The organism is Sutcliffiella tianshenii, assembly GCF_016908565.1.
Taxonomy (GTDB): domain Bacteria; phylum Bacillota; class Bacilli; order Bacillales; family Bacillaceae_I; genus Sutcliffiella_A; species Sutcliffiella_A tianshenii.
In genome coordinates this window covers 115,343-230,685 of record NZ_JAFBED010000005.1, presented here as the reverse complement: position 1 = coordinate 230,685, position 115,343 = coordinate 115,343, and the positions used below count along the sequence as shown (strand labels likewise).

General features: G+C 44.7%; 116 protein-coding genes and 2 riboswitches (2 of these 118 running past the window's edge). Of the genes, 79 read left to right on the top strand and 37 right to left on the bottom strand.

The features are described from left to right. Positions 1–411, bottom strand: the 5' portion of a protein-coding gene (locus JOC95_RS13070; RefSeq protein WP_204416976.1) for an STAS domain-containing protein. It extends 432 nt beyond the left edge of the window; 411 of the gene's 843 nt are visible here — the first part of the coding sequence; the start codon lies at positions 409–411; the stop codon falls past the left edge of the window. Between the two features lie 193 nt (positions 412–604). Between JOC95_RS13070 and JOC95_RS13065 the strand changes: the two genes are divergently transcribed. Beyond that, positions 605–1,507: an aldo/keto reductase gene (locus tag JOC95_RS13065; protein WP_204416974.1), complete on the top strand. Its 903-nt coding sequence runs from the start codon at positions 605–607 to the stop codon at positions 1,505–1,507. 39 nt (positions 1,508–1,546) lie between these two features. Here the strand turns inward: JOC95_RS13065 and JOC95_RS13060 are convergent, their stop codons facing one another. Beyond that, positions 1,547–1,777, bottom strand: coding sequence for a hypothetical protein (locus tag JOC95_RS13060; protein WP_204416972.1), 231 nt, complete (start codon positions 1,775–1,777; stop codon positions 1,547–1,549). 310 nt (positions 1,778–2,087) lie between these two features. Here JOC95_RS13060 and JOC95_RS13055 point away from each other — a divergent pair, with 310 nt between their 5' ends. Next, on the top strand, positions 2,088–3,356 hold the full coding sequence (locus JOC95_RS13055; RefSeq protein WP_204416970.1) for a cation:dicarboxylate symporter family transporter: 1,269 nt from the start codon (positions 2,088–2,090) through the stop codon (positions 3,354–3,356). Positions 3,357–3,418: 62 nt separating this feature from the next. Here JOC95_RS13055 and JOC95_RS13050 read toward each other — a convergent pair whose 3' ends face one another. Genes JOC95_RS13050 through JOC95_RS13040 form a run of 3 tightly spaced genes read right to left on the bottom strand, consistent with a single transcriptional unit; the run spans position 3,419 to position 4,669 of the window. After that, entirely contained in the window at positions 3,419–3,733 is a 315-nt protein-coding gene (locus JOC95_RS13050; RefSeq protein WP_204416968.1) for a DMT family transporter, read from the bottom strand. Position 3,734: 1 nt separating this feature from the next. Beyond that, a complete protein-coding gene (locus tag JOC95_RS13045) occupies positions 3,735–4,076 on the bottom strand; it encodes an SMR family transporter (protein ID WP_204416965.1) in 342 nt (113 codons plus the stop codon). Beyond that, a complete protein-coding gene (locus JOC95_RS13040) occupies positions 4,055–4,669 on the bottom strand; it encodes a TetR/AcrR family transcriptional regulator (RefSeq protein ID WP_204416963.1) in 615 nt (204 codons plus the stop codon). The genes JOC95_RS13045 and JOC95_RS13040 overlap by 22 nt, the downstream gene beginning before the upstream one ends. Positions 4,670–4,820: 151 nt before the next feature. Between JOC95_RS13040 and JOC95_RS13035 the strand changes: the two genes are divergently transcribed. Next, on the top strand, positions 4,821–4,973 hold the full coding sequence (locus tag JOC95_RS13035) for a hypothetical protein (RefSeq protein WP_204416961.1): 153 nt from the start codon (positions 4,821–4,823) through the stop codon (positions 4,971–4,973). Positions 4,974–4,986: 13 nt separating this feature from the next. Continuing rightward, a complete protein-coding gene (locus JOC95_RS13030) occupies positions 4,987–5,316 on the top strand; it encodes a hypothetical protein (protein WP_204416959.1) in 330 nt (109 codons plus the stop codon). Positions 5,317–5,376: 60 nt separating this feature from the next. On the opposite strand, the gene JOC95_RS13025 is transcribed toward JOC95_RS13030, so the two are convergent. The 3 genes from JOC95_RS13025 to ade all read right to left on the bottom strand — a co-directional run bounded on the left by JOC95_RS13025 (position 5,377) and on the right by ade (position 8,317). After that, entirely contained in the window at positions 5,377–5,820 is a 444-nt protein-coding gene (locus tag JOC95_RS13025; RefSeq protein WP_204416957.1) for a hypothetical protein, read from the bottom strand. A 142-nt stretch (positions 5,821–5,962) separates the two neighbouring features. Further along, complete coding sequence (locus tag JOC95_RS13020) at positions 5,963–6,475, bottom strand: universal stress protein (protein WP_204416955.1); 513 nt, start codon at positions 6,473–6,475, stop codon at positions 5,963–5,965. A gap of 105 nt (positions 6,476–6,580) precedes the next feature. Next, on the bottom strand, positions 6,581–8,317 hold the full coding sequence (ade, locus tag JOC95_RS13015; protein WP_204416953.1) for an adenine deaminase: 1,737 nt from the start codon (positions 8,315–8,317) through the stop codon (positions 6,581–6,583). A 128-nt stretch (positions 8,318–8,445) separates the two neighbouring features. Continuing rightward, positions 8,446–8,547, bottom strand: a riboswitch (purine riboswitch). 273 nt (positions 8,548–8,820) lie between these two features. On the opposite strand from ade, the gene JOC95_RS13010 reads away from it, so the two are divergent. Then, positions 8,821–10,857, top strand: a complete 2,037-nt coding sequence (locus JOC95_RS13010; protein WP_204416951.1) for a transglycosylase domain-containing protein — start codon at positions 8,821–8,823, stop codon at positions 10,855–10,857. Between the two features lie 67 nt (positions 10,858–10,924). On the opposite strand, the gene JOC95_RS13005 is transcribed toward JOC95_RS13010, so the two are convergent. Then, positions 10,925–11,242 carry a winged helix-turn-helix transcriptional regulator gene (locus tag JOC95_RS13005; RefSeq protein WP_204416949.1) on the bottom strand — a complete coding sequence of 106 codons (318 nt, stop codon included), beginning with the start codon at positions 11,240–11,242 and terminating at the stop codon, positions 10,925–10,927. Positions 11,243–11,372: 130 nt separating this feature from the next. On the opposite strand from JOC95_RS13005, the gene JOC95_RS13000 reads away from it, so the two are divergent. The 15 genes from JOC95_RS13000 (at position 11,373) to thiE (ending at position 26,750) form a co-directional block, all read left to right on the top strand. Continuing rightward, positions 11,373–11,909: an NAD(P)H-dependent oxidoreductase gene (locus tag JOC95_RS13000; RefSeq protein ID WP_204416947.1), complete on the top strand. Its 537-nt coding sequence runs from the start codon at positions 11,373–11,375 to the stop codon at positions 11,907–11,909. Beyond that, positions 11,894–12,874: a quinone oxidoreductase family protein gene (locus JOC95_RS12995; RefSeq protein ID WP_204416945.1), complete on the top strand. Its 981-nt coding sequence runs from the start codon at positions 11,894–11,896 to the stop codon at positions 12,872–12,874. The genes JOC95_RS13000 and JOC95_RS12995 overlap by 16 nt, the downstream gene beginning before the upstream one ends. A gap of 213 nt (positions 12,875–13,087) precedes the next feature. After that, entirely contained in the window at positions 13,088–14,365 is a 1,278-nt protein-coding gene (locus tag JOC95_RS12990) for an MFS transporter (RefSeq protein ID WP_204416943.1), read from the top strand. Positions 14,366–14,574: 209 nt separating this feature from the next. Further along, the gene (locus JOC95_RS12985) at positions 14,575–17,634 is read left to right on the top strand and encodes an efflux RND transporter permease subunit (protein WP_204416941.1); all 3,060 of its coding nucleotides are present in this window, start codon (positions 14,575–14,577) and stop codon (positions 17,632–17,634) included. Between the two features lie 81 nt (positions 17,635–17,715). Next, a riboswitch (TPP riboswitch) is annotated at positions 17,716–17,822 on the top strand. 118 nt (positions 17,823–17,940) lie between these two features. Further along, positions 17,941–18,624 (top strand): thiaminase II, encoded by a 684-nt coding sequence (tenA, locus tag JOC95_RS12980; protein ID WP_204416939.1) that lies wholly within the window; start codon positions 17,941–17,943, stop codon positions 18,622–18,624. A gap of 3 nt (positions 18,625–18,627) precedes the next feature. Further along, on the top strand, positions 18,628–19,218 hold the full coding sequence (locus JOC95_RS12975; protein ID WP_419096241.1) for an ECF transporter S component: 591 nt from the start codon (positions 18,628–18,630) through the stop codon (positions 19,216–19,218). Positions 19,219–19,231: 13 nt separating this feature from the next. Then, a complete protein-coding gene (locus JOC95_RS12970) occupies positions 19,232–20,710 on the top strand; it encodes an ABC transporter ATP-binding protein (RefSeq protein WP_204416929.1) in 1,479 nt (492 codons plus the stop codon). Beyond that, positions 20,691–21,491, top strand: a complete 801-nt coding sequence (locus JOC95_RS12965; RefSeq protein WP_204416921.1) for an energy-coupling factor transporter transmembrane component T family protein — start codon at positions 20,691–20,693, stop codon at positions 21,489–21,491. Before JOC95_RS12970 ends, JOC95_RS12965 begins: the two co-directional genes overlap by 20 nt. A 35-nt stretch (positions 21,492–21,526) precedes the next feature. Then, positions 21,527–22,147, top strand: a complete 621-nt coding sequence (gene tenI / locus JOC95_RS12960; RefSeq protein WP_204416918.1) for a thiazole tautomerase TenI — start codon at positions 21,527–21,529, stop codon at positions 22,145–22,147. Continuing rightward, a complete protein-coding gene (gene thiO, locus JOC95_RS12955; RefSeq protein ID WP_204416916.1) occupies positions 22,131–23,252 on the top strand; it encodes a glycine oxidase ThiO in 1,122 nt (373 codons plus the stop codon). Before tenI ends, thiO begins: the two co-directional genes overlap by 17 nt. A gap of 9 nt (positions 23,253–23,261) precedes the next feature. Then, positions 23,262–23,465, top strand: coding sequence for a sulfur carrier protein ThiS (gene thiS, locus JOC95_RS12950; RefSeq protein ID WP_204416914.1), 204 nt, complete (start codon positions 23,262–23,264; stop codon positions 23,463–23,465). 1 nt (position 23,466) lies between these two features. Then, complete coding sequence (locus JOC95_RS12945) at positions 23,467–24,234, top strand: thiazole synthase (RefSeq protein WP_204416912.1); 768 nt, start codon at positions 23,467–23,469, stop codon at positions 24,232–24,234. Further along, positions 24,231–25,256, top strand: a complete 1,026-nt coding sequence (locus JOC95_RS12940; RefSeq protein ID WP_204417304.1) for a MoeB/ThiF family adenylyltransferase — start codon at positions 24,231–24,233, stop codon at positions 25,254–25,256. Before JOC95_RS12945 ends, JOC95_RS12940 begins: the two co-directional genes overlap by 4 nt. 31 nt (positions 25,257–25,287) lie before the next feature. After that, a complete protein-coding gene (thiD, locus tag JOC95_RS12935) occupies positions 25,288–26,097 on the top strand; it encodes a bifunctional hydroxymethylpyrimidine kinase/phosphomethylpyrimidine kinase (RefSeq protein ID WP_204416910.1) in 810 nt (269 codons plus the stop codon). Then, positions 26,094–26,750 carry a thiamine phosphate synthase gene (gene thiE / locus JOC95_RS12930; RefSeq protein WP_204416901.1) on the top strand — a complete coding sequence of 219 codons (657 nt, stop codon included), beginning with the start codon at positions 26,094–26,096 and terminating at the stop codon, positions 26,748–26,750. Before thiD ends, thiE begins: the two co-directional genes overlap by 4 nt. 205 nt (positions 26,751–26,955) lie before the next feature. On the opposite strand, the gene hmpA is transcribed toward thiE, so the two are convergent. After that, positions 26,956–28,185 carry an NO-inducible flavohemoprotein gene (hmpA, locus tag JOC95_RS12925; protein WP_204416899.1) on the bottom strand — a complete coding sequence of 410 codons (1,230 nt, stop codon included), beginning with the start codon at positions 28,183–28,185 and terminating at the stop codon, positions 26,956–26,958. A gap of 210 nt (positions 28,186–28,395) precedes the next feature. After that, on the bottom strand, positions 28,396–28,596 hold the full coding sequence (locus JOC95_RS12920; protein ID WP_204416896.1) for a cold-shock protein: 201 nt from the start codon (positions 28,594–28,596) through the stop codon (positions 28,396–28,398). Positions 28,597–29,384: 788 nt separating this feature from the next. On the opposite strand from JOC95_RS12920, the gene JOC95_RS12915 reads away from it, so the two are divergent. The 5 genes from JOC95_RS12915 (at position 29,385) to JOC95_RS12895 (ending at position 35,682) form a co-directional block, all read left to right on the top strand. Next, positions 29,385–31,142 (top strand): ABC transporter ATP-binding protein, encoded by a 1,758-nt coding sequence (locus JOC95_RS12915; RefSeq protein ID WP_204416895.1) that lies wholly within the window; start codon positions 29,385–29,387, stop codon positions 31,140–31,142. Beyond that, entirely contained in the window at positions 31,139–33,169 is a 2,031-nt protein-coding gene (locus tag JOC95_RS12910; protein WP_204416886.1) for an ABC transporter ATP-binding protein, read from the top strand. Before JOC95_RS12915 ends, JOC95_RS12910 begins: the two co-directional genes overlap by 4 nt. A gap of 244 nt (positions 33,170–33,413) precedes the next feature. Then, positions 33,414–34,235: an amino acid ABC transporter substrate-binding protein gene (locus tag JOC95_RS12905; RefSeq protein ID WP_204416884.1), complete on the top strand. Its 822-nt coding sequence runs from the start codon at positions 33,414–33,416 to the stop codon at positions 34,233–34,235. Continuing rightward, positions 34,222–34,923 (top strand): amino acid ABC transporter permease, encoded by a 702-nt coding sequence (locus tag JOC95_RS12900; protein ID WP_204416881.1) that lies wholly within the window; start codon positions 34,222–34,224, stop codon positions 34,921–34,923. The genes JOC95_RS12905 and JOC95_RS12900 overlap by 14 nt, the downstream gene beginning before the upstream one ends. 15 nt (positions 34,924–34,938) lie before the next feature. Next, a complete protein-coding gene (locus JOC95_RS12895) occupies positions 34,939–35,682 on the top strand; it encodes an amino acid ABC transporter ATP-binding protein (protein ID WP_204416879.1) in 744 nt (247 codons plus the stop codon). A gap of 125 nt (positions 35,683–35,807) precedes the next feature. Here JOC95_RS12895 and JOC95_RS12890 read toward each other — a convergent pair whose 3' ends face one another. Further along, complete coding sequence (locus JOC95_RS12890; protein WP_204416870.1) at positions 35,808–36,011, bottom strand: alpha/beta-type small acid-soluble spore protein; 204 nt, start codon at positions 36,009–36,011, stop codon at positions 35,808–35,810. 247 nt (positions 36,012–36,258) lie between these two features. Here JOC95_RS12890 and JOC95_RS12885 point away from each other — a divergent pair, with 247 nt between their 5' ends. Further along, positions 36,259–36,501, top strand: a complete 243-nt coding sequence (locus tag JOC95_RS12885) for a hypothetical protein (protein WP_204416852.1) — start codon at positions 36,259–36,261, stop codon at positions 36,499–36,501. Positions 36,502–36,546: 45 nt separating this feature from the next. Here the strand turns inward: JOC95_RS12885 and JOC95_RS12880 are convergent, their stop codons facing one another. From JOC95_RS12880 to JOC95_RS12845, 8 genes are all read right to left on the bottom strand, one after another. Beyond that, positions 36,547–37,650 (bottom strand): ABC transporter ATP-binding protein, encoded by a 1,104-nt coding sequence (locus tag JOC95_RS12880; RefSeq protein WP_204416850.1) that lies wholly within the window; start codon positions 37,648–37,650, stop codon positions 36,547–36,549. Positions 37,651–37,795: 145 nt separating this feature from the next. After that, positions 37,796–38,707 (bottom strand): PucR family transcriptional regulator, encoded by a 912-nt coding sequence (locus JOC95_RS12875; protein WP_204416848.1) that lies wholly within the window; start codon positions 38,705–38,707, stop codon positions 37,796–37,798. A 92-nt stretch (positions 38,708–38,799) separates the two neighbouring features. Continuing rightward, complete coding sequence (locus tag JOC95_RS12870; protein WP_204416846.1) at positions 38,800–38,985, bottom strand: hypothetical protein; 186 nt, start codon at positions 38,983–38,985, stop codon at positions 38,800–38,802. 55 nt (positions 38,986–39,040) lie between these two features. Next, positions 39,041–39,253 (bottom strand): YheE family protein, encoded by a 213-nt coding sequence (locus JOC95_RS12865; RefSeq protein WP_204416844.1) that lies wholly within the window; start codon positions 39,251–39,253, stop codon positions 39,041–39,043. A gap of 45 nt (positions 39,254–39,298) precedes the next feature. Continuing rightward, on the bottom strand, positions 39,299–40,489 hold the full coding sequence (locus tag JOC95_RS12860) for a YheC/YheD family endospore coat-associated protein (RefSeq protein ID WP_204416842.1): 1,191 nt from the start codon (positions 40,487–40,489) through the stop codon (positions 39,299–39,301). Beyond that, entirely contained in the window at positions 40,486–41,844 is a 1,359-nt protein-coding gene (locus JOC95_RS12855; RefSeq protein ID WP_204416840.1) for a YheC/YheD family endospore coat-associated protein, read from the bottom strand. Before JOC95_RS12855 ends, JOC95_RS12860 begins: the two co-directional genes overlap by 4 nt. Before the next feature lies 1 nt (position 41,845). Further along, the gene (locus tag JOC95_RS12850; protein ID WP_204416838.1) at positions 41,846–42,916 is read right to left on the bottom strand and encodes a YheC/YheD family endospore coat-associated protein; all 1,071 of its coding nucleotides are present in this window, start codon (positions 42,914–42,916) and stop codon (positions 41,846–41,848) included. A 6-nt stretch (positions 42,917–42,922) separates the two neighbouring features. Further along, a complete protein-coding gene (locus tag JOC95_RS12845) occupies positions 42,923–44,296 on the bottom strand; it encodes a YheC/YheD family endospore coat-associated protein (RefSeq protein WP_204416836.1) in 1,374 nt (457 codons plus the stop codon). A gap of 225 nt (positions 44,297–44,521) precedes the next feature. Between JOC95_RS12845 and JOC95_RS12840 the strand changes: the two genes are divergently transcribed. The 7 genes from JOC95_RS12840 (at position 44,522) to JOC95_RS12810 (ending at position 52,099) form a co-directional block, all read left to right on the top strand. Next, positions 44,522–45,655 (top strand): DUF445 domain-containing protein, encoded by a 1,134-nt coding sequence (locus JOC95_RS12840; protein WP_204416834.1) that lies wholly within the window; start codon positions 44,522–44,524, stop codon positions 45,653–45,655. A 99-nt stretch (positions 45,656–45,754) separates the two neighbouring features. Then, positions 45,755–46,111: a YlbF/YmcA family competence regulator gene (locus JOC95_RS12835; protein WP_204416832.1), complete on the top strand. Its 357-nt coding sequence runs from the start codon at positions 45,755–45,757 to the stop codon at positions 46,109–46,111. Between the two features lie 156 nt (positions 46,112–46,267). Beyond that, complete coding sequence (locus JOC95_RS12830) at positions 46,268–47,128, top strand: Cof-type HAD-IIB family hydrolase (RefSeq protein ID WP_204416830.1); 861 nt, start codon at positions 46,268–46,270, stop codon at positions 47,126–47,128. Positions 47,129–47,255: 127 nt separating this feature from the next. Then, a complete protein-coding gene (locus tag JOC95_RS12825; RefSeq protein ID WP_204416828.1) occupies positions 47,256–48,746 on the top strand; it encodes a coproporphyrinogen III oxidase in 1,491 nt (496 codons plus the stop codon). 432 nt (positions 48,747–49,178) lie between these two features. Continuing rightward, on the top strand, positions 49,179–49,946 hold the full coding sequence (locus tag JOC95_RS12820) for an enoyl-CoA hydratase (RefSeq protein WP_204416826.1): 768 nt from the start codon (positions 49,179–49,181) through the stop codon (positions 49,944–49,946). 237 nt (positions 49,947–50,183) lie between these two features. Continuing rightward, entirely contained in the window at positions 50,184–51,014 is an 831-nt protein-coding gene (locus JOC95_RS12815; RefSeq protein ID WP_204416824.1) for an ROK family protein, read from the top strand. A 218-nt stretch (positions 51,015–51,232) separates the two neighbouring features. Further along, on the top strand, positions 51,233–52,099 hold the full coding sequence (locus JOC95_RS12810; RefSeq protein ID WP_239582883.1) for a TVP38/TMEM64 family protein: 867 nt from the start codon (positions 51,233–51,235) through the stop codon (positions 52,097–52,099). A gap of 15 nt (positions 52,100–52,114) precedes the next feature. On the opposite strand, the gene JOC95_RS12805 is transcribed toward JOC95_RS12810, so the two are convergent. Further along, complete coding sequence (locus tag JOC95_RS12805; RefSeq protein ID WP_204416820.1) at positions 52,115–52,300, bottom strand: YhzD family protein; 186 nt, start codon at positions 52,298–52,300, stop codon at positions 52,115–52,117. A 136-nt stretch (positions 52,301–52,436) separates the two neighbouring features. On the opposite strand from JOC95_RS12805, the gene JOC95_RS12800 reads away from it, so the two are divergent. The 7 genes from JOC95_RS12800 (at position 52,437) to JOC95_RS12770 (ending at position 61,747) form a co-directional block, all read left to right on the top strand. After that, positions 52,437–53,339 carry an ABC transporter ATP-binding protein gene (locus JOC95_RS12800; RefSeq protein WP_204416818.1) on the top strand — a complete coding sequence of 301 codons (903 nt, stop codon included), beginning with the start codon at positions 52,437–52,439 and terminating at the stop codon, positions 53,337–53,339. After that, complete coding sequence (locus JOC95_RS12795) at positions 53,332–54,579, top strand: ABC transporter permease (RefSeq protein ID WP_204416816.1); 1,248 nt, start codon at positions 53,332–53,334, stop codon at positions 54,577–54,579. Before JOC95_RS12800 ends, JOC95_RS12795 begins: the two co-directional genes overlap by 8 nt. Before the next feature lie 128 nt (positions 54,580–54,707). Beyond that, positions 54,708–55,940 carry a metallophosphoesterase family protein gene (locus JOC95_RS12790; RefSeq protein ID WP_204416814.1) on the top strand — a complete coding sequence of 411 codons (1,233 nt, stop codon included), beginning with the start codon at positions 54,708–54,710 and terminating at the stop codon, positions 55,938–55,940. Positions 55,941–55,946: 6 nt separating this feature from the next. Beyond that, positions 55,947–58,967: an ATP-binding protein gene (locus JOC95_RS12785; protein WP_204416812.1), complete on the top strand. Its 3,021-nt coding sequence runs from the start codon at positions 55,947–55,949 to the stop codon at positions 58,965–58,967. A 90-nt stretch (positions 58,968–59,057) separates the two neighbouring features. After that, a complete protein-coding gene (locus JOC95_RS12780) occupies positions 59,058–60,275 on the top strand; it encodes an MFS transporter (protein WP_338083095.1) in 1,218 nt (405 codons plus the stop codon). 263 nt (positions 60,276–60,538) lie between these two features. After that, a complete protein-coding gene (gene yhaM, locus JOC95_RS12775) occupies positions 60,539–61,483 on the top strand; it encodes a 3'-5' exoribonuclease YhaM (RefSeq protein WP_204416808.1) in 945 nt (314 codons plus the stop codon). Positions 61,484–61,561: 78 nt separating this feature from the next. Beyond that, positions 61,562–61,747: a sporulation YhaL family protein gene (locus tag JOC95_RS12770; protein WP_204416806.1), complete on the top strand. Its 186-nt coding sequence runs from the start codon at positions 61,562–61,564 to the stop codon at positions 61,745–61,747. 52 nt (positions 61,748–61,799) lie between these two features. On the opposite strand, the gene JOC95_RS12765 is transcribed toward JOC95_RS12770, so the two are convergent. Then, positions 61,800–62,684: a peptidylprolyl isomerase gene (locus tag JOC95_RS12765; protein WP_204416804.1), complete on the bottom strand. Its 885-nt coding sequence runs from the start codon at positions 62,682–62,684 to the stop codon at positions 61,800–61,802. Positions 62,685–63,026: 342 nt separating this feature from the next. On the opposite strand from JOC95_RS12765, the gene JOC95_RS12760 reads away from it, so the two are divergent. After that, on the top strand, positions 63,027–63,113 hold the full coding sequence (locus tag JOC95_RS12760; protein ID WP_204417302.1) for a YjcZ family sporulation protein: 87 nt from the start codon (positions 63,027–63,029) through the stop codon (positions 63,111–63,113). Between the two features lie 139 nt (positions 63,114–63,252). Further along, the gene (locus tag JOC95_RS12755) at positions 63,253–63,339 is read left to right on the top strand and encodes a YjcZ family sporulation protein (RefSeq protein WP_082153634.1); all 87 of its coding nucleotides are present in this window, start codon (positions 63,253–63,255) and stop codon (positions 63,337–63,339) included. A gap of 124 nt (positions 63,340–63,463) precedes the next feature. Here JOC95_RS12755 and JOC95_RS12750 read toward each other — a convergent pair whose 3' ends face one another. Together JOC95_RS12750 and JOC95_RS12745 are read right to left on the bottom strand one after the other, a co-directional pair. Next, entirely contained in the window at positions 63,464–63,649 is a 186-nt protein-coding gene (locus JOC95_RS12750; RefSeq protein ID WP_078381556.1) for a hypothetical protein, read from the bottom strand. A gap of 117 nt (positions 63,650–63,766) precedes the next feature. Further along, positions 63,767–64,321, bottom strand: coding sequence for a DUF3267 domain-containing protein (locus JOC95_RS12745; RefSeq protein ID WP_204416802.1), 555 nt, complete (start codon positions 64,319–64,321; stop codon positions 63,767–63,769). 174 nt (positions 64,322–64,495) lie between these two features. On the opposite strand from JOC95_RS12745, the gene JOC95_RS12740 reads away from it, so the two are divergent. Next, a complete protein-coding gene (locus JOC95_RS12740) occupies positions 64,496–64,837 on the top strand; it encodes a DUF1878 family protein (protein ID WP_204416800.1) in 342 nt (113 codons plus the stop codon). On the opposite strand, the gene JOC95_RS12735 is transcribed toward JOC95_RS12740, so the two are convergent. Both JOC95_RS12735 and JOC95_RS12730 read right to left on the bottom strand, forming a co-directional pair. Then, positions 64,824–65,420 (bottom strand): HTH-type transcriptional regulator Hpr, encoded by a 597-nt coding sequence (locus JOC95_RS12735; RefSeq protein ID WP_204416798.1) that lies wholly within the window; start codon positions 65,418–65,420, stop codon positions 64,824–64,826. The two genes, JOC95_RS12740 and JOC95_RS12735, sit on opposite strands and share 14 nt — an antisense overlap. 97 nt (positions 65,421–65,517) lie before the next feature. Next, on the bottom strand, positions 65,518–65,880 hold the full coding sequence (locus JOC95_RS12730; protein WP_204416796.1) for a YtxH domain-containing protein: 363 nt from the start codon (positions 65,878–65,880) through the stop codon (positions 65,518–65,520). A 198-nt stretch (positions 65,881–66,078) separates the two neighbouring features. Between JOC95_RS12730 and JOC95_RS12725 the strand changes: the two genes are divergently transcribed. Beyond that, positions 66,079–66,270, top strand: coding sequence for a membrane protein YhzF (locus JOC95_RS12725; RefSeq protein ID WP_204416794.1), 192 nt, complete (start codon positions 66,079–66,081; stop codon positions 66,268–66,270). Positions 66,271–66,318: 48 nt separating this feature from the next. Here JOC95_RS12725 and JOC95_RS12720 read toward each other — a convergent pair whose 3' ends face one another. Together JOC95_RS12720 and serC are read right to left on the bottom strand one after the other, a co-directional pair. Next, positions 66,319–66,843 (bottom strand): tryptophan transporter, encoded by a 525-nt coding sequence (locus JOC95_RS12720; RefSeq protein WP_204416792.1) that lies wholly within the window; start codon positions 66,841–66,843, stop codon positions 66,319–66,321. Between the two features lie 126 nt (positions 66,844–66,969). Then, positions 66,970–68,052 (bottom strand): 3-phosphoserine/phosphohydroxythreonine transaminase, encoded by a 1,083-nt coding sequence (serC, locus tag JOC95_RS12715; RefSeq protein ID WP_204416790.1) that lies wholly within the window; start codon positions 68,050–68,052, stop codon positions 66,970–66,972. Positions 68,053–68,152: 100 nt separating this feature from the next. Between serC and JOC95_RS12710 the strand changes: the two genes are divergently transcribed. Further along, complete coding sequence (locus JOC95_RS12710; RefSeq protein WP_204416788.1) at positions 68,153–69,031, top strand: hypothetical protein; 879 nt, start codon at positions 68,153–68,155, stop codon at positions 69,029–69,031. Positions 69,032–69,076: 45 nt separating this feature from the next. Here JOC95_RS12710 and JOC95_RS12705 read toward each other — a convergent pair whose 3' ends face one another. Together JOC95_RS12705 and JOC95_RS12700 are read right to left on the bottom strand one after the other, a co-directional pair. Continuing rightward, the gene (locus JOC95_RS12705) at positions 69,077–69,235 is read right to left on the bottom strand and encodes a DUF3934 family protein (protein ID WP_204416786.1); all 159 of its coding nucleotides are present in this window, start codon (positions 69,233–69,235) and stop codon (positions 69,077–69,079) included. Positions 69,236–69,764: 529 nt separating this feature from the next. Next, positions 69,765–70,187 (bottom strand): HIT family protein, encoded by a 423-nt coding sequence (locus JOC95_RS12700; RefSeq protein WP_204416784.1) that lies wholly within the window; start codon positions 70,185–70,187, stop codon positions 69,765–69,767. A 737-nt stretch (positions 70,188–70,924) separates the two neighbouring features. Here JOC95_RS12700 and JOC95_RS12695 point away from each other — a divergent pair. The 3 genes from JOC95_RS12695 (at position 70,925) to JOC95_RS12685 (ending at position 73,862) form a co-directional block, all read left to right on the top strand. Then, positions 70,925–71,656, top strand: a complete 732-nt coding sequence (locus JOC95_RS12695) for an ABC transporter ATP-binding protein (protein ID WP_338083100.1) — start codon at positions 70,925–70,927, stop codon at positions 71,654–71,656. Then, positions 71,649–72,863 (top strand): ABC transporter permease, encoded by a 1,215-nt coding sequence (locus JOC95_RS12690; protein WP_204416780.1) that lies wholly within the window; start codon positions 71,649–71,651, stop codon positions 72,861–72,863. The genes JOC95_RS12695 and JOC95_RS12690 overlap by 8 nt, the downstream gene beginning before the upstream one ends. Positions 72,864–73,142: 279 nt before the next feature. Beyond that, positions 73,143–73,862, top strand: a complete 720-nt coding sequence (locus JOC95_RS12685; RefSeq protein WP_204416777.1) for an EcsC family protein — start codon at positions 73,143–73,145, stop codon at positions 73,860–73,862. A 38-nt stretch (positions 73,863–73,900) separates the two neighbouring features. Here JOC95_RS12685 and JOC95_RS12680 read toward each other — a convergent pair whose 3' ends face one another. Further along, the gene (locus JOC95_RS12680) at positions 73,901–75,109 is read right to left on the bottom strand and encodes a M20 family metallopeptidase (protein WP_204416775.1); all 1,209 of its coding nucleotides are present in this window, start codon (positions 75,107–75,109) and stop codon (positions 73,901–73,903) included. A 127-nt stretch (positions 75,110–75,236) separates the two neighbouring features. Here JOC95_RS12680 and JOC95_RS12675 point away from each other — a divergent pair, with 127 nt between their 5' ends. From JOC95_RS12675 to JOC95_RS12660, 4 genes are all read left to right on the top strand, one after another. Beyond that, positions 75,237–75,917 (top strand): phosphatase PAP2 family protein, encoded by a 681-nt coding sequence (locus JOC95_RS12675; protein ID WP_204416773.1) that lies wholly within the window; start codon positions 75,237–75,239, stop codon positions 75,915–75,917. A gap of 157 nt (positions 75,918–76,074) precedes the next feature. Beyond that, positions 76,075–76,875, top strand: coding sequence for a cell wall-active antibiotics response protein LiaF (gene liaF / locus JOC95_RS12670; protein ID WP_204416771.1), 801 nt, complete (start codon positions 76,075–76,077; stop codon positions 76,873–76,875). After that, entirely contained in the window at positions 76,862–77,926 is a 1,065-nt protein-coding gene (locus JOC95_RS12665; protein ID WP_239582882.1) for a sensor histidine kinase, read from the top strand. The genes liaF and JOC95_RS12665 overlap by 14 nt, the downstream gene beginning before the upstream one ends. Beyond that, on the top strand, positions 77,927–78,577 hold the full coding sequence (locus JOC95_RS12660) for a response regulator transcription factor (protein WP_204416767.1): 651 nt from the start codon (positions 77,927–77,929) through the stop codon (positions 78,575–78,577). A 41-nt stretch (positions 78,578–78,618) separates the two neighbouring features. Here JOC95_RS12660 and JOC95_RS12655 read toward each other — a convergent pair whose 3' ends face one another. Beyond that, on the bottom strand, positions 78,619–79,137 hold the full coding sequence (locus JOC95_RS12655; protein WP_204416765.1) for an antibiotic biosynthesis monooxygenase family protein: 519 nt from the start codon (positions 79,135–79,137) through the stop codon (positions 78,619–78,621). Positions 79,138–79,459: 322 nt separating this feature from the next. Between JOC95_RS12655 and JOC95_RS12650 the strand changes: the two genes are divergently transcribed. The 8 genes from JOC95_RS12650 to JOC95_RS12615 all read left to right on the top strand — a co-directional run bounded on the left by JOC95_RS12650 (position 79,460) and on the right by JOC95_RS12615 (position 91,167). Next, positions 79,460–81,541 carry a transglycosylase domain-containing protein gene (locus JOC95_RS12650; RefSeq protein ID WP_204417293.1) on the top strand — a complete coding sequence of 694 codons (2,082 nt, stop codon included), beginning with the start codon at positions 79,460–79,462 and terminating at the stop codon, positions 81,539–81,541. 37 nt (positions 81,542–81,578) lie between these two features. Beyond that, entirely contained in the window at positions 81,579–83,225 is a 1,647-nt protein-coding gene (locus JOC95_RS12645) for an ATP-binding protein (RefSeq protein ID WP_204416763.1), read from the top strand. 149 nt (positions 83,226–83,374) lie between these two features. Then, positions 83,375–84,415: a uroporphyrinogen decarboxylase gene (gene hemE / locus JOC95_RS12640; protein WP_204416761.1), complete on the top strand. Its 1,041-nt coding sequence runs from the start codon at positions 83,375–83,377 to the stop codon at positions 84,413–84,415. A gap of 43 nt (positions 84,416–84,458) precedes the next feature. Beyond that, positions 84,459–85,400, top strand: coding sequence for a ferrochelatase (gene hemH, locus JOC95_RS12635; RefSeq protein WP_204416759.1), 942 nt, complete (start codon positions 84,459–84,461; stop codon positions 85,398–85,400). A 24-nt stretch (positions 85,401–85,424) separates the two neighbouring features. Next, on the top strand, positions 85,425–86,852 hold the full coding sequence (gene hemY / locus JOC95_RS12630; protein ID WP_204416757.1) for a protoporphyrinogen oxidase: 1,428 nt from the start codon (positions 85,425–85,427) through the stop codon (positions 86,850–86,852). Positions 86,853–86,979: 127 nt separating this feature from the next. Next, positions 86,980–87,552, top strand: a complete 573-nt coding sequence (locus JOC95_RS12625; RefSeq protein ID WP_204417291.1) for a TetR family transcriptional regulator — start codon at positions 86,980–86,982, stop codon at positions 87,550–87,552. Between the two features lie 73 nt (positions 87,553–87,625). Beyond that, positions 87,626–89,818, top strand: coding sequence for a YhgE/Pip domain-containing protein (locus JOC95_RS12620; RefSeq protein WP_204416755.1), 2,193 nt, complete (start codon positions 87,626–87,628; stop codon positions 89,816–89,818). A 338-nt stretch (positions 89,819–90,156) separates the two neighbouring features. Then, a complete protein-coding gene (locus tag JOC95_RS12615; protein WP_204416753.1) occupies positions 90,157–91,167 on the top strand; it encodes a substrate-binding domain-containing protein in 1,011 nt (336 codons plus the stop codon). A 55-nt stretch (positions 91,168–91,222) separates the two neighbouring features. On the opposite strand, the gene JOC95_RS12610 is transcribed toward JOC95_RS12615, so the two are convergent. The 3 genes from JOC95_RS12610 to yhfH form a co-directional block, all read right to left on the bottom strand. Then, positions 91,223–92,101 carry a PIG-L deacetylase family protein gene (locus tag JOC95_RS12610; RefSeq protein WP_204416751.1) on the bottom strand — a complete coding sequence of 293 codons (879 nt, stop codon included), beginning with the start codon at positions 92,099–92,101 and terminating at the stop codon, positions 91,223–91,225. Between the two features lie 185 nt (positions 92,102–92,286). Then, positions 92,287–94,029: an ABC transporter ATP-binding protein gene (locus tag JOC95_RS12605; protein ID WP_204416749.1), complete on the bottom strand. Its 1,743-nt coding sequence runs from the start codon at positions 94,027–94,029 to the stop codon at positions 92,287–92,289. 110 nt (positions 94,030–94,139) lie between these two features. Continuing rightward, positions 94,140–94,274, bottom strand: a complete 135-nt coding sequence (gene yhfH, locus JOC95_RS12600; protein WP_204416747.1) for a protein YhfH — start codon at positions 94,272–94,274, stop codon at positions 94,140–94,142. 152 nt (positions 94,275–94,426) lie between these two features. Between yhfH and JOC95_RS12595 the strand changes: the two genes are divergently transcribed. The 10 genes from JOC95_RS12595 to aceA all read left to right on the top strand — a co-directional run bounded on the left by JOC95_RS12595 (position 94,427) and on the right by aceA (position 105,307). Beyond that, positions 94,427–95,167, top strand: coding sequence for an MBL fold metallo-hydrolase (locus JOC95_RS12595; RefSeq protein ID WP_204416745.1), 741 nt, complete (start codon positions 94,427–94,429; stop codon positions 95,165–95,167). Between the two features lie 3 nt (positions 95,168–95,170). Next, a complete protein-coding gene (locus JOC95_RS12590) occupies positions 95,171–96,157 on the top strand; it encodes a lipoate--protein ligase (protein WP_204417289.1) in 987 nt (328 codons plus the stop codon). Positions 96,158–96,333: 176 nt separating this feature from the next. Next, on the top strand, positions 96,334–97,884 hold the full coding sequence (locus JOC95_RS12585) for a fatty acid--CoA ligase family protein (protein WP_204416743.1): 1,551 nt from the start codon (positions 96,334–96,336) through the stop codon (positions 97,882–97,884). A gap of 79 nt (positions 97,885–97,963) precedes the next feature. Further along, a complete protein-coding gene (locus tag JOC95_RS12580) occupies positions 97,964–98,743 on the top strand; it encodes an enoyl-CoA hydratase-related protein (RefSeq protein WP_204416741.1) in 780 nt (259 codons plus the stop codon). Between the two features lie 452 nt (positions 98,744–99,195). Beyond that, positions 99,196–99,924, top strand: a complete 729-nt coding sequence (locus JOC95_RS12575) for an AzlC family ABC transporter permease (RefSeq protein WP_204416739.1) — start codon at positions 99,196–99,198, stop codon at positions 99,922–99,924. Further along, positions 99,917–100,225 (top strand): AzlD domain-containing protein, encoded by a 309-nt coding sequence (locus tag JOC95_RS12570; RefSeq protein ID WP_204416737.1) that lies wholly within the window; start codon positions 99,917–99,919, stop codon positions 100,223–100,225. The genes JOC95_RS12575 and JOC95_RS12570 overlap by 8 nt, the downstream gene beginning before the upstream one ends. 2 nt (positions 100,226–100,227) lie before the next feature. Then, positions 100,228–100,671 (top strand): hypothetical protein, encoded by a 444-nt coding sequence (locus JOC95_RS12565; RefSeq protein WP_204416735.1) that lies wholly within the window; start codon positions 100,228–100,230, stop codon positions 100,669–100,671. A gap of 84 nt (positions 100,672–100,755) precedes the next feature. After that, on the top strand, positions 100,756–102,018 hold the full coding sequence (locus JOC95_RS12560) for a M48 family metallopeptidase (protein ID WP_204416733.1): 1,263 nt from the start codon (positions 100,756–100,758) through the stop codon (positions 102,016–102,018). 387 nt (positions 102,019–102,405) lie between these two features. Beyond that, on the top strand, positions 102,406–104,001 hold the full coding sequence (aceB, locus tag JOC95_RS12555; protein ID WP_204416731.1) for a malate synthase A: 1,596 nt from the start codon (positions 102,406–102,408) through the stop codon (positions 103,999–104,001). 31 nt (positions 104,002–104,032) lie between these two features. Next, positions 104,033–105,307, top strand: coding sequence for an isocitrate lyase (aceA, locus tag JOC95_RS12550; RefSeq protein WP_204416729.1), 1,275 nt, complete (start codon positions 104,033–104,035; stop codon positions 105,305–105,307). A gap of 61 nt (positions 105,308–105,368) precedes the next feature. Here aceA and JOC95_RS12545 read toward each other — a convergent pair whose 3' ends face one another. Continuing rightward, positions 105,369–105,614 (bottom strand): IDEAL domain-containing protein, encoded by a 246-nt coding sequence (locus JOC95_RS12545; protein WP_204416727.1) that lies wholly within the window; start codon positions 105,612–105,614, stop codon positions 105,369–105,371. Between the two features lie 201 nt (positions 105,615–105,815). On the opposite strand from JOC95_RS12545, the gene JOC95_RS12540 reads away from it, so the two are divergent. Both JOC95_RS12540 and JOC95_RS12535 read left to right on the top strand, forming a co-directional pair. Continuing rightward, on the top strand, positions 105,816–106,367 hold the full coding sequence (locus JOC95_RS12540) for a competence protein ComK (protein WP_204416725.1): 552 nt from the start codon (positions 105,816–105,818) through the stop codon (positions 106,365–106,367). A gap of 125 nt (positions 106,368–106,492) precedes the next feature. Beyond that, on the top strand, positions 106,493–107,215 hold the full coding sequence (locus JOC95_RS12535) for a DUF421 domain-containing protein (RefSeq protein WP_338083094.1): 723 nt from the start codon (positions 106,493–106,495) through the stop codon (positions 107,213–107,215). Here JOC95_RS12535 and JOC95_RS12530 read toward each other — a convergent pair. After that, on the bottom strand, positions 107,202–107,579 hold the full coding sequence (locus JOC95_RS12530) for a YhjD family protein (RefSeq protein ID WP_204416721.1): 378 nt from the start codon (positions 107,577–107,579) through the stop codon (positions 107,202–107,204). The genes JOC95_RS12535 and JOC95_RS12530 overlap by 14 nt on opposite strands. Before the next feature lie 189 nt (positions 107,580–107,768). Here JOC95_RS12530 and JOC95_RS12525 point away from each other — a divergent pair, with 189 nt between their 5' ends. The 7 genes from JOC95_RS12525 to JOC95_RS12495 form a co-directional block, all read left to right on the top strand. Then, positions 107,769–109,760, top strand: a complete 1,992-nt coding sequence (locus JOC95_RS12525; protein ID WP_204416719.1) for a S9 family peptidase — start codon at positions 107,769–107,771, stop codon at positions 109,758–109,760. A gap of 417 nt (positions 109,761–110,177) precedes the next feature. Beyond that, the gene (locus JOC95_RS12520) at positions 110,178–110,546 is read left to right on the top strand and encodes a VOC family protein (protein ID WP_204416717.1); all 369 of its coding nucleotides are present in this window, start codon (positions 110,178–110,180) and stop codon (positions 110,544–110,546) included. A 32-nt stretch (positions 110,547–110,578) separates the two neighbouring features. Continuing rightward, positions 110,579–110,983 (top strand): HIT family protein, encoded by a 405-nt coding sequence (locus JOC95_RS12515; protein ID WP_204416715.1) that lies wholly within the window; start codon positions 110,579–110,581, stop codon positions 110,981–110,983. A 103-nt stretch (positions 110,984–111,086) separates the two neighbouring features. Then, the gene (locus JOC95_RS12510; RefSeq protein WP_204416713.1) at positions 111,087–111,497 is read left to right on the top strand and encodes a VOC family protein; all 411 of its coding nucleotides are present in this window, start codon (positions 111,087–111,089) and stop codon (positions 111,495–111,497) included. Between the two features lie 176 nt (positions 111,498–111,673). After that, positions 111,674–112,279, top strand: coding sequence for a TVP38/TMEM64 family protein (locus JOC95_RS12505; RefSeq protein WP_204416711.1), 606 nt, complete (start codon positions 111,674–111,676; stop codon positions 112,277–112,279). A 128-nt stretch (positions 112,280–112,407) separates the two neighbouring features. Next, complete coding sequence (lepB, locus tag JOC95_RS12500; RefSeq protein WP_204417280.1) at positions 112,408–112,932, top strand: signal peptidase I; 525 nt, start codon at positions 112,408–112,410, stop codon at positions 112,930–112,932. A gap of 123 nt (positions 112,933–113,055) precedes the next feature. Then, on the top strand, positions 113,056–115,343 hold the 5' portion of the coding sequence (locus JOC95_RS12495) for a BTAD domain-containing putative transcriptional regulator (protein ID WP_204416709.1). 937 nt of this gene lie beyond the right edge of the window; 2,288 of the gene's 3,225 nt are visible here — the first part of the coding sequence; it begins with the start codon at positions 113,056–113,058; its stop codon lies off the right edge, out of view.

Sequence of the window (115,343 nt, the reverse complement as noted above, 5' to 3'; positions counted from 1 at the left end):
AATGATATTGAAAATCTCATCAATGTGGATGAAGATCTCGGTCAGATGATTCAGATGGATGCCTTCTTTGGCGCCTTCCTCCTGAATGAAGTTCCATAGAGCGCGCTTATAAAGAGTCATATTCGACAATGCATCCTCCAAGGAACCGCCCGCTTGAACAGACATGATACCTACGGATTCACCCCAGTCCTTCGCGTCATCCAATACTGTATTCACCGGGTCCTGCACGTACTTCCCGATAAATCTAATAAGAGTCTGGAAGATTTCTTTTATTGCTGCCTGGTGATGCGGATCCCGGTATTCCGAAATTTCAGGATAGGCAAGCCTTATTTCATTAAATATTCTTTCTGAAAGTTCGATCTCTGATTCTAGCATTCTCTTTCCGATCTTATGGTGTACAGCTGTAGGCATGGCAGTATCCTCACTTTATGTCAATTTTTATCTATCTTTTATTCTAATCAATAGTAGAACAGAAGTATATCTTTACATACTTCATATAGTAAAAAAGTTTCGTTTTTTAATGTAATCCTTCTATTAATTAAATTGGTAAATTCTACGGCAACCTAGTATAATCCAATTTGAAGGAAAAAAGGAGTGGTTAGAATTGGAAAAGATACACTTGTCTAATGAAGTATCCATTTCTAGGATTGTCCATGGGATGTGGAGATTGCAAGAATGGAATTATACGAACGAGCAAACACTCTCTTTTATGGAGCAGTGTCTGGAAATGGGCGTGACGACATTCGATCATGCCGATATTTATGGGAATTATATGGTGGAAGAAAAATTTGGTGAAGCATTGGCGCTCAAGCCTTCCCTGAGGGATGAGATGGAGCTGGTGACCAAGTGCGGCATCAAGCTCATTTCAGCCAATAGGCCGGATCATAAAATAAAATACTATGATACAAGCAAAGAGCATATCATCCAGTCGGTTGAAAGGTCTTTAAAGAACTTCCAAACGGACTATCTGGATTTACTGCTCATCCATAGACCGGATCCTTTCATGAACCCGGCGGAGGTAGCAGAAGCCTTCACTGCGCTAAAAGAGTCAGGGAAAGTGAAAAGCTTTGGTGTATCGAATTTCAAACCGGCAGCCTACCAGCTTCTAAATTCTTATTTGGATTTTCCATTGGTGACCAATCAGATTGAAATCTCTGCCACACATCTTGAGCATTTCGAGGCAGGTACCATCGAGCTGTGCCAGCAGGAAAGAGTATCCCCGATGGCATGGTCTCCACTAGGAGGCGGCTCGATTTTCACAAGCCAGGAAGCTGGTGTGGTAAGGGTAAGAAAAGTGCTTGAACAGGTCAAAGAGGAGATCGGGGCTGAATCGATCGATCAGGTATTATACTCATGGCTGTTGGTTCATCCTGCAAAAATAATCCCGATAGTCGGTTCCGGGAAAATTGAGCGTGTCAGAGCGGCTGTAGAGGCGACAGGGCTATCACTGTCAAGGCAACAATGGTTTGAGATCTATGAAGCGTACAGAGGGCGAGAAGTGGATTAATATAAAAAAGCAGGCATCATGCCTGCTTTTTTATATGGCTTAAAACTTCAGCTGGTTGTTTCTTTTGTTCATGAATTTCTTGAATATGTCGGAGAATAGCATAAGTCCGATAAAGCCAAAAATTAAGTATGACAGGTTGAAGTACAGGGCAGGATCAATCCGGACGTGATCTGCTTCAGCTGCTACCTTGATGATCTGATAGGAATCGATGGCCACTTTTGCAGCAATAAGGACAAAAATTGCAACCATAACTCTCCAAAGTAATTTCAACGAAAACCCCTCCATCTTTCTGCATGAAAATTTTTCTATTTGTGAATGCTATAAAAGTTTAATTAATGGGTAAATAAAAGTAGAAAATCGTTGTTAACTATATCAAAAATCCGCGGATAAGACAACCCGACTTTCGTACCTGATATCTGTAATATAACACATGGCGCATAAGTTAATCTATCATAATGCACTTTACAGATTATTATATTAGACGTAGAATGAAAAAAGTCGCCTTTTGTGAATTACATACATCCACTGTAATTTTCTTCAAAAAACATTATATTACTATTGCAAAAGGGAGGAACATCATGTGAAAAAGAAAAAAAAATTATCTCTTACGAAAAAAATATTAATCGGACTTATCATAGGTATTTTAGTTGGTCTGGCAATCAATCTCTATGCCCCAAACCTATTCGAACCATTTGATAAATTCCTTTTTCAGCCTTTGGGTACCATTTTCCTTAATTTGATTACGATGCTGGTAGTTCCAATCGTACTTATATCCATCACGCTTGGTGTGGTTGGATTGGGTGATACAAAGAAGTTGGGATCGATCGGTCTTAAAACAATTTTATTTTTCTTGGTGACCACTTGCATTGCCATTATTATAGGACTAACATTGGCTTCTGTCATCGAACCTGGAAATGCAGGGAACTTTGAAGATATGCTGGTGGATGAGCTTGCAGAAGATCAAAAGCCAGAAAAAGCTCCTCCTGTCCAGGAAACCCTGCTGAATATCATTCCTAAAAATCCGGTAGAAGCCCTTGCGAAAGGGGAAATGCTTCAAATCATCGCGTTTGCAGTCTTTCTTGGATTCGCAATAAATGCGTTGGGAGAGAAGGCATCTGTTGTCAAGACTTTCTTTGAACAAGCGAATGATATCGTGATGTACCTTGTGCATGTTGTGATCAAAACTGCGCCATACGGAGCATTCGGCCTGATTGCTTCAGCGGTGGGCGGACTTGGGATAGATGCCATCAAGGCGATGAGTGCCTATTTTATGGTAGTGGTGCTGGCATTGCTCATACACTTTATCTTCACATACGGTAGCGCTGCATTGTTCCTTGGTAAAGTAAATCCAATAACGTTCTTTAAACGATTTGTACCTGCAATGAGTGTGGCGTTCAGTACTTCTAGCAGTAATGCCACTCTTCCTGTATCCATGGATGTAGCCCAGGAAAACCTAGGTGTGCCAAAGCGTATAAGCAGCTTTGTCCAGCCGCTTGGTGCAACGATCAATATGGACGGAACGGCAATCATGCAAGGGGTGGCAACAGTTTTCATTGCACAGGTATATGGAATAGACCTGTCGCTGACTCAATTGCTTACGGTTGTCGGACTGGCTGTAGTAGCCAGTATCGGGACCGCCGGAGTACCTGGAGTTGGATTTATACTGTTGGCAATGGTATTGCAATCTGTAAACCTTCCAGTAGAGGGAATCGCATTGATACTTGGTATTGACCGTCTTCTTGATATGACAAGAACAGCTGTTAATATAACAGGTGATGCAGTAGCTGCGTATGTAGTTGCAAAATCAGAGGACAGCAGTGTACAGATACCTGAAAAAGAAATGGATTAACACGAAAGCCACTCCGCGGAGTGGCTTTTTTGAATTTAACTGAAGCTCGTAAGTCGCTAATACTAAGAGGTCAATTTCAAGCCTACTACCCCGATGATGATCATCGAAAGCAGGAGCATACGGATGATGCTTTTGGATTCCTTAAAGAGAAGCATTCCGAGAAGAACGCTTCCCGCCGAACCGATTCCTGTCCAAATTGCATAGGCCGTACCCATCGGTATTTCCTTCAGGGAAAGCGAAAGAAAGTAAAAACTCATCATTCCGATCACAATAAAGAGGACAGAAGGGAGAAGACGTTTGAAACCTTCAGCCTTTTTAAGCGAAATAACTGCCCCGACCTCACAAAATCCTGCTATAGTCAAATAAATCCAAGCCATATCATCCTTCCTCCCCTTGAACTTCTGCTGGAGTCGTCAGTTTCAATCCGATGATTCCTGCAAGCATCAGCACTATGAAAAAAAGCTTGGAAGCACCGGCAGACTCTTCAAAGAAAAGGATCCCGACAATTGCCGTCCCTGCCGCCCCAAAACCTGTAAAAATAGCATAGGCTGTCCCTATCGGCAAAAACTTCAAAGATTTGGAGAAAAAGAAAAAGCTTACCGCCAGGGTCGCAATTGTGACGATGCTCGGTACAAGTTCTGTAAATCCATCCGAAAATCGCAGTCCAATCACCCAGACAATCTCTAATAATCCCGCTATTAAGATGAAGACCCAGTGCATGATATTCCTCCTTGATGTATTCCCTTCCAGTAATGATCAAAGGCATGGGAAACTTTTGCTTCATAATCTTCAGGCTCGTAAAAAAATCTTTGCACGAAAAGCCCGTCTATTAAACAATAGAAAGCATCAATCAACGGAAGTATAGGCTGTTCGCCTATTTGCTCCGTACTGATAGCCTCTGTGAAGATCCGATTGAGGATCTCGGTTGTATGTGTTTCACTCTTTACGAATTGCTCATGTGTCAACGCTTGGAATTGTTCCTCTGGGAATAGCATGGAACGTTTATAGAGCAGACCAAACTCCTCATCCTTCCAAAAATCAACCATGCTTATGACCATCCCAAGCAATTGCTCTTTGGTTGATTGTTGCTTTGAATTTTGATGGGTAAGGGTGATTTTTTTCGTGAACACATCGACCAATTCTATGATGATGCTTTTATAAAGTTCATCCTTATTTTTGAAATGCGCATAAAGAGATGGCTTTTTAATCCCAACCATATTGGCGACATCATTAAGTGAGGTACCATAGTATCCTCTTTGGGCAAAAAGCTGCAGGGCACTTTTCTTTATTTTATCGTAAGTGGAAGTGGGCATGATAATCTTCACCTTTCATATTCAACGCGTCTACCTACCGTTCGTTAGGTTACGGGTTAATCATACTATCCTATGACCAAAAAAGCAATCATCATGTTTCATTTTTTTACTTTGGGGTAAGTAAAAAATAAGAGATGAGGGAGGAATTGATGTGAAAAGAAGATTGAAGAAGAAGCTTGAAAAAAGACAAGCTCTATTCAAGTCCCATGCCGAGCACCGTGCCATCGGGCATACGCAGCGTCTGGTCAATGCACATCAGAGAACCCAGAATAATACACATAAAGCGACAGCAAGAGAAGGATAAGGAGGGTTTTTCCTTGGGTGAAAACACATTACAGACAAAGAATCAGAGTTTAACGGAAAAGGCGAAATATGCCGAGGAAGGATCCTCCTTAAAAAAGGACGCAAAGAGCGTGAGCAGGATCAGTCGGCATATGGAGCGGGAAAAGAAGCGGAAAGAGCAGAAGGCCCTTCAGCCTGCCTATGAAGTGTTTGTGAACGACAACTCTTTCCGTGTAACAGGAGTAAATTCAGAAGAAGAAGCCATTGATAAACTTTCAAAGTGGAGCGCCTTCCACAATATGGTCAACAAGATGAAACAAAACGATGAAGAAGTAAACATCCATGCCAAGAAAATTCAAGGATGACAAAAACACGCCACATATGAATCGTGGCGTGTTTTTGCTGGTTATCCATCGATAAATTGCTTAAAAACACTGGAATGATCTGATTCTATTTGTGTCTATACCGAAATAGACCCAAGTAAAGAACCACCAACGGTAGCCGGCTACAGATCTTCTGCCGATAAAAGTGGGCCAGAACCAGAAGCCTTCCCCGTTATTCAGTCTAACCCAGGTATAACGACGTAGGCATCCCCACATCGCTCCAGGATCGACTGCAAGTGCTGTTGGCCCACCTGCACCATAACCCATCACTTCAGGAGGAGGGGAGGATGGAGGTGGTCCTGGAGGAGGACCACCCTGTCCCCCTCCTTGTCCTGGGGGACCGTATCCGCCCGGCCCTTGTCCTGGGGGTCCAAATCCGCCTCCTGGCCCTTGCCCTGGTGAGGGACCGAATGGCGGAGGACCTCCTTGCCCTGATCCTGGTCCGAAAATCGGAGGCAGTCCAGGTAATTGTCTATATGGATACATAGGGATATCTCCTTTCGTGTAGCATCTCTATACGGTATGCTTTAGCCTATGCTTTGGTGAAAATGTGTTGTTTTCCAGCGCACAAAAAAGCCAGACTCCTCCGATATGGAAAAGTCTGGCTTTTCGAGTTTTTCGTTGCATGTTACTTTGCAACAAGTACTGGACAGGTGGCGGAATTTGTTACCTTATCGCTGACGCTGCCGAGTATGAGTTTCTTTAAACCGCCAAGTCCCCTGCTACCGATAATGATGAGGTCGTGATTCTGTGTTTCCGCAAACTTGCAAATAGTTTTTGCAGGGTCGCCGACCATCACTTCCACCGGTGCTTCGACACGTTCGTGGGCAAGCAGTTCCCGGATTTCCCTTGCAGATTCCTCTGTCGGGTCGTAATGGACATCTTCAGAAGGACGGTTGGATGGTGCAGGCTCTTTGACATTATTGGCGTACATATTCATGTCCTGAAGTCCGAACCCGCCTATCGGCAAGGCTTCAGGCTGTCTGGAAGCAACTGGTGCACCCGTCATTCTTTCTTCAAGTACATGCAAAACCGTAATGTTTGAATCTAGCCTTCTCATCATATCGATTCCTAGCTTTACCGCCTTGACGCTTCCTTCAGACCCATCATATGCAATGAGAATATTGTTGAATGCGTGCATGTTGATCCTCTCCCTTTTTTTTCTATACGTTTGTAAATTAAGTACCCTGTACTTAGAGTTTTAAACGTAACAGGAGAGTGTAGGGAGAGGAATTTATTGTAAAGTTTACTGAATTGAAATATGACTGAATGCTGTCACATCGAATAAACCGGATGCAGTAAGTTTTATTTCGGGTATTACCGGCAGGCTGAGAAAAGAAAGGGTGACAAAAGGATTGAAATCAACCAGCATCCCCAAGCTGGTAAGTGCATGATGAAGACACTCCAAGTTGTCCAACACCTCTTCCAAGGGCTGCAAGGACATCAAGCCTGCAATTTCCAAAGAAAGTGTGGCGATTGGCTTTCGATCTTTCACGACGACCAATCCACCTCCCATATCCTCAAGTGTCCTGATTGCCTCAAGGATGTCCCCATCATTTGTTCCGACAGCTACTATATTATGAGAGTCGTGGGCCACGGTGGATGCAATAGCACCATTTTTAAGCCTCATCCCTTTTACTATCGCTATCCCGATGTCACCTGTGGCGTTATGCCTTTCCACTACAGCGAGTTTCAGCAGGTCTTTTTTTATACATGGAGTGAATTCACCGTCTTTGGTCTGTACCATTTCTTTAACATGATTGGTTACAAGGCTATTGGGGATGATTTCAATGACGCTGGCTACTTTTGACCCATCGAGGTTCAATTTCAGATCTTTGGGTGAACAAGGTTTGATATGAACCGATTTTTTAAGTTCTTCCGGTGCTGAATGAGGGACGCCGATATTGCTTTTGACCGATTCATCGGAAAGGACCGGCACAAGCTTCCCATCCTTTAAGACTTTTTGAATGGTGAGTTCCCTCAAATCCCCCACCAGGACAAGATCGGCGTGATAGCCTGGAGCGACTGCCCCTTTATGGTGAAGCGAGTAGCATTCTGCAGCATTCAAGGTAGCGATCTGAATGGCAAGCAATGGATCCATGCCCTCTTGGATGGCAAGACGGATATTGTGGTCGATACTGCCTTCCCTTACAAGATCGTCCAGGTGTTTATCATCTGTACAGAAAAGGAAGCGTCTTGCATTCCTGTCATTGACAGCAGGGAGGAGGGCCTTCAGGTCTTTTGCAACAGATCCTTCTCGGATCATGACATACATCCCGCGCCTGATCCTTTCCAGGGCCTCTTCTGCTGTAACGCATTCATGATCCGTTTTTATCTGTGCGCTGCGATAGATATTGATTCCGGTTTCCGTCAAGCCAGCCCCATGCCCATCGATCTGTTTTCTTTCACTCACAGCCTGGGTCAATTTTTCGACCATCTTTTCTTCGGTATCCCTTACTGCAGGAAAGTCCATCACTTCTGCAAGCCCCAATACTCTATCATTCTTGTAAAAAGGTGCAAGATCTCTAGCATGCAGAGTGGCACCATTCTGTTCGAATTGGGTAGCAGGGACACAGGAAGGCAGCATGAAGAAGACATCTACTAACACATCCTTCGTTGCATCTATCATGAACTGCACTCCTGCTGATCCGCTGACATTGGCAATTTCATGAGGATCCGTAATGATGGTGGTCACACCATGCTCTATTAAAGTATTGGAGAAATGAAAAGGATGAACCATAGAGGATTCCATATGGACATGTCCATCAATGAAGCCTGGACAAATATAAGCACCTTTTGCATCCAGGTAATCTATAGCTTCGTAGTCTCCAATTCCAATGATCATTCCGTTTTTAATTGCTAGATTTCCCTCGATGATTTCGAGGTTGAACACATCGATGATTTTGCCGTTTTTGATGACCAGGTCAGCGGGAGTGGATTTTGCGGAAGCTTTGATCAGATCTGTCAGTTTGGTTGAATTCATTTTCAATCTCCTCCAATAAAAAAATAAAAACTCCATGGAAATCCAGGAGTTTGACATGAGAGAAGCGGCAAAAGGCTATAGATGGTTTCCGCGCTACATAAAAAGCAGGTTTTGCCGAAAACATACATATAGTATTTGCTTCATCCCGTAGTCAAACCGTTTAAGGCAGTTTGGTAGAAACTTATGGACCATATCTCCAAGATTATACGAGTAGCACTTTACACTTATTCTTTTAGGTAATTGTTCATCATTATAGTGGTTGAAAAGAAGGGTAGTCAAGGTTAATGGAATTCGCGCAATTATTAGAATTCTAATTTTGTGATTCATCTTCTTGTAAAATGGGTAAGTAATAATGTTAAAGTAATAAAGAATACGGGCATAACAGGGTTTTGTAGTATTTCATTTTAATGGTTATAGCCCGGGATTATGTATGCTTACCCTAAAAAAAATTTGGGATGCTCCGAATTACTTTAAAGATTTTGGTTCTGAAATAGGGGGTTCTTATGGCGAAAAGAGTAGAAAGAAACAAAAAGAAGGTCAGCCTGCGAGCCTTATTTTTAATCGCTGGTTTATTTGTGCTAATCGTACTGTTAGGAATGCAATTATATATTAATACAAGGGATGTCAGTGCTTTGACCGAACCTTTGCCACAGGCTACAGTAATCTATGACCGTCATGGTGAAGTTGCGAGTAAACTGACTGCAAGCAAGATAGAGGGAGTGGCAAGTGAAGATATCCCGGATGTAATGAAACTCGCTGTCGTTGCGGTGGAAGACCGGCGTTTTTATGAACATGACGGCTTTGATTTTGTGGGAACACTTCGGGCATTTTCCTCAAATGTCAAGGCAGGGGGCGTCGTACAGGGCGGAAGTACCATCACACAGCAGCTTGCGAAGAATGTTTTTTTGACACATGAAAAAACCTTCAAACGGAAATTTGATGAGTTTTTCCTTGCCAAGAAAGTGGAAAAGGCATACTCAAAGGATCAGATTATCAGCCTTTATTTAAATCAGATCTATTTTGGGGAGGGAGCCTGGGGAATCAAGAATGCGGCCTCCGTTTATTTTGCAAAGGATCCAGCCGATTTGACGCTCGCTGAAGCGGCCACCATCGCTGGAGTAATTAAGGCACCATCGGCTTTATCACCACTTAATAATCCGGAGCGCTCCATCGAAAGAAGAAACCTGGTGCTTCACCTGATGTATGAACAAAAGTTCATCACCCTTGAAGAGCTTGAAGCCGCAAAGGCCGAGGAGTTGAAGCTAGAAACGAGAAATGTCGATCCATATGAAGGGAAATATCCAAGCTATATGGATTATATCCTAGAAGAGGCCAATAAAATGTATGGCATCAGTGAAAGTGAATTGTTGGCCGGAGGTTACAAAATCTACACTTCCCTTGAGCCAAAAGCACAGGAAGCGATGGAAAAGGTGTATGCAGATCCGGCCAACTTCCCGACGGCACCAAATGGGGAAGTGGCGCAGAGCAGCGGAATCTTAATGGATCCCAAGACAGGCGGGATTCTTGCGCTCATTGGTGGAAGGGAATACAAGTTCCGGGATTTCAACAGGGCGTCACGACTTGCCAAACAGCCTGGTTCCACTGTGAAGCCATTATTGGTTTATACTCCTGCCCTGGAAAAGGGCTACGATATGTACGATATGTTAAATGATTCTCCGATTGATATAGACGGATACAAGCCGCTCAATCATACACTTGATTACCGCGGGGAAGTATCCATGTATGACGCGGTATTGAATTCGTATAACGTTCCGGCCGTCTCACTCTTACACGAGATGGGAGTCAAAACGGGTGTTGAAGCGGCAAAGAAATTGTATCTGCCGATCACGGAAAATGACCATAACCTAGCAGCCCTTGCTCTTGGTGGATTCGATAAGGGGATCGCACCAAAACATTTGGCAGAGGCATATACGATTTTTCCGAATAAGGGTGAGATTGTCGAATCGCATGCGATAATTAAAATTGAAACAGGAGAAGGCGATGCGGTAGCCAATTTTGAAGGGGAAAAAGAACAGGTCGTTTCAAAGGAAGCGGCCGAAAAAATGACCTATATCCTTCAAAATGTCATCGAGGAAGGCAGTGGGAAGAACGCAATCATCGAAGGCAGGGAAGTGGCAGGAAAGACCGGGTCCACCCAAACAAGGGATGATAACCATAAAGCCACCTCCAATCAGTGGTTTGCCGGCTTCACGCCACAGGTGGTCGGAGCTTTCTGGATCGGATTCGATAAACCGACAGAAGAACTGTACCTTCCGATCATTTCCGGGGCAGGCAGTCCATCCGCGAAGATCTTCCAGCAGGTAGTAAGTGAAGCATTAAAGGATGAACCCGTGGAATCCTTCAATCTTCCAGCTTTCGGAAAGCCAAAACCACCAGCCAAGAAGGAAGAAGAATCCCAAAGATCTTCCGACTCCGACAATGATAACCAGGGCGAAGGAAGAAAAGAGGAAAACAAGAAAGATAAAAAAGAAAAAGACAAGAAAGATCGCGGTAAGAAGAAGGATAAAGACGACGATTAATCTATCTTGAGAAAGAATGCCCAGTCCCGATTCGGGACTGGGCATTCTTTTTTGTAATGAAAAAATGTCATTTTTCCATCGACTCAATATGACCTTTCCCCCAGCTGCACATTACATCCAGCACGCCGCTTAGAGAACGGCCCTTATCATTTAATTCATATTCCACCCGGGGAGGTACCTCGCGATAAACAATGCGGTTCACGATCCCGTCCTCTTCCAATTCCCTAAGCTGCTGGGTGAGCATTTTCTGTGTGATTTTTGGCATCAATCGTTGAAGCTCGCCCGGTCTCTTTTTACCGGATTCCAGATGGCAGAGGATGATGCATTTCCATTTCCCTCCGATCACCTCAAGGGTGGCTTCAATCGGCATATTATAATTACTCATTCTATTACCCTCACAATTCAATAGGCACTTTTTGGTGCCTATCCCACCAAAAAGTACGTACTTTCCCATATGTCTTGTTTATTGCATACTTTTTAGTATATAGAAATGGAGGAAGAAAGGAAGAGATGAAGTGCTAGTTATTTATGGAAGCCACCGCAACAATGGGAATTCAGAGCAATTGGCAAAACACATGATCAAAGAAATGAAGACAGAAGAGATATTCCTTCGTGATTTGACTATCCATCCCATATTGGATCAGCGTCATGATGAGGAAGGGTTCAAGCATCGTGGAGACGATTACTATGGAGTAGTGGAAAGGCTGCTTCAACATGATGAAGTTATCCTCGTCACCCCACTATATTGGTATGGAATGAGCGGAAGGATGAAAAATTTTGTGGACCGCTGGAGTGAGAGCCTTCGTGATGGCAAGATAGAGTTCAGGGAGTCCATGAACAGAAAGAAGTTTTATGTGGTTGTGGTGGGCGGAGACGACCCGAATCAAAAAGCACTGCCGCTCATTATGCAGTTCCGGCATATAGTAGAGTTTTTCGGAGCGAAATTGGAAGACTATATAATCGGAGAGGCGAATTCACCGGGACATATATTGGAAGATGAGCGTGCGATGAAGCGGGCTGAAATTTTGAATAGGAAATGGAGAAATATTTGATGAAAGCACTCGTATTTGATAAATTCGGCGGTCCGGATGTCCTGTATTACACGGAAGTTCCGGACCCTGTAATAGGTGACCATGAAATTTTGGTTAAGACGGAGGCGGTAGGACTGAACTTTGCTGATATCTATCGGAGAAAAGGCAACTATCATCTGGCAGGTGAACCGCCTTATATCCTTGGTTATGAAGGGGCAGGAGTGGTCTCTGAAGTGGGAGCTGCCATTACGGACATCAAGGTCGGTGACAAAATAGGCTTTGCAGATGTGCCATATGCGAATGCTGAGTTTGTGACAGTGCCTTACGAGAAAGCGATTCCCCTGCCTGATCAGATTTCATGTGAAACTGCGGCTGCCGTTTTGCTCCAGGGGCTTACGGCACATTATCTTGTGCACGACAGTTATCATATTGAAAAAGGGGACACTGTCCTTGTGCATGCAGCGGCAGGGGGAGTCGGACAGCTTTTGACCCAGATGGCAAAATTGCTTGGCGCAGAGGTGATCGGATTGACTTCCACTGCGGATAAGGCTTCCATCGCAAGGGATGCAGGAGCGGATCAGGTATATTTGTATAGTTCTGATTGGGTGGCAGAAGTGAAGAAAGCAACTAGCGGACAAGGGGTTAAGGTGGTATACGAGTCCATAGGTTCGACCTTGACATCTAGCTTTAAGGCAACAAAAATAGGAGGTACGGTAGTGTTCTTTGGAATGGCAGGAGGCGATCCGGCACCTGTCGACCCAAGGATGCTGATGGATACCTCGAAGACCCTGACAGGTGGCGACCTTTGGAATGTGCTGACTTCTCGGGATGAGCGTGTAACACGTTCGCACCAGCTGTTTACTTGGATTGCTGAGGGTCGGTTGCAAATTGCGGAGCCGACTGTTTTTTCTCTAAGTGATGGAGCAAAAGCGCACGAGCTATTGGAAAGCAGAAAAAGTACGGGAAAAATATTGTTGAAGCCTTAGTGTGAAGCCAGGCAATCCGTTGGATTGCTTGGCTTTATTCATAGGAACAAAACACTCCCTCCCACCAGCCTGTCCGCCATAAAATTAAGTCTCCATAACTACCCCTCCCTCCTCCTTGAGACCGATAGAAAATTACCCGCAAGTCCGTTACCAATGTTTACTAATAGAGTTAAAATGATGCTAGATAACAAGATGATGGTGGAGGATAGATCGATGAAAAACATGATTGAGATATTTAAAAATCGCAATTACAGCCTTTTGTTTCTGGCAGCATTTACTTCACAGATGGGGAATATAATTGGAATTGCCGCTTTTATGCTTTACCTTTTGGATAGATTTTCAGAAAAGCCGTTCTACGCGGCTATTACAGAGCTTATGTACTCCTTGCCGACACTTGCGGTATTTTTCCTGGTAGGGGTGCTTGCTGACAGGATGGACCGGCAGAAAATTGCTGCCAATAGTGACTGGATTTGTGCTTTCTTGTCACTTGGTTTGCTTGGTGCGATCTATATAGATTGGATGCCATTGATTTTTGCGCTTTTGTTCCTGCGAAGCGCGGTGTCAAAATTCTTCTATCCTGCGCAAGGAGCTATGATCCAAGGCATACTCTCAAAGGATGAATATACAGTGGCAGCCGGTTTGAACCAGATGACCAGCAGTTTGTTCATGCTTTTCGGAAATGCGCTTGGTATTTTCATCTATTGGACTATCGGGCTTGAAGGGGCAATCATAGTCGATTTTGCCACCTATATCATCAGTGCACTTTTAATCAGGGCGTGTGTCCTATCTGAGGCAGTGCGGCTTCCAAATGGAACTCACAGGTGGAAGGAAATCAACATCAAATTTGTTGCAAAGGATTTTAAGGATGGACTGCTTTATATCCTGAAAAGCCCGCTGCTCGTCTATCTTATCATTGGATTCTTTGTATTCGGCATCGTCAACGGCGGAATGTCAGTGATGCCTGCCTATATCCTGAAATATAAATTGGCGCCGGACAATTATGAAGAAATCATGGTTCTTGTAGGAATTGTTTTTGGTATCTCGGTACTTCTGGGCAGTATCATCGCTTCCATTCTTGCAAAAAAACTGAAGCTCTATCAAATGGTCATCATTGGCGTAGGGGTGTCCGGAGCTTTTGTCATAGCTTCAGGGTATAGCACATCTGTATTCTACTATTTGGCTTTCAGTTCACTGGTTGGGTTGAGTCTGCCATTTGTGAACATAGGAATCGGCGGCTGGCTTCCAAGAATCGTAGATCCGAAAATGATGGGTCGCGTGCAGGGCTGGATTACACCAGTGATGATGCTATCGCAGTCGATTACCCTCGGCGTTATCGCGATGACTTTCCAAAAGATTGTCACTGTCGAAGGGATCTATGTGTTAGTCGGGGGTTGTCTGCTTTTTGTTTCATTCTTCTATATGGCCACCCTTCCAAAACATTCAGAAGAGGAAGAAGCCCCGGAGGCACTTGGAAAATCCGCCTCGGTTTAAAGGAAGTGAAAAAGATGTTATCCAATCGGCTGGCATCTTTTATTTTTGAAGAATAATGTTTCCATAATTTTCTTATGATGTTAAAATATCCAATGGAACATCAGTCGGTACAGAAAGGGTGATTGTAAGAAATTCACCAGCAGTAATGGCCCTGCACGAAAAGTTTGGAAAGAGAGAAAATCACAGTGAGATCTTGGGGGATATGAGAGATGAAAAAATTAATCGGCTTTTCATTGAAAAACAGAGCGGCAATCATCATCATGGTATTCATCATTTCGGTTTTGGGGGTCTATTCCACTACGAAGCTGCCGGTCGAATTTCTGCCTAGCGTCGACAATCCGATGATAACAGTCACGACGATTGCACAAGGCATGGATGCGGAAACGACTGGAGAAATGATAACAGAACCGATAGAAAACAGTTTGAAACAACTCGCAAATGTGGAACAGATGGTCTCTTCCACAAGCGAAGGACTATCAAGAATAGATATATTTTTCAACAATGAAGCAGACCTGAAAGAGTCAAATCAAGAGGTGGAGAGGATCGTCAATCAGCTGGCATTGCCACAGGAGGCAATGAAACCTTTTGTCGTCCTGTTGAACACTTCGATGATCCCTATTGCCCAGATCGGTGTTCAAACGGATGAGGGAATGACACTTGAAGATGAAAAAGTGATAGAAGAGAAAATCCTTCCGCAAATGGAAGATGTCGAAGGGGTATCCTCTGTCTCCCTCTACGGTCAATCAAGCACAGAGCTTTTGATTGAAGTAGATCCGGCAAAACTCGAGGAAAAGCAGTTGACTGCCATGCAGGTGATGATGGCCCTGCAAGGTAAAAGCATTTCTGTTCCTTCCGGACAGCTGAATGTGGATGGGTCTTCCACCGCAGTCAGAGTGGTTGGAGAAATAGAAGACGTAAGTCAGATCGAATCGATCATGCTTGCTCAGAACGTCAAGCTTGGCGATGTTGCAGAAGTATCCGTCAATCAGTATTATGAGGCGCTTACCAGATTGAACGGTGCCGATGGTTTGGCGTTTATCGTAACGAAGGAAACAAGCGCAAATGCTGTAAATGTCGGCAAAGAACTGGATAAGAAACTGGATGAGTTGGCAAAGGAATATCCTGAATACAACATAAACATGCTCTTCTCCACTGCAGCCGAAGTGGAAAGTGCGGTATATGGAATGGCGCGTGAAGTGGGAATCGGGGCGATAGCGGCGACATTTGTCATCCTTTTATTCTTAAGGAATATCCGAACGACTTTGATCGCGATCATCAGCATACCGCTATCCATACTCATCACGATGTTCCTTTTAAAACAATCAGGGGTAAGCTTGAACATACTGACACTTGGAGGCTTGGCGGTTGCAGTTGGAAGGCTTGTAGATGACAGCATCGTGGTCATGGAAAACATCTATCGGAGACTGCAACATGAAAAACTCTCAAAAGAGCTTGTCATCGAATCGACCAGAGAAGTGGGGATGGCGATTACAGCGTCCACCCTTACCACTATTGCAGTGTTCCTGCCAGTTGGTTTCGTATCTGGATCGCTTGGTGATTTTGTCGTGCCGATGATATTGGCAGTTGTCTATTCCATCATGGCGTCGTTGCTTGTTGCTTTGACAGTGGTCCCGATGCTGAGCTTTATGCTATTGAAGAAAGTGAAACAAAAGGAAGAAAAACCGGCTTTGAGGTATATGAAGGTCCTGCAATGGTCCCTGTCTCATAAATTCATCGTCCTTGCAGCTTCTTTTGTGATATTTGTGGCATCCATTGGAGCTTATTTCATGATTCCGCAATCGAATGTGGAATCCGAGGTGGAGTCGGCGGTAAGTGTCAACCTGACTTTCCCTAAGGATATGGATCCGGATCTGGCAAGGGAAAACGCCTATCTTTTTGAAAAAGAGCTTTTGAAGGAAGAAAAAGCAGACCAAGTTCTGCTACGAATGGGGATGGCCCAGGAGGATGCGGAATTTGGCCAGGTAACACAATCTAATGTCGCAGCATTTTTCGTCATGTTTGAAAAAGGAAAAGATGTAGATGCTTTCATCGAGGAAACAAAAGAGAAGGCATTGACATTTGACGCAGTTGAAGTCGATGCCATGAAAAATTCATTTGGAGGATTTGGAGGAAGCGGAATCCAGATTGATGTAACAGCTGCCAATGAAGAGGATCTCGTAGCAACCGCTGACATGGTGTTAAAGGAGTTAAAGGAAATTGATGGTTTGGATAAGGTCAAATCCAACTATGAAGAGCTGCAGTCCGAGTGGAAAGTGGAAGTGAAGCAATCCGAAGCGGAAAAAGCGGGATTGACTGCACAACAGATCGGAGAACAAGTGAAAGTGGCGTTGGCAAAAACGCCGATGGGTGAAGTGACAGTTGCAGGTGAAAGGCTTCCTGCAAGCATTAAATATAACCACGAGGGTCTGGATACAAAGGAAGAGCTGTTGTCCCTGAAACTCGCATCGCAGGTTGCAGGAGTTGTGGAGCTAAAGGATGTAGCAACCGTAATGGAGCAAAAAATCAAAACGCAGATTTTCCACAAAGACGGGGAAGAAACGATCCAGGTTTCTGCAGATACTGTGGGAGAGGATGTACGGAAAATAGGTCTTGATGTAGATACAATGATTAAAAGTCTCGATCTTCCGGATGGAGCGAAAGTAAAGCTTGCCGGAGTCACCGAATCTATGCAGGAAACCTTTATGGACCTGTTTAAAATGATGGGCATCGCCATATTGCTTGTATATCTGATCATGGTCATTACTTTCGGTGAGGCCCGCGCCCCATTTGCCATCCTATTCTCATTGCCGCTTGCTGTGGTTGGTGGGGTAATCGGTTTGATTGTGACGGGAACTTCGCTCGATATGAATGCATTGATCGGTGCATTGATGCTGATCGGGATCGTGACAACCAATGCGATCGTGCTATTGGAGAGAGTGATTCAAAATAAACAAAGGGAATTACAAACAAGAGAAGCATTGCTTGAAGCAGGAGCAACGCGACTGCGTCCAATCGTGATGACGGCAGTCACGACGATTGCAGCGATGATGCCGCTGGTATTCAGTCATGCAAGTGCGAGCAGCCTTGTATCGAAAAGCTTGGCGGTTGTCGTAATCGGAGGGCTGACGGTTTCAACGGCCCTGACCCTGATTGTTGTTCCGGTAGTGTATGAATTGCTGGATGGCTTCGGGAAGAAAACGAAGAAGAAACGCAGATGGTTCGGTCGTAAAAATAAGGATAAAAATCCAATCGAAATCAGCGGCAATTAAAAAGTTTTGACAAATCGAAGAGAGCTGATATAAGATGGGTATCAGAAAACGGTTTCCACCTTTTTCACTAACTTTATAGTTTTCTACCACTAGGGGTGCCTTCATAAGGCTGAGATTAGAGTGAGACTCTAAGACTCTTAGAACCTGATCTGGTTAACACCAGCGTAGGGAAGTGGTCGGTCGGGCTCTCCTACTCATTATCATGAGTGATGAGAGAATTGCGAAATATACTCAACCACCTTTCCTGCGTAAGCGAGGAAGGTGGTTTTTTGTTTTTAATAAAAGATCTGGACAGGAGGAAGAGGGATGAAATTTTCACAGGAATTACGCAGGAAGGCAGATCCTATCTGGGAGGCAAGCTTTCACCATCCATTTGTAACAGGAATAGCAGATGGTACGTTGCCCTTGGATTCATTCAAATATTATGTGCTGCAGGATGCCTACTATCTCAGTCACTTTGCAAGGGTGCAGGCCTATGCAGGAGCCAAAGCTTTCGATCTACATACTACATCCAGGATGGCCTCGCATGCACAAGGCACGTATGAGGCTGAGCTGTCCCTCCATGAGAACTTTTCCAAGAGATTGGGAGTATCAGAGGACGAAAAAAGTAATTTCAAAGCGGCGCCAACTGCACACGCCTATACCTCACATATGTACCGTGCTGTCCTTACAGGCGGTCTGGGGGAAGTCATCGCCGCCCTGCTTCCATGCTATTGGCTATATTACGAGATAGGAGAAAGGCTGAAGGATGCCACACCGGCAGAACCGATCTATCAGGAATGGATTGCTGCCTATGGTGGTGAGTGGTTCCGTGAGCTTGTGGAAGAGCAGATCCATAGATTGGATGTGCTCGCTGAAAAAGCGACTGAAGAAGAGCGGGAAAGGATGATGGAGTATTTTATCATCAGCAGCCAGTATGAATATTCCTTCTGGGAGATGGCCTATACATTGGAAAAGTGGCCGGTTGGGGAATTGCAAATAAATGCGTAAAGGATGAGGAGAATGAAAAGAGGGTTAAAACTGACGGATATTCTCGTCACCATCGTGATTTCATTGGTGTTTGGAATCATCTATAAAATCTGGGGGCCGGTCTATAGCCTGTTAACGCCATTGGGACTGCAAATCCAGGAGCTATCCTATGGTATGTGGTTTATCGCAGCGTCCGTAGCCTATCTGCTTATCAGAAAAGCAGGTGTCGCCTTCTTGGCGGAAGTGGCTGCTGCCTCTGGTGAATTCCTGGTCGGCTCGGAATATGGATTGATGGTTCTTGTTTATGGAGTGGTGCAGGGTCTTTTTGCGGAGGCTGTATTCATGGGCTTCCGATATAAAAAGTTTGATGTGATGGTTGTTTCAATCGCAGGTGTTGCCGCTGCAATAGGATCTCTCCTGATGGACTTGTTCAGGGGCTACCTGTTTGATTATGTATGGTGGAATGTGACGCTGTTGATTTCTTTCCGGATCATCGGAGCCATTCTCTTATCTGGCGTACTTGCTAATGTCCTCGTAAAAGCTTTGGAAGCGACAGGAGTCACAAGTCTATTGCGTCCTGCTAGTAAAGAGGACTTCGATTCCTTGAGGCAGTAAAAAGGAGGTAAACATGGACCAAATCATCCTATTGGAAGATTTACAGTTGAAGTATCCAGGGGGCAGGCAATTGTTCCATGACTTTACCCTGTCTGTAAAAAAGGGTGAAAAAGTTTTGATCCTAGGGCCTTCAGGAAGTGGCAAATCCACCTTGCTTCAAGTGATGTCTAGTCTGATCCCCGGGGTGCTGGAGGTACCGATGCTTGCCAAGGAAACGGTGACCCCGATATCTTGGGGCTATGTTTTCCAGGATCCAGATTCCCAATTCTGCATGCCGTACGTCGATGAAGAGCTGGCGTTTGTCCTGGAGAATCTTGCGGTTCAAAGAGAGGAAATGCCCGAGAGGATCTGTCGGCTCCTTGAACTGGTCGGCCTTGATCTTGAGGATATGCATACAAGCATCGGGAAGCTTTCAGGAGGAATGAAGCAACGCTTGGCGATTGCGTCCGTTCTTGCCATGGAGCCTGAAGTATTGTTTCTAGATGAGCCGACAGCCATGCTGGATCCGGAAGGTACCCACCAAGTATGGGAGACGATAAAGGGAATAGACGAAGAAAAAACGGTGATTATCGTCGAGCATAAGGTGGATCTCATCCTTGATTATGTAGAGCGGATAGTTGTCCTGGATGAGGAAGGATGCATTGTGGCTGACGGTCCAATCTCCAGCATCTTACAAAATCAGATTCCACTTTTAAAGAAATATGGCATCTGGTATCCGGGGGTGTGGGAGGAATATCTTGAAGAAAGAGAGCCAGCTTGTGAAGTGTTTTCGATATCCAGTAATCAGATTCCAATTATAACTTTAGATGAATTCACTGGTTATCGCGGAAAAGAGAAAAAAATCGAGGTGGAAAAAAAAGTTATTCATAGCGGAGAGTGGATTGCCATTGTAGGAGAGAATGGGGCTGGAAAAAGTACGTTGCTGGAGTCTTTGATGCAGCTGATCAAAACGAAGGGTGCATATACCTTTGATGGAGAGCCTGTTCAGCGCATTCCTTTCGAAAGAATTGGCTTTGTCTTTCAGAATCCCGAATTTCAATTTGTCACCTCTAGCGTCTATGAGGAAATCGCATACGCCTTGCGTTTGGAAAAAAGAAAGGAAGAGGAGATAGAGAGACAGGTAGAGGGGCTGTTGCATAGGTTTCAACTGGAGCACTTGAAAACCCGGCATCCCTATCAGCTCTCAATGGGGCAAAAGCGAAGGCTCAGTGTAGCTTCTGCCGTCATCAAACAGCCGGATGTCCTTTTGCTTGATGAACCGACTTTTGGACAGGACAGCAAAAATACCTTTCGAATGCTGGAATGGCTGTCGGAAATGAAACACGCTGGGGTAGCCATCATCATGGTCACGCATGATCTTCGTATTGCGGAGAACTTTGCAGATAGGGTGTGGGTGGTAGAGGATGGGAAAGTAAAAGAAGAGTTCTTGGGTAAAGAATTCTGCAGTAAAGCCGGGAATAGGAGAGAACAGCATGCAATTGGCATTACCTAAAAAAGAATCATGGATCCATGGGGTGAATCCAAGCCTCAAGCTTCTGATCATGCTGATGATATTTATCGGCATCATGTTCATTCATGATGTGGATGTCATGACTTATGTGACCCTGTCAATCCTGTTAGTTTTTTTAGCTTCCATAAAGTACCCAGTAAAAATAAAAATGCTGCTGCTCCTGCCTTTTTTGTTTATCTTCCTGACGAGTTCACTCGCAATGATCATGTTTGGCAAAGGGGATACGACCCTGTTGCGTTTCGGACTCATCCATGTGACAGAAGAAAGCTTATTCAGGGGCGTGCATCTTGGCCTGCGTTCGATGGTATTTGCATTTTGCGGCATGCTTTTTGCGCTTACGACAAAACCGGTGCAGCTATTCTATTCTTTGATGCAGCAAGGTAAGCTTCCCCCAAGATTCGCCTATGGATTTATGGCTGGAGTAAGGCTATTGCCAATCATGGTGGAGGAATATCTTACATTAAGAAATGCTCTTTTAGTCCGTGGTGTGAAGCAGGAAAGAGGATTGAGCGGGCTAGTGAAAAAGCTGAATTTTTTTAGCATTCCCCTTTTATCCCAGAGCATCAGGAGGGCACATCGTGTAGCGGTCGCGATGGAGGCGAAAAGATTCAGCAGGCAGAAGACGCGGACCTATTATTATAAAACGGGATTTTCAACAAAAGACGCATGGTTTGTCGCCCTATTTATAAGTGTGTTCATGATAGGATTCGCAGCAGCCGACTACCTTCCGCTTTTCTCGATTACAGATGTTCGTTACAGATAGGTCTTCTTGAATATTCGTGGGAAAGGGTGTTCAAAATGAAGCTGCATGTTATTACAGATGGTAAAAGAACGGCTGATGAACTTGTATCCATTCTATGTTCGATTCATTCACAGGCTGATCATATCCATGTAAGGGAAAAAAATCGATCGGCAAAAGAGATCTATCAAATAGTAGAAAGATTGATAGATGGTGGAATTCCCCCAAAAAAACTCATCATCAATGACAGGGTGGACGTTGCCCATTCACTAGGAGTGGGAGGAGTGCAGCTGGCATATCACAGTTTGGGAGTTTCAGAGGTAAGGAAGTCTTTCCCCGATCTGCAAATCGGAAAATCTGTCCATTCCTATCAGGAGGCCGTAGAAGCAGAACAAGCTGGAGCATCTTTCCTGCTCTATGGACACGTATATAGCACAATGTCAAAGGAACACCTGAAGCCGAGGGGAGTGGAGGAACTGAAGGCAATTGCCTCTGCCGTGTCCATCCCAGTGATTGCAATCGGCGGGATTACACCTGAGAAGACTTCAGAACTCAAAAATATTGGGGTTAAAGGGATAGCTGTCATGTCGGGGATCATGAGTGCAAAAGATCCGTTGAAGGCTGCAACGCTCTATCAAACAAATCGAAGAAAGGCGGGATCTGATGAGCGCAAGCTATGACGTCATTATCATAGGTGGAGGCGTAAATGGATGTGCATCCGCCTATCAATTAAGCAAATCCGGGAAAAAGGTACTACTATTGGAAAAGGAACGGATTGCATCCAAAGCTTCCAGTGCCGCAGCAGGCATGCTCGGTGCTCAGGTGGAGGTGAATGAGGCTGGGCCTCTTTTTGAACTTGCAAAGGAAAGCAGAAGCATGTTTCCCCAATTGCAACCAGAACTGAAAGAGTTGACCGGTATAGATATTGAACTGGTACAAAAAGGGATGCTGAAGCTTGCGTATCAGGAAGAGGAAGTTTTGTCCGTAATAGAGACGATTGCAATTCAACAAAAACTTGGAGAAAATGCAGACTGGATCAGCAGGGATGAGGTTTTGAAGAGAGAGCCCGAATTGGGGCCGGGGACGCTTGGCGCCATGGATATCCCACAGGATGGCCACGTCAATCCGGAAAAGCTGACACATGCATTTGCCAAGGCTGCCATCACGCTTGGTGCAGACATCAAAGAATTTGTGGAAGTGTATTCGTTGCAGGAACATAATCAGGCAATTGTAAAAGTGGAAACAAGTGAAGGATGCTATTCAGGGGATTCCATTGTTGTAACAGCCGGTGCCTGGAGCAAAAGGATCTTATCCGGTCTTGGTTTAAGTCTCCCATCCTATCCGGTCAAAGGGGAATGCTTCTCTGTCCTGACAGATAAACCGGTTTTGGAGAGTACTATTTTTACAGACTCCTGCTATATCGTACCTAAAATCGGCAACCGGCTGGTGGTGGGAGCTACCATGGTGCCAAATACTTTCTCTGAAAATGTTTCGATCGGGGGCTTGGCATCATTAATGAAGGAAGCGATTCGGACTCTTCCTGCTATAGAGCATGCCAGCTTTGAACGAACATGGGCAGGAATCAGGCCGCAAACCGGAGATGGTCTACCGTTTTTAGGGAAGCACCCAACCATTACCAATCTATTTATTGCCACCGGGCACTACAGGAATGGAATATTGCTTTCGCCAATCACGGGTGTATTGGTCGCAAGCATGATCAATGGAACGAAGCTGCCTGAATATATGGATGCATTTGGACTAGATAGAATACAAAATCTGCAATGAGGTGAAAAAATGAAAATTTGGATCAATGGAGATAGAGTGGAGATTCCTGACGAAGTGACCACTGTTGCGGAACTATTATTATATTTTCAACTTGATCAAAAGGTAGTAATTGTAGAAAAAAACAAAGATATTTTGCAAAAAGAATTTCATGCAGCTGAAACAGTTGCAGAAGGTGACATGCTTGAATTAGTACATTTTGTAGGAGGCGGATGATATGTTGAAAATTGGTTCTTACACATTTAATTCCCGTTTATTGCTTGGGACAGGAAAGTATCCGGATTTTGATATTCAACAGAGGGCGGTGGATGCTTCCGAATCGGAAATCCTGACGTTTGCAGTAAGAAGAATGAATATTTTTGAAGCAGGACAGCCGAATTTTCTGGAAAAGTTGGATTTGGAGAAATACACACTACTGCCGAACACTGCCGGTGCCAAAACGGCAGAGGAGGCGGTGCGGATCGCGAAACTTGCAAAGGCATCCGGATTATGTGACATGATCAAGGTCGAAGTGATCGGCTGCTGGAAGACATTGCTGCCAGATCCGGTGGAAACATTGAAGGCCACAGAAGAATTGTTGAAAGAGGGATTTACTGTCCTGCCATATACGTCCGATGATGTCGTCCTTGCCAGGAAGCTTGAGGAGCTTGGCGCACATGCCATCATGCCAGGGGCTTCCCCGATCGGGTCTGGACAGGGAATCATCAACGAGTTGAACCTTGGCTTCATCATCGAACAGGCGAAGGTGCCAGTCATAGTCGATGCAGGAATCGGTTCCCCAGCAGACGCAGCCAAGGCGATGGAATTAGGTGCGGATGGGGTGCTATTGAATACCGCCGTTTCTGCTGCGAACGATCCTGTGAAAATGGCATATGCCATGAAGCTTGCCATTGAAGCAGGACGACTTGGATATGAAGCAGGCAGGATGGAGAAAAAGCGGTATGCTACAGCAAGCAGCCCGACCGAAGGAATGAGCGTGGGATAATGGAACGCTATTCTCGTCAGACCCTATTTTCACCGATCGGGGAAGAAGGTCAAAAGCTTTTAGGGCTAAAGCATGTCCTCCTGATCGGTGCCGGTGCACTTGGAACAGGGAATGCCGAGGCGCTTGTCCGTGCAGGTGTAGGCAGGCTGACCATCATCGACCGTGATTATGTCGAGTGGAGCAATCTTCAGCGCCAGCAGCTTTACAGCGAAGAAGATGCAAGGGAGAAGCTTCCAAAAGCGATTGCCGCTAAAGCACGTTTGGAAAAGCTCAATTCGGAAGTAGAGATAGTTGCGCTAGTAGACGATGTCACAGCTGAGAGTCTGGAGAATTTCGTGAAGACCGAACAAGTTTCCCTGCTCCTTGACGCTACCGATAATTTTGATATCCGTCTGATCATGAATGATATCTCTCAAAAATATGGGATTCCCTGGATCTACGGGGCATGTGTAGGGAGCTACGGCCTTTCATTTACGGTTCTGCCGGGAGAAACACCTTGTCTTCAATGCCTGCTGAACACAGTGCCACTTGGTGGGGCAACGTGTGACACGGTCGGTATCATCTCTCCCGTTGTGGGGATGGTGGTGGCGCATCAGGTGGCCGAAGCCTTTAAGCTACTTACCGGCAATACGGAAGCGTGCCGAAGGAAGCTCGTATCATTTGATCTCTGGAAAAATCATTACGTATCCATGGATGTTTCAAAAATGAAACAGGCAGGCTGCAAAAGCTGCGGAGAAAAGAGGACTTATCCCAACCTTGACTTTGAAAACCAAACGAAAACAGCGGTCCTTTGCGGACGCGATTCTGTCCAGATCCGTCCATCCATAACGGGTGGAAGGGATCTGGCGGAGCTGAAAAGAGTGCTTGTCGAACGAGGGATGGCTGTGGAGGGAAATCCTTATCTGCTGTCCTTTGAAATAGAAAAACATCGCCTTGTGGCATTCAAGGATGGAAGGGTGCTTATCCACGGAACAAAGGATGTCCAAGCAGCCAAATCGTTGTATTATCGGTATTTTGGATAGATTTTCATAAAAAAGTACGGGGGTGAAAAGCATGGTAGGAAAAGCATTGACCATCGCCGGATCCGATAGCGGCGGAGGAGCAGGAATTCAAGCCGACCTGAAGACCTTTCAGGAATTGAAGGTGTATGGAATGTCGGCGATCACCGCCATCACCGCGCAGAATACCTTAGGAGTCCAGGCTGTCTATCCCATCCCTCTAGATATGGTGCTAAAGCAGCTTTTATCGATCGAGGCGGATCTGAAGCCTGACGCATTAAAGACTGGGATGCTATTCAGCAGTGAATTGATTGAAGCCGTGTCAGGGCAGATTAAAAGTTTCCAATGGGGAAATGTCGTAGTGGACCCTGTGATGATCGCGAAAGGAGGGAGCAGGCTCCTGCAGGAGGATGCGGTCCGTTCCATGAGGGAATCCCTCATTCCACTTGCGACCGTCATCACCCCGAATATTCCTGAAGCGGAGGCTTTGACGGAAATTCCGATCCGTTCGATGAAGGACCGTCAGCAAGCGGCAAGGATCCTGCATAAGCTTGGAGCGGATTTTGTGGTAATCAAGGGTGGTCATGGAAATGGAAACGAGCTCATCGATTTAATCTATGATGGGGATAGATTCCTTGAAATGAAGAGCTTCAGGATTGCCACGAAAAACACGCATGGAACGGGATGTACTTTTGCAGCAGCCATTACTGCGCAACTGGCAAAGGGAGAGTCGGTATTGGATGCCATACAAATTGGCAAGCAATACATTCATGCTGCCATTGAAGACAGCCTGCAGATCGGCAGTGGCCATGGACCGACCAATCATTGGGCGTTTCAGCATAGAAGGGTGCGTGCTCATTCTTGAATAAAGAACTTCTGAAACTATATTTGGTGATGGGAAGCTCCAATTGTGGAAGTGGTGAACCTCTACCTGTGCTTGAGTCCGCTTTAAAAGGGGGCATCACTCTTTTTCAATTCCGAGAAAAGGGGAATGGGGCCAGATCAGGGCAGGGAAAAATAAAGCTCGCTCACGAGATGATGAGCCGCTGCCGATCATACGGAGTTCCTTTTATCGTGAATGATGATGTGGAACTCGCCTTGACTCTTGAGGCGGATGGTGTACATATCGGTCAGGATGACGGATCAATCATTGAAACAAGAAAAAGATTTGCGGGAAAAGTTCTGGGTGTCTCCGTCCATAATGTACAAGAGGCCCATGATGCAATGAAATTCGGTGCCGATTATCTAGGTGTAGGTCCTATGTATTTCACGAACACCAAATCAGACTTGCATGAGGTGAAAGGGCCGGATGTGATAAAAGATATCCGTGCAGCGGGCATCACACTGCCGATTGTCGGGATCGGTGGGATCGATAAGGAAAGAGCTGGGATTGTAGTAGAGAGCGGTGCGGATGGGGTTGCTGTCATTTCGGCTATCAGCCAAGCCCAATGCCCCACTGCTGCAGCCAGGGAATTGCTGTACGAGGTCGAAAAAATTTTGCATATTACAAAAAAATAAATATCTATTAACGGAAAATGATGCTATAATAATAGGACCATTTACTTTATTACATGTTTGTAACCACCCTGTTCCTTTTTGGAGCAGGTTTTTTTATGTGCTTCGTGTTCTGCTTGTTGAAGTGAACGAGATTAAGGGGCCTGACCCCCACCGCTTTAAAGCGATGGGGGTCAGGCCCCCTTTTAGTGCTTTAATGTAGTGAGGGTCAGGCCCCTACACTTTGTTTCTGTTTCAAATCCATCGCAGGACCGAAGAATTCATAGTTGATTTTTTCCGCTGGAACCCCGATGTTCTCCAGGTGATTCAGGATGGCACGCATGAATGGAACCGGTCCGCAGACATAGAATTTGGATTCTGGCTCTGCATGCAGTTCTCTGATCATTTCTTCTGTAACATATCCGTCGAAGTGGAATTTTTGTCTGCTGCGGTCTTCCACTGTTGGATTTTCATAGACGAAGATGGCTTCCCCTCTTTGAAGGGTTTCCATAGTATTTTTAACTTCATCGTAAAACGCATGAACCGTTCCATTTTTTGAAGCATGCAAGAAGGTCGTAGGGCGGGCAGGAGCTTCTTGAGCGATAGTCTTCAGCATACTTAACATAGGAGTAATACCTACCCCGCCACTGATGAGGTAGACTGGTTCACGTCCAGAATCAAGGATGAAGTCTCCTGCAGGAACAGTTAGCTCCAGTTTATCTCCTGCATTCACTTGATCATGCAAGTAATTGGAGACTTTGCCTTCAGGAGTGAATTCCGCTTCTCTTTTAACAGAGATTCGGTAATAGTCTTCATTTGGCGCATCAGATAGACTGTACTGGCGGTTCAATAAGTATTTTTCACCTGGTATGGACACACGGATGGTGATATATTGACCAGGCTTATGAAGAGATACTTTGCTTCCGTCAGCAGGCTTCAGGTAGAAGGAAGTTATGACGGAGCTTTCCTCTTCTTTTCTTACGACTTCAAATTCTTTGAAATCGGTCCAGCCTGCATTTGAAGTTTCTGCTTGCTGATACATTTCCTGTTCCACATCTATGAATACTTGAGCGATCACGCCATAGGCTTCTCCCCATGCATGCAGGATTTCATCCGTTGCAGCGTCTCCGAGCACTTCTTTTATTGCAAGCAGCAGATGCTCACCGACAATGGGATAGTGCTCAGGTTTTACCTGAAGGCTTCGGTGCTTATGTGCAATCTGTTTGACTGCAGGAAGCACGACTTCCAGCTGATCGATGTAGGTTGCAGCTGCATAGACGGTGTTGGCCAAAGCCGTTTGCTGGCGGCCTTTGGATTGATTGGCATGATTAAAGATATTTAATAATTCCGGATGATTTTCGAATAATTTCTTATAGAAGTAAGTAGTGATTTCTACTCCTTTATCAGCTAAAACAGGGGCAGTGGATTTGACGATCTCAATTGTTTTCTTGCTTAACATGATAAGATCTCCTTTTAAACATATATTTTGAATACATCTTTATTATAATGGAAATTGATTTTAAAGATATATTTAAAATACTTCTTTAACAAGTCTGTCACAATTTTATGGCTGAATTGTGAATGGGGAACTTTATTGGGAATTTTATGAGGAGATAAAGGCAAAACAAAAAGGCCCCCGAAGTGGGAGCCTTTTTTATCTTTTGAAAAATTATGCTTTAGTTACGTTAGCTGCTTGGTCGCCACGGTTACCTTGAACGATTTCAAATGTAACTTGTTGACCTTCTTCTAAAGATTTGAAACCTTCGCCTTGGATAGCTGAGAAGTGTACGAATACGTCGTCTCCGTCTTGGCGCTCGATGAATCCGAATCCTTTTTCTGCGTTAAACCATTTTACTGTACCTTGTAACATGTTGTTACCTCCTATGTGCTTTACGCACAAATGTATTACTATTCTTGCTCAAACAATATCAAGGCGAAAGTTAAATCTTAACTTTGAATCCTTACATACCGAACAAAAATAATTCTTCTTAAGAATAACAGTAAACACCAAAAATAGCAAGAGAAGATGATATTCCTTCAAGAATTTGCAGCGCCTTCGACGTGAATGATGATACTCCTGCCGGGGTCTGGCCCCGACTTGAATTTTATTTTATTGATTTGTTTTCCGGCACCGCTCATTAATTATCTTAAAATTAGTAATTGACAAAATCTTGTCCACGGTGATAAGTTTAGAGGGTGGAAATTATATGAAACTTTATTTTAAAGGAAAAGGAGGGCTCGAGAATGATTAATTTAATTGTTGTATTCGATGATGTTGCACGTAAGCTTTTTAACTTCATAGATCTCGTGACCTGTCCTGAGCGCGTACTCAGTCTGAATTAATCATGACTGGGACCATACCTTTATCATTTTGTATTCATTGGGATAATAGTAATGTGCAAACACAGGTCACTGCATGAACGTGACGTGTGCTTTTTTATTGGGGATATTCTCAGGCATACCGGGCTGGCGTTCGGTGTGCCTTTTTTTATTTGCATAGATTTCTATATTCTTCCACTAAAGAAGATGAGGTCCAAACAAATTTTAAGGGGGAAATTAAAAATGGAAAAAGCAATGGTTCTTTTGATCACATACAGAGAGGCTTCAGATGATGGGTAGGTGCCAAAGGTCTAGGAAATCGGAGAGGGGCAGGATAACATGCTATCAGTATTAGGTAAATTAGGATGGTTTTTTAAGGAGCATTGGAAAAGATATGCAGTAGCCATTGCATTACTCATTTTTGCGGGGTTTTTGGAAATCATCCCGCCAAAGATGATTGGAATGGCCATTGATGATATACAAATAGGCGCTTTTACACCTGAAAGGCTTTTTCAATATGTTGCCTTTTTATTCTTTCTTGCTTTTGTAATCTATGGAATTACTTATGTATGGATGTATCAGCTTTTTGGCAGTTCATTCCTTGTGGAAAGGTCATTGCGCTCGAAGCTGATGGGACATCTTTTAAAGATGACACCGACATTTTATGAAAAAAACCGTACCGGTGATTTAATGGCGCGCGCAACGAATGATCTGAAGGCGATTTCTACCACCGCCGGATTCGGTGTACTGACACTTATAGACTCCAGTGCATTCATGCTTGTCATTCTCGGGACGATGGGGTTCCTCATCAGCTGGAAACTGACAATCGCAGCCATTCTGCCATTGCCGTTGATGGCACTTGCCATGAATATTTACGGGAAAAAGATTCATCAACGCTTCACAGAAGCCCAGGATGCTTTCGGTGATATGAATGATAGGGTGCTCGAATCCATTGCAGGAGTGCGGGTCATCCGTGCTTATGTGCAGGAACGGGCAGATCAGGGCAGATTCCATGAGATGACGGATGATGTGTATAAAAAGAATGTGAAAGTTGCCATCATTGATTCTTTGTTTGAACCTACCATTAAACTGCTGGTCGGGGCAAGCTACCTGATCGGGCTCGGTTACGGGGCATACCTCGTGTTCCATAAGGAAATCACACTAGGTGAGCTTGTCAGCTTTAACGTATACCTGGGGATGTTGATCTGGCCGATGTTCGCAATTGGTGAGCTTATCAACGTCATGCAACGCGGGAACGCTTCTCTTGATCGTGTCAATGAGACGCTTGCCTATGAAGCGGATGTAGCAGACCATGCTTCACCCATATCGGTAAATGATCCGGCAAGCATTGACTTCGACGAGGTTACATTCCGATATCCTTCGTCAACTGTGGACAATTTGAAGAAGGTTTCCTTCCATATAAAGAAGGGCCAGACACTTGGAATTGTCGGGAAAACAGGAAGCGGGAAAACAACCATCATCAAGCAACTATTAAGGGAATATCCAACCGGAAAAGGCAAAATCACCATAGATGGCGTCCCGCTGGAAAGAATCACACTTGAGGAGATACAAGGATGGATCGGCTATGTGCCACAGGATCATGTGTTGTTTTCCAGGACGGTAAAAGAAAACATCCTTTTTGGGAAGCAGGATGCCACAGATGAAGAGATAGCAAAGGCGATCGAATCCTCGGCATTCACAAAAGACCTGGAGATGCTACCGGAAGGATTGCAGACGCTGGTTGGGGAAAAAGGTGTTTCCCTATCAGGCGGACAGAAGCAAAGGATTTCGATTGCAAGAGCATTGATCGCCAATCCTGAGATTTTGATCCTTGATGATAGCTTATCGGCAGTCGATGCGAAAACGGAAGCGACCATCATTGAAAATATCAGAAATGAACGTTCAGGAAAAACGACCATCATCTCCACTCACCGTTTATCAGCAGTCCAGCATGCAGATTGGATCATCGTGCTTGAAAACGGGGAAATCGTCGAGTCGGGCCTCCATGAACAACTAATGGCAGCAGGTGGATGGTACAAAGAACAGTTTGAAAGACAGCAAGTTCAGTCGCCAAAAGGAGGCGAAGTGTTGACATGAAAGAAGTAAAATCAGGGAAACGGCTATTTCGCTACGCCCTAACACAAAAGAAAATCATCATTATTGCACTGATCATGCTTTCCATAGCAGTTGCAGCAGAGCTAACTGGTCCATTCATTGCAAAACGTATGATCGATAACCACATTCTGGGGATTGAAAAAACGTGGATTGCGACAGGGGAAGAAGGACAGGATAAAGTCTTTTACAATGGAAAGTACTATCTGCGCGAGGACCGTGCCGAAGATACAGATGTATCAGGAAAGGATACGGCGAGGGTTCTCCAGGTTGGCAGGGAGTATTATTTTGTTCCATCAGAAATCACTTTTGATGGAGAGAGAAGGGCTGCAAATGGGGAACTCACCATTACCCGAGGCGAAGAGTCAGCCACCTATGAGGCAACTAGGCTCACTAGCAGCGAACTGATCGACTTTTATCAGCCGGAGGTAAAATATATCGGGTATCTGGTTGCATTGTATTTTGGCCTGCTTGTAGTATCATCATTTTTCCAGTACGGACAGAGTTATTACCTTCAGACATCGGCAAACAGGATCATCCAAAAGATGAGGGAGGATGTATTCGGTCAGATTCAAAAGCTGCCGATCCAGTACTTTGATCATCTTCCTGCAGGCAAGGTCGTTTCTCGGATCACCAATGATACGGAAACGATAAAGGAGTTGTATGTAACGGTCCTTGCGACGTTCTTTTCGGGACTGATCTATATTACAGGGATCTATATTGCCTTATTCCTGTTGGATGCCAAGCTTGCAGCCATAAGCTTGCTTCTCATTCCGATACTTGTGATATGGTTTATTTTCTATAGAAAGTATGCATCAGTGTACAATCATAAGATCAGGGCATTGTTAAGCGATATTAACGGGAACATCAATGAATCCATCCAGGGAATGACGATCATTCAAGCGTTTCGCCGCCAAAAGAAGGCGAAGGAAGAATTCGAAACGTGGAACGAGGAGCATTTCACCTATCAGAACAAACTGCTGAGCCTGAACGCATTGACTTCCCATAATCTTGTCGGCGTTTTGCGCAATATTTCCTTTGTGGTCGTCATCTGGTATTTCGGTGGCGCTTCATTGGGGGTCGGATCGATGATTTCATTGGGAGTCCTGTATGCTTATGTGGACTACCTTGGAAGAATGTTCGGACCGATTACAGGGATGGTCAATCAGTTGGCCAACCTGGAGCAGGCACGTGTTTCAGCAGCCCGTGTATTTGAATTGATGGATGAAGCAGGGGTGGAAGTATCGGATGTACAGCATCCCCGCTATGAAGGGAATGTCTCCTTCGAATCGGTCTCGTTTGGATACAAAGAGAATGAATACGTCCTGAAGGATATCAGCTTTCAGGCGCAAAAAGGGGAAACAGTGGCACTTGTCGGTCACACAGGTTCAGGGAAAAGCTCTATCATGAACCTCCTTTTCCGCTTCTATGATATTGAAAAAGGGAAAATCCTTATTGATGGAAAGGATATTCAGCAGCTTTCGAAGCAGGAAATCAGGCAGCATATGGGGATTGTACTGCAAGATCCATTCCTTTTTTCCGGTACAATCGCATCCAATGTAAGCTTGGAGGATCCATCCATCTCGATGGATAAGGTAAAAAAAGCATTGGAGGATGTAGGAGCAATGGATTTCATCTCCGCGTTGCCCAAGGGGTTGGAGGAACCTGTAATTGAAAAGGGAAGCACGCTTTCTTCTGGACAGAGACAGCTCATCTCATTTGCAAGGGCTTTGGCCTTTGACCCGGCAATCCTGATTTTGGACGAAGCCACAGCGAGCATTGATACAGAGACGGAGGCAGTCATCCAAAACGCACTTGAAGTGCTGAAAAAAGGAAGAACGACCTTTATCATCGCTCACCGACTTTCTACCATCAAGAGTGCAGATCAGATTCTTGTATTGGATCGCGGGGCTATTGTAGAAAGAGGAAACCATATAGAACTTATGGAACGTAAGGGGAAATACTATCAAATGTATGAGCTGCAACAAGGTGGCCAGCATTTGGCGGGATAAGATCATCAGGAGCCGGGATATCCCGGCTCTTTTTTTGATGCAAAAAGACCAGTTACTCTTTTCAAGTGCAGGGTATAGGTTGAGTAATGGATATTCAAAGGGATGTTAAGAAACGCAACATTATTAACGCGGAAATAGGAAATGATAATGGTGAAACAAATCTCTTTACAACAAGAGGAACTTTATATACTATACAATATGTTAATAAAACAATTCTGATAAGATTACTGGGGGTTTAAAAAGGATGAAGAAATATTTAACACTATTTACACTATTGTTCACATTCGCATTTGTTCTGGCGGCATGTGGAACTACAAATAATGATGGAAAGACAGGCGAAGGGGACAAGGCAGAAGAAAAGGAAAATCTGCTTAGCAAAGTGGAGGAAGAAGGAACACTTCTGATCGGGACGGAAGGAACATACCCTCCATTCACTTTTCATGACGATTCCGGTAAACTTACCGGGTTTGATGTAGAAGTGGCAGAAGAAGTGGCAAAGCGTATGGGCGTGGAAGCGAAGTTCATGGAAACGCAATGGGATGCCATGTTTGCCGGCCTTGATGCAAAACGTTTTGATATGATCGCAAACCAGGTTGGCATCAGGGAGGATCGCCTGGAAAAGTATGATTTCTCTGATCATTATATTACAAGCACAGCAGTAGTTGTGGCGAATAAAGACAATGGAGACGTAAAAGAATTTGCTGACATCGAAGGAAAGAAATCTGCTCAATCATTGACAAGCAACTACGCAGATCTTGCACGTGAAAACAAAGCGGAGATTGTCGGCGTAAATGGTTTCAACGAAGCGATCGAATTGTTATCCTCTAATCGCGTGGATGTGACGATCAATGATAAATTGTCGGTACTCGATTTCCAAAAGAACCGTCCAAATGCACCGATCAAGATTGTGGCAGAGCATGAAGATGCTGCAAAAAGCGGATTTATGTTCAGAAAGGGCAGTGACGAATTGGTAGAGGCAGTCAACGGCGCTTTGGCAGAAATGGTGGAAGACGGCACTTACGCAAAGATTGCAGAGAAATGGTTTGGTGAAGATGTACTTAACTAGTATTTTTTCAGACCCTGAAAGACTTGACCGGATGATGAGCATTGCCCAGAGTTCCCTTCTCCCATTGGTGAAGGGTGCTCTCACTTATACGATTCCATTGACATTGATTTCATTTAGCATTGGCCTCGTGATTGCTGTGTTAACGGCATTGGCACGTATTTCTTCGGTCAAGCCGCTACAGATCATCGCAAAGATCTATGTTTCCATCATCAGGGGAACGCCGCTGTTGGTGCAATTATTTATCATTTTCTACGGTTTGCCTTCCATAGGGGTGACCATTGATTCCTTCCCGGCTGCCGTAATCGGATTTTCCCTCAATCTTGGTGCATATGCATCAGAAATCATTCGCGCAGCCATCCTATCCACGCCAAAAGGGCAGTGGGAGGCGGCATATTCCATGGGAATGACTTACCCGCAGGCATTGAAACGCATCATTTTACCGCAAGCATCCAGGGTGTCCATTCCCCCGTTATCCAATTCCTTCATCAGCCTTGTCAAAGATACCTCACTGGCGTCCTTGATATTGGTGACGGAAATGTTCAGGAAGGCACAGGAAATAGCAGCCACCAACTATGAATTCCTGCTCTTGTATACACAGGCGGCAGCATTATATTGGATCATCTGCTTCTTGCTTTCCCTTGTTCAAGGACAGCTGGAAAGACGATTAGACCGGTATGTAGCAAAATAAAAAGGAGCTCAGTATATGATTGCAGTTGAGAGCTTATACAAACAGTTCGGAGATTTAGAAGTATTAAAAGGAATAGATTTAAATGTGGAGCAGGGAAAAGTAGTGGTCGTCATCGGGCCATCCGGGTCAGGAAAGACGACACTTTTACGCTGCTTGAATATTTTGGAGACACCAACCGCCGGAAAAGTATCCATAGACAATCAAACATTGGACTTTTCCTCAAAGGTTCCTTCCAGTAAGATTGCCAGCTTCAGAAGGTTGACGGGGATGGTGTTCCAGAGCTATAACCTTTTCCCCCATATGACAGCCCTGCAAAATGTGATGGAAGGGCCGATTACGGTGAAAAAGGAACAAAAAGCAAAAGTGGAAGAAAAGGCAAGACGCCTTTTAGTGAAGGTTGGCCTTGGCGACAAAGCGGACTTTTATCCATTCCAGCTTTCAGGCGGACAACAGCAGCGTGTCGGCATTGCAAGAGCGTTGGCGATGGAGCCGAAGGTGATGCTTTTTGATGAGGCGACATCCGCGCTGGATCCCGAGCTTGTCGGCGAAGTTCTTCGAGTCATGAAGGAGCTTGCCCAGGAGGGGATGACCATGGTTGTTGTCACCCATGAAATGCAATTTGCACGTGAAGTGGCAGATGAAGTCATTTTCATGGACAAAGGTGTCATCGTGGAAAAAGGAAAGCCTGAAGAGATTTTCGAATCCCCGAAAGCAGAAAGAACAAAACAATTCCTGCGAATGATAAGCAGTGGAGTATGATTATAGTATTTGAGACTTCGTATTGTGCGAGGTCTTTTTTTATCCCCTCAACTAGGAAGGCACCCCAAAGTATGAGGTGCCTGGATCCATACATATAAAATTATGTGTTACATAAAAACTGAAACTTATCTTCCGCCTAGGGATTGCTCAGCCATTTGAACTAGGCGCTTCGTGATTTCTCCACCAACAGATCCGTTAGCGCGAGCAGTTGTGTCAGCACCAAGGTTAACTCCGAACTCAGAAGCGATTTCATACTTCATTTGATCGATAGCTGCTTGTGCTCCAGGTGCTACTAATTGATTAGACGAATTTCTTGATTGGTTTGCCATGTTGATTCATCTCCTCGAAATATAGTTTTGGTTGGACCCACTGGGTTTGCACCAGTTCAGCAGAAATTCCTGCCGCGCTCTCGGCCTGGTCCATCTGGTAGTAAGTTGTTACTTGTATTATAGGAATTTCTTAAAATCCTTATTCTTTTTTCTTACAGGTAATTATTGGATATCGAAGGGGTTGGCAGCTAGCATAATTCCATCAGTTTGAGAAAAAATAAACTTGATCAGGAATGGAGGGGCAAGGATGGCGATGTGTCCTTTATGTAATGGATTCGATTCATATGAAACAAGGTGTGCGTCTTGTGGAAGCTTGATGCTGGATGGCGGGAAGGCGACGGATTTCTTGGATGATTATAGCGCATATATGGATATTGATGTATTAAAGCTCGTGGATGGGGACTTGAATAGCCTGGCGGAAAATATTTGCCTTCATATGTTCAGCTGTCCTCTTTGTCAACAGGATCAAATGGTGGTTGTAAAAGAATAAAGCCAGACCGCTCATTCATGAGAGGGCCTGGCTTTACGAGTATCATTATTTTGTACGGATGCGAGATTCCGTTTCAAAGTCGAAGAAGTGGGCTTTATTCATATCAAGTGCAAGCTGCAAAGTCTGCTGAGGCTTGACATCTGAACGGGAATCAACACGTGCTACAAAGTCCTGGCCGTGGATCTGGGAATAAAGCATGGATTCTGCACCAAGCAATTCTGCAACTTCAATTACTGCAGTGATGGTAGAACCAACAGCGGACTCAATGAACACAGGCTCATCATGGATATCCTCTGGACGAATTCCAAGGATGACTTCTTTCCCAACGTAACCTTGGTCACGAAGGACTTTCATTTTTCCTTCTGGAACGGAGATTCTCTGCTCCCCAAGTAAGAATGCACCTTCCTCAAGTTTACCATTGAAGAAGTTCATTGCAGGAGAACCGATGAATCCGCCAACAAATACGTTTTCAGGATTTTCGTATACTTCTTTTGGTGAACCAAGCTGTTGGATGATGCCGTCTTTCATGACAACAAGGCGAGTCGCCATTGTCATCGCTTCAGTCTGGTCATGCGTTACGTAAATAGTAGTCGTTTGCAGACGTTGGTGAAGCTTGGAGATCTCAGCACGCATCGCTACACGAAGCTTTGCATCAAGGTTGGATAGTGGCTCATCCATCAAGAATACTTTTGCATCACGGACGATTGCACGTCCCAATGCAACACGCTGACGCTGACCACCTGATAATGCTTTAGGTTTACGGTCCAAGTATTGCTCAAGTCCAAGGATTGCTGCTGCTTCTTTTACGCGGCGATCGATTTCTTCTTTCGGGAACTTACGAAGCTTCAATCCGAAAGCCATGTTGTCGTATACATTCATATGCGGGTAAAGTGCATAGTTCTGGAATACCATCGCGATGTCGCGGTCTTTTGGAGCAACATCGTTCATTCTTTTCCCGTCGATTTCAAAATCTCCCTTGGAAATTTCCTCAAGACCTGCAATCATACGTAAAGTTGTAGATTTTCCGCAACCTGATGGTCCTACGAATACGATAAACTCTTTATCCTTGATGTGTAAGTTGAAGTCTTTAACGGCAGTAACATCGCCTTCATATACTTTATAAATATGATCTAATTTTAATTCAGCCATTGTTCATTTCCCCCTATGAAATCGTTTTCTTAACTAACATCAGTGTACCGAAAACGCATACAATCCGTAAATGTACAAGTTGCACAAAGATGGGGGTGTTTTTTGTGCATGTTGTCATGAGTCTGACAACATGTCGGGGAAAACATCACTTTTCCGTTTCCAAAATGATCAGTGCAAGATAAGCGGCCAATGCACCCTGGAAGTTTTTAATGTCTATCCCGGTGCGCTCTGAGAACTTATCTATTCGATATTGCAGGCTGTTGCGATGCATGAAAAGCTTTTTTGCAGTCAACGAGACATTGAGATTATTTTCAATGAAGACCTTGATGCTTTGAAGCAATTCCTGATCTTCTTCGAGCACAGGTCCGAACTGCTGCTTGAACTGTGTGACAAGCTCTGGTTCCAATTGCCCTGTCACCAGATAGGGGATGGCCTGTTCAAATGTATGGATCGCCATTTTCTTTTGTGAAAGGCGGGAGAGGTCAAAGCATTTCTTTTCCCAGTCAAAGGCAAACTTCGCATTTTCGTCTATAGATCTCGAGGAGCCGATGAACAGCTTTACATTTGAATAAAAGTCGCTTGCGGTCGTATCGATGATATCGGAATAGGGAGGGCTTTCCTCCGGTTTATGATTTTTGGGAAACACTTCAACCAGGACCCCTGATGTGGCATTTTCCCATATCAGCTCGATGGGTGTCTCAAAAAAGGCAGTCAGTGCTTCCTTCCAATCCTCCTTATGCTGGAAGGCATCCACGAAATGGAAGTGGATGAAACGGCAATGCATCTGTGGTGGATAGGGATGGTCAGGTGCACTATATTCATTTGCATACAATAAGGAATGCCACCAATTTTCCGTTGAAGACATGTCAAATTGGACTTGAGATGCCCGCTCCATGAATGCAGCCAACAATAGCATGTCCTTTTCCCCTAATTCGCTTTTCTCAATACCGATATAATCATTGGTCGGTCCATAAAACCATTCATACTTCTGGAAATCATCCGGCATTGATCTTCTTACAAGAGAATCTCCGTAAATTTCTTTCAGTCGATTGTACATGAGGATCCCTTTCTTTCTATACGTGCGTTGCTTCTATTATAGCAAAAGAACGAACAAAAAAACTCTTCCTGTTGATAGGAAGAGTGCCAGGTCTATTCATTCGGCGGCGTTTCCTTTTCCAGGTCGCGCGCCTCTTCGATATTTGTATATTTGTCCCTGGAAAATACGCTGCCACCGGCCATTCCTTCATTGATATAGCGATCCACGTCCATGAAGTACTCATCACGACCTTCGTAGCTAGGTTCTTTCTTGGTCTGATCCTTCTTATTATCCGTCAAAAAAAATCCCTCCTTTTACACTTAGTTTGTGTATAGGAGGGAGGAAGCATACCAGTTATTCGTAGACATGAAACAGCATCAGCTCATGGATCTGTTTCTCCACTTGTTCTTTTTCTTCAGGAGAAAAGGAAGCGGTCCCGTCAAAATCAATCTGTCCATCCTTATGATAGGTGGCCGTTATACGCTGGCCTTTGAAAAAGAATGAAAGATGCCACCCGGGCAAACTACTGTTTTTGTAGAAAGGTTTCAGTTGGAAATGTGAGATCATGCTGCTCCCCCTAATCATTATTTCTCGATAATGATTAGTTCTACACTAAACGACGTTTTCCTTTTTTTTATTTGATTTAGCGATAAAAAGATCTGTCAGCTTTTCAATGGAAGCGGTCTTGATTTCCGGTTCATCAAAGTCCATCGGCTTTGCATTCAGTTCAAATAGAAAAAGCTTGCCATCAGGGGTGACCCCTATATCAGCAGAAAACTCACCAAGATTGTCATAAAAGGTGGAAAGATGCTTTCCGCATAGGCTGATAAGCTTTCGGATAGCCGGGACGTCCAGCTCAAATGGAAGATCCTCCAAAGACACTATGCTTCCCCCTGCCGGAACGTGGGTGGTGACCTGCTGCTTGGTGGCCACACGGACTCCGATGCCTGTTGTGTCAAAGTCCTGTTCGTTAGCATGGGCAAGAATCCTGTAATCGAATTTTCTCCCTTCAAAAGGTAGGGTGGCAATTGCCTCCTGGATGATGTAGGAGTGTGCGGGTCCATCCTTGCAGAAATATTGATATAGCTTTTTAATGCTCGGAAACAATAAAGTTTTAGCGGAAGTGGTTTTCAGGATATAGCTATGGCCATTGTTGGAGATGTAGGAAAGGCCGATGCCTTTTTTACTTTTTCTTTTTTTTATATAGACCTCCTTATAGGTTTGTAGAAATTCCGCCAGGTTTTCCTCATTCAATAGGGAGGTCCGCGGAAGAAAAGGCGCTAGCTCCTGATGGCTTTTCAGCTGCAGATAGAGCTCCCATTTATCAAAAAAACATGGATTGAAGATCGGGATATCGTAAAGGTCTGCCAGATTCTGCACTTTTTCAAGATGTTTCACTTCATCTTCATGTGAAATGAGTCTGTTATAGATGATGTCAGGCAGGGGCGCCTTCATTTTTATCCAATTCCGATGTGCTGGCAGAAAGCAGAAGCCGTCCATCCCGTCATCTGAAAGCTGATCTGGTGTAAAGACAATCGAATTGCCGCCCTTTCTGGCCAGTGAAAGCTGAAGTCGTTTAAAAAGGCCGATGTTCCCGATGAAGCCCTCTTTTTTTGGACTCGCCATGATGCCTACAAGCGGACCTGCCTTATTTTCCGCCACTTGGAAATGAAAAGACTGATACTCTCTAGGATGAGAGTCCTTATGTGGAACAGTGAAAAACTTGCCAAGGAAGATCTTTTCTTTTCCCTGATCGGTGTGATACCAGGATTTTTCTTTTAGATCGTAGTAGAGCTGCTTCATGAAAGGATGCCGTCCGGATGCTGAATGGTTTGTTCTGTAAGGTAAACAGCATATTCGATGGAAAGCTTTCTTGTCAGGATATCTTCATTTCTTAGCTTTGGATGATAAAAAATTGACCTGCCCGGCTTTGAATTTGCTTCAAACAGCCATACCTTCTTATCCCTATCCATGCCGAAATCAAAACCGATCTCCCCGATGAAGCCAGGAAGATGTGTATCGATTGCATCGCTGATGAGAAGGGAGGCCCTCTTCAGTTTGTCTGTGACCTCTGTTTGCTCAGCTTCATCTGGAAACAGCTCTGAGAGGGTTTTTACCACACCGCCGCTATTCATATGGGTGGTGACACTGCCTTTGCCGCTGAGCTTTGCCGCCATGGCACTGACCATCCACTTGCCGTTTTCATCTTTATTGGTATGAACGCGGAAATCTATATGGGAATCATCCTTTTTCAGCAGAGGAATTCCCTGTTGGATCAGATAGCCTGAAAGGTCTTTATTTTTCATGACAGTTCCAAGCAAGGTTTCCAGGGAAGAAAAGCGCATGAGCTTGTTCTGAAGGTCCTCGTTCTTGTATCTGACATAATAGTGGCCTTCCTCCCGGTTATAGATGATCTTATACACACCGAGACCAAGGCTGCCATTCATCGGTTTAACATAAATGAACGGATAATCCGAAAGGAATCTTTCCATTTTTTCAATGGTCACCTTGTTGCTCGTCTCAGGCAGGTAGGGTACGATGCTTTCTTCGATCATCAATTTCTGGTGGATGTCCCATTTGTTGAAGAATCCGGGATTGAACCAGGGGATGGCATAGTCCTTTTGCATTTTCTCCCTGGTTTCCGAAAGGAGCTTGTGCTTTTCGGTCCGCCGATTTGGCAATCTATCGTATACCACATGTGGGAAAGGAACTTTTTTTCTGCTCCAGCCCTTGTCTGAGAACATATATCCCTCCATCGTCCCGTCCTCCCAATTGATATGGTTGGCACCAAATAGGAAAACATATGCGCCAACTTTTTTCTCGGTTGAGAGCAGTTTGGAGAAAAAGAGGGTACGCTCGCCTATCGGACGGACGATCGAGTTCGTAAAACCAGCTGTGAAAATACCGATGAGCGGCCCGAGATGAAGTACATCCTCCTGAACGAAAAGATGGATTTTCCCTTCATATGGCAACAGCAGTTCCTCATAGATCTTCTTGGATACGTATAAGGTCCCTCCTGCATGATAGGAGGGGGTGCATGCGTATTGCAAAGTTCCAAAAGCAATGGAGGAGACAGGCCTATCTTTTAATGCATCAGGGATGAGTATGGCATCATCCTTCAGTGAATCCTTACATTTTACAGGCAAAAGAGCTTTCATATCATTCAACTCCCATTTTGTTTCCTAATGAAAAATCCAGGTGTGCACAATATTTGCTTGGTGCCTCATAGATTTCCTGTTGAACATGTTTTGCAGTCATTGTTACTATTTTATGACCTGGCTTGGAATTAATATCTAATATCCACAAATTCATGCGGTTATCCAATCCGAGATCCAGCCCCAGTTCAAAAAGTGGCCTAAATTCCTTTTCCAGTAGTACAGGAAGGTGTGTGACTATTTTTCTGATATCATCTTCGAGCTTTCTCTTTAGGGCGGAGGAGAAGCTTTTGGAAAGCGAAGTGAAGGTGTGCATCCTTCCGCCACCAGCCAAATTGGAGGTAATATGGTGAGGGATGCCTGTACGAATGATCCTTATCCGTTCCTGCCATTCCCCATTACCGTCCTTTTGCAACAGAAGCCTGATGTCAAATGGACATCCTTCTTCATTCTGAAGTGGCAAAAAAGGCTGAAAGATATAGGATGTTTTTTGCATCCGGGTATGTAGCCATTGCTGAAATTGGAGGGAGGAACGGAACGTGAATAGTCGCTCCCCAGGCTGATTCACTTCCTTTGCCAGTAAAAGACCGTTGGAGGCTTCAACCTTTATCAGCCCTTTTCCTTGTGAACCTTGTATCGGCTTTAACAGCCACTTTTTTTCTAGCTGTAAATTTGCCAAGAGGAAGGTTGGAGTGGTGAGTCTTAAAGTTTTTGGGAAAAAGGATGAGAGAGCCGGGTCGGTTGATAAAGCCTGATAAACGATCCATTTATTGGGAAGGCCGTATCCCAAAAAACGATGAGCATCATCTTGCTTCAGACGCTCCACCCGTCCGGACAGGCCCCGGGCCGAGAGTGTGGAGTAAAAGCATCGGTCATAAATGAAAGAAGGAATAGGAAAGCTGTCACTAACCCATTCCAATTTTTCAGGACAAAACCGGAGACCGTTTATTTCTTCCTCCCAGGTCAATTGCTGGGGGGTAAAGTGAAAAACCGTCATTCTGCTGACCGAGTGCTGGGCTATTTTCGTCATATAAGGAGTCGGCTTCAAAAAAGAAAGTATTCCCAGTGTCATCATGACCTATCAGGCCTCCTTGATTGTTTCATCTATCAGAAATAAACAGTAAAGGATAATCGCTTTTGCAGAAGGGCGGATCATAGAGGAGCTTGGAGTGCTATCCATGTTCTTGGAGGGCTTGGTGTTCACCTCGATGATCCAGGGGCGTCCTGATCTATCGACGGCTAGGTCGATCCCAAGCTCCCCGTAGATTCCATCCGACTCCGTTCCCACCACATTGGCCACTTCCAGCGCAATTTCCTTCAGATGCTGCCGGAGATGCATAAGCTCCTCTTTTTCAAAGCGGGATCTTAATGCTTTTGTAACGGAAAGCATTTCTCCACCCTGTGCAAGGTTTGATACAAAGTATCCCGTCTTGGAAGCCCTGGCGGTGGAGGATGTCATCCGCCAGCGGTGGTTTTCCCCCCGATGGCAAAGGTAACGAAAGTCGACCGGGCGTCCATCAAGATCCAACAAATCGATGCCCTCTTGGATGATGTACTTCTTTTTCCTGATATGCGAGGAAAGCCGCTTGTACAATTCAGCAAAAGTACTGTATGTTGAAGATACTTCCTGTTGAATGGATGAATAGCTTAAATGAAAGCAGTCCCCCTCCTTGCAGACCTTGAAAATCTGCTTTCCCTGGCTGCCATTGATAGGTTTAATGAAGATGGTGGAGTATAGGTCCAGCCAACCTTCAAGCGATTCTTTTGAAAAGAGGGTCGTATCCGGCAAAAAAGGCCGCAGATGCCCCGCCTCCTGCAATTGTTTATAGACGGTCCACTTATCGAGAAAATGATCATTGAAATAAGGTATTTTCCATTCCTGCAAGGCCTGGGTGAAATCCTGAAACATTTGCTGTCTTTCGTTCGTACGTTTATGGAGCCTATTATGGATCACTTGCGGAAAAGGAAGGGTGTACCGTTTCCAAGCATCATTCTCATAATAATAGCCTTCTATTGATTTATCTGTCCGCTTATCCGGTACTGAAAACACATAAAAAACCGCTCCGATCTCATCGGAAAAATTCGCAAGTTCCTGGCAGTAGGCATGAATGGACTTCAAGTCGATCTGTTCTTCCTTTAAGCTGATTTCAGTCAAAAGTCCGATGACCGGGCCGATGACAAGTTTTTGTTTTGCTTGATCATAGGTAACCAAATAATTTTTTTCTTCCTCAAAAAGCAGCAGGGAATGTAAAATAGAGGGATCGAGTCTCATGGTGCATTCCTCTCCCTTGATACTTACGACCGGAGCCGAGATTGTATTCCGACTGCATTGCAAATCAAGAAAAGATATATCTTGTGGAAGCTTCAATTTTTTTACCAAAGCTTCACTTACCTGTATAATTGGAACTGAATGCACGCTTTCAAACGGCACAACTCTTACAATATGGAAGTTCATGATTTTCCCTCATTTATTACCTGTAGCGGCAAGGTGTAGGTGGATGAAGCAACTTGGGGATAGTGAGAAGGTGCCAGGATCATTCCCTATCAAAAGGAGAAGGTCGCTAACACCCCGATTGGTTCAACTAACAATGGGAAGAGGCCAAGGCCCTACCCAAGTAGAAGGTTCCTTTTATTGTATGAAAGCAGAAGTAATAGGTGATAAAAGAAAGGTTGTTTATAGATGAAAATACTGTATGTCATATCTGTGATGGTTCTTGTAGGTGCACTGATCGGGGGGGTGACGAACTCCCTTGCAATACGGATGCTGTTCCGGCCCTATAAACCGGTATTCCTCTTCGGAAAAAGGGTTCCATTTACCCCTGGCCTGATTCCAAAACGGAGAGGGGAGCTAGCCGATCAGCTTGGGAAGCTCGTGATGGAGCACCTGCTCACTGCAGACAGCATGAAGCGAAAATTGGAAAACAGCCAGTTCCAGGAGAAGATGGAGGAATGGGTAAAGGCCGAACTGCAAAAGTATCTGGAAAGCGGGATTACGGTCGAAGAGTTTTTGTCCCGCTTCGGAATCGAAGACGCAGAAGTATTACTGAAGGGAAACCTTGTGCGCATCGTCGAATATAAATATGAGGAAATCATGACAGGTCTTCGCACTAAGCCATTTGAGCAAGTTCTTCCAGCCTCAATGGTTCATTCCGTGCATAGTAAAATACCGTTTGCAGCGGAATATGTACTAACAAAAGCCGTCCATTATTTTGAAAGTCCCGAAGGCAAAAGGCAGCTCAACAAGATGATCCAGGACTTCATTGCTACACGTGGAAAGCTTGGTAGTGTGGTGCAAATGTTCATGGGCAATTACAATATTGTGGATAAAGTGCAGCCGGAGGTCGTCAAATTCCTGAAGCACGATGGAACAAAGGATGTCCTGTTGAAAGTCTTATACGGGGAATGGGAAAAAATCAAAGGGATGGAAATCCGTGAAGTCGAGGATAAACTGACAAAAGAGACCATCCTTTCCACTATCCATAAAGCGCTTGAGCGGACCTTGAACATACAGGGCTGGATGGAAAAGAGCATATTTGAGGCCGTACAGCCGATCCATCCATGGATGATGGAAAAGCTTGTCCCATCGATTCTTTTGACGGGAAGCCACCTTGTACTGGAGAAACTCGAGGAACTCCTTGCGAAACTGCAGCTGGAGGATGTAGTCCGGGATCAGGTAGAGTCCTTCTCTTTGGAGCAATTGGAGGAAATGGTCCTTTCCGTATCAAAAAAAGAATTGAAGATGATCACGTATCTTGGTGCCCTGCTAGGTGGGTTGATCGGACTTTTCCAGGGGATGTTCGTTCTTTTGGTATAGTCATCACATGGTGAATTGTTTGAATGAATATGGCAGGTTTGTTATACTTGTCACTAGCATACCCGATATTTTGGGTAAAAAAGGAAGGAATGATCTATCTTGTCTAATAATGTTTATGATGTAGCCTATGGCTTGGAAAAAGCGGTAAGAGAAAGCGATGACTTTAAAAATCTTCAACATTTATATAAAGAGGTTTTTGCTGACGAGTCCACGAAAAGAATGTTCGAGAACTTCCGTAACATCCAATTGGAGCTTCAACAAAAGCAGATGACCGGCCAGGAAATCTCCCAGGAGGAAGTGGAAAAGGCACAACAAACGGTAGCGCTCGTTCAGCAGAACCCAAGCATTGCAAAGCTGATGGAAGCAGAGCAACGCATGAGCATGATGGTGAACGAACTGAACAAAATCATCATGAAGCCTCTTGAAGAATTGTATAGTGCAGAGAACCAAAACTAAGCTAAAGCGTACTTCGGTGCGCTTTTTGTTTTGGGGTCTTTTTTTACAAACCATCCATCCGCTGCCACTGCAACCTCACCATACCTGTTCTATTTTACTCCCATTCCTCATACTCATATCAGTAAGTACAAACATCTTAGATAAGGAGGCCTCTCCATGATATACCGCTTACTAGCCATAAATATTGATGGTACTTTGTTGAAGTCGAATGGAAGATTAGCAAAGGAGACAAAGGAAGCCATCGAATATGTGAAGAATAAAGGGGTCTATGTAACATTAGTGACAGGCAGGAACTTTGCTTTTGCAAAGAAGGTTGCGAAATCGTTGAAGCTTGACACATTCCTGATCACGCATGGGGGTGCATTCATCGCCTCCAAACTAGATCAGCCGTTGCAGGCAAAAAGAATCTCAGAGGATAAAACCTTTAACCTTGTTCAGGTACTGGAAAACTATGATTGTACCGTAAGGATTTTGCATGAACGATACTCGATCGGGAACAGATTGAGGGGTGCGAATAACCTGATGGCAAGGGCGGTCCTCGGCTCGAGTGATCCTTTGATCTACCCGATGCAGTTCGTGGAATCGCTCGGAGACACTTTGATTGATAATCCGATAGCTCCACCGAAGATCGAGGTATATTTTACGGAGCCGGAAGAAAGGGAGCGGGTCTTCGATACTCTGAAGTCCGCTTTTAAAGATATCGAGATCCTCGTACATGCCGATGGAAAAGTTGATATTCTTCCTGATGGGGGAACAAAGCTTGATGGCCTTTTGACCCTTGGGGATGTCTTGAAGATTGCCCCACAGGAAATGGTCGTGATCGGTGATACGATGGAGGATCTGCCGATAATCGAGGTGGCAGGACTTGGAGTGGCAATGGGGAACGCCCCGAAAGAAGTGAAGCAGGCAGCCGATTGGATTACGCGGACCAATGATGAATCCGGTGTTGCCTACATGATAAAAGAGCACTTCCGCAAGCAACAGCGCATTGCATTTTTAAATAAATTGAAAATATAAAAGGAATGGGAGGCGACGCAAACTTCACGCCGCCTCTTTTTTCCTTATCCTGATGCTTGATAATCTTTCACCTGTTCCGTTACACTAGAAAGAGTGAAATGGAGAGCAACATTGAAGGGTGATTATAATGAAAATAGCAATTAAAGGGCTTCATGATGATAGATACCACCGTCCGTTATCCTTGATTTCGGACTTGTTTTTTGAAGAAACGGAAGTTTTTTTTGAGAATAGTGACAATGACTTGGCTGATATCCTTATCACTTTTTCCGTAGAGGAAGTGGCTGATACGTTTCATGTTCAAGGAATGCTTGGCGGTGATACCGTCCAACATGAAAAGAATTTGACGTCAACTGATGAGAAGGAAAGGTTTCGCTTGAAAAAGCAGGCGGTTTCCTATGCTTTTCTGACTCTCTTGCAGAATGAGACGGGAATCATCCAGAAGTGGGGGATTTTGACGGGTATTCGTCCTACCAAGCTTCTTCATTCAAAGCTGCAAAAGGGCGAAGAGAAAGAAAGGGTCCACCAGCAGCTGCGAGAGGACTATCTGATCACTGACGAAAAAATTGCACTCATGCAGGAGATTGTCGACCGTCAGCTTTCTGTCGTGCCCGACCTGTACGACCTTGGAAACGAGGTCAGCATCTATATCGGCATCCCTTTCTGCCCGACGAAGTGTGCCTATTGTACGTTCCCGGCCTATGCCATCAATGGGAAACAGGGCAAGGTGGATTCCTTCCTTGGCGGACTGCACCATGAAATCAAGGAAATCGGTGCATGGCTGAAAGAAAAAGAGATCAAGATCACGACCGTCTACTATGGAGGCGGGACACCGACAAGCATCACCGCCCAGGAAATGGACATGCTCTATGAAGAGATGTATGACGCATTTCCGGACATGGACCGTGTCCGCGAAGTGACGGTGGAAGCAGGACGTCCGGATACGATTACGCCGGAGAAGCTCGAGGTCCTGAAAAAGTGGAACATCGACCGCATCAGCATCAATCCTCAATCCTATACCCAGGAAACCTTGAAGGCGATCGGCCGTCATCACACGGTGGAGGAAACAGTTGAAAAGTTCCATCTTGCCCGTGAAATGGGGATGAACAATATCAACATGGACCTGATCATCGGATTGCCGGGAGAAGGTGTTGAGGAATTCGACCACACCCTGCAGGAGACGGAAAAGCTGATGCCAGAATCCTTGACGGTGCATACCCTTTCCTTTAAACGCGCCTCAGAGATGACGCAGAATAAGCGTAAATACAAGGTGGCCGACCGCAATGAAATCAGTCGCATGATGGACATGGCAACAGTTTGGACAAGGGAGCATGACTATGTACCGTATTATCTGTACCGTCAAAAGAACATTCTTGGAAATCTCGAGAATGTCGGCTATGCACTGCCAGGACAGGACAGCATCTATAACATCATGATCATGGAAGAAAAACAGACGATCATCGGCTTGGGCTGCGGGGCGTCCAGTAAATTTGTCCACCCGACTACCGGCAAAATCACTCGGTTCGCAAACCCGAAGGACCCGAAATCCTATAACGACGGTTTCCTTCATTATACCGAAGAGAAAATCCGCATTCTGGATGAACTGTTTTTTGGGGAATGATAACAGGAAAAGAACGTATGAGCTAAAGGGCTATACGTTCTTTTTTTGCGGCGTCTTATTTCCTGTAATTGGAAAGTCGCTAGATTACTGCGTGTTTTGGACAGAATGAGCGGTAAAGTCGACAGAATATCTAATGTTTTGGACAGAATGAAGGACCTTTTGGACAGATAACTGCCCATTCCCGACAGAATAGCTAAAATGAACAAGTCCCCTAGGGCCTTACAGGTACCCCGCGCCACCAGCAGCATACACCTTCGCGATTGATCGGAAAAATCCTGCCGGGGTCTGGCCCCATATTTTTTGGCCCTATACTACCTATATTCCCTACACCCCATATATTTCTGAAAATTCTATCAAACGAAGCGGCATTCATGTATAATAAAGAAATGAATAGTCATTCATATTTGGTTTGATGAAGGGGAGGGTTTTATTATGGGTACGGTGAAGGTGACGGATCAGGGACAGGTTGTTGTGGTGGAGTTGAATAGACCGGAGTCGTTGAATGCCATGAATGTGGAGATGCTGGAGACTTTGGCGGAGGAACTAGAGAATATCGCGAAAGGTGATGCGAAGGTAGTCGTACTGAAGGGCAGCGGAAATGCCTTTAGTGCAGGTGGAGACATCAAGATGATGCTTGAGAAGGATGAGGGCAACTTTGACAGGGTCATGGATTCCATTGGTTCGATGATCACGACATTATATACCATGCCGAAAATCACAATCAGCGCCATTCACGGTGCAGCTGCAGGTCTAGGACTGAGTCTGGCCCTTGCCAGTGATTTTGTTGTAGCTCATTCCTCTACGAAATTGGCGATGAATTTTATCAAGATCGGCCTCATCCCTGATGGCGGCGGGCACTTCTTTATGGAAAAGCGCTTAGGGGAAGCGAAAGCGAAGCAAATGATCTGGGAAGGAAAAACCATTTCGGCAGCACACGCACTGGAGCTCGGATTGGTAGATCGTATTGAGAACGATGGGATGGAAGATGTCATCATGAAAAAAGTGTCCACACTTCTTCATGCTCCAACCCAGGCGATGCTTGAGACAAAACAAATTTACACTAAAACCTCGCTTCCACGTTTACAGCAGATCCTGGAACTGGAAAAAAATGCACAAGGCAGAATGAGAAAGTCCGATGATCATAAAGAGGGCATCAAGGCATTTGTGGAAAAAAGGACGCCCGTCTTTACTGGAAAATAAATTAAATCTAAAACTTTTAAGCTGCTCCCTTCCGTAGGGGAGCAGCTTGATGTTTTAGAGGGCTTTGGGAGAGGTGGTTGAGGGGGGAACTGCATAAAGCTGTCCTCTGGAGCACTGCCTTCAAATATATAATATCAACCCGAACGACAAGCCATGCATTCAAAGGATCCATGTAAAACTTCCTTGCCGCTTGCCCTTCAGATTAGCTATGATAGGAAAAAAGGGGAGGTCATCGTAGTGGACAAATACATAGGAGTAGACATTGGTGGAACTAAAATGTTGATGTTAGCGGAATATGAAGGAGATACCTTTACAAAAAAAGTACCTACTGGCAACAAATCCACTAAAGAGTATCTTAAAAATGAAATTGAAACTTTTATAAAAGGGTTACCATTTCAACCAGAGGGCATAGGGGTTGCCATTCCTGGATTGGTGGAACAGAACAATCGGGTATTAGTGTCGGATGTGCTTCCAGGAATTAATGGGATGGATTCGAGCTGTTTGAAAAATATGGCAAATAAAGTGGTTTTCATAAATGATGTGAAAGCTGCGCTGGTAAAAGAGGCAGGGGCTGTTGAAAATAATATCGCCCTTGCAGTAGTCATGGTAGGAACAGGCATAGCAGCTGGCATGAAGCAAAATGGCCATTTCATAAATGGGAGTAAAGGATGGTCCGGTGAACTCGGGGGCATCCCGATACCAACCGAAGCTGGAATCAGGACTTTGGATGAGCTCGCAAGTGGTGCTGCCATTTTGAAAACAGCGAAAATGGATGCAGATGCCTTAAAACAGAAATTAAAGGAGGGCGACAGGTCTGCATGTAAAGTGGTGGAACAGGCAGGGAAATTTCTGGGGATAGGGCTTGCAACTATCATCCAGCTTCTGAATCCTGAAAAATTGGTCATTGGCGGCGGAACCCTCCAGTATGAAGGCTATCTCGAATCGGCAATCAGGCAGGCAGAGGAATCGGCATTTCCGGAATTGTGGAATGTCTGCACGATTGAAAAAGCTCAAGAAGCACAGTTCATGGTGGCACTTGGTGCAAGGATGTTTGCCTATGACAGCTGAAAAATCTGTCATTCCTGATAAATAAATATCCTATAATTTTTATTGCCAGTATTAAAAATAGACAGAGCTCCTCCAAAGGTGATACTATTTTTTCAACTAAGACCCAAGGCGTATCGAAAATTAATGCTTTGGTGCGTTTTATCATAAATACGAGATATCTATAATAAAAGTGGTATATCAGTTCGAAAATTATGGTTCACATTGGAGATGTTACAGCCTTGATAAATAATAAAAATCAGTTGCCGCTCGAAGTCTTTTTGCACCTCCTGATTGCGGTCACATCCACTTATTTGCTCTGTACGGTTTTTCCGACATTGCTTTTAACGTATAAAATGGTCTTTCTATTCATCATCATCGGTATAACGTTGGTGGATTTCTTCCTGCTGTTGGGGAAACGCTATGAATATCTGAAAATCACAAAAGTTGCCCATTTTACCGTTCTCATTTTTGTGCTTCTTCTATTTCTTGTATACTACTTAACCAAGTTCCTCGTTTTAACCGATATGTATGGCATGGAAAATATGCTTCGTGATCACGAATCCACTGCGCAAGTGATCTTTTTCTTAATATGCATGGCACAGCCTATCATTCTCCCGATTCCTGAGGCAGTGACGCTCCCGGCCGGAAGTGCGGTGTTCGGCCCATTTACAGCTGCCTATCTCGGATTCATGGGTACATTGGCAGGAATTGTCCTCATGTTTTTCATCGCGCGTATCGGAGGAGTGAAGCTTGCATCCAAATTGGTGAAAGAAAAACATCTCCGCAAATACCAGGAGTACATGGGGAAGAATGAAACGGTCATACTTGCACTTTTATTCATCATCCCGATCCTTCCCGATGAAATCATTTGCGTGGGGGCGGGGATAGGGGCAGTTTCGTTCAAAAGGTTCTTTATCATTGCAGCCATCACCAAACTTTTCACAACCACCTTGTTGGCCTACTCGGTCTATTTTGCCACCGCGCTATCCTTGACGAACACCCAGCTCGTGGTTTCGAGTTCCATCCTCCTGCTTGTCATCTTCATTTCCAGCATCACTATAAAGAGAATGTTGGAAAAAAGCAAAAGACGCTTACGATCACATTGACCGAAGCGTCTTTTTTTATCTATGAAACAATACCAATTTTCCGCTCGCATTTGTACAGCGGTGTGTGGAATCCAGGTAGTTCAATTCCGCCAATCTTTTTTCGCCTGTTTCTTTCGCTTCTTTTTCGGTGGCAGCTTCAAAGCTCTCATCAAGCAATGTTTCACCTGAAGCGCTGAATACTGTAAGTGTATATTTCCCCATCGTTATCCCTCCTGTAAAGAATGAATGACTATTCATTGCTTTTATTTTACTATTAGAATCCTATTTTGTAAAAACATTATGAAACTATTTGTTTCTAGAGTCGTATATTTAAGGAGAGTTTAGGAGGGATACTATTATGGCATTGAAAATAGAAGGTGTAACAAAAAAGTTCGGCAAGCACGTCGCAGTGGATGATTTGACATTGGAAATACCGGAAAGCCAGATGTTCGGATTTCTTGGGGCGAATGGTGCCGGTAAGACGACGACGTTCCGTATGGTACTCGGTCTGCTTGAGCCTACAGCAGGCAGGATTTCATGGGCGGGAAAGCCGATCACATACAAAGAGAGCCAGATTGTTGGATATCTTCCAGAGGAACGTGGGCTATATCCGAAACTGACTGTGAAAGATCAGATGATTTACTTGGGACGCCTGAGAGGGATGGGGAAATCCGAAATACTGAAGGAGCTCGAGCTTTGGCTTGAACGATTCAGAGTGCCGGAATACTTGAATAAAAAGGTGGAGGAGCTTTCCAAGGGAAATCAACAGAAGATACAGTTCATCGCTTCCACCATACATAGACCAAAGCTCTTGATCCTGGATGAGCCGTTCAGCGGACTCGATCCATTGAATGTCGAGCTATTGAAGCAAGCGGTGGTTGACCTGAAAAATCAAGGTACTTCCATTGTATTCTCGTCCCACCGGATGGAGCATGTAGAGGAGCTTTGCGAGCATCTGTGCATCATGCATCACGGCAGACCGGTCGTGCATGGCTCACTGAGGGATATCAAACGCTCATTCGGAAGGAAAAATGTCATCATTCATGCCGACTTTGATCTGGAATTCCTAGTCCGGCTGCCGGGAGTGACGAACACAAAGAAAACGGCAGAGGGCATGATCATCCAGGTGAACGATGAAGGGGTCTCGCAGGATATCCTTCAGGAGATCACCGGACTGGGCTATGTAAGGAAGTTTATCCTCGAAGAGCCGTCATTGAACGATATTTTCATTGAAAAGGTAGGTGCTTCCTATCATGAATAAGTTTCTTGTCATTCTTTTTCATACGTACATGAGTAAACTGAAGTCAAAGTCATTCATTATCACAACGATCATCAGCACCATTTTCATCCTTGGCATCACCAATATCCAATCCATCATCGATATGTTTGATAAAGAGGAAGAGAAAATAGTGGCTGTCTATGATGAACAGAATGCGGCATTCCCCTTGATCCAACAGCAATTGGCTTCCACCGGAGATTCCTTGAAAGCGGAGAGGGTGGACACCACGGAAGGAATCGAGGAAAAGATAGAGTCCGGGGAATATGAAGGGCTGCTGAATGTATCCTTTGATGAGGAAGGACTCCCATCAGGAGAGTACAAGGCTTCCTCCATCACGGATAATGAAACCATCACACAGCTCGAGCAGGCCCTGCAGCAAATCAAGGTTGGCATTGCGACAAGTCAGTTAGGACTCACGCAAGAGCAGATTGCCACACTATATGAGCCGATTCAGTTCGATGTAATCGCGTTACAGGAATCTGCAAAATCTGCAGAAGAGCTGAATCAGGCACGCGGACTGGTCTATGTCCTGCTGTTTGTCATTTATTTCTCGGTCATCCTGTATGCAAGTATGATTGCCACAGATGTTGCAGTGGAAAAGTCGTCGCGTGTCATGGAAATCCTGATTTCCTCCGCATCACCTATTATGCATATGTTCGGAAAAATACTTGGCATTGCCCTGCTTAGTTTAACTCAGCTGACATTCTGGATTGTGGTTGCCTCCATATCCTTAAGAGGGAATATCGAGGGTATGACAGGCGGGATGTTTGAATATTTCGGTGTAGGGGATATCGCGGTATCAACCATTATTTTTGCAGTGGTATTCTTCCTGCTCGGATATTTCCTTTATGCAACTTTTGCAGCATTCCTGGGTTCATTAGTAAGCCGGATCGAGGAAATCCAGCAGATCATCCTGCCGATGACCCTCTTGATTGTTGCAGGCTTCATGATTGCGATGTTCGGTTTGAACAATCCTGATAATTCGTTTATACAGGTGACCTCATTCATCCCGTTCTTTGCACCAATGATCATGTTCCTGCGTGTCGGGATGCTCGAGGTCCCTATCTGGGAGATCGGATTATCCATTGGGATCTTGATTGCCACCATCGTGCTTCTTGCGATGTTTGGAGCCAAAGTATATCGCGGAGGAGTTCTGATGTATGGAAAAAGCTCATCCCTGAAGGATATCAAAAAGGCGTTGCAGCTTTCTAAAGATAGATAAAATGAAACACAAACCCTCAAATGACATTCGTTTGGGGGTTTGTCATTGAAAATTCCTTGTGGCACGAACGTGCATTCGTATTTCAGCCGTGTTAAAATAAAGAAAAAGATTAATAGGCGAGGTATCCTATGAATGCTATTCGATTTATACACGCAGCAGACCTTCATTTAGATAGTCCGTTTAAAGGGTTGAACCATCTGCCTCAAGAGATTTTTGAGCAGGTGCGATCAAGCACGTTTTCCGCTTTCACCAAGCTTGTGGACATTGCGATTGAAGAAAAAGTTGATTTCCTTGTCCTGGCAGGAGATCTTTTTGACATGGAATTACGAAGCCTGATGGCTCAGGCAAAACTGAGGGAGGAGTTCCTGCGTCTGGAAGAGGCGGCAATAGAGGTATACGCTATACACGGAAACCACGATTTCATCGGTGAGGGCAGCCTTCACTTCCGCTATCCGAAAAATGTCCATATTTTCAATGAAAAGGTAGCTTCCAAAAGGTTCATGAAAAATGGAGAGCACATTGCGAATATTTATGGATTCAGCTATGACAGACGGCATGTACTCCAGAACCGGACAAGTGAATATTTGAAAAAGGATCCTGACATCCCTTATCACATCGGAATCTTGCATGGAAACTTATCGGGTAGGGAAGAACACGACCCTTATGCCCCCTTTTCCCTTCCCGAACTGTTGGAAAAGAAATTCCAATACTGGGCGCTTGGACATATACATAAACGTGAGATCCTGCATGAAAATCCCCCTGTGATATATCCAGGAAACATCCAGGGCAGAAACAAAAAAGAAACCGGTGAGAAAGGCTGTTATCTAGTGGAACTGGATCAGTACGGGGCAAAGATGACCTTTAAGGAGACAGCAACCATACTATGGAAGGAACTGAAGCTCTCCATCGCATCCATTGAAACGGTAGATGAACTGTTGCAGGAAGCTAATGCACTGCTCGAAAAAAGCAGGCAGGAGGAGAGGGCCTCCCTCATACGTATTGTGCTGACCGGAGGCGGACCATTATTTGTATATCTTCAAGATGAAAGCATACTCGAAGATCTTCAGCAGTATTTAAACGAAGGAGAACAAAGCCAGCCAAACTTTCAATTAGTATACAGTATAGCCAATCAAACCGCGCCTTCATTTAACAAAGCGGAATTAAGACAGAAAGCCTTCTATGAAGACTTTTACAAGGTCGTAGAGGATTCGGCGGATATCAAATCATTCCTTGATCCCTTGTTCAAGCATTCCGATGCAAGAAGCTTTTTGGAGCCTTTAAAACAGGAAGATCATAAAGCCATCTTGGAAGAAGCGGAACAATGGCTCATCACGAAATTTCTTGAATCGGAAAAGAGGTGAAGCATCTTGAAAATAAAATCTCTTGAAATCTATGGGTTTGGTAAATTGGAAAATGTGAAAATGGATGATTTATCTTCAGGCATCCAAGTATTCTATGGAAGAAATGAGGCCGGGAAATCTACACTCATGGCATTCATCCATGCCATTCTATTTGGTTTTCCCTTGAAAAATCAGGCTGAATTGAGGTATGAGCCCAAAAAGGGGTTTAAATATGGCGGTAAACTCATCATGGGAACAAAAGAGGGCACGCTTTTGACCATTGAAAGAAAGGCAGGGAAATCTGCAGGCGATGTAACCGTTACAGATGAAAAGGGGATGATTCATTCCATTGATTCTGTTTTGGCAGGGCTTGATAGGAACATCTATAAAGGGATATTCTCCTTCAATATCATGGATGTGCAAAATCTGAAGCTTATCGATGTGGAGCAGCTTGGTGGCTATTTGTTCTCATCCGGGCTGATCGGATCTGATAAGCTGCAGCGGATTACGGAACAGCTGAACAAATCAATGGAGGAATTGTTCAAGCCAGGCGGCAGGAAGCCTGTAATGAATAAGCTTCTAGGGGAATTGAAAGAAGAAGAGAAGGTTGTCCTTCAATGGAAAAAAAAGCTGGAGCAATATGAAGAGCTTCAAAAAGATATACAACGAGCGGCAGACAAGCTGGACATTTTGAAGGCTGAAAAGGAAAACCTCACCACAAAGCTTCGGAAAATTGATGCGATGATTGCCATCCAGCCCATTGAGGATCAATTATCCCATCTTTCAAGGGAGCTTTCAAAGCTTGGTGACTACAGCACCTTTCCAACTGAAGGAATAGCAAGATTGGAAAAGCTTCTGATCCAACAGTCCAACTATCATTCCAGATTGGAAAAGCTCGCACAGGACAGGTTAGCGCTGGAAGAAAAAGTGGGAAGGCTGGAAGTGGATGAAGCACTGCTTGAGCACCAGGAACGCATCGAAAGCCTACTTACACAATTTCCAAAGTATAAGGAATCGGTGGAAAGGTCGGCACATCTATCGACCGAGGTGCAGCGCCTTGAAAAACAAATACAAACTTTGAAGCTGGAGCTTAAATGGCACGGGAAACCCGAAGAACATATTGAGGGGATCGATACGAGCCTTGCAGCGAAAGCCGAGTTGAGAGAGCATCTGAAACAACGGAATAAACTATCCCTCCAAAAAGAGCATCTTGATGAAGAATTTCAGCAAGCCAAAGATGAACTCGAAAAACAGGAGGATCGCATTGCCACACTCCAAAAGGAACAGCTTCCAAAAGAAGAACTGGAAAGGCTGCAAAATAAGGTAAAGGACCTTGGCAATGATCGTCTTGAACGGGATCTGGCTATACAGGAGCAATTGCTTCACCAAATGGATAGCCAGATTCAACACCAGGAGCAAGAACATAATCAAAGACGGAAGAAGAAAGGCCTGGCTGCAGCTACAAGTTTCGCAGTGGGGTTGGTTGGGGCTGCAGCCTTATATATGCAGGATAACGCTATTCTTGGGCTATTTTTCTTTGTTCTGTCAGTGGGAATTGGCGGATTTCTTTTCTTTACAAAAGATTCCTCTTCCTTTTTAGTTCGATTGCAGCAGGATAGAGAGGCCCAGAAAGAGAAGGTCGGCAAGATCAAGGAAACGCTCTACACCAGTCCGGAAAGAAGCGGTCTTGAAAAGTATAGATTGATGCTGGCAAAAGAGGAGCAGATTGAAGGGCTTCTTCAAAAAGAAAGACTCCTACTTTCCCAAAGTGAAAGAAACTACGACAGGATCATTCTTCAATTTGAAGAGTGGGAAAGACAACATTTCTCCTTTGATGAGAAGTGGAAGAGCTGGACAGAAAATCGTGGTCTCGGTGATATCCCAGCAAGCCATATGGAGGAGGCATTTACTAAAGCAATAGATTTAAAGGAATTACTCATGGAAATGCAGAGTCTTCTAAAAAGTAAGGAGCTGAATCAAAAAATGGTTCAGCAATTCCGGGATGAAGCATCTATGATCATGGCCCAACTCAAATTGACTCTGACTACGCTTGAGGATGCTTTTTATTTTCTGAAGACGGAACTAGAGAAGAATGAGAGAAATCAGCAAAAGCTTGAAGACCTTCGTTTGAAGAGTATGGAAATCAATGAGGAAATCACCTTGCTGACCATACAAGAGAAGGATGTCGCTGAAAAAATCGGGAAACTGATGGAGCAGGCTGGAGTTTCAACAGAAGAGGATTTCCGATTTAAACATCAAGAGCACCAAAAAGGGATGGAATATAAGCGGAATATGTCTCTGCTGGAGTTGCAGCTTGAACAAGTTCAGAATTCCTATGATATCATCCCTGAAAAAGGTAAGACCCTTTCGATGTGGAATTCGGATAAGGTGCTAGTGGAAGAACAGCTTCGCTTATCCTCAGAAGAGGAAACCAGGTACCATCGATTGAAAACCCAAAAAGAAGAAGCCGTCCGCACGTTGGAAGAAGGCGGTACCTATTCAGATGCAGTGCAACAATTCGAGATGTCAAAAAGTAATCTCCAGGTGCAGGCCAGAAAGTGGGCTGTCCTGGCAACTGCCCAAAAGTTACTCAACGGGACAATGGATTATTATCGAACCGTGAAACTGCCAGAGGTACTGGATAAAGCATCCGAATACTTCCGATTTTTGACCAATGGGGAATATAGCCAAGTTTATGATCAAGCAAATGAGACCAAGCTTTTAGTAAAGCATAAAAACGGACTTGCATTCCAGCCAAAGGAGCTCAGCCAGGCCACTGTTGAACAGCTTTACATCTCCATTAGATTTGCAGTTGCCAGTGTCTGGAGCAAGGAGCAGCGCTTTCCTTTCATGCTGGATGATTGTTTTGTCAATTTCGATCATTCCCGTACTGTCCAGGCCATAGATCTCATGAAGAAGCTGAGTGAGGAGGGAGAACAGCTATTGTTCTTCACTTGTCATGAGCATATGAAAGGACTTTTTGCAAAAGTTGACGATGCGAAGGTCCATGAATTGGAACAACCGGCCATACCCATCCAGGTGAGGTAGGTTTATTGTCTATATATGATTGCTACCTGGATAAGACAAGTGCTATGCTTATATAGACAAAAAAGAGGAACGCCTGAAAGGAATAAAAGAATGAAAGAAAGACTAGTATCGTCTCAAAGAGCTCCTTTGCTTCTATTGAGCTTCAATTTATTTATCATCATGGTGGGAATCGGATTGGTCATTCCCATTCTTCCTTTTTATATTGACCTTTTCGGTGCGAATGCCAGGACGCTAGGGCTGCTCGTAGCTGTTTTTGCCTTTATGCAGTTTCTGTTTGCACCAGTCTGGGGAAGGCTTTCCGATAAAATTGGGAGAAAGCCACTGATCACCATCGGATTGTTCGGCTTTGCCTTAGCTGAATTCATCTTTGCCTTTGCCAATGGATTGTGGATGCTTTTTCTATCGCGCATCTTGGCCGGAATATTCGGCTCAGCCCTTATGCCGACTGCGATGGCTTATGTATCGGATGTCACCACTTCAGAAAAACGGGGACAGGGCATGGGGATCCTTGGAGCCGCAATGGGACTTGGCATTGTAGTAGGTCCGGGGCTTGGTGGATGGCTCGGAGAAATCGATCTGTCCTTCCCATTCATCGTAGCAGGCATTGCTGCGAGCGTGGCAGGGATATTATCCATACTTATCCTTCCTGAATCCTATCCAAAGGAAAAAAGGGAGCAGGATGCGCTTCTTGAAGCAGGGGGAAAAAGGGATAACCAATTTGTACAGATGTGGAAGGCATTAAATAGTCCAGTGGGCTTCCTTTTGATTTTAGTATTTATCATGAGTTTTGGATTGGCAAATTTTCAGTCCATTTTCGGATACTATACGATGCAGCGTTACCACTATGACCCAAGTGAGGTAGGATTGATCATCCTTTTGGTGGGAATAGTCGGTACCGTGGTCCAGGGAGTTCTCGTCGGAAGGCTTACCAAAAGATTTGGAGAAGAACGCGTCGTGACCTATGCGCTATTGATCAGTGCGCTTGGCTTTGTCTTGATGACACTCGCAACGAATTTCCTGCTCGTCCTATTGACGACAAGCATTTTCTTCTTTGGAAATTCCCTGCTTCGCCCATCGCTTAATTCTTTCATTTCCAAGCTTGCCGGCAACAAACAGGGCTTGGTCATGGGGTTGAATAATTCCTTTTTAAGCCTGGGAAATGTAGCCGGTCCCATTTTGGCAGGGATATTCTTTGAAGTGAATATCCACATTCCATATCTGTTTGGTGCATTCGTCATGCTTTTCGGACTATCCGCCACAAAAATATGGCTTTCCAAAAAAAACAGAGCCGTGGAAGTTTCTTCATAAATGAAAGTGCAACTTTTCATTATGGCTTTAATAAAGTTTATATTGGACATTTGACCGTCTCCAGCTGTTGATTGGAGCACAAGTCGGAGACTCCTGCGGGAGAAGCGGAGTAAGGGAGACCCCACAGGCGAAGCCGAGGAGGCTCCCTACCCGCCCGCGGAAAGCGGAGACTTGTGCGGAAATCAACAGCGGTATTCTCACAATCAAACCTAATAATATTCTACTACCCTACAATAGCTAGAGGTAGACAGGGGGAAATGTACATGAAAAAAGGAATTCTCCACTTTGAGGTTGGCGAACAGGTGGATGTTCATTTACTGATTAAAAACTCGACAAAAGGGATAGCCAGCAATGGAAAACCTTTTTTGACACTTATCTTCCAGGATAAGAGCGGTGAAATCGAAGCAAAGCTATGGGATGCATCACCTGATGACGAGCACCTTTATAGCCCTCAAAGCATCGTTAGGGTCCAAGGTGACATCCACCATTACCGTGGCAGAAACCAGCTGAAAATTCGCAAAATCAAGCCGAAGGAAGAGCATGAGACAGTTTCGGTTGGTGATTTGATAGAGACCGCACCTCTTTCCCAAGAGCAGATGATGGATAAGATTACACAAGCTATCTTTGAAATGAAAAATCCGAATATCCAACGCATCACCCGTCATCTACTCAAAAAGCATCAGCAGGAATTTTTACAATATCCTGCCGCGACGAAAAACCATCATGAATTTGTTTCCGGCTTAGCCTATCACGTCGTATCCATGCTGGATTTGGCAAAAGCAATCGGCAGCTTATATCCTTCCCTTGACAAGGATTTGCTTTATGCAGGTGTCATTCTGCATGACCTTGGAAAAGTGACGGAGCTCTCAGGACCCGTATCTACCTCTTATACGATTGAAGGGAACCTGATCGGCCATATCTCCATCATGGTGAATGAGATTGGGAAAGCTGCAGAGGAACTTGGGATAGCAGGTGAAGAAGTGATGGTGCTTCAGCATCTTGTATTAAGCCACCATGGGAAGCTTGAATGGGGAAGCCCTAAGATGCCTCTGATCAAGGAAGCGGAGATCTTGCATTATATCGATAATATAGATGCGAAAATGAATATGCTCGACCGCGCGCTTGAACGCGTGAAGCCTGGAGAGTATACAGAAAGAATTTTTGCGATGGATAACCGAAACTTCTATAAGCCTACTTTTCATGAATAATAAGTAATAGGCTATCATCCTCTTTCATATAAATAGACTAGCTGGGAAGTACAAGCTAGATTTGAAGGAGGAATGAACATGCCTTGGTGGATGTTGCTTGTGGTTATTGGCATCTGTTTCAGCGCTTATATGACGCTCCGGACTGCAAAAGAGGAGAAAGAAGTGGAAACTGCCATCATCGAAAAAGAAGGACAAGTCTATATGGATCGGATCGAGGAAGAAAGAGAAAAGAGACGTCAGATCGTTTCTTCCAATGCGTCCTAATACAAGAAAAAGCTGGAGCGTCGAATGCTCCAGCTTTTTTCAAATCATTCATTTATTGCTCATCTGTCTTTTCGGCTTCTGTTGGTTCCTCTTTTTCAAACGTATTTTTTAAGGAGGATTCTTTTACTTTTACGTTTGCTTTATCAAGTTCCTTTTCGACTGCAGCATCTACAGTCTCCTGTCCAATTTTGGAACGGCGCAGTTCATCTTCCAGCTTTTCGCGCATTTCCTCGAAAGATCCCATTTTTTCGGTGACTTTGATGATATGGTAGCCAAAATCACTTTTAACCGGCTTGCTGATCTCATTCACTTCCATGCTGAATGCTGCTTCTTCAAAAGCTGGTACCATTTTGCCTGGTCCAAACCAGTCCAAGTCCCCACCATTTGCCGCTGAAGCAGTATCTGTGGAATATTCCTGTGCCAATTCTGCAAAGTCTCCGCCTTCATCAAGCTTTTTCTTCACTTCCTGTGCAGTAGCTTCGTCTTCCACCAGGATATGGCTGGCACGGATATCCTCTTTTTTGCCCTCGTAATATTCTTTGACTTCATCTTCCGTCACTTCCACATCTGCAAGTGCAGCTTTTTCCTGTAGCATGGAAATACGCAAGGTTTGCTTTAATTGATCTTCATCCTTAAAACCGCTTTGCATCAAGGCTGCTTCAAAATTCTGCCCAAGTTGCGCCTTTAATTCAGTCAGTCGGTCATCCAGCTCTTTATCTGTTACTTCATAAGTATCACCGAGCACTTTTTCGTATACAAGCTCACGCAGGACTTCCTCACCGAAGCGTTTTTTCAACGCATCGTATAATTCCGCCTGAGTGACATTCCCTGCTGATGTTTCTGCAACGACTTTGGAATCGTCCCCTTTTTCGTTGTTACAACCAGACATTGCCAAGATTGTTGTTGTCGCTGTAAAAGCAATCATCCATTTTTTCATACTAAACAACTCCCATATGTATTAAAGGTACAAAGTCTACTATAGCATAATCTCCTAAATTAATGAAAAATTTATCGGATTTATACAAAAAGATAAAAAATTTGTAGCATATCCATAAACCTCAGTTTCAATGGGCGATGTGCCTTCTTCCTGAAAAAATGGGTAAAAGTCCAATCCAATTCCCACCAACCTACATATGATAAACAGAATCATGAAAAACACGAGCAGACCAGTCAGCAAATGGATTTCATGGAAAAAAGCTTAGAGGCAGGATAAACGCCTATGCCTCCTAAGAAATGCAGCATAAGATATCGTAACAACTCAAGAAGGAGGTGTTACTAGATGGGTACTCCATATGCAGGTGGCTTCGCGTTGATCGTTGTATTGTTTATCTTGTTGGTAATCGTAGGTGCATCTTGGTTGTACTAAGTACATTCCATTCCAGGTCATCCGGTCAACTTGTATGAATTAGCCGGAATTTAACACCCCGATTGGTTCAACTAACTAGTGATGGGTGAGGATATCCATTACTGGAGGTTTAACTTTTAAAAAAAAAGGAGGAAATAAGATGTCAGGTGGACACTCAGGCGGATTCGCTTTAATCGTAGTACTATTCATTTTACTAGTAATCGTAGGTGCAGCTTGGTTATACTAATATAACCAGAAAGGGTGGGGAAGCATTTCCCCACCCTTTGCTATTTGTTATTGGAATTAAAAAGCATCCCCATGAAAAGGAGATGCAGCTTTGATCACTTGCTGGTAGAATGCGGGATGACTAGTTACAGAGATTTTAACAGGATATCTACATAAGAAGAAATTAAAAGAATGGTAATGAGTACATTGATGGTCCGGAAAACTTTTGGTTGTCGTTCCTCGGGGATTTCCTTCTGAACACACAATGCATTGGTTAATTTGTTTATGTAGAAGAGTATAAATACAGCCACCACGATAAATAAGATAGCCATATAAGATCCCTCCTTTGGCTTCCAGTTATACATAATACATTACCAAAGTTTGAGTAAAAAAGATACCTAGACGTTCCAAAACTTTTACAGAAATAAGAAAAAGCCTCCTAATATATGTTAGGAAGCGACTTCGGTCTCATTTCTTATCAAAATATCATAACCACTTTCCAGTTCTTCAATCTGACATGCGTTCGGTGCTGCCTGGATGTGTTTGACATAAAGGAAGTCCGGAAAACACAAGCCGATATTCAATGAGGCAAGCATCGCAAAATAATGATAATAGCTTGGGAATATACATGTAAGTATTAGCATCGAAGTCGTAATGATAATGAATGGTGACAAAAATACAATGTATGATTGGTATTTTGAAAAAGGTTTTTTTGTTTTTATATTCATATAAGGCATAAAGCTTTTCCATCTCCAGCGGAACTTCACTTGGTTTCTCGTAGCAAGCAGCGGCAAAGCATGACAAAGCTTATGCATGGTAAACATGGAAGCTGATGATAGGCAGAACCAACCAAAATAGTTGGATGAAACCGTTATGTCATGGAAGACGAGGCTAAAAGATAAAAACAACAAGATAAATGAAAGTAATGCTATTATAAAAGAAACGAGCGTTATGCGATGGAGTCCATATTGTTTAACGATATTAATGGATTTCCAGCAGTTCATGGTTGATTCACCTTCCGTTATTGCAAGTTCAAATTACTCAATTACTGTACGCCTTTTTGTATTGAAAAGCAATAGGTGTTTTTCACTTATTTTAAAAGAAGGGAATCTAAATATTGGTAAGCGGCAAGTTATAGGGTAAAATAGAGGGAAATGATGATAAAAAGGAAGAAGAAAATGAGTAGTATGGAAGAAAGATTGGCGAAGTTGGAATACCATATGGAACTATTATTAAAACAGATTAACATGGATCGATTTCCTTTTGATGCACTTGTAGTCCAGCATAATATCGGAAGGGAAGACGTCAGGCAACTCATGAGTATTTGTGAAAGATTGAGCATAGAGATGGAAAAGCAAAAAGCGGAAGGGTTTGTGACATTCGCTCCGCTTCTTACTGAGTTTCATCATAAGTTACATCATGAACTGCCTTTGGAAAAAACAATACATGCCATGAAATCCCAAGGGATGTATGAATCACTTATGGATGCCTTTTTGAAGCTCCTTATTAAGAAGAAGTAACGCTTTCATTTATCTCTGCAGCTTCTTCTTTTTTGGAAAGTCTGCCATCGATTTCCACAAAGTCCTCTTCGATATTATTGAAAGAGCGTTCGAAGATTTTCATGAAATCCTCTCCGTAAATATTGCGGATCACACACATCACATCCAATAACTCTGGGAATTTCCCATACAAATCATGCATAGGCAATGCCCCGCTGAAAACCGAATTTTTACTAGGATCATAGCTTTCCATTAGATCCAGGAGGATTTTTTCCCCTTTATCCGTTAATTCAATGTAAGTGTTCCTCTTATCATTCTCTTTTTTTGAGAATTGCAGTAATTCACGTTCTTCCAGCTTTTTCGAAAAGTTGAAAGCCGTAGATACATGCATCACCCCGAATTTAGCAATCTCTGAAATGCTTGCACCTTTCAGATGATAGGCAATCCATAAGATATGATGTTCATTGATATTTAAATCATAGGGCTTGATCCAAGCCTGCCAATCCTTCTCGATTGTTTTCCAAAGCGCTTTACTTAGCTGGGCGACACGCTGGCTAAACAGCATAGCTTCTTTTAATGAATACTGACCGTTCTGTGTATTCACAAACTCACCTACTTTTTTCTAATATATTACTATCTATTATGACAATAAAATAATAATTAATAAAGGTCAAAATTTACAAAAAATTAAAATTTTTTCGTCACTCCGCTTTTTTACCTAGATTTCTTTCTAATTTTTCCAATTCCTTCTCCACAAGCGCGATGCTCTGCTGAATAGAATCCTGATGGGGTTTGATGGAATTCTGCCAGAGCTCGACAGATGTTTTCAAATCGTTCGAGAGGGTGGTGACGACAGTCTTGCTTTCTTCCACTGCTTGAGAAACCTGATCTTTTATTCCCATTGCCTCGTCTTTAAGCTCATTTATACTCAATTGGATTTTCCTTTGTGTGGATCGCAGGCGGTTTCGCATTTTCTCTCCTGATGTCGGAGTGGTAAGCAAAGTGGACACTCCTGCAACTGCGCCGCCAATAATTACACCATAGATGAATGATTTGCCATTCATTAAAATCACCTCGTTATTAAAATTATGTAAGTATAGTTCAATACCCTAAGATTATTATATAATTCAACATTTAATGAAAAATTCCTTTTTATTCTTTACGAGTTACGATAAAAATATTTATCGCGGGTCAGGAGAGGAGAACATGTACATAAGCCAAGGAGGATGTGCATACATATGAAGAAAGGGGGCGGCAGTTATATGGCTGGGATAACATTTGGATTGTTCACCATAAGCATCTTGCTATTGTTGGGAGGAATGAATTATTTCCTTGCATCCCAAAGAGCCGGTGTGTACCCGCCCAAGAGAGTATTGCAGCAAAAAGGCCTGGTCATTTGCGGGGGCGGCGGGGCAGTTTTTTTGTTGGCGCTGCTGGCGCTATGGATTTCGTGAAAAATCAAAAAGAGGGGATGTCTCCATTTGGAGCATCCCCTCTGTTGTTTAAGCAGTAGCTATAATATTTGATCTCTTGGCAATGGAGGTCACAATTGGATAAATGACTACCATCAGCACGGTATTCAAGGCTGTCGCCGGTAATATGGCCGTCACTAGGAAAAATGTGAAAGATTCCCCTCCAGGCAATCCGACTAGCATCAGTGCGGAAGATAGGAAGATAGTGCCTGAAATCAAGGTACCAATCGCAGTCAACACACCAGCTTTCACCAAAGGTTTGTTGATCTTTTTCACTGCTAGAAGCAGGAAGAAAAATAAAAATGCTGTGATGGGTTTGTCTATGATATTTGGAATCTGACCACCAGGAAAGCCTGTGGTCAAAGCGGAAATCATTCCTGAAACGATTCCGACAAGCAATACATTTTTCTTTTCCGGGAACAACATGATCGCAAGGAACATCATGGTCAAGCCAAGATCAGGCTTCATGCCAAGGATGACTCCTGGAACTACGGTATGTAATACCGCACCGATTCCCACCATTAAAGATAGAGCAACTAACGTTTTTGTATTCATTTCTCAACTCTCCTCATCTCTACTACTCATTTTTTTATAACCCCATCAGTACACTCGTTGTCTGATGCGGATTATAGAGTTCATTATACAAATTATTCCCGTGTTTGGGAAGGGGAATGCTCTTTATTACATAAAATTGGTACGGAAATCCGTCATGAACTGAGCCAGTCTCTCACAATGGGCAAGTGGTACAGCATTATAGATGGAAGCCCGGCAGCCCCCTATCATGCGATGTCCGGAGAGACCGATAAAGCCGTGTTCGCTTGCCTCGTAAAGGAATTTCTTTGTCAGCTCATCTGTTGGCAACGTGAAAGTAACATTCATGTTAGAGCGGCTACCTGGTTGTGCAGGACCTTTGTAAAAGCTGTCACTGGAATCGATTACATGATAGATGAGTTCAGCCTTTTCTGCATTCATGGCTTCGATTTGTGCCACTCCCCCCTGATCTGCTACCCAATCCAGTACAAGGGACAACATGTAGATGGAGAAGGTCGGCGGAGTGTTGTATAAACTGCCATTCTTGGCAAAGGTCTGATAGTTTAGCATAGTTGGAAGGTGGTCTGGACAACGCTTTAGCAACTCTTTCTTCACAATGACTACGGTCACACCTGATGGACCCAGATTCTTTTGGGCCCCGGCATATATAAGAGAATATTTTTCAACCGGGATCGTCCTGCTTAGAATGTCACTCGACATATCGGCAATCAACGGGACTTCGGCATCGAGCTCTGGTGTTGTTTTCCACTGTGTACCGAAGATGGTATTATTGCTGGTAATATGGAGATATGCAGGGTTTTCTGATAGTTCCAGATGTTCTGGTATGTGGGAATAGTTTTCCTCCTTTGAGGAGGATGCAATGTGGGTGCGGCCGATTTTCTTCGCCTCTTTCAGCGCCTTTTCGGACCAGGAACCACTCAGGCAGTAATTGGCGGTCTTGCCTTCTGTAAGAAAATTCATGGGAACGGCAGAAAATTGAAGGCTGGCACCACCTTGCATGTAAAGGATGTCATAGTCAGCCGGGATATTCATCAGTTTCCGGAGTCGTTCTGTGGCATGATTCTGGATGTTTTCGTACAACATGCTCCGATGACTGAGTTCCATCACGGAAAGACCTGACTCTTGATAGTTTAATAGTTCCACTTGCGCCTTCTGCAACACTTCTTTTGGTAATGCTGCAGGCCCGGCATTGAAATTGAACACTTGTTTCATGGAAGGCTCCTCCTTGGCATTGGTTCAAAGATTAATATATATCCTACCACGAATTATGTTAGAATACATAAAAGATTTTGAAAATGAAGGAGATCTAACTATGTATAGAGATAATAAACCATTTGATCTGAGTCCTTACGACCATCCAGATATATATCCCGGACCACGACCGCATTCCTCTTTTGTCTTCTGGCAGGGGAAAGCGCACCGGATCGAGGCAATCAAAGGATTGCCTCTTGAGCACCAGGTTGTCCATCTATCCAATAGCGATCATATTCTTGGCAGCCTTGCCTTCAATAGCTTTGAGACGAGGAAGGTGTCAGATTTCCTAGGGGACGGAATGCTGAAGGAGAAAGTCCCAGTTGTGGCATATGGATCGAATGTCTGTCTGGCGCAGCTCCGATATAAATTCAATCTCCGTCCTTCTGTTGATGACTTCATGCTTTGTATAAAGGGGGCAATTATTGACTCGGAAATTGTGTATGGCCCTTTCCTTGCACCTTATGGCTCTCTGCCAGGGGTAATAGCGCCTATGGAGGGAGCGACAACCGAGGTCTGGATCACTTTTATGGATAAAAAACAGCTTGAACTGATAAACGCAACAGAAAAGGGCTACGAGCTCAGAGAGCATAGCGGACAAAAAATGGTCCTGGAATCAGGTGAGGTTTTCGAAAAGGTATATGCTTACTTTGTCCCGGAAGCATTGTTATGGGAAGGGCAAATGATCCGGTTTCCTGATATCCCTGGAACCAGTCCGCTTCCGGCCATCTGGCAGGCAGATATGCTGAATGAGGTAAGGGAGAAGATCGACTTTATGGGAACAAGAGAGGAATTCATACATTTATTGAGATGGGATTTCGCGTTCAGGGAACAAGTGGAGCTTTTCCTTAAAAAGCATGCATGTGAATTTGATCACGCGGACTGGAAGCCGCTCGAGAAGATAGCCAGTATCGGGGAAATGAATCGCTCGTTTAAATAAAAATACAGTGCTATCGCTTTTGAGCTAGCACTGTAATGGCATCTATCATGTATCGGAAGTGTCAGAATTGTCCTTGTTTCCGTGCTTAACACCCTTGCTCTTATAGGGCTTTGCGCTTTTTGCCTTATTGGCGCCGGCTTTCCAGCGATTCCAGCCTTTTTTTCCCGTACCCCGGCCAGTTCCTCCGCCTTTGCTCTTACTCATGCTATCAACTCCATTATTCTTGTATGCGTTCGTTGGATTTGGATTTGAAAAAAAATGAACGCATGACAACAAGCATACCATGTTTTTTGTGGTTATGTAAAAGGGTGAGGGGAAGAGGGGGGTTTTTGGTAGGTGTGATGAAGGGCCTTTTGGGGTGGGGAGGCGTGGGAAACGGTCATCATCGAGCTTATGAAGACCCTTTTGAGGTGGGAGGGCATGGGAAACGGTCATCATCGAGTGGATGAAGACCCTTTTGAGGTGTGGAGGCGTGGGAAACGTCTATCATCGGGCTTATGAAGACCCTTTTGGGGTGGCGAGGCGTGGGAAACGTCCATCATCGAGCTTATGAAGACCCTTTTGAGGTGGGAGGGCATGGGAAAGGGTCATCATCGAGTGGATGACCCTTTTGAGGTGTCAAGGCATGCAAAACGTCCATCATCCACTTACAAATCTGCCCCGCTAATAACAATAACTTACCTACAATATAAAAAGCTGCCCAACGTTTCGGACAGCTCTCTCGCTATTGATCTTATTTAATTCCCTCAGCGATTTTAGAAGAAATTTCCAAAAGGTCGGAGGTTGTGTAGTCACTTTGATTGGATTTCCATACCGCACCGAAGCCGTCGCCTTTACCGTAGCGTGGCAGAATATGCATGTGGTAATGGAACACCGATTGTCCAGCAGCCTCACCATTGTTATTCAGGAGGTTCAAGCCGATCGGTTCAAACTGTGACTCGATGGACTTGGCGATTTTCGGTACCACCTTGAACAGATTGGATGCAATCTCGGGAGTAAGCTCATAAATATTTTCCTTATGTACTTTAGGTATTACCAGAGTATGTCCCTTCGTTACCTGACTGATGTCCAGGAATGCGTAAACATGCTCATCCTCATATACCTTTGCACTAGGGATATCCCCATTGATAATTTTGCAAAAAATACAATCATGCATCAAAATCACCTCATTGATTTTTTCTCATTTTACCATGTTTTGGACACGTTGCATAATCCATGCAAAAATAAAAAGCAGAAGCGCAAGGCCTCTGCTTTAAAGAAAGGGAAGGGGGCAACAAGCTTCTCTGTCAGAATTAGGAGAAGCCTACAAACAGCATTTTTAGCTTACAAATAAACTGTGTTTGATAAACACCTCATCTGTTTTTAAAAATGTGTCTAATGGTCAGCTTTCCTGTTCAAAACAACCATCCCCTTGTTACTTGGTTTCACAACTTGAGTAACTTGGATTATCGACTAAATAGTCTTTGACGAACACCTCATTTTCAAGATGAATTACTCACGGATACACTACTTTACAGTAAAGCGTCGCCCGTAAACACCTCATTCTTAATCATCGTAGGAGTTCATGATGATCGATTTGTTGTAGCCGGTTAAGTCCCACAACGACGAGAAAACATTAATTTAACTTTTTTTGAGTCAAGCACAACTGTCTTGGACAGCCACCTCATCTCATAAAGTTAACCTAAAGGCTTGTTTCTTGCCCCCCGTTCCCCTTCCTTACATATGATGCGCACTTTCCGCGAAAATATGTTATGGTAAATTTTATAAATATAAAAATTTGGGGCAAAAAAATTTGGGGCCAGACCCCGGCAGGATTTTCCCTTTTTATGTAGTACATATTAATATTGCTTTAGTGGATTGTGAAAGGATGGGGTGTTGGTGAGTTTAGATTTGTTGGAGATTAGCGGGTTGACTGGCGGTTATACGAATCAGGCCGTGTTGAAGGATATTTCGTTTAATGTGAAGAGAAATGAACTGGTTGGATTGATCGGGCTGAATGGGGCCGGGAAGAGTACGACGATCAAGCATGTGATTGGAACGATGGAACCGAAGAAGGGGTCCATCAAGATAGATGGTATCTCCATCCAGGAAGACACGACCAAATATCGGTCCACTTTTACCTTCATACCGGAGACCCCGATACTGTATGATGAGCTGACGCTTTACGAGCACTTGGAGCTGACTGCGATGGCTTATGGCCTTTCGAAGGAAACATTTGAGGCGCGTCTGCATCCTTTATTGAAGGAGTTCCGCATGGAGAAGCGGCTGAAGTGGTTTCCTGCCCATTTTTCTAAAGGGATGAAGCAGAAGGTCATGATTTTGGCTGCGTTCCTGATTGAACCGAAGCTTTATATCGTGGATGAACCGTTTGTGGGGTTGGATCCGCTTGCAATCCACTCCTTGCTTGAAATCATGGACAAGGCGAAGAAAAGCGGTGCGGGTATCCTTATGTCCACACATATCCTTGCAACGGCGGAGAGATATTGCGATTCCTTTGTTATCCTGCATGAGGGGGAAGTGAGGGCGAAGGGCACACTGGCTGAACTGAGGCAGCAATTCGGTATGCCGCATGCCTCCTTGGATGATCTATATATCCAGCTGACAAAGGAAGAAAACAATGTTTAATGTCGAACAGCTGTGGAAAACCAGGTTCAGTCAATATATAAAGGATACCCGAAAATATTTGCGGTATATGTTCAATGATCATCTGGTCATTGTCATGATTTTTCTGCTTAGCGGACTCGCACTTGCCTACCAGAATTGGCTTGAGGTCGTCCCGAAGGATTTCCCATATGCCCCGCTTATGGGGGCGCTTCTTGCACTTCTATTGACAAGAGGGAGCATCCATACATTTTTAAAAGATCCGGATATAGTCTTTCTGCTTCCGCTTGAAGCAAAGCTTGGGCCATACATAAAGAAATCATTCAGGTTTTCAATCGTCCTTGAGAGTTATTTCCTTCTCCTCGTTTTCGGGATATCTGTTCCCTTGTTTGTCACACTTACAGGAGCGGGCATGCAGACTGTCGTGGGAATCTTGATCTTGTTGATCGGATTGAAAGCCTGGAACCTTTGGATAGCTTGGCTGATAAGCTTTTACACGGATAATAAAGCGCGTCTGGCTGATTGGTGGATCAGGTTTTTCCTGAATTTTGCCTTACTGTATCTCGTTTTTTCCCGCGCAGACTACCTGTTTATGGGGCTTGTGCTCCTGATTATGGCGTTATTGCTCCTTTATTTTCAAAAAGCAACCTCAAAGCTGAATTGGAAATGGGAGTACCTGATCGAAAATGAGACAAAAAGGATGCAGCTATTCTATCGTGTGGCAAACCTGTTTGTGGATGTTCCGGGACTGAAGGAGAAAGTAAAGAGAAGAAGATGGCTGGATGCTGTGCTTTCCTTGGTAAAGTATCAACAGAATCAAAGCTTTCACTATCTTTACTTGCGGACGTTTCTTCGTTCAGGTGACTACTTCGGTTTATTCCTGAGGCTCTTGATAATCGGCGGTGTGTTCCTGTTGTTACTGCCTGTTGGATATGCGACCTATCTTGCGCCGCTGTTCGTCCTTTATCTGACAGCATTCCAGCTCGTACCGATGTGGCGCCATCATTACAACAAGCTATGGCTGTCCATCTATCCTGTCAAGGAAGAGGATAGGCGGCGGGCATTTTTGAAAATGCTGACCGGGATTTTAGTTGTGCAATCTGTGATATTAAGCGTCCTTGTTGCAATTGTGGCATCCTGGATGGAAGTGGCCATCGTATTGGTTGGTGGCGTCCTGTTTGCTTACATTTATGTGAATACGGCAGTGAAGAATAAAATTGCAAAGTTGTAAATGGGGAGCACGTAAGCGTATTGGCGTTTGCGTGCTTTTTATTTTTACGTGTGTGGTGGTTGGCGCTAATGAAGGGCTTTTTAACATGATTTTTATTGTAAAAAGCTCATCATCGAGGTTATGAAGAGCTTTTCTACCCGCTTCCCGGTGTAAAAAGCCCATCATCAGGGTTGTGATGAGCTTTTCTAGCCGCTTCCCAAAGTAAAAAGCTCATCATCAATGAAACATACAACAAAAACCAGCGTATATATTAAGAACATGACTAGAGGAGTGTGTCCCATGTATGAACAAAAAATGCTGGACGAAGTCACAAAATGGAAGCTCCAGCTGCAAAAAAAATCAACGATGTTCCAACGGATTTCCAAGGGTGCGCAGAACAAAGTGAATAGCATGATCCCGGAGAAAGTCCATGCGGTGATGCGTGAGAGTATAAAAAAGATGGTTCAGGCAACATTGGTGGGAAGTAATATTACTACTAAAAATAGGGAGGGCATCAACTATCTTTCCTTGGAAGAGAAAGAAAAACTGGTGCAGGAAAAGTTGGATTTCTACAAAAGGACCGCAGCTGTAGAAGGCGCGGGAACAGGGGCTGGCGGCATCTTGTTGGGACTGGCGGACTTCCCGCTTTTGCTCTCGATCAAAATGAAGTTCCTTTTCGAAGTTGCATCCATATATGGGTACAATGTGAAAGAGTATGAGGAAAGGGTATATATCCTTTATATTTTCCAGTTGGCATTTTCGGGGGAAGACCATCGCAGGCATGTGCTAGGCTACTTGGAGGAGTGGGAAAAGAACAAAGAAGATATCACTGAATTGGATTGGCAGACTTTCCAACAGGAATACAGGGATTATATCGATCTTATCAAGATGCTGCAGATGATTCCCGGTTTTGGGGCGATTGTCGGCGCATATGCGAATTACAATTTCCTAGATCATCTTGGTAAAACAGCGGTCAATTGTTACCGGATGAGATATTTGAAAGATAAGGGAATCATGTAAAAAGCACCGGACTTCGATTGAAGTTCGGTGCTTTTTGACTATGCCTGATGGGGCTGTACGAGGGACTTCTGCGACTGATTTTGATATTGGACAGTTGCTGAGCCAAGGGTTTTGGCTGCAATCAACATGGATTTTTCATTGATATCAAACTTAGGATGATGATGCGGATAGGCAACTTCCACGCCTTCCGGTTTCGCCCCTGTAAAGAAGAATGTACCTTTCACATGGCGAAGGTAATAAGCATAATCCTCCCCGCCCATATGCGGCTCTGTTTCCTCCACAGCTCCGACCTCCGGAATCTGTTTGGCAATCTCTACGAGAAATTCAGTTTCCTCTTTATGATTGACGACAGCTGGATAGCCGCGATCAAATGTATATTCATATGTCGAATCGTTCAGCGCGCAAGTAGCGGCTGTAACGGTGTCGATTTCTTTTTCGATCTGGTCACGGACATCATCGTTGAAGGTCCGGACTGTGCCGATGAGCTGTGCAGAATCGGCAATGACATTGAAGGCATTCTCCGCGACGAAGGTCCCTACGGAAATGACGGCAGGATCGACCGGGTTGACTCTGCGGCTGACAATCTGCTGCAGGTTCATGACTAGCTGTGAGCCGGTCACAATGGCGTCCTTGGTTTTGTGCGGCTGGGCACCATGTCCACCAGAGCCTTGAATCTTGATGGAGAAACGGTCAGCGGCGGCCATGACCGGACCTACACGATATTGGATGGTACCAACGGGAACACCTGCCCATAAATGAGTGCCGAAAATCACGTCCACACCTTCCAGGCAGCCATCCTGGATCATGGCGATTGCGCCGCCTGGAGCATATTCCTCAGCATGCTGATGGATCAGGACCACGTTGCCGGCCAATTGATCACGGAGCTTGTTCAGGCATTTTGCCAATATGAGAAGGGTGGCTGTGTGGCCGTCATGCCCACATGCATGCATCACTCCCGGAACCTTTGATTTGTATTCCACTTCTTTTTCATCCTGTATCGGAAGCGCATCAAAGTCAGCACGCAATGCAACAGTCTTGCCCGGGAGTGCCCCATTTATCTTTGCAACCAAACCGTTTCCGCCGACATTCATCGTAACGGGGATGCCGAGATCCTTGTAAAAGTCGGCTATGTACGTTGCCGTGTGAAACTCTTTGAAGGATACCTCTGGGAATTGATGCAAATAACGTCTTATTTCTACCATTTCATCATAATGTTCTTCTAACAGCTCATTCAATTTTTTCAGCATAATGTTTCCCCTTTCGAAATAAATATTGGTTTTCTAGTATTCTATATGATTTAACAGAAAAAGAATAGTCATATTTTTCAAAATTCATGTATGATAGATAGGTAGAAAGTAAGTTGGAGGAGATAGAATGCAAGCGGAAAAAGTACAAAGGGAACAAGTTACAATCAAATATAGAGTTTGGAGCAGGAGTGCTATCTTTCTGTTATGTGGGCTGTTTTTCTTCTGGTCCTTTCAACAGATAGTCAATGAGAAGATAATAGGTTTTGATGGAGCAATCCGGGAGACTGTCAACGGCTTGGAAGCGGAATGGCTTGTGGGATTCTTTCATCTCTTTACCACACTTGGCGATAAGCCTGGTGTCATCACAATCATGCTTATTGCAGTGGCACTGATCTGGTGGATAAAAAGGGATTATATAGCGATGGGAACGATCATTGGGGGAGTTATCCTGGTCAATGAATTGAACAAATGGCTGAAGGATTATACCGGGAGAGAGCGCCCGATGACCGGACCGGGTGCCGAAAGCCTGAGTTTTCCGAGTGGCCATGCAATGGTAGGGCTCTTTTTCTATGGGCTGCTCCTATACCTGGTTTTGACCTATACAAAATCAAGTGGGAAACGGTTGGTCATCCTCATCTCCGGCATCATATTCATCCTGTTGCTTGGGACGAGTAGGATCTTTCTTAACTATCACTATCCTTCCGACGTGTTTGCAGGCTATGCAGCTGGTTATATCTGTCTGCTTCTCGGTGTCATTGCATATGAAGGGTTGCATTCCTTTTTTCAAAAAAGAGCAGTGAAGCCTTAGGGCACGCTGTTCTTTTTTGATTTCCGCCTCAAGACGGATAAAGATACTAACTGGAGGTCGGTTTTTACCCCCTCGGATTTTAGTAAACTGATAGTAGATTAAAAGGATTTTTCGAGGAGATTGTCTAATTAGGTATAGGGGGGAGAAGAGCATCATCATGAAAACGTTCAATCAAAAAATAATCGCAATTTTATTGGTCCTTACAGGAATCATGTTGCTTCTTGTCAATTTAGGAGTCATTTCCTTGGAAATAAAAGAGTATTTTGTCACGTTTTATCCTGTCATCATCGTGTTGCTGGGATTGAAGTGGCTCATCGAATCCGTTCTATACGGGAAAAAATTACTCTTCATCAGCCTTGTGCTTGTCGTATTTGGTTCTTTGCTCTTGATGGATCGACTTGGTTACCTGGTATTTGAATTTGGAATGGTCTGGAAGCTTTGGCCGCTTCTGTTCATTTATTTCGGACTTCAGTTATTTACCAAAAAGCGCCCTGTGAAAATTACCGTCACCAAGGGTGATTATGATTTTGATCTATTTTCAAAGGATGAAGACATCGATATTTCAAATGAGGAGAAGGAAGACCCAACCCATCAAAAGAAAGTCATTACAATCGGCGAGCTGAAAATGAATAAGCCGAACTGGGCTGTCGAGCCATTGACATTGAAAACGGTGGTCGGGGATTATTACTTTGATTTTTCAAAAGCCTATATTCCAGACAAGGAAACGAAGATTCGAATAAAGGGAGTGGTCGCGGATTTGAAGATGCTGATTCCGGATGACCTGCCGATTCGAATCGAATCATCTGTGAAGATCGGGAAGATCAGGGTATTTGATGAATCATCCCAAGGTAAAAAGTGCAGGGTTTCCTATGAATCACCGAATTATGAGAGTGCGACCAGAAAACTGGATATTGAACTTGATCTGAAAATAGGGGATGTGCGAATTGACCGAATCTAAACAAGATAAAAAGATCAACAGTTTGCGTTTTTGGCTGATTCGCTCATTTGTGACGGTGGCGACGATTTCCTGCTCCTTATTTTTCATTTCGCTGCAATTACTGGTCCTTTTCATTCACGATTTTGAAATCACGGTTTCCATTTCGATCTGGATGACTGTCTTGAGCTTCCTGATTTCAGTAGGTACAAGCATATATATCGGCTATAAGCAGAGCAGTTATCTGAAAAAGAGGGTGGAGGACATATCAACCTTCATAGCGACACTCGGCCGCGGGAAATTTTCCGAAAGGATCATTGTAGCCGAAAAGGATGAGCTGGGAAGATTGACTGAGGATATCAATCAGCTGGCTAATAAATTCCAAAGCCAGGTCCGATCGCTCCAAAAGCTTGCGGAAGAGAAAAATCAGCTTGCAATGAAGGCGCATAATGCAGCGACCATCGAAGAAAGACAAAGGCTTGCCAGGGAATTGCATGATTCCGTCAGTCAGCAGCTATTCGCCTTAAGCATCATGTCCTCTGCTGCAATCAGGATGTTTGAGCAGTACCCGGATGAATCCAAAAAGCAGCTGAAGGATATTGCAGGTATCGCTGCCCAGGCACAAGGGGAGATGAGGGCACTGCTTTTGCATTTGCGCCCGGTTTCCTTGACGAACGATACATTGTGCGTGGGAATACATAAGCTCCTTGAAGAATTGGAGGAAAGGACCCCGATTACATTCCAGCATGATATAAAAGAAATCTCATCCTTGAGCAATGCCACGGAGGATCATTTGTTCCGGATTGTCCAGGAAGCACTCTCCAATATCCTTCGGCATGCGGATGCATCGATTGTAAAAATGGATATGCATCAAAAGGAAGATCAGTATGTATACATATTTATTAGTGATAACGGAAAAGGGTTTGAAGTGAACCACCAGAAGCAATCCTCCTATGGCCTATCGAATATGAAGGAGCGTTGTGAGGAGATTGGCGGGGAATTTACGGTCCGTTCGAAAAAAGGGGAAGGCACGCATATAGAAATCTATATTCCGATAAGAGGGGAGGATAGCTAAATGGATAAGATCAGAGTTGCTGTGGTGGACGATCATGATATGGTCCGTAAGGGCTTGTTGGCTTACCTGGTAACAGAGCCAGGCATAGAAATCGTTGGAGAAGGGGCGAGCGGCAAGGCTGCCATCGAATTGGCAAGAAAGGAAATGCCGGATGTCATGCTGATGGATCTTTTGATGGAGGACGGCACGGGGATTGATGCCACACGTGAAATAGTGAAATTTCATCCAAACTGCAAGATTATCATCATTACAAGCTATTATGATGATGAACAGGTTTTTCCGGCGATAGAAGCAGGTGCATATAGCTATCTATTGAAAACGGCAAGAGCAGAGGATATCATACTCGCAATCGAGAAGGCTGTCAGAAATGAGCCAGTGATCGAACCTAAGGTGGCAAGCAAAATGATGAACAGGTTCCGAACGCCAGCTAGACTTCCGCACGATGAATTGACTGATCGGGAAATAGAGGTCCTGATGTGTCTAGGGGATGGATTGACGAATCAGGAAATCAGTGATGAGCTGTTTATCGGAGTGAAAACCGTCAAAACACATGTCAGCAACATCCTAAGCAAGCTGGATGTGGCAGATAGGACGCAAGCGGCCATTTATGCAAACAGGCATGGTATATTAAGGGGAAAAGAGAAAAAATGATGGGCATGAAAAAGGACCGGATCCACGGTCCTTTTTCTTGTCTATTCGGTTTCGGTAGGCATCTGCACATGGTAGGTGGTGACATAGGAAGGACGTGGGAATACTTGCTGATTTTGGTCGATTCCTTCAGATGTCCCGCGTTTTTCATGCGCTTTATCATAGGCCTTGGACTCCTGCCATTGGGTAAAGTATTTGACGTCTTCCCAGAGCGTAAGGATCACGTAAGTATCAGAACCTACCGGACGCAGAACCCTGATCGCGGCAAAGCCTGCTTCATCCTCAATCAATCTTGCCCGCTGGTTGAAACGGTATTCAAAAACGGGGCGACCTTCATCTGATACAGGGATGTTGTTCAGGACTGCGAATTTTCCCTTTCTAAGCTCGCCTGAAGAATCTATCACTTCATATTTATTGCCTGAATTGAAACTCGACTGTTCTGTTGTTTCATGCATCAGAACTGCGTTATCATTCCCATGCATCAATAATAATTCCCCATCATGTATCCCCTCGCGCAGGTCCTCTAGGAACCCGGCTGTTCCAAATGTCATATAAAAGTTCATTTTTCATCTCTCCTCATGTTTAATTAACGGTTTCTTATAACAAAATAAGGTAAATGCAAGAAAGATTCACCAGAATAAGTTAAAATAGTACCTGGACGTTTTTAGCTTACTCTTTACCTGCAATTATATAAGAAAAAGTATGCCCGGACACCTTCAGAAGGTTTGCCCGAGCAAAATGGTCTTACCTATTATTACCGCTTTTTATAAGGAGGTAAACATCATCGGAAGAGCTGCAAAGAAAAAGAATTGGAAAGAGTTAAAACTTTTCGCAAAGCATATCAAAAAAAAATATATTCTGTTTCCATTGATAGTGGCATGTGCCATGCTGTTCAGTTTGATAGGTTATATCGGGATCATCCTGGCAGGAAACTATGTCATAGATGACACGAAGCTCATTATGGACTCCACTACCACGCTTGTGGATGAAGAAGGAAAGCCGATTACAAAGCTGTTTTTTGAAAATCGTGAAATTGTAACGATTGATGATATACCAAAGCATGTCCAGCAAGCATTTGTTGCGGTCGAGGATAAAAGGTTTTATGAGCATCGCGGCATCGATGTCAGGGCCATTGGGCGGGCGGTCTACCGTGATGTGGTGACAAGGAGCAAGGCGGAAGGGGGAAGCACCTTAACGCAGCAACTGGCGAAGAATATCTTTCTGACTAATGAGAAGTCATGGCTCCGAAAAACGAAGGAAGCGGTCATCGCCATTAATCTGGAGAGGCGTTATACAAAGGATGAGATCCTTGAAATGTATTTGAATCAAATCTATTTCGGGCACGGGGCTTACGGGGTGGAAGCTGCATCCAAGTTTTATTTCAATAAAAGCGCAAAAGATCTCACTTTGGAGCAAGGGGCGATGCTGGCAGCACTGCCAAAGGCCCCTGGCAGCTATTCCCCCATCAATAATCCCGAGGAAGCAAAGAACAGAAGAGATCTGGTGCTGGAGCTTATGCATCAGCATGGATATCTCGAAGCGGAGGAAGCTGTTGCGTTGCAAGGAAGGACATTAGGTATCGACATTGTGGAGCCAACGGAAAAACAGGCATATCTTACTTATATCGATATGGTGGTGGAGGAGGCTGAAACCCGTTATGGCCTCACCAATGAGGAGCTGCATCGTGGTGGGTACTCGATTACTGTACCGATGAACGTTGCAGCACAGGACGCCGCCTATGAGCTGTTCCAAAAGGATGAGTATTTTCCAGGAAAGCCTGAAAATGTGGAAGGCTCCTTTGTCCTGATGAATCAGAAGTCAGGAGGAGTGCTTGCGGTGATGGGTGGTAGGCATTATGTCACGCAGGGCATCAATCGTGTTTCCATCAAAAGGCAGCCAGGATCCACTTTTAAGCCCCTCGCTGTCTATGCACCCGCACTTGAGGAAAAGAAGTTTGAGCCTTACAGCCTTTTAACGGACAAGCTTCTATCCTATGACAACTATGAACCAAGAAACTATCATCATAAGTATCTGGGACAGGTGACGATGTATGATGCGCTTAGGGATTCACTAAATGCACCGGCAGTTTGGGCCTTAAATGAACTGGGGATAAAAAAGAGTAAAGAATATCTTGATAGAATGGACCTCTCCGTCCCGGATAACGGATTGGCCATCGCGCTTGGAGGTCTGAAGGAAGGGGTCACTCCACTGGAATTGACAAAAGCCTACCGCAATTTCGGGAGCGGGGGTAAAATTGTGGAGCCTTACTTCATCAAGGAAATAAAAAGCAGGAACGGGGAAGTCATCGCAAAGGCTAAACTGAAAGAGAAGCATGTCTTCAGCTCTCAGACTGCCTGGACGATGACAAGGATGCTCGAGGGGGTAGTCGAGCAGGGGACTGCCCAGGCAGGATCGATAAAAGGGGACCTGGCGGGGAAAACAGGGACCACCAATTATCCGCATGTCGAAGGTGCCATCAAGGATACCTGGTTTGTCGGGTATACCCCGGATATCGTAGGGACGGTATGGATGGGCTATGATGTGACGACAAAAGATCAGTATCTGACAGGAGGCGGAGCATTCCCTACAAGGCTTTTCAAGGACATAGTCAGGGAATCAGGATTGGATGAAGGGATGTTTGCCGTTCCAACCGGTGTCACAGATCTTGAAGAACCGATCATCCTTCCAGAAGTCGATGAACTGAAAGCATCGCTGACATTCCGTCCATTCGGCCTGTTCACTACGATCCTGCATTGGCCGGCATCGGATGATGAGAGGGTAGTCTACCGAATCTACTCCCTAGAGGACAAGAAGGCTACACTTGTAGATGAGATAACTGGAAAAGGGACCTATGAGATGGAAATGATCAATATCTTCTCTGTGCCTTCCTATTATGTGGTTCCATACAATCCACAGACAAAACAGGAAGGGGAACCTTCACCTGTCATAAAACCAACATTTCGCTAACATAGATAAAGCAATGCACTAGAGGGGAAACAAGGAAATGAAACCATACCAACCTAACTTTTTTACTGGCTTCTACCTGCGATTAGCCGAACAATGGAATCTGGAAAAGAAAGACACAAATGTTCAGCTTGCAATGATCCATAAAAGGAACAAACTTTTACTTATTGTTTTCGTCACGCTGTCCATTCTTGATACAATCACCAATCTATTTGTATTTCCAAGCATCGTACTGCCTGTGATACTCCTGTCTTTGGTTGGCTGCAGCGTGACCCTTTATTTTGTTTTACAACCAAGGCTTGCAAAAATAGGGATGTATGTGATTGTCTGTACATCCTTTTTGCCATTTTGGGTGGTCGCATACCTGGACAAAGATGTTATCAATTACATATTCTTGACGATGCCTCTCATCATGTCCTCGGTATACAACAGGATCATGCCTACCCTCTTGGCTAGTGCCATAACTCTTGTTACTTTGACCTATTTTTATTTCTTTTATTTTCACACAGTATTTTATGAAAATATCAAAGTGGATGTTGTCTATTTTTTGTTGTTTACACTATTTGTAACCGTCTATCTCCTGTTTTCTAGCACTTTGAACGAACGGTTCCGTCTAAGGGCAGAGGAAAAGGAAAAAGAGACATCGCGTGAACTGCTTTCCACCAAGGAATACTTGGAGGCGTACTTCACCAATACAACCGATGCGATCGGGGTGTATGATCTTAATGGTGAGGTGCTTCAAATCAATGCCTCCTTTGAAAATATCTTTCAAATACGTGCAGATGATGTTGTAGGGGAGAGAACTGATTTTCTACCTTTCACCAAAAAGGAAAATCTGTCCACACTATTAAATAGTATGGAAGAAAAAAAGAATGTTACTTTCGAGACCGCAACGTCTCCTGGCATTTTATCGCTTGAAGTGAAAGTCACGGTTACACCGATAAAAAATCCAAGAGGAAAAATCATCGCACTTATCTTCCTGATGGAGGATATTACGGATAAGAAACGGACGGAAGAGGCGCTGATGCAGTCGGAAAAGCTTTCCGTCATCGGGGAATTGGCAGCTGGTGTGGCCCATGAAATCCGCAATCCGGTGACCGTCCTGAAAGGATTCGTTCAGCTCCTGGCTCAGCAGCGGACCATCCCGGACCCGTATTATTTTAATATCATGCAAAAAGAGCTCGATCGCATCAACCAGATCACCAATGAATTTATGGCGCTTGCAAAACCCCAGGCAGTCAAGATCAAAAACCAGAATCTATTGGAGCTGATCTTCCAGGTGACCGATTTCCTTGAGAGCGAAGCCCTGCTGCACAAGGTGGAGCTTTTAGTGGAGCATGAAGAAGCTGCCATATGGATTGATTGTGAGCCTAACCAAATCAAGCAGGTTTTGATCAATACGATAAAAAACGGAATAGAAGCCATGCCTGAAGGTGGAAAGATCCGTATCAAGGTGAAAAAAGAGCAGAATTTCATTTATCTCCTGATAGAGGATGAAGGGACAGGCATTCCCTCTGATCTGATCGAAAGGATAGGACAACCCTTTTTCACGACAAAAGAGCAAGGGACGGGCCTTGGGCTGATGGTCAGCATGAAGATCATTGAGAACCATGGTGGGGCCGTTTCGATACAAAGTCAGGAAAATAAAGGGACGATCGTAAAGATCCTATTGCCGCTTCATAAATAAATGTACGAAAAGAGCCTAAATAAATCGTCTATTTTATGAACAATGGGCGCTAATTCTATACTTTCCTTACAATAATAGGTATAGTGTTAAATGACAGAAGTGAAACGAAATAAAAGAGAATCAATCGATAGACGGAAGGGGTCATCACAGTGAATCAACGCAAGTTCAATGATACATTTTTAAAAGCATGTCGAGGGGAAGAAACGGATCATGTTCCTTTATGGTATATGAGGCAAGCAGGCCGTTCACAGCCTGAATATAGAAAAATCAAAGAGAAGTACTCCCTGTTTGAAATCACACATCAGCCTGAGCTATGTGCATACGTTACTAAGCTACCGGTCGATCAATATAATGTCGACGCTGCGATCCTGTATAAGGATATCATGAGTCCGCTGCCGGCTATCGGCGTGGATGTTGAAATCAAATCAGGAATCGGCCCTGTCATCGATAATCCGATCCGTTCCGTTCAGGACGTAGAGAAGCTTGGGGAAATCAACCCGGAAGAGGACGTTCCTTATGTACTTGATACAATCAAGCTATTGACACAGGAACAATTGGACGTGCCACTGATCGGATTCGCGGGGGCGCCATTTACACTTGCTTCCTATATGATCGAAGGCGGTCCTTCCAAAAACTACAACAAGACAAAAGCATTCATGTATGCGGAACCGAAAGCATGGTTCGCATTAATGGATAAACTGGCTGATATGACGATCACTTATGTGAAATCACAGATCAATGCAGGAGCAAAAGCGATCCAGATTTTTGATAGCTGGGTTGGTGCTTTGAATGTAGAAGATTACCGCTACTTCATCAAGCCTGTCATGAACCGCATCTTCTCTTCTTTAAAAGAGGAAAATGTACCGTTGATCATGTTCGGTGTCGGTGCGAGCCACTTGGCTAACGAATGGCATGACCTTCCGTTGGATGTAGTGGGACTTGACTGGAGACTTCCGATCGCAGAAGCAAGACAGCGCGGCATCACAAAAACTGTCCAAGGAAATCTGGATCCGTCCATTCTTCTTGCTCCATGGGAAGTGATCGAGGAAAAAGCGAAAGCTATCCTGGATCAAGGGATGCAGCAGCCTGGCTACATCTTCAACCTTGGTCACGGCGTATTCCCGGAAGTGAATCCTGACACATTGAAACGTCTGGCACAATTCGTACACGACTATTCTTCTAAGAAATAATGGCTTTATCCTATAAAGAATAATAGAACGAGGTGTAGAACACATGGCAAAAAAGACAATGGGCCTATTGGTCATGGCATACGGCACGCCATATAAAGAAGAAGACCTGGAGCGTTATTACACACATATCCGACGCGGCAGAAAGCCATCCGATGAAATGCTGCAGGATCTGAGGGACCGCTATGATGCAATCGGGGGCATTTCCCCTCTTGCAAGAATCACGGAAGACCAGGCGAATGCACTTGGCGCACACTTAAATTCCATCCAGGATGATATCGAATTCAAAGTGTATCTCGGATTGAAGCATATCGAGCCTTTCGTGGAAGATGCAGTCCAAGCGATGCATAATGATGGAATCAAGGAAGCGGTCAGCATCGTGCTTGCGCCTCACTTCTCCACATTCAGCGTGAAATCCTATAACGGACGCGCACAGGAAGAAGCGGAGAAGATCGGCGGCCCGGCAATCTACTCTGTAGAGAGCTGGTATGACGAGCCGAAATTCATCGACTATTGGGTAAAACGCGTCAAGGAAACGTTCCAAGGCATGGATAGTGCCGAAAGAGAGAAGGCGGTGCTGATCGTTTCTGCGCACAGTCTGCCTGAAAAAATCCTTCAAATGGGAGATCCTTATCGTGATCAGCTTCAGGAAACAGCAGATTTGATCGCCAAGGGTGCAGGTGTCGATAACTATGTGATCGCATGGCAAAGTGAAGGAAACACACCAGATCCATGGTTAGGTCCCGATGTTCAGGATATCACCCGCGACCTTCATGAGGAAAAAGGATATACTTCCTTCGTCTACACGCCGGTAGGATTCGTATCCGATCATCTTGAAGTCCTCTATGACAATGATATCGAGTGCAAGGTCGTCACTGACGAAATCGGTGCCAAGTACTATCGCCCGGAAATGCCTAACACCCAGCCACAGTTTGTGGATGCGATGGCAACGGTCGTATTGGAAGAATTGAAAAAGCACAATCAGTAAAATAGTAAAGAAGGCGATGAAACCATGAACGAGGAGAAAAGAAGGGTTGTCATCATCGGTGGAGGGATTACAGGCCTTTCTGCCGCCTATTATCTTCAAAAAGAAATGTTAGAGAAAAAGTTAGATATAGAGATTACATTGATTGAAGCGAGCAACCGATTAGGCGGGAAAATACAGACGGTGAAAAAAGACGGCTTTACCATTGAGCGCGGTCCGGATTCTTTCTTGGAGAGAAAGGTCAGCGCCGGCCAATTGGCCAAGGATGTAGGCCTTGAAAGCAAATTGACCAATAACGCAACAGGGACAGCCCATATCCTGTTGAAAGGAAAGCTTTACCCGATGCCTGAGGGTGCGGTGATGGGCATTCCGACAAAGCTGACGCCATTTGTCACAACCGGCCTATTTTCTCCAATGGGGAAAATGAGGGCAGCGGCTGACCTTATCATGCCTTCTTCAGGAAATGGGGAAGATCAGTCACTTGGATCCTTTTTCCGCAGAAGACTTGGTGATGAGGTTGTCGAAAACCTGATAGAGCCATTGTTATCAGGCATCTATGCAGGGGATATCGATAAACTCAGCCTGCAGGCAACCTTTCCGCAATTCCAGCAGGTGGAGCAGAAGTACCGCAGTTTGATTTTAGGAATGAAGCAGACAACGCCAAAGCGTCCTGCCAATCAGCCGAAGAACAAAAAAGGCATGTTCCAGACACTGACGGGCGGTTTGCAGTCACTTGTTGATGCGGTGGAGGACAGCTTGAACGATGTGAAGGTCCAGAAGGCTGTAAAAGTGGATGAAATAGTGAAGAAGGACAAGTATCACTACCACGTTTCATTAAGTAACGGAAAAACGCTGAAAGCTGATCATGTGGTCATCACCACACCACATTTTGCAACTGCATGCATGCTGCCGCATGCTGACTATCTGGCGCCACTCACAGAGATGGATGCAACGAGTGTGGCAACAGTGGCAATGGCATTTGACTCTTCTGCCATCAAGCATGATATCGATGGTACCGGCTTTGTTGTCTCCCGTAACAGCGACTACACCATCACGGCATGTACGTGGACCCATAAAAAGTGGCCACATACGACACCAGATGGGAAAATCCTATTGCGCTGCTATGTCGGCAGAGCGGGAGAAGAAGCTATAGTCGAGCAGAGTGATGAGGAAATCAAGCAGGTGGTGCTCGATGACCTGAATAAAATCATGGACATCCATGCAGAGCCTGATTTCACCATTGTGAGCAGATGGAAGCAGGCCATGCCTCAATATGCTGTCGGCCATAAGAAGATGCTGCGTGAAATCAACGGGCGTCTTGCAGCGGATATGCCAGGCGTTTATCTTGCAGGAAGCTCCTTTGAAGGAGTGGGACTGCCGGATTGCATCGATCAAGGAAAAGCGGCCGTAGCGACCATTTTGAAGTACTACCAGAATCAGCCGGTTACGGTGTAAATAGTGAAGGGGGATTGCATTTTTCGGATGTAATCCCCCTTTTTCTATTGCAATTTTTATGAACAGGGAATATAATGATGACGAAGTGACCGGATTTGAATTCTGGTCATATAGATAAAAGGGGACCATTACGATGGATAAAAAACAAATCATCAAGGAAGCGGCAGCAAAATCCTTTTCTATGTTCGGCTATAAAGCCACGACCATGGATCAGGTTGCCAAAATTGCAAATGTAGGAAAAGGGACAATCTACAACTTTTATTCGAACAAGGAAGAACTATTTGGTGAAATAGTCTCCACGATCATTTGTGAGATGAGGGATGTAGCGGACAGGGCAATCGCCCCTGAACTGACCTTTTACGAAAATGCTCACCGGGCACTCGTCCGGATTCTTGAATTCAGGAAAGAGCATAAGCTTACAGTGAAATTGATCCAGGAAGAAAAAGAGCTGGGCACTCCCATTGTAAAAGAGGAGCTGCAAAAGGTCGAAAAGGTCATCGTTGCATATATACAGGATAAGATTGAAACGGCCATCTCAAAAGGCGAAATCATTCCTTGCGACTCGGAGGTAACGGCATTTTTAATGCTGAAATTCTATCTGGCCCTTGTTGTGGATTGGGAAAAAAATCACGAAGCTTTATCAAAAGAAAAAATCGAAGAGCTTTTTGAGCTCTACTTTTTCAAAGGATTGTCAGTCTGATGATCCTTATCTATTTGGGAAAAAATGACCAGATGAGAAAAATGGTCATATAGTTTACGGGAGGTATTCAACAATGAAAAATTTTATCGGAGCGGAATGGAAGGATCATTTTACAAATAAAAAGATATTGATCCCGGTGCTGGCAGTGCTTTTCATTCCATTGATGTACAGCGGGATGTTCCTCTGGGCATTCTGGGATCCCTATGAAAGATTGGATGACCTGCCGGTTGCGGTCGTGAACCTTGACGAAGGAGCTCAATTCGAAGAGGTGGACCTCGCGATAGGGGACGATCTCTCGAAGAATCTGAAGGATAATCCTTCGTTCCAATGGGAGTTTGTGAATAAAGACGAGGCTTATCAAGGCCTGGAAAATCAGAAATATTATATGGTGATTGAGATACCGGAAGACTTTTCGAAGCGGGCAACGACGCTTCTGGATGAAAAGCCCTTTCCGATGGAATTGAAATATGTACCGAATGAAAGCTACAACTTCCTCTCTGCGCAGATCGGGTCAACCGCGGTCGAGAAAATCAAGGAGGAAGTGTCAAACGAATTGACGTCCACCTATGCGGAGGAGATGTTTGCCAATATCGAGAAGCTAGGTGACGGATTTTCACAGGCGGCAGATGGGACACATCAACTGAATGAAGGTGTTGCGGAAATTCAATCAGGCTCGGGTGATTTGAAGGAAGCTCTGAGTCAGGCAGCTGAAAAATCGATCAGCTTCAGCCAAGGGGTGGCAAAGGCCTATGGCGGTGTCCAGGAAATGTATATCGGGAATGAAAAGCTTGCAAGTGGCTTGGGTGAGCTAAAAGAAGGGCATGGAAAACTTGCCGATGGAGCGGAGCGGGCGCTTGCTGGAACAAGAGAGTTGAGTGAAGGTGCCGCAGCAACCCAGGCTGGTCTAGAGAAGGCATACAGCTCCCAGCAACAGCTTGCCGGTGCAAGTTCCCAGCTTCATGAAGGATCGAAAAAGCTCTCAGCAGGCGGAGCCGCGTTGCAGGAGAAGACTTCAGGAGCTGTTGTAAAGGCAGAGCAGTTTGCTTTAAGCATGAAAGAATTTGAAACAGTGCTGCAGCCGGTTTTGGAAGCTGCGTCTCCAGAGGAGCGCGCTGTCATTGAGGCATATCTGAAGGAGCTTGTTGCAGGTTCCGATCAGTTTTCTCAAGGCATGGCTGCATTGGACGGCGGGGTGCGTGAGCTGCAAGGCGGCTTGACAGTCTCCGAGGCGTCATTGGCTAAGCTTGCCGGCGGTGAAGCACAGCTTTCAGAAGGGTTGGCTGCACTTGTTGATGGGTCCGGAAAATTGACGGCAGGGACAAATGAATTGCTTAAAGGCCAGGCGGAGTTGAGTTCAGGCATGGCCAAATTCGGTGAGGGCCTGACTTATGCTGCTGATGGAAGCCGCGAGCTTTCTGCCGGAGGAAAAGAGTTGGTTTCTGGTATGGGGACACTTGATGATGGATCGAAGCAATTCAGTGAAGGTACATCGAAGCTTGCTGAAGGCTCCTCCGCTTTAAATGATGGAATCGGTCAGCTAGGGGAAGGTTCACAGGAACTGGAGTCCAAGCTTGCGGATGCTGCCGATCAGGCAGGTGAAGTCAAAGGAAATGAAGATACTTTCGGGATGTTCGCAAATCCAGTAAAAGTGAAGTCAGAGGTTGCCAATGGTGTTCCTAATTACGGAACAGGATTTGCACCGTACTTTTTATCACTTGGATTGTTTGTCGGAGCCCTGCTGCTGTCCATCGTCTATCCATTACGCGACACTGTCGGGATTCCAAGTTCTGGTACCGGATGGTTCCTTGGTAAACTTAGTGTGGTTTCTGCGGTAGGTGTGATACAGGCGCTTCTAGCGGATGCTGTTCTGCTGTTTGGCCTTGGCATTGAGGTGCAGAGCGTTCCATTGTTTGTGGTGTTCAGTATCCTGACATCCTTGGCATATATTGCACTAGTGCAATTCCTTGTGACACTGCTAGGGGACCCTGGAAGATTTGTTGCGATCATCATCTTGATCCTTCAGCTGACAACAAGCGCCGGGACCTTCCCATTGGAGCTGATCCCTGGTGCGCTGCAGGTATTTAACGCATTCCTGCCGATGACCTATTCGGTGTCAGGTTTTAAAGCGGTGATCTCGAGCGGCGACTTCGGCTTCATGTGGGAGAATGCAGCGGTCCTCGCAGGATTCATGGGCGTGCTGATGGTCGGGACATGGATGTACTTTGTAGTTAGATTCAAGAAAATAGGTAGATTGATAGAAGAATAATGGAGGTGGAGCCCGGCTGGATGCTGGGCTCTTTTTTTGTGAAGGTTGGTTCGGCATGAACTTTTGGCAGTTTGGCACGAACTTGCCACCGTTCCGCACGAACTCGCCCCAGTTCGGCATCAACTCTCCCATGTTCCGCACGAACTCGAGACCAGCGCGCCCGATCCATCATTCCTATACCAGTAAAAGAATTATTTTCCATCTCCCCAGGACCGATTTTCCGCCTGAAATGTAAAAAACATGTTGAAAACACTTACATTTCCTTTTATACTAGTAGTTATGAAAACGATTTCAATCATTCTTCTAACATATTAAATTCTAGTTAGGTGGGGAGACTCGTGGCAACAATAGAAGATGTAGCAAGACTAGCAGGGTTATCGAGAACGACTGTTTCCCGTGTCATCAATAACCACCCGTATGTGTCGGAGAAGAAGCGAGTGCTTGTCATGAATGCGATGAGTGAGCTTGGGTATGTCCCGAACTCCTCTGCAAGAAGTTTACGCAGTCAAAAGACAGAGATGATTGCCCTCTTGATCCCGCGGGTCATGAATCCATTTTTCAGTGAACTGATTGAAAGAATGGAAATGGCAGCGGCGGAGAACGGCTATCAGCTTATCATCTGTCAGACGAAATATTCCAAGAAAAAGGAATTGGATTACCTGAACCTGCTGAAAACCAGGCAGGTCGACGGCATCATCCTATCCTCGATCCAGAACGATTGGAATGTGATCGAACCTTTCCTTGAATATGGTCCGATCGTTTTATGCAATGAGTTTGAAGAAGGTGCCCAAGTACCATCCGTCCGCCTTGATCAGACATATGGGGGATACATTTCCACCAAGCATCTGCTCGAGCTTGGTCACCGCAAGATTGCCTACTGTACCGGGGGATACAAAAGCAATGTGGCGCAATGCCGTGAAGCTGGCTTCCGTAAGGCGCTGGCGGAATTCAATGTACCATTTCAAGAAGAGTTCACCTTTGGGGACGCCTTCACCATCGAGGACGGCCGCAGAATTCTTCGTGATATGCTCACACTGAAAGAAAAGCCGACCGCCGTCTTCACAGGCGGGGATGAAGTGGCTGCCGGCATCATTACAGAAGCAAAGCGACATGGAGTAAAGATTCCGGAGGACCTCGCAGTTGTAGGATTCGACAACCAGGCAATCACCGAGCTCGTCGAACCGTCCATCACAACCGTCAACCAGCCGATCGAGGACATGGCGCGCAAAGCCTTCCAGGTCATGATGGAAAAAGTCCGCTCCAAACGCTTCCGCCACAAAGAAATATACGAATACGATCTCGAACTCATCGTTCGGGAATCAACGGTCAAACAAGGGGTTTACGTATAGAATAGAACACGAAAAAGCGCACTGTGGGGATGGTGCGCTTTTTTGTGTTTAGTATCTAATCCAACTCCACCTCGGCAAAATATTCACGATCGAAAATCCGATAATAAATCCAGTAAGGGAGTTTATCATGTAATGGCTGGACATCTCCGGTAACCTCCCATTGTGTTTTATGGGCTTTAACTACGGAGATCTTTTCTCTTGCTTCAGATGCCATTTTTATTGCCACTGTTGGTTGAGGCAGACCGTCTTTTGGATCTGTGGGATATCTTTCCTGGAAGGTTTTTGAAATTTTCAAAGCAGTATCAATCATAGGTTGTGGAAGTGTCATTTGATAAAAACGCTCTACGCCATAGGACTCTTCTAGTAATATCTCTTTTACAAGTTTCCCTGTAAGAAGATGATCCGCATGTCCATATAGCCCAACAGTATCATCGAATGTAATAACTGTAGATGGCTTTGTTTGCCTAATGATATCTGTAATACTTTTCTTTATTGCTGCCTGATCTGCTTCAACTAATCCACCATCAGGATAATCAAGTATTTCAAGGTGTTCCACATTCAATATTTCCGCTACTTTCTTTGTTTCTTTTTCACGTTCGGCGCCTAATTCATCTTGCGAAACAATACCGCCTGTAGGTCCAGCTTCCCCCTTAGTTAGGTATAAAAGTGTGATATTTACTCCTTCATCTGCAAGTTTGTGCAAAGTCCCGGCAGCCATGATCTCATCGTCAGGATGAGCAAAAATGGCCAATAGATTCTTTGATTCTCCTGAAGCCACTAAAGTATTCTTAACGGGTACCGTTTTATCATTGATGTAGGCATTTAAGGAATAAGTCCCTATTGCAGAAAGAAGTAGTAGAAATAAGATAAGAATTCCTGAAACCTTCAATAAAATACTCTTTTTGGAGCCTTTTCTTAATACTGTCTGAGCCATTCCGATTCCCCCGTAAATAATTATGTTCTATATATCTTTTTTTACAATATATCGAATTTTTTGAAAGTACAACTATGTTTTAATAAAATCCCTTATTTTGTTTGTCCATAAACTCATAGAGATATCACTTTTCAATAAAAAAAGGACCAGCCTCTATAAAAGCCAGTCCTAAATGGGTAATATTTTTAAGCAAGCTGCACCTCCGCAAACTCCCGGTATAAGCCGTGGCTCCGAATCAGTTCCTGATGCGTCCCCACACCAGTCACCCTTCCTTTTTCAATAAAAACGATCTTATCTGCATGCACAATGGTCGACAATCGATGGGCGATCACAAAGGTGGTGCGGCCTTCCATCAGTCTCGTGAGTGCCTGCTGCACGATTGCTTCGGATTGGCTGTCGAGACTTGCGGTCGCTTCGTCCATCATAAGTATCTTCGGGTCTCGGAGGAAAGCGCGGGCGATGGCGATTCGCTGGCGCTGACCACCAGAGAGCATGACCCCACGCTCACCGACCTCGGTGTCCAAGCCTTTTGGAAACTCGGCAATGAACTGGTCCGCATAGGCCATCTTTGCCACTTCCCATAAGCGATCATCAGGGATATCTGAAGCATCACTCAATCCGTACGTCAGATTGTCGCGGATTTTCCCGGCCATCATGGGACTGTCCTGGGAAACATAGCCGATCTGGCTTCTCCAGGATTCCATGGAAAGGTCATGGATTGGTGTGTCGCCGACAAGGATTTCCCCGGAAGTAGGTTCATAGAATCGTTCCAGCAGCCCGAACATCGTTGATTTCCCTCCGCCGCTTGGACCAGCGAAGGCCACCATGGTGCCCGGTTCGGCTTCAAAGGTAACATGATTTAAAATCGGCTCGTCCTCATTATAGGAAAACGAGATTCCCTCAACGCGTACAGGCAAGTCCGTAATGTCTATATCCAATCCTTCCTGTCCCTCTTCCACTTCCAGATTCAAAATATCGATGATCCGTTCAGTGGCACCTTTGGCTTTTTGAAGCTGGGTAAAGAACATCGTGAAGGAGGTGATGGGATAGATGATCTGGAAAAGATAGAGCAGGAACGCGACAAGCGCACCGGTTGTCATGGAACCCTCTGCCACCCGGATCCCGCCATACCCGATGATGACAACGATGACAGCCATGATGATCAGATACATCAAAGGGCCGATCATGGCAAAAATTCGGGATTCCTTTAAACCAAAGGTCAAAAGCCTTCCAATTCCATCAATCCCTTTCGCAGCTTCAGCCTTTTCCGCGTTGGAGGCCTTCATCAAGCGGATCTCGCTCAGTGTCTGTTGAATGCTGCCGGTGAAATTGGCCGTTTCATCCTGAAGTCCACGGGAGATGGATGCCATTTTCCTGCCGAGGGGAATCATGATAATAGTGGTGACTGGAACAGAAATAAGCATAAGAAGGGTCATCTTCCAGTCCATGATGAGCAAGATGATGATTGCGCCTATTATGGAAATGATTCCTGTAATGAACTGAGGGAAATGCTGTGAAATCAAGTCCTTGACTATCCCGGTATCATTGACGACCCTGCTGACCGATTCCCCGCTTTTCTGCTTGTCATAATAGCTGACAGGCAGGCGGATCAGCTTGTGCCACATCATTTCCCGTAGTCGTGAAACGATTTTCTGCCCCACATATGCAAGAAGATAAGTGGAAAAGCCGTCAATCACCGCCTGAACAATAAAGACGACTCCGATCGTTACGATGAGCCAGATGCTGAGGGAGTCTACTGAAAACCCGTCAACCAGCTGCTTGGTCAGCAAAGGGATGGCGAGACCGACAAAAGTGGTCAATATGCTGCCGATCAATCCGAGAGTCAGTGCCAGCTTCGGGATGTTAGTGGAAAGGATCAAGTCCACAAATGGTTTGAAGCTGGGTTTTTCTTCATGGTTTTCTTTCATAATATGTACTCCTTTGGTTTTCAATTGCCTTCTATTTTAGTTCTACCATAACAGGAGTGTTTTTTCCAAAATAAAACAGGGTACCCATCGGATACCCTGTTGGTAGTTTGCTATTTTAATTGGTTGGACATGCATTCGTTGCAATGGTTGCCGTAGCACTCGTGCTGTTCATCCATTGTTTTTTTGCATTCTACGCATTTTTTAGGTGGTAAGGTTTTGAAAAATTCTGTACTTTTAATCAACATGTTATCACCCTCCGTTTTGTTATTTAATGTTATTGTATTATAACAGAACTTGTCCTGTCAACAGCTGTTTTAATACAAACTGTAAAATAGGAAAATGGGTGTGGGTATGGTATTCTTATTTTGAAAAGTAACAGGTAAAGGGTGATGTGGCGTTGAAGCTTACGGTTGTAGGGTATTGGGGCGGATATCCGGCTGCAAATAGTGCAACAAGCGGGTATTTAGTCGAGCATGATGGTTTTCGTTTACTGATTGATTGCGGAAGCGGTGTATTAGCACAGCTCCAGAATTACATAGAAGTCACAGAGCTTGATGCTGTCATCCTGTCGCATTATCATCATGATCATGTGGCAGACATCGGGCCGCTGCAGTTTGCAAGACTTATTTCCTTCTATATGGGCAAATCGGTGACACAGCTGCCGATCTATGGACATCAGGAGGATATGCAGGGATTTGCCTCTTTGGATCATAAAGAGTATACAAAGGGTGTGGCGTACGATCCCGCGCAGATTCTTCAGGTTGGGCCTTTTTCCATCGAGTTCTTGAAGACGGCGCATCCGGTTCCATGCTATGCGATGAAGGTCACGACCGATGAGGGCTCTTTTGTCTATACAGCAGATACAAGCTATCAGGAATCTTTCGTGCCTTTTACAAAGGATGCGGACCTTTTGATCTGCGAGTGCAATCTGTATGCCCATCAGAATGGACAGGCTGCAGGTCATATGAACAGCCATGATGCTGCAAAGGTGGCAAGGGATTCCGGTGTGCAAAAGCTGTTGCTTACGCATCTGCCACATTTCGGAAACATCGAGCAGCTGGTGGAGGAGGCTTCATCCATCTATAAGGGTGAAATCACACTGGCACATAAAGGATATACATGGGAGAGTGGAAAATAAATGATGCTTTTTATTGATAATAAGGGAATTACCGATCCAAGGATCAACCTGGCAATCGAGGAGTACGCACTGAAAAATCTTGATATCGAGGATACCTATCTATTGTTCTACATCAACGAGCCTTCCATCATCATCGGGAAGAATCAGAACAGTGTGGAAGAGATTAATACGAAATATGTCGAGGACAATGGCATCCATGTCGTCCGTCGCCTATCCGGCGGGGGAGCGGTTTATCATGACCATGGGAACCTGAATTTCAGTTTCATTACAAAGGATGACGGAGAGAGCTTCCACAATTTCAAAAAGTTCACCGCGCCTGTCGTGGAAGCGTTGAAGAGCCTTGGCGTTGATGCGGAAATGAGCGGACGCAATGATATCCTTGCAGAGGGCCGCAAAATCTCCGGGAATGCACAGTTTTCCACAAAGGGTCGCATGTTCAGCCATGGGACATTATTATTCGATTCCGAGATCGAGCATGTTGTTTCTGCACTCAATGTGAAAAAGGATAAAATCGAATCGAAGGGAATCAAGTCGATCCGGAGCCGTGTGGCGAATATCAAGGAATTCCTGAAAGAGGACATCACCATCGAGCAGTTCCGCCAGCTTCTTCTGGAGGCGATTTTCAAGACGAAGGATATTCCGGAGTATGAACTGACGGAAGAGGATTGGAAGAACATCCATGAGCTATCGAAGGAACGCTATCAGAATTGGGACTGGAACTATGGAAAATCACCAAAGTTCAATCTGCAGCATTCGCACAGATTCCCAGTCGGACAGATTGATATCCGCCTTGATGTGACAAAGGGGAAAATCGAAAACTGTAAAATTTACGGAGACTTCTTTGGTGTCGGGGATGTCAGTGAAATCGAAGAGCTGCTGATTGGCGTCAAATATGAGAAAGCTGAAATAGCCCAAGCGATCGAAACAGTAGATGTGAAACATTATTTCGGGAATATAACACGTGAAGAATTGCTTGATCTAATATACTAATTTTGGGAACGTGGGGCAGTGGGCTTCACGTTCTTTTCTATAGTGAAATATCTTATCTGAATATTTTAATTTTATAGACATAATTTAATGACAGAACTCTAGCAATCTACTATAATTGTTAGTGGGAGATAAATGAATGGTCATTCATTCAATAAATAGCAAGGGGAGATGAAACAATGAATATTTCGTCACAACTAGCACTTACGGCTAAAACGAACCCGATGAAAGAGGCGTATGTTTTTGAAGGGGATTCCAAAACATATGCGGAATTGAATGCTGCAATCAATGCCTTCGCTTCAGGACTTGAAGCAATGGGCATCAAAAAGGGGGACCACATTGCACTTGTGGTAGGGAACTCCCCGTATTTTATTGTCGGCTTATACGGTGCCGCACGCCTAGGCGCAACGGTCGTTCCGATCAATCCCATCTACACACCAGATGAACTGAGCTACATTTTAAGAGACGGCGATGTAAAAGCTGTCATCACCTTAGACCTTCTTGTTCCACTATTTGAAAAGCTTCACCATTACTTACCAGATACAGAAACCTACATCATTTGCGAAACACCGGATGGAAAGGAAAAAGCGAAGAACTTCCCGGTTGAACAGCTTTCCCTTTTCCCTAAAATGAAATCGTTTACAAGCATCATGGCAAATGGAAGCTTCATGTATGAAGGCCCTGAATTGCAGGATGACGATGTGGCAGTGATCCTTTACACGTCCGGAACTACCGGAAAACCTAAGGGTGCGATGCTGACACATAAGAATCTGTACCGCAATGCCAAGGACTCTGCGGACTTTTTGAAAATGAATGACAGTGACAAGGTCGTGGCAACCTTGCCGATGTTCCATGTCTTCTGTTTGACAGTGGCGCTGAATGCCCCGTTGATGAATGGAGCAACCGTGATCATCGTGCCAAGGTTCAGCCCGCAGGCCATCTTTGAAACGGTGAAAAAATACGAAGCAACCGTGTTTGCCGGTGTGCCGACGATGTACAACTTCCTCTTGCAATCCCAGGGCGATGTGGAGGACCTGAAATCACTGCGACTTTGCATCAGTGGCGGTGCTTCCATGCCTGTTGCCCTCTTGCAGAACTTTGAAAAGAAATACCAGGTCATCATCTCTGAAGGCTATGGCCTTTCCGAAGCATCACCTGTTACATGCTTCAACCCGTTGGATAAGCCAAGAAAACCAGGTTCAATCGGTACGACGATCGTGAACGTAGAGAACAAGGTCGTAAACGAACTTGCGGAAGAGGTTGCTCCTGGTGAAGTGGGAGAGCTTGTGGTACGCGGACCGAATGTCATGAAGGGCTATTACAAGATGCCGGAAGAAACAGCACACGCCATCCGAGATAACTGGCTCTACACCGGTGACCTTGCAACAATGGATGACGAAGGCTATTTCTACATCGTCGACCGCAAAAAGGACATGATTATTGTTGGCGGCTACAATGTGTACCCTCGTGAAGTCGAGGAAGTGCTTTACAGCCATGAAAATGTGGTGGAAGTGGCAGTCGTTGGGGTGCCTGACCCCGAGCTCGGTGAAGCGGTAAAGTGTTTCGTCGTGACAGATCAACCGGTGGCACAAGTGGAGCTGCTCGCTTATTGTGCAGAACGCTTGGCGAAGTATAAGGTGCCAAGTTCCATTGAGTTCTTGGAGGAGCTGCCAAAGAATACGACCGGGAAGATCCTCAGAAGGGCTTTGAAAGAAAAGCTGGGAGTATAAGAGGATATTTCGACTCCTTAGAGAATCTATAAAAATAGCGAATTTTGTAACCGCTAACAATCTCGGGGAGGGAACAGACATGAATTTTATACAGGTGGAAGTCAAGGATCATATTGCGACTGTCACGCTTAATCGCCCAGATGCGATGAACGCGTTTAATTACGATATGCTGGTTGAGCTTGGCCTTGTGGCGGAAGAGCTGCGTACGAATGCGGAGGTGCGGGTTGTCGTTGTGACGGCAGCCGGTGAAAAGGCGTTCAGTGTCGGTGCTGATCTGAAGGAAAGAAGAGGCCTGACAGAGCAGCAGGTACGACGAAATGTGTATAAGATCGGGGATGTGTTCAACCGCATCGCCGACCTGCCGCAGCCGACGATTGCCGCGATCAACGGCTATGCATTCGGAGGCGGGATGGAGCTTCTTCTGGCATGTGATTTCCGTGTCACGGCACGCGACGTGAAAATGGGACTGACAGAAACGAGCCTTGCCATCATCCCGGGTGCAGGAGGGACGCAGCGTCTTCCGAGAATCATAGGGGAAGCAAAGGCGATGGAGCTGATCCTGACGGCAAGACGCTTCACAGGGATCGAGGCGAACGGCTTCGGACTGATCACGAGACTTGTGGATGAAAGCTCCCAAGTACTGGATGTTGCCATGGAGCTTGCCCATGAAATGCTGAAAAATGGTCCAATTGCACTTCAACAGGCCAAGTTTGCCATCAGGCAAGGGATGGGTGTCGATATGCAGACAGGCTTGCAGATCGAGCGCAAAGCCTATGAAGTGATCATTCCGACTGAAGACAGGGTGGAAGCATTGGTGGCGTTCGGGGAGAAACGGGCACCGGAGTTTAAAGGGAAATAAGAGAAAGAAGCTGTCCAAAAGTCTGCTGACTTTCGGGCAGCTCTTTTTGTGTAAAAACGAGATAGGTAGAAAAGCCGATTGATTAGTAGAATTATGATGTGGTTTGGTAGAATAAATAGCTTGTTTGCTAGAAAAGTCTAAGGTTTGATAGAAAAAAATGAATGAATTGATAGAATCCCACTTTCTTGGAAGAAAAAATTGAAGTCTTTTCAGGACATTCTAACAGATTTCTTCATCATTCTAACAGAAGGACTAAACATTCTAACACGAATCATCAACATTCTAACAACTGTGCTTAACATTCTAACACTATACAAAATCATTCTAACAATTTTCATTCTAATCTGTATCATAGAAAGAATATTACGTTTTTCGAAATACTCTTTACAATCCCTCCTGACAATTAGTATATTTATAGATAACAAAATTGACAGGTATAGGGGAAATGCACTGTGGCAACGACTATTGCAACGAGAAACAGTTCATCCTTCCGGAACGGGCTGCAGGCGGGTGTCAGCATCGCGATCGGGTATGTCCCGATTGCGATCACATTTGGCCTGCTGGCAAAATCGGCAGGGCTGACAGTAACAGAAACGGTGATGATGAGTCTCCTTGTTTTTGCAGGAGCGGCTCAGTATATGAGCCTGAACATGATCGTACTTGGCTCGGGGGTGTTTGAGATTGTCATGACCACGTTCATCCTGAACATCCGCCATTTTCTGATGAGTGCTTCACTGAACGAAAAGGTGGAGGAGGAGAAGCTTTGGAAGAAGTCGCTCTATTCATTCGGCATTACCGATGAAACCTTTTCTGTTGCAGCGACAAAGGAAGGAACAATCAGGACAGGTTATATGTTCGGGGTGATCTTCATCTCCTATTCAAGCTGGGTCGTAAGCTCCGGAATCGGCCATGCCATAGGAAGCAGCCTGCCTGATTCCCTGCAGGAAAGCATGGCGGTGGCTCTCTATGCCATGTTTGTCGGCTTGCTTGTCCCATCCTTTAAAAAGCATCGCAAAGTGGTTGTACTGGCAGGCATTGCTGCGATGTTGAATACTGTATTCACTTTGGTCCTCGGAATTGCACCGGGCTGGTCCATCGTGCTGGCCACTCTCGTCAGTGCAGTTGGAGTCGAAATAACATTCCGTAATGTTGTAGAAGAGGGGGAGAAGAGCCATGAATAATACGATCATCATAATGATTCTCGGCATGGCGGTTGTCACCTATCTGCCGCGCCTTATCCCATTTGTCATGTTTCAGGGCAAGGAGCTTCCTCCTTTTGTACAGGCGGTATTGAAAAATGTCCCGTATGCAACACTTGGGGCACTGATCGTACCGGGGATTTTTCTCATCAATGAGGATATCATGTATGGGGTGATCGGCGGTGCGGTGGCCTTGGTTGTTGCCTATTTTGGGGCGAATGTGATCTTGGTTGTCATCAGTGCGATTGCCGCTCTGAGTGTATATTCATGGGTGGTGGGTTGAAAATGCCGGGAAAGAATAATAAGACAGTTTTAAATTCTGTGCTGATTGTCGGGGATACTTTACTCCACTTCTATTTTTTTCTCCTTCAATTGGTGATTCATCTTTTCTGGTATAATAATTTTTTTCTGGCTGACAATGAACAGGAGCTATCACATCTGAATTGGCAAGTAACCCTTCTATTCGTCGGCTGCGGTTTATTGGTTGCCTTGTCATTAAAATATTTCAACATCAGTGAAACATTCCAGAAATTCAAAGTGGTAATCCTTATGCTTGCTATAAGTTTTTCCCTTCTTTTTCATGTGTTGTGGACATTCCTCAACCTGACTGGTGAATTCCTGCCTAAGAATCAAATCGGACTGCAGCTTGTTCTGTTCTTCCTGACGGTTCTGCTATTTACATATGCGAACAAGAAGCGAGCGAGGCTTTTCTTGAAGAAACACACATAAGGCAATGTGTGTTTTTTTGTACAGACAGACTTATAAAATGGCAAGTTAGGCGATAGAATAGTATGGAAGTGGGGAGGTGCGTTCTTGAAAAGAATTCTTATTGGAACGATAGTCGGATACATTCTTTATGCACTTTTGATGGCCTATTATCTCTGGTTTGGCGCGGATACTTCCCTGCCGGCAGATCTGGTCGGGACGAAGGCGGACCCGAGGACGTTTCTCACGGCTGAGGAAATGCTGCTCGTGGACGAATACTCCAAGATACGCAATTTGATGTATTTCCTATCCTTGCCGTTCGATTGGGTGCTCTACTTCCTGTTAATTTTGCTTGGAGGGGCGCGGGCTATCCAGACATGGTCGGAAAAGGTGACACGGTACGCATGGCTCCAGGGCGGCATCTATGTATTCTGGCTGACGCTTTTCGTCACACTCGCAAGCTTTCCGCTAAGCTATCTCCGGTTCAGTCTTTCGAAAAGCTATGATATCACCGTCCAACCTTTTACAGGCTGGATGCGCGATCAGTTGGTCAGCTTCTGGGAAGGGATCTTCATCATGTGGCTCGTTGTGGCGGTCCTCTACTATCTGATCCGGCGCTTCGAGAAAAGGTGGTGGATGGCAGCCTGGGCGTTGTTCATTCCGTTTGTTTTCTTCCTCATGTATATCCAGCCCGTTGTCATCGATCCGTTGTACAATGACTTCACCGAGCTTCAGGACAAGGATTTGGAAGAGAAAATCCTGGGGCTTGCTGCAGAATCGGATATTGCAGCGGACAGGGTATATGAAGTGAATATGTCGGAAAAGACAAACAGCATCAATGCCTATGTAACAGGTGTTGGAGGAAATTCACGCATTGTATTATGGGACACGTTATTGACGCGCCTCAAAGAGGAGGAGATCCTCTTCATCATGGCACATGAAATGGGACACTTCGTCATGAACCATGTGGTGATCGGGATCTCAGGCTATATTGTCTTCTCCTTTTTTGCCTTCTATCTTGTTCACTGGTGTGCAGCTAGCGTAATCCGCAAGTGGGGGGAGGCTCTTAAGATCAAGCGATTGGGACAGCTCGCCTCACTGCCATTGCTGCTGCTTCTGCTATCCCTTGTGCTGTTCGTTGCAAGCCCCATCACCAATGCGGTGTCACGGCATCAGGAGCATACGGCTGATGTCTATGCCATCGAACTGACAGGTGATGCCGAGGCTGCTATCGGTGCATTCCAGGAGATAACAAGGTCCAGCCTCAGTGAAGTCCATCCGCCGGCACTCGTAAAATTCCTGAGATACACCCATCCGCCGATGGTCGACCGCATCTCCTATCTGGAAAAATACTTGAAAGAAGAGGAGTAGGGAAACCTATTGCCTCTTTTTTTGATGGCTCAATAAGGAATACTTTTGATTTTATGAATCTAGCTGTTGATTGGAGCAATAGGCGAAGACTCCTCGAAAATGCGAGCATTTTCTTCGTGCGATGTATCGCTGCCGCAGCCTTCCTTGTCCTGCGGGAGGTAGCGATTAGTGGAGACCCCACAGGCGAAGAGCCGAGGAGGCTCCACAATCGCCCCGCGGAAAGCGTAGCCTAGTGCGGAAATCAACAGCGGTGTTTGTGTGGAATTCACCTTGTCGAAAAAAATTACTAAACAAATCCAAAAAAGGGCTTTATTTTTTTGAACATTCTGTTATATAATACAATACAAATATATTAACTGTTTCATAACAAAGGAGGTTGCTAGAAGCGTGAACCTAGACACATCAGGCATTGAGGTAACAGGAGAATGGAAAAAAGGCTATGAAACTGTATTAACACAGGAAGCACTCATCTTTATTGCAAAGCTGCATGCAACATTCAATACCCGGAGAAAAGAGCTTCTTCAAGAAAGAATCCAAAAACAGAATCAACTCGATCAAGGAGCGAAATTGGATTTCCTTGAATCAACTGCATCTATCAGAAACGGGGATTGGCAAGTCGCACCAGTTCCTCATGACCTGCAGGATCGAAGAGTGGAAATTACCGGGCCTGTGGACAGGAAAATGATCATCCATGCGTTGAATTCGGGGGCAAGGGTGTTCATGGCAGACTTTGAGGATGCCACCTCACCGACCTGGTCCAATATCATGGATGGCCAGATCAATCTGAGGGACGCAAACTTAAGGGCCATTGATTTTGAGGCCGCAAACGGCAAGAGATACAAGCTTAACGATGATATAGCAACACTGCTTGTCCGCCCGAGAGGCTGGCATCTTGAAGAAAAGCACGTGCTTCTGGACAAGGAACCTGTATCGGCAAGCCTCTTCGACTTCGGACTTTATTTTTACCATAATGCAAAACAGCTTCTTGAAAACGGCAGCGGACCTTATTTTTACTTGCCGAAACTCGAGAGCCACCAAGAGGCGAGACTTTGGAATGATGTATTTGTATTCGCGCAACAGGAGCTTGGAATCCCACAGGGTACCATCAAAGCCACCGTGCTGATCGAGACGATCACGGCAGCCTTTGAGATGGATGAAATCCTTTATGAACTGCGGGAGCATGCTGCAGGATTGAACTGCGGCAGATGGGACTATATCTTCAGCTTCATCAAAAAGTTCAGACACGCCCCATCAGTCCTGCTTCCGGATAGAAGCCAGGTGACCATGGAAGTGCCATTCATGAGAGCGTATACACAACTGGTCATAAAAACCTGCCACAAACGTGGTGCTCATGCAATCGGCGGGATGGCAGCACAGATCCCGGTCAAAAACGATGAAAAGGCGAATGAACTTGCTTTTTCCAAAGTGAGGGAGGATAAGCTGCGTGAGGTGAAGGATGGCCATGACGGCACCTGGGTGGCGCATCCTGCACTGGTGCCTGTTGCCATGGAAGTATTCAATGAACATATGAAGGGGCCAAATCAGATTGATCGCAAAAGGGAAGATGTCCTTGCAAAAGCAACAGAACTCGTCAAACTGCCAGAAGGCTCCATCACGGAAGAGGGTTTACGGAAAAATATCCATGTCGGCATCGAGTATATCACCGCATGGCTCGATGGAAACGGAGCGGTACCCATCTTTAATCTGATGGAGGACGCTGCAACTGCGGAAATTTCGAGATCGCAGGTCTGGCAATGGGTACGGCATCCCGAGGCGAAATTGGAGGATGGCACCGATATTACACTTGAGCTTGTAAAAGGGATCATTCAAGAGGAAAAGGTGACCATACTGGAAAAAGTCGGGCCAAAGCGTTACACACAAGGTAAATTGGATCAGGCTGTCGTGCTGTTTGAAAACCTTATTAAAGAAGAAGAGTTTGCCGAGTTTTTAACACTTCCTGCATACAGCTTGCTCGAAGACTAATAGATTACAAGATAATGAAGGAGGAGAAAAGATGAAAAGAGAAGAGAGAATGGCAAAGTTAGAAGAAAGCTGGGAGCTTGAGTCAAGATGGAATGGGGTTGTGCGTCCATATAGTGCAGAGGACGTCCTTAGGCTTCGGGGATCCATTGATATTGAACATACATTGGCGAAAAGAGGGGCACAAAAACTTTGGGATCTGCTTACAAAGGAGGATTATGTCCATGCACTTGGTGCTCTGACAGGAAACCAGGCGATCCAGCAGGTAAAAGCGGGCTTAAAGGCCATCTATCTGAGCGGCTGGCAGGTAGCGGCGGATGCCAACCTTTCAGGAAATATGTATCCGGACCAAAGCCTGTATCCTGCCAATAGCGTTCCCCATGTGGTCAAGCGCATCAACCAGGCGCTTCAGCGTGCAGACCAGATCCAATACTTAGAAGGAAAAGAGGAAGTCGATTATTTTGCTCCGATCGTAGCGGATGCAGAAGCCGGTTTTGGCGGGCAATTGAATGTGTTTGAACTGATGAAGGGAATGATTGAATCCGGAGCGTCAGGTGTTCATTTTGAGGATCAGCTTTCTTCGGAAAAGAAATGCGGGCATTTGGGGGGCAAAGTCCTGTTACCTACCCAGACTGCAGTGAAAAATCTGATCTCTGCGCGACTGGCGTCTGACGTTATGGGAGTGCCGACGGTCTTGATTGCCAGAACCGATGCGGATGCTGCTGATTTGATTACTAGCGATGTGGACCAATATGATCATCCATTCCTGACGGGAGAACGGACTCCAGAAGGCTTCTTTAGAACTAAGGCCGGGCTTGACCAGGCGATTGCCCGCGGATTGGCCTATGCACCATATGCAGATGTAATCTGGTGCGAAACCTCGGAGCCGAATCTCGAGCAGGCAAAAGCTTTTGCAGATGCCATACATGCACAATTCCCGGGTAAACTGCTTGCCTACAATTGCTCTCCATCCTTTAACTGGAAGTCGAAATTGGATGACGAAACGATTGAGACCTTCCAGCAGCAGATCGCAGCATTCGGCTATAAGTTCCAGTTTGTGACGCTTGCAGGATTCCATGCACTGAACCACAGCATGTTTGAGCTCGCTAGGGGGTATCGTGATCGCGGGATGGGAGCATACTCGGAATTGCAACAAGCGGAGTTTGACAGTGAAAAGCACGGCTATACAGCAACACGACATCAGCGTGAAGTGGGCACAGGCTATTTCGATGAAGTGGCAAAAGTCGTCTCAGGCGGGAATTCCTCCACAACAGCCCTGACCGGTTCAACGGAAGAGGCACAATTCTAAAAGGAAAATAAAAAGAGAAGAGATCCGTTCAAGGACTCTTCTCTTTCCTATTGAAGGTGGATCAGGCGGAATCGCCCCAATCAGTCAGGAACTTTTTGTATGTGGCGCTTAAGGAATGAAACTGCTTGTGGTCTTTAGTGTCGATGGCATGGTCGATTCTTTCCTGGAGGAGATTCTTGTGGTAGTGGTAAAGCGATTCATCAATGATCATCTGGGTATAAATATTCATCATATAGGCTTCAACGGATAACTTCTTGCTCATTACTCTCGACTTCATCAATTCCGTATAAGACTTCTCATTCTTCATGAGTACCTCACCTCGAGCCTTTTTAATAGTATATTTGGGAAACCACATAAAATCAACAAAAATTAAAAATATTTAGAAAAATATAAAAAGTCTTTACTTTATGGCTTGGTTTTGTAAAAATATACATAAATAGACAAATTTCTGGTTCTTTCGCTCTATTTGGAGCCAGGGGAATCATTTTTTAGCGGAAGGGTGAATTATATGGAGAATAGTGTCACATTAGTTTCAGAGTATGAAATCAATCGCTTCACTATGGCTGTCTTGCCTATTGAGGAAGAGGGAAAAGTGTTTTCTAAGATTATGGAAGTGGAAGGGGACATATACGTAGACCTGCCTCCCCTAAAGATCATCGATGATAGCTGCCATTATTACGGATCAAGTATGGAAGGCAGAAAATCAGGAACTAAAATGGTGACTGGTGTTACGCACAAATCCCCTCTTGCAATCGACCCCATGAGTGATTTGTACTTTTTTCCTACCATGTCACCCAAAAAGCCCGAATGTACCTGGATCTCCCTTAACCATATCGAGAAGACAAGCAAAACAACCTTATCCACTACAATCGCCCACTTTACAAATAAAATGGAAATGGAATTCCAGATTTCCCTGCGTTCCTTTGAGACCCAAATGCACCGTGCAGCCCTATTGCGGACAAGGATGCTGCAAAGGGCCCAAGGAGCGGGTGTTCACCAGGATAATCGGGATTATGTGGCTTCCCCTCCAAGAACATATCGGATCATCAAAAAAAAGTAATGGCAAGCATCCTCTAATATATTGGGGGATGTTTTTTATTTTTTATGGACATTTCCATGAAAAGGCATGAATGGTGCATAGGATTTTTTATTTGAAAAATGCTAAAAAGGAAGGGAGTGACTGCTGTGGAGCTTATTGGCGATTTAATGAAGGTGATGCTGCGTATCGTGACCATAATGCCACTGATGCTGCTGGTGACTTTATTCATGGGGAAGCGCTCGATCGGTGAGCTTCCGGTCTTTGACTTTCTTGTTATATTGACGCTCGGTTCTGTGGTGGGGGCGGATATCGCGGACCCAGAAATACATCACCTCCCGACTGTAGGAGCAATCATTGGAATCGCGTTGCTCCAAAAAATCATTGCCTGGTGGAAAATAAAGAACCGGAAAGTCGGCGGGTTTTTATCCTTTGAACCCACTTTGGTGATATATGAAGGTCAGTTCCATATCCACAACATGCGGAAGATAAGCTATTCGATTGACAATGTCCTGCAGATGCTGCGTCAAAAGGATGTGTTTAGGGTCGAGGATGTGCATTTCGCCCTGGTGGAGGCAAATGGAGACATGTCGGTAAAGCTTAAGCCAGAAAAAGAAGCGATGAAAGTGGAACATAACAATGGAAGCCCAGTACGGAATGCTGTTGAGTTTCCGGTTATCATTGATGGGCTGATCCAAAAGGAAGCACTTCATTATAAAGGCTTGAATGAAGCCTGGCTGCGTGAAGAGCTTCTAAAGCAAAAAATTGCAGATGTGAAGGAAGTGTTTTATGCTGCGGTGAACGAACAGAACCGATTACACGTATGCCTGAGAACTTCCGATAAAACAGAAACACTTCCTATTTTCCACTAATCAGGCGTTCCTCTTTATGGACCAGATAAAAGAGCAGCATGTCATTGATTTTATTGCGGATCCTCGGATTAAAATAATTATGGTGCTCCTCATAGCCGTTAAAGAGAAATGCATACATCGTAAAGGCTTCATCCTGTTTTAATTTATGGAGTTTCATCTTTTGCTCTTTCATGTCCATTTTCACTTGTTTAAGCTGAAGTTGCACTTTTTTCATGACCTCGTCAATCAGGGTGAGATAGGGCTCTTTCAATTTCAATGTGCTTTCCCGGATGATGACGGTATCCCGCTCCAGGACAATCAGCAATAAGGGAAGATAGATGGCTTGCTCAAAGAGGTGTATTTGTTCTTTTGATAGTCTTGTCATAAATTAATCCTCCTGCTTTCGGAAAAAGAACATCTGTTCGTATTTATTTTATACTAATTGATAAAATTTATGCAAGCAACTTTTTAAGTTCGAATAATTTCGAGCTTTTTTTCATTTAATAAAGGGTATCTATTTCTCCTGTCGAAATAAACAGGTAAGACTGAATTCATACATAAGGGAGAGTTTCCTATGACAAAGAGAAAAATAGAAGCGAACGATTTATTTCGACTAACATCCCTGACAGATCCGCAGTGGGAGAAGCACTCCCGCAAGTTTGCCTATGTGCAGACAACAATCAGCGAAGAAGATAATGAGTATCTTTCCACCATCTATGTCGGAAGCCTGGATGGTGCGGCAAAGCCTTTCACATCGGGAAAAGGAAGAGCGACCAGTCCGAGATGGTCCCCCGATGGAAGCAGGCTGGCTTTTGTTTCCACACGAAATGAAAAAGCCCAAATCTATGTGATGCCGGTGGATGGAGGCGAAGCAGAGCAAGTTACTTTCTGTAAAAACGGTGCAGGAAGCCCTGTCTGGTCCCCGTGTGGTACGAAGCTGCTTTTCAGTACGGCTGTGGAGTCGGAGGAAGATCTGAAGGCAGGTGCCAAGACTGAGGAGAAAAAGAAAAAGCCTGAGCCGATGGTAGTGGAAAAGCTGCGTTATAAATCGGATGCAAAAGGCTTTTTGGATAAGAAAAATGACCATTTGGCTATGCTTGATCTCAAGACAAAGGAGATTACCCAGCTGACACAAGGCGACCGTGACTATGGAAGCCCAGCCTGGTCCCCGGACGGCAAGAAAGTGGCATTTGTAGCGAATCTCGAGGAAAATCCGGATGAAGTGCTTGTAACGGACGTGTACGTAATGGATCTTGAGTCAAAGGAAAAGAAAAAAGTGACGCATAGCAACGGCTTCTTTTCTACAATTACGTGGTCCCCGGACGGAGCGTTCCTTGGATTCCTGGGCCATGAAAAAGAGTTCCAGAGTGCCACGTTGACTCGTGTCTGGGTGTATCAGCTGGAAACGGAAGTGCTGCACTGCCTCACGGAAAATCTCGATATCGAAGTGGGAGATGTGGCAATCGGCGATTTTCATTCAGGCAATGTGAATCCCGGACTCATGTGGACGGAGGATAGTGACGGATTCTACTTCCTGTTGAGTGATCAAGGTGGGACGGGCATCTACTACGGTTCCATCGATGGAGCGATGTACCCTATCCATCTTCCTGGTGAGCATGTGTATGGAGTATCCATACTGACGGATTCCCATGAAGCGATCGTGGGGATCAGCAGCTCGACTGACCCTGGTGAGCTATACTACCTTGATTTCAGATCACAGAAAAGAGAGCAGCTTACACATGTGAACAAAGCGTGGAAGGAAGAAGTGGAGATCAGCGCTGCCGAGCCGATCAGCTTTAAGGCGCCGGACGGATGGGACGTGCATGGCTGGATCATGAAGCCTGCAGGTTTTGAGGAAGGAAAGAAATACCCGACTATCCTGGAAGTTCACGGCGGCCCTCATGCGATGTACGCCAACACGTATTTCCATGAGTTCCAGGTCCTCACCTCCCAAGGCTTCGTTGTCCTATTTACAAACCCGCGCGGCAGCCATGGTTATGGTCAGGAGTTTGTCGATGCGGTCCGTGGCGACTACGGCGGCAAGGACTATATCGATGTCATGAGTGCGATGGACTATGCACTGGAAACTTTCGATTTCATTGATGAGAAGAACCTGGGGATTACCGGCGGAAGCTATGGCGGCTTTATGACAAACTGGGCGGTGGCGCACACAGACCGTTTCAAGGCTGCGGTCACACAGCGCTCCATCTCCAACTGGCTCAGCTTCTATGGTGTGAGTGACATCGGTTACTATTTTTCCGAATGGGAAGTAAAAGGGAACATGGAGGACAAGGTCGAGAAGCTTTGGGACCACTCCCCGATCAAATACGTAGCGAATGTAAACACACCACTCTTGATCCTTCACGGTGAAAAAGATTACCGCTGTCCGATCGAGCAGGCGGAGCAGCTATTCATTGCATTGAAGAAGCAAGGCAAGACAACCAAGTTCGTCCGATTCCCGGATTCCAACCATGAATTGTCCAGAAGCGGCAACCCGGCACTCAGGGTCCACCGATTAAACCATATCAAGAACTGGTTTGTGGAATATTTGGAGGGTGCAGAATAGAAGGGAATTCGGATTGAAAGCACAAGGAGGGGGCCTTTCCCTGAGGTGGGGGAGGGCCCTTTTGGATTTTAGATGGGGTCGGTGCTGGGGTTGGGGTGGGCACATTGCATTGGTTGTCATTGTACGCGGGCGGGCTGTTCCTGCGGCGAATTTTGTCGGAAAGTGCGTTTTATCGATATCTGCCTCCTTTTCGTTGATATATCGAAAAACTCGTTGATAAAAAATTTTTTTCGTTGATATCTCTGTCAAATCCGTTGATATATGAATTATTTTCATCGAAAAGCGGGCTGCACCCCAAAAAACTTTAAGCTTTCTATACTGCAAACAGGAAATTGGCCTAAATCCGCTAGAGAACTTCCAAATATCCTGAAGAAATCTTTAGTTATGCTCAAAAATCAAGCCGGGAGGAACATATATATGATCAAAGGACTCGATCACCTCGTTTTATTTTGCTTGGATACTGAAAAATCAAAAGAATGGTACGAAAAAGCGGGATTCCAATACTCGCACGGATACGAAGGGATGCATTGGTTCCATTTAGGCAGCGGACTCATCATGCTTCATCCAGCCGACACGGTGACTCCCGGAGATACGGCTGTCCATGCCGCAGTCGAGGATGTTCATCAGCACTTCAGACAGGTCAAAGAGAACGGGCTGGTCCCGATCGACCACCATCTGGGAAGCCAGCCGATTGGCGAGCCTGTCACCCGTCCATGGGGAGATATCGAATTCGAGCTGGATGATGTGGACGGACACCGCTGGGCATTCACACAACGCGCACTGTAACAAAAGAAAAACGATAATCCCAAGGAGGCACCATGACCTACGAAAAAAACTGCCCATTCTGCAACCCGCAGGACGATACATATCAAAATATAGTCTTTGAAACCGAAACCTGCTATTTCCTTCAGCACGATAAAGAACAGGACGTGCTCGAAGGCTGCGGAGTCATTGTCCCGAAAAAACACCGCGAAAATACTTTTGAGCTGACAAGGGAGGAATGGAACGATTCCTATGATCTGTTGCAGCAGGCAAAAGGATATCTCGATGAAAAGTTCTCCCCAGATGGCTATACTTTAGGGTGGAATGTGGGGGTTGCTTCCAACCAATCCATCCCTCACAGTCATTTTCATGTGATTCCGAGATACAATGATGAGCCGTTGGCCGGAAAAGGAATCAGGCATTGGCTGAAGCAGCCGGAAAATAAAAGGACAAAAGGTTAGAACATTATTGTTATCTCCTTTTTTCGTAAGCTAAAGAAGGAGATTATAAGTTTGCAGTGAAATATTTAAGATGTAGCAAAAAATTGAAGGGCTGGTGAAAAGCTTGGCTTTAAAAGCAGATAAGATATTTGTGAATTTGCCGGTGAAAAATCTTGATGAGACGATAGAATTCTTTTCGAAAATCGGATTTGAGTTCAACCCCCAGTTTACTGATGAAAACGCAACATGCATGGTGATCAGTGAAAATATTTTCGCGATGCTGCTCGTGGAGGATTATTTTAGGTCGTTTACAAAGAAGGACATTTCGGATACAGCCAAAAGCTCGGAGGTCATCATTGCCCTTACTGCCAATAGCCGGGAAGAGGTGGATGAAATCGTGAACAGGGCATTCGAAGCCGGAGGAAAGCCATCCAATGACCCACAGGATCACGGCTTCATGTATGGCTGGGGCTTTGAAGATATAAACGGACACCTCTGGGAAGTGTTTTACATGCAACAAGGTACCGCTTCTTAAAAATATTATATCAACCATCCATTCCGCAAAGTGAATGGGTGGTTGTTTTTTCTTTTAATCGGGTATTTAATACTTTATAAAAAAATGTAAAGATTTTGTGTAATTTTATGGGTGATTATAGAAATAACTAGTACAATAAGAGATGATAGATATAGACAGAAGCGGAGTTAACCTACATGGATATGATAAATTTCTTGAAAGATCTGCTAACGATGGATAATCTTTTGGAGGGCCTTCAGGATTATAAGTCCTTTGGCCCGCTACCGGGATTTTTACTGGTGGTTCTAGAAGCGTTTTTACCGTTTCTGCCGCTGATTGTGATTGTCATGGCAAACGCTGCGGCATTTGGTTTATGGCTGGGGTTCCTGATTTCATGGTCGGGAACGGTTGTGGGTGCGGTCATTGTTTACTTTTTGGCTACAAAGCTTAAACGAAATAAATGGGTTCAGAGGCAGCTTGAAAAAGAGAAAATCAGAAAGACGATGTCCTGGATTGAAAGGCATGGATTCGGGCCGATCTTCTTTTTATTATGTTTCCCCTTCACTCCGTCATTTTTGATCAATATGGTGGCGGGTTTATCACGGATAAAATTCTATCAGTTTTTTCTGGCGCTGTTAGCGGGTAAGATGGTCATGATTTTTACAATAAGCTATATCGGGTATGATATTATATCTTTTATCCGTGCCCCTATTAAAACAGTGATCGCTTTAACGATCATGCTTGTCTTATGGTATATTGGAAAAAAGGTAGAATTGCGCCTGCAGCTTTCGGCAGATAAATAAAATAGAATATTATCGAGAATTCAGTATATTGTGATAATGGATGATTGTTGGTACAATAGACCTAACAGATTAATTTCGGGGGTTATGAATTGAAAGAAAAGAATACAAACGTACAGCGTAAATCAGCGATGAAGTGGTTGCTTGTCTCTTTCCTTTTGGTTATTATGATCCGTGCCCTGTTCTTTTCCAATTATGTAGTGGAAGGCCATTCCATGAACCCTACATTAGAAGAAGGGAACTTCCTGATGGTAAATAAAATGGTTTATGCTTTCTCTGTACCGGAACGATTCGATGTTGTCGTGTTCCATCAGGACAACACCGAGGAAGACTATGTGAAAAGAGTGATAGGGTTACCGGGAGATAAAATAGAATATAAGAGAGATATGTTGTATGTAAATGATAAACTTGTGCTGGAGCCGTTCATCAGCTCGGATAATCTTCGGATACTTGGCGGCAATTTCACCGGCGACTTTACTCTTGAAGAACTGACCGGTGTAGAAAAGGTTCCGAAGGGTCATGTGTTTGTGATCGGGGACAATCGTCTTGGCAGCCGGGATAGCCGTCATTTCGGCTTTATAAAAATAGAAGACATTGTTGGAAAGGTTCATATCCGCTATTGGCCGGCCGATGAATTTGGTACAACTTTCAAATAGTTGGAGAATAGTTGGAGAGAGCTGAGGCGGCTCTCTTTTTTATGTAAAAGCGTATGTGCCTTATGTATTTTTCCATTATAATAGAATAAAAAGATGGAATATTCTGAACTAGGGGGCAGGATAATGTCTTCACATGATACAAGCACAATCCTCCATACAAAACTCACAACTCCAATCGTGAAGGATTATGTGTTGAGGCGTGCAAAAGTGGCAAGAAAAATGAAAGCGGTTACCAGTCATAGTGTGACCATTGTCCATTCTGGTCCCGGGTATGGAAAGAGCACCATCGTGGCTTCTTTTGTTCCTACATTCGATGTTTCTGCATATTGGTATACTGCGACAGAATTTGATGATGAACTGATTCCTTTTCTTCGTTATGTCGTTCATGCCATCAGAAGGGATAAAGAAGGATTCGGAGGAAAGATTCTTTCCTATCTCGAAAGAATGGACAGGTATATCCGGGATGAGGAAATACAGGATCTATGCTCTTTATTCTTGAATGAACTGTTGCATCACAAGGAACCGATCATCTTTATCATAGACGATTTTCATCTGGTTCAGGGAAATGCGGAGATTGTCACATGGTTCCATTGGTTGCTGCAGCATATCCCCCAAAACCTGCATCTCCTATTGATATCAAGGGAATTTCCGGATTGGGATGTTCTCACAGCAATGAAGGTAAAGAATGAACTTTTGGAATTTAATGAAGAGGATTTAAAGTTTTCCAAAGAAGAGGTCGAGGTCCTTCTACAGGATATCTATATGATGGATGTAACAGAGGAGCAGGTAGAAGAGGTGTATTCCCTTTCCGAAGGATGGGTAATGGCAATAGGGCTTCTGAGCCAAAGGTTGGGGGAGCAGTCGGTCCAAAATGGCCTGATCTCCACGTCGGGGACATTGGACGATCTGTTCAAATATTTGGCAACAGAGGTCTTCACGAAACAAACCCCGATGGTACAACAGTTTTTGGAGCAAACCTCGATCCTTGATATCATGACAGGCGAAATGTGTGATGAGATCCTTGGTATCAACGGATCGAACTACTTGTTGCAGACACTTGCTGAAAGGCATATATTCATTAGCGCATCAGGAGCCAATCAATATCGCTACCATGCGTTATTCAAGGAGTTTCTGGAAAGGCGGCTGAAGCAGCAGGAAGAGCAATATATCCTGCTGCACAAACGATGTTCGAAGTGGTATATAAAAAAACGGGATATACTATCCGCCATCTCCCATTTGGAAAAGATGGCGGATTATTCAGCCATAGCAGCATTGATTCATGAGTTTGGCTTGCAGCTTATCGAACAGGGACAGCTTTCTTATATGCTTGAAAAGCTACTGAAGATCAATGACAGGATTAAGGGAAAGTACTACATGCTCTGGTTTATCCAAGGTGAAATCTATCGCTATCGGTGCCAGTATGAAGAAGCGGAAAAAGCCTATATGCTGGCACTGACAGCCTCCAGGGAGTCGAGTGATGCACTTGCAGCCATTAGATCTTTGAAGGGGATTGCAAGAATCTATTTGGACACCATCCAGCCGGTAAAAGCAGAGAGGCTGCTCTCTGAGGCTATCCAACTGCTGGGCACTACTAAGGTGGAGGCCATAGAGCAAAATCAGCTCTATTCCATTATGGCGGAGAACCTATTGAATGCAGGTCAGGCGACAAAGGCGCTGGCATGGTTTGATAAGGTGGAAGCTTCCTATAAGAATATTTCAGGGAATAATCTGGAACCGAGAATAATGCTCCGCTCTGGAAAGCTGCAAAAGGCCAAAAAATTGCTTTCCTCCACTAAAAGGGAACAGGTGGAAGGCATCCTGCCTCAATCCCATAGAGAAACAGATCTTCTGTTGTCTTTAGTAGAGGTATTTATGGGGAATGCGGAACAGGCAAAGAAATTGGCGGATGCGGGGATCAAGCAGGGGATCAAATTGCAGGCCCCTTTTGTGGAGGCATGCGGCTGGATCCGATTGGGTCATGCGGTTCAATTGATGGAAGTTTATGATGCGACACTTGCCAAGCAATGCTATGAAACTGCTTTGAACATCATGGATGAATTGAATATTTCAAGAGGAAAAGCGGAAGCGAATATGGGGCTATGTCTTTTATTTGCCAATCAAGGTGCATATGAAAAAGCGATCATCTGCGGGGAGGAAGCCTTGAAGGAAACAGAGTTGGTCAAGGACAACTGGCTTTCAGGCTTAATCTATCTATCCATGAAAATAGCATCGATCGTGAATGGAAAATGGGAGAAGGTCGATTACTATGGAGTGCGTGCCTACAGTCTGCTTCAAAAGTGCGGCGATGAATATGGGGAGCTACTTTTCTACTACTGGCGCTCCATCCATTTTCATGGGCAGGAAGAATGGGCGAACTTCGAAGACTCGATGAACCGCTTTTTGTTGCTTCT

Excerpts from the sequence above, each read along its gene's own strand:
- JOC95_RS12760 (WP_204417302.1), top strand. The coding sequence starts at position 63,027 with ATGGGTACTCCATATGCAGGTGGCTTCGCGTTGATCGTTGTATTGTTT.
- JOC95_RS12610 (WP_204416751.1), bottom strand. The coding sequence starts at position 92,101 with ATGGCTCAGACAGTATTAAGAAAAGGCTCCAAAAAGAGTATTTTATTG.
- hemH (WP_204416759.1), top strand. The coding sequence starts at position 84,459 with ATGGCAAAAAAGACAATGGGCCTATTGGTCATGGCATACGGCACGCCA.
- ade (WP_204416953.1), bottom strand. The coding sequence starts at position 8,317 with ATGAATTCAACCAAACTGACAGATCTGATCAAAGCTTCCGCAAAATCC.
- JOC95_RS12975 (WP_419096241.1), top strand. The coding sequence starts at position 18,628 with ATGAGGAGAATGAAAAGAGGGTTAAAACTGACGGATATTCTCGTCACC.
- aceA (WP_204416729.1), top strand. The coding sequence starts at position 104,033 with ATGAAAAGAGAAGAGAGAATGGCAAAGTTAGAAGAAAGCTGGGAGCTT.
- JOC95_RS12805 (WP_204416820.1), bottom strand. The coding sequence starts at position 52,300 with ATGGGGAAATATACACTTACAGTATTCAGCGCTTCAGGTGAAACATTG.
- JOC95_RS12645 (WP_204416763.1), top strand. The coding sequence starts at position 81,579 with ATGAAACCATACCAACCTAACTTTTTTACTGGCTTCTACCTGCGATTA.
- JOC95_RS12620 (WP_204416755.1), top strand. The coding sequence starts at position 87,626 with ATGAAAAATTTTATCGGAGCGGAATGGAAGGATCATTTTACAAATAAA.
- JOC95_RS13005 (WP_204416949.1), bottom strand. The coding sequence starts at position 11,242 with ATGAGTAATTATAATATGCCGATTGAAGCCACCCTTGAGGTGATCGGA.
- yhaM (WP_204416808.1), top strand. The coding sequence starts at position 60,539 with ATGAAAAAAGGAATTCTCCACTTTGAGGTTGGCGAACAGGTGGATGTT.
- JOC95_RS12590 (WP_204417289.1), top strand. The coding sequence starts at position 95,171 with ATGCTTTTTATTGATAATAAGGGAATTACCGATCCAAGGATCAACCTG.
- JOC95_RS12710 (WP_204416788.1), top strand. The coding sequence starts at position 68,153 with ATGTATAGAGATAATAAACCATTTGATCTGAGTCCTTACGACCATCCA.
- JOC95_RS12530 (WP_204416721.1), bottom strand. The coding sequence starts at position 107,579 with ATGACAAGACTATCAAAAGAACAAATACACCTCTTTGAGCAAGCCATC.
- JOC95_RS12750 (WP_078381556.1), bottom strand. The coding sequence starts at position 63,649 with ATGGCTATCTTATTTATCGTGGTGGCTGTATTTATACTCTTCTACATA.
- JOC95_RS12875 (WP_204416848.1), bottom strand. The coding sequence starts at position 38,707 with ATGTACAATCGACTGAAAGAAATTTACGGAGATTCTCTTGTAAGAAGA.
- JOC95_RS12755 (WP_082153634.1), top strand. The coding sequence starts at position 63,253 with ATGTCAGGTGGACACTCAGGCGGATTCGCTTTAATCGTAGTACTATTC.
- JOC95_RS12740 (WP_204416800.1), top strand. The coding sequence starts at position 64,496 with ATGAGTAGTATGGAAGAAAGATTGGCGAAGTTGGAATACCATATGGAA.
- JOC95_RS12990 (WP_204416943.1), top strand. The coding sequence starts at position 13,088 with ATGAAAAACATGATTGAGATATTTAAAAATCGCAATTACAGCCTTTTG.
- JOC95_RS12515 (WP_204416715.1), top strand. The coding sequence starts at position 110,579 with ATGACCTACGAAAAAAACTGCCCATTCTGCAACCCGCAGGACGATACA.
- JOC95_RS12680 (WP_204416775.1), bottom strand. The coding sequence starts at position 75,109 with ATGCTGAAAAAATTGAATGAGCTGTTAGAAGAACATTATGATGAAATG.
- JOC95_RS12745 (WP_204416802.1), bottom strand. The coding sequence starts at position 64,321 with ATGAACTGCTGGAAATCCATTAATATCGTTAAACAATATGGACTCCAT.
- JOC95_RS12830 (WP_204416830.1), top strand. The coding sequence starts at position 46,268 with ATGATATACCGCTTACTAGCCATAAATATTGATGGTACTTTGTTGAAG.
- JOC95_RS13050 (WP_204416968.1), bottom strand. The coding sequence starts at position 3,733 with ATGGCTTGGATTTATTTGACTATAGCAGGATTTTGTGAGGTCGGGGCA.
- JOC95_RS12700 (WP_204416784.1), bottom strand. The coding sequence starts at position 70,187 with ATGCATGATTGTATTTTTTGCAAAATTATCAATGGGGATATCCCTAGT.
- JOC95_RS12800 (WP_204416818.1), top strand. The coding sequence starts at position 52,437 with ATGGCATTGAAAATAGAAGGTGTAACAAAAAAGTTCGGCAAGCACGTC.
- JOC95_RS12725 (WP_204416794.1), top strand. The coding sequence starts at position 66,079 with ATGGCTGGGATAACATTTGGATTGTTCACCATAAGCATCTTGCTATTG.
- JOC95_RS12505 (WP_204416711.1), top strand. The coding sequence starts at position 111,674 with ATGGATATGATAAATTTCTTGAAAGATCTGCTAACGATGGATAATCTT.
- JOC95_RS13045 (WP_204416965.1), bottom strand. The coding sequence starts at position 4,076 with ATGCACTGGGTCTTCATCTTAATAGCGGGATTATTAGAGATTGTCTGG.
- JOC95_RS12585 (WP_204416743.1), top strand. The coding sequence starts at position 96,334 with ATGAATATTTCGTCACAACTAGCACTTACGGCTAAAACGAACCCGATG.
- JOC95_RS12770 (WP_204416806.1), top strand. The coding sequence starts at position 61,562 with ATGCCTTGGTGGATGTTGCTTGTGGTTATTGGCATCTGTTTCAGCGCT.
- JOC95_RS12650 (WP_204417293.1), top strand. The coding sequence starts at position 79,460 with ATGCTGTTCAGTTTGATAGGTTATATCGGGATCATCCTGGCAGGAAAC.
- JOC95_RS12660 (WP_204416767.1), top strand. The coding sequence starts at position 77,927 with ATGGATAAGATCAGAGTTGCTGTGGTGGACGATCATGATATGGTCCGT.
- JOC95_RS12685 (WP_204416777.1), top strand. The coding sequence starts at position 73,143 with ATGTATGAACAAAAAATGCTGGACGAAGTCACAAAATGGAAGCTCCAG.
- JOC95_RS13010 (WP_204416951.1), top strand. The coding sequence starts at position 8,821 with ATGGCGAAAAGAGTAGAAAGAAACAAAAAGAAGGTCAGCCTGCGAGCC.
- thiD (WP_204416910.1), top strand. The coding sequence starts at position 25,288 with ATGGTAGGAAAAGCATTGACCATCGCCGGATCCGATAGCGGCGGAGGA.
- liaF (WP_204416771.1), top strand. The coding sequence starts at position 76,075 with ATGAAAACGTTCAATCAAAAAATAATCGCAATTTTATTGGTCCTTACA.
- JOC95_RS12885 (WP_204416852.1), top strand. The coding sequence starts at position 36,259 with ATGGCGATGTGTCCTTTATGTAATGGATTCGATTCATATGAAACAAGG.
- JOC95_RS12900 (WP_204416881.1), top strand. The coding sequence starts at position 34,222 with ATGTACTTAACTAGTATTTTTTCAGACCCTGAAAGACTTGACCGGATG.
- JOC95_RS12720 (WP_204416792.1), bottom strand. The coding sequence starts at position 66,843 with ATGAATACAAAAACGTTAGTTGCTCTATCTTTAATGGTGGGAATCGGT.
- thiO (WP_204416916.1), top strand. The coding sequence starts at position 22,131 with ATGAGCGCAAGCTATGACGTCATTATCATAGGTGGAGGCGTAAATGGA.
- JOC95_RS12825 (WP_204416828.1), top strand. The coding sequence starts at position 47,256 with ATGAAAATAGCAATTAAAGGGCTTCATGATGATAGATACCACCGTCCG.
- hmpA (WP_204416899.1), bottom strand. The coding sequence starts at position 28,185 with ATGTTAAGCAAGAAAACAATTGAGATCGTCAAATCCACTGCCCCTGTT.
- JOC95_RS12565 (WP_204416735.1), top strand. The coding sequence starts at position 100,228 with ATGCCGGGAAAGAATAATAAGACAGTTTTAAATTCTGTGCTGATTGTC.
- JOC95_RS12675 (WP_204416773.1), top strand. The coding sequence starts at position 75,237 with ATGCAAGCGGAAAAAGTACAAAGGGAACAAGTTACAATCAAATATAGA.
- JOC95_RS12520 (WP_204416717.1), top strand. The coding sequence starts at position 110,178 with ATGATCAAAGGACTCGATCACCTCGTTTTATTTTGCTTGGATACTGAA.
- yhfH (WP_204416747.1), bottom strand. The coding sequence starts at position 94,274 with ATGTTGATTAAAAGTACAGAATTTTTCAAAACCTTACCACCTAAAAAA.
- thiS (WP_204416914.1), top strand. The coding sequence starts at position 23,262 with ATGAAAATTTGGATCAATGGAGATAGAGTGGAGATTCCTGACGAAGTG.
- JOC95_RS12545 (WP_204416727.1), bottom strand. The coding sequence starts at position 105,614 with ATGAAGAATGAGAAGTCTTATACGGAATTGATGAAGTCGAGAGTAATG.
- JOC95_RS12570 (WP_204416737.1), top strand. The coding sequence starts at position 99,917 with ATGAATAATACGATCATCATAATGATTCTCGGCATGGCGGTTGTCACC.
- JOC95_RS12890 (WP_204416870.1), bottom strand. The coding sequence starts at position 36,011 with ATGGCAAACCAATCAAGAAATTCGTCTAATCAATTAGTAGCACCTGGA.
- hemY (WP_204416757.1), top strand. The coding sequence starts at position 85,425 with ATGAACGAGGAGAAAAGAAGGGTTGTCATCATCGGTGGAGGGATTACA.
- JOC95_RS13020 (WP_204416955.1), bottom strand. The coding sequence starts at position 6,475 with ATGCACGCATTCAACAATATTCTCATTGCATATGATGGGTCTGAAGGA.
- JOC95_RS12855 (WP_204416840.1), bottom strand. The coding sequence starts at position 41,844 with ATGAAAGCTCTTTTGCCTGTAAAATGTAAGGATTCACTGAAGGATGAT.
- JOC95_RS12525 (WP_204416719.1), top strand. The coding sequence starts at position 107,769 with ATGACAAAGAGAAAAATAGAAGCGAACGATTTATTTCGACTAACATCC.
- JOC95_RS12705 (WP_204416786.1), bottom strand. The coding sequence starts at position 69,235 with ATGAGTAAGAGCAAAGGCGGAGGAACTGGCCGGGGTACGGGAAAAAAA.
- JOC95_RS12820 (WP_204416826.1), top strand. The coding sequence starts at position 49,179 with ATGGGTACGGTGAAGGTGACGGATCAGGGACAGGTTGTTGTGGTGGAG.
- JOC95_RS12915 (WP_204416895.1), top strand. The coding sequence starts at position 29,385 with ATGCTATCAGTATTAGGTAAATTAGGATGGTTTTTTAAGGAGCATTGG.
- JOC95_RS12765 (WP_204416804.1), bottom strand. The coding sequence starts at position 62,684 with ATGAAAAAATGGATGATTGCTTTTACAGCGACAACAACAATCTTGGCA.
- JOC95_RS12780 (WP_338083095.1), top strand. The coding sequence starts at position 59,058 with ATGAAAGAAAGACTAGTATCGTCTCAAAGAGCTCCTTTGCTTCTATTG.
- JOC95_RS12845 (WP_204416836.1), bottom strand. The coding sequence starts at position 44,296 with ATGAACTTCCATATTGTAAGAGTTGTGCCGTTTGAAAGCGTGCATTCA.
- JOC95_RS13040 (WP_204416963.1), bottom strand. The coding sequence starts at position 4,669 with ATGCCCACTTCCACTTACGATAAAATAAAGAAAAGTGCCCTGCAGCTT.
- JOC95_RS12910 (WP_204416886.1), top strand. The coding sequence starts at position 31,139 with ATGAAAGAAGTAAAATCAGGGAAACGGCTATTTCGCTACGCCCTAACA.
- JOC95_RS12690 (WP_204416780.1), top strand. The coding sequence starts at position 71,649 with ATGTTTAATGTCGAACAGCTGTGGAAAACCAGGTTCAGTCAATATATA.
- JOC95_RS12540 (WP_204416725.1), top strand. The coding sequence starts at position 105,816 with ATGGAGAATAGTGTCACATTAGTTTCAGAGTATGAAATCAATCGCTTC.
- JOC95_RS12730 (WP_204416796.1), bottom strand. The coding sequence starts at position 65,880 with ATGAATGGCAAATCATTCATCTATGGTGTAATTATTGGCGGCGCAGTT.
- JOC95_RS12895 (WP_204416879.1), top strand. The coding sequence starts at position 34,939 with ATGATTGCAGTTGAGAGCTTATACAAACAGTTCGGAGATTTAGAAGTA.
- JOC95_RS12850 (WP_204416838.1), bottom strand. The coding sequence starts at position 42,916 with ATGATGACACTGGGAATACTTTCTTTTTTGAAGCCGACTCCTTATATG.
- JOC95_RS12865 (WP_204416844.1), bottom strand. The coding sequence starts at position 39,253 with ATGATCTCACATTTCCAACTGAAACCTTTCTACAAAAACAGTAGTTTG.
- JOC95_RS12840 (WP_204416834.1), top strand. The coding sequence starts at position 44,522 with ATGAAAATACTGTATGTCATATCTGTGATGGTTCTTGTAGGTGCACTG.
- JOC95_RS12580 (WP_204416741.1), top strand. The coding sequence starts at position 97,964 with ATGAATTTTATACAGGTGGAAGTCAAGGATCATATTGCGACTGTCACG.
- JOC95_RS12995 (WP_204416945.1), top strand. The coding sequence starts at position 11,894 with ATGGAGAAATATTTGATGAAAGCACTCGTATTTGATAAATTCGGCGGT.
- JOC95_RS12985 (WP_204416941.1), top strand. The coding sequence starts at position 14,575 with ATGAAAAAATTAATCGGCTTTTCATTGAAAAACAGAGCGGCAATCATC.
- JOC95_RS12860 (WP_204416842.1), bottom strand. The coding sequence starts at position 40,489 with ATGAAGCAGCTCTACTACGATCTAAAAGAAAAATCCTGGTATCACACC.
- JOC95_RS12965 (WP_204416921.1), top strand. The coding sequence starts at position 20,691 with ATGCAATTGGCATTACCTAAAAAAGAATCATGGATCCATGGGGTGAAT.
- JOC95_RS12920 (WP_204416896.1), bottom strand. The coding sequence starts at position 28,596 with ATGTTACAAGGTACAGTAAAATGGTTTAACGCAGAAAAAGGATTCGGA.
- JOC95_RS12905 (WP_204416884.1), top strand. The coding sequence starts at position 33,414 with ATGAAGAAATATTTAACACTATTTACACTATTGTTCACATTCGCATTT.
- JOC95_RS12970 (WP_204416929.1), top strand. The coding sequence starts at position 19,232 with ATGGACCAAATCATCCTATTGGAAGATTTACAGTTGAAGTATCCAGGG.
- serC (WP_204416790.1), bottom strand. The coding sequence starts at position 68,052 with ATGAAACAAGTGTTCAATTTCAATGCCGGGCCTGCAGCATTACCAAAA.
- JOC95_RS12795 (WP_204416816.1), top strand. The coding sequence starts at position 53,332 with ATGAATAAGTTTCTTGTCATTCTTTTTCATACGTACATGAGTAAACTG.
- JOC95_RS12655 (WP_204416765.1), bottom strand. The coding sequence starts at position 79,137 with ATGAACTTTTATATGACATTTGGAACAGCCGGGTTCCTAGAGGACCTG.
- JOC95_RS13025 (WP_204416957.1), bottom strand. The coding sequence starts at position 5,820 with ATGTATCCATATAGACAATTACCTGGACTGCCTCCGATTTTCGGACCA.
- tenA (WP_204416939.1), top strand. The coding sequence starts at position 17,941 with ATGAAATTTTCACAGGAATTACGCAGGAAGGCAGATCCTATCTGGGAG.
- JOC95_RS12790 (WP_204416814.1), top strand. The coding sequence starts at position 54,708 with ATGAATGCTATTCGATTTATACACGCAGCAGACCTTCATTTAGATAGT.
- lepB (WP_204417280.1), top strand. The coding sequence starts at position 112,408 with ATGAAGTGGTTGCTTGTCTCTTTCCTTTTGGTTATTATGATCCGTGCC.
- tenI (WP_204416918.1), top strand. The coding sequence starts at position 21,527 with ATGAAGCTGCATGTTATTACAGATGGTAAAAGAACGGCTGATGAACTT.
- JOC95_RS12880 (WP_204416850.1), bottom strand. The coding sequence starts at position 37,650 with ATGGCTGAATTAAAATTAGATCATATTTATAAAGTATATGAAGGCGAT.
- JOC95_RS12605 (WP_204416749.1), bottom strand. The coding sequence starts at position 94,029 with ATGAAAGAAAACCATGAAGAAAAACCCAGCTTCAAACCATTTGTGGAC.
- JOC95_RS12945 (WP_204416912.1), top strand. The coding sequence starts at position 23,467 with ATGTTGAAAATTGGTTCTTACACATTTAATTCCCGTTTATTGCTTGGG.